Genomic DNA, 115,343 nt, shown 5'->3' on the forward strand with positions numbered 1-115,343 from the left:
AAAGGTGAAGAGCTCATGCTGAACCTTCTTCTCTGCAATCATTGAAGCTTCATCCACAATAATGACTCTTCCTTCTTCTATCTCATCTTTTATTGGGAAATAGTAGTGGTAAGACTTTTCTGCGACATCCTCTGAATCAACTTCTTTTAACTGTAGCTTCTCAAAGTTATAAACGCCCCGATGTATGGTCATTCCACGACCGGTTCTATCACGCAGCACCTTGGCAGCTCTGCCAGTTGGAGCCAGCATGGCAAAATCTTTCCCTATAACTTTTAGGTGTGCTACTAATCCTTTCAATATAGTAGTCTTACCGCTTCCAGCATACCCTTTCAACATGAAGACTTGACTGTCGCTAGTCAGAAAGGATTCAATCCTTTCTAAAGCTGTTCTTTGGTCATCACTGAGTAAAAGTTGTTGGAAGTGGTAAAATATGCTCATGTTTTATCGATTACAAAACAAAGGTATAGAGCAAGTGTGCAGTCAATATGCACAAGTAAATAAGCATTGGTTATTTCTAAAATGTAATCTCTGCCTCTTTTCCAGTTAGAAGGAACTCAATTAGTTCGAATAATTTTTTTATGTCTCTGTCTGGAGTAATATTGGAAGCCCCACTACTTCTCTTGTCCTCTTCGGTTTGTCTAAAATATACTTCTGATGTTTCCCCATGAGTAAGGTATAAATGATTTCTAACTTCAGTTAGCTCCTTTAGATTGACTAAGTAGCTGTCCTTTTTTGCACTAGATTTAAGAGTATTCTTATTTAAGATAAGAAATGCTATCTGATTACTTAATTCTTTGTGAAATGTCTGACGATTGGAAGTTGAACCATTCCTATAAAACGGTGAAACTTTACTGTTGTATTCTAATGCACACTCTACTCCAGCGCTAGTTAATTTAAAATACTCTCTACCTCTTGCATTTCTTCTGGTTTTAGGTGTTCCGTCATGATCGCTAAAGCCTTCAAACACAAATTCATGCTTTAAGAAGTATTCTGATTGGTTTTTTATGATCCAATTAAAGCCTGGTATTGGCGTTATACTAACTGTCTCCCCAGGATGCTTTTGGATTGGATTTAAGTCTTGATCAAAAAGTGTTAGTGGCGTTCTGTCATCTTTCTCGTAATAAGCTTCTTGGATTTCGTTTAAGATGCTCCATAAGGTAATGAAGGCTAATTCATAATCAGAGTAGTAAAACGTTGCTTTGTCATACTCCCATTGTTCATAACCCTTCTTTAGAAGACCATAGAACATTTTAAAACGTTCTACTATTCGTGCTTTTATTCTTTTAGGGGAATTTTCAATTGTATTGAAATGATTATCTGATAAGATATGCTGGATAGCAGACCAGTAAGGCTTCAAAATTTTATACTTCTCACTAATGAACTGAATGGTTTCTTTGAAGTCATTGTAGTTTCTAACACTATATTCTTGGTCCCGAAAGTATATTGGTGATTCCTTTACATACATTGCATCTGCTCCAGATTCAAGAATTAGATCTAAGTTCCAAGCTTTATCAGAAGCTGTAAAAATGATTACTGGGATTTGGGGAAATTTTGACTTAATGAATTTTAAGGTTCTAATTGAAGATGTACTATCTACTTTTCCTTTATCAAGATAGAGGTCTAGAAATATCAAGTCATAGTTGCAAAACTTTTCAGGTGTGATGTTTTGCCATGCAAGTACTTCACTTGTAGATATTCTCTTATCTACATTGCAGGATAAGATAAGGCTTATTAATTCCTGCCACCCATTATCTGCATTATCGTCAATCAATAAAACATTATTGAATAAGCCACAAAGTGAAGAGTCAGTTGTTTTATTGGAAATTTCTACCAGAAGCTTGGATATATACTTGAAGTATAGGTGTTTAGGGTAATTAAACTGAATTGAATCCAATAATCCGAAATTTGATGCAAGCCGCATAGCGCCCCATTCGTTTGTAGACTGATGGCGGTTGTCATTAGGAGTCTTTAAATTTATTCCATTAAAAGACCCTCCCTTTAGTTTGCGTAGTTCGTTGTTAATAGCAGGCTGTGACACACCGGTTATTTTATCAGAGACTACTGTAAAAATCTGGTCATGCCTTCTGAAGTAAAAACCTTCGGTGTGAAAGAAATTTATAACTGAAGACTCCTTAATTGACGGGTCTTCTAAATAGAGATCACTTGCATCTGTGAGAATTATAGGCACATTACTGAGGTTGCAATTAGTGTAAGTGCTGCATCTAATGTGTCCAGCTAGATTGATGGCTCTTACCCAACCACTTCCACCTAAATTCTTATCAATAACAATGGATTTAACATCTTTATAATCTGTCAGGTCTAGAGATTCAGAAATTAAGCTGGTATAATATTCTTCTCTATTATTTAAATACAGATAATTGCTAGGTTCCTGCCTCAAAAGATGATCTTCAACATCTATAGGTAAGAAGAAGTCAGACTTAAATTGCAGGGACGAGTTTGACAGGTGTATAAGTATATTCATCAAATAAGATAAGGATTAGCTGTTTTCTACTAAATCTTCAAGGGCCTCAATTATTTCATCCAGAGACATAGCTTCAAACCTTTTCGAGACTGATTCTATATCATCATAGTTATATAGCGTTAATAGATCTCGGAAGGACTTAGAATAAACAGCTTCTGTTGTGGAGGATTCAAGCTTATCCATTATATCATGTAACAGCTCATATCCTCTGTCTTTGAAGGGAGGTATATCTGAATTATATAGATATTTGATTCTAAACTCCCCAAACATGAAGAAGCTATCAATAAATGAGGAAAGGTTGGTGTAGTACTGTCTTCTCAGAACTTCATAATAAAAAATATCAGTCGCTATAGACGGATCTACCTGAGTGCGCAAGGGAGTACTTGAATCAGGCTTACTGCCTGAGAATAGAACAACTTTTGATGTGCTGGATAATTCTTTTATCAGCACTGGCAAAAGTCCATCAGGTAATAGAGGGTCATTGAAACTATCATGTATAAATATATAGCTAAAGTTTTTAAAGCTTGAAAGCAAGACTACTTCATCTTCATTGTCAGCAGCCTTCCATAGATATTTAGTGTCTGAATGATATTCAACTCTTTCTTTTTGTTCTGGATTAAGCAAATCTAAGACAGAATATGTACTGTAGTCCTCACTAGATGCTTTATCGTCGACTATAATGATTCTATCTAACATCATAAAATCTTAAAACATGTTTAAAGCCCCCCACAGGGTTACTTAGAGGTTCAATTTCAACTGACTCAGACCCGAGCCGTCTTGCAATAAGCAAATTAATTCGCTTAGGTGGTTCGGCTGTAAAGTCACACTCTATGAACCAATCACATAGGTTCCTGAAGTCCTGCTTGAAAGCTGTTGATTCCTTGTAGAAATGTAGAAGTAAATCACTATCAATTGTTGCCTTACTATTCTTATCCAGAATACTTACTTCTATAAACTTATGTCCATCTGCATCACCCTTCTCAGCTTTAACTAAAACTTCTTTATCATCAACATGCTTGAGGCTTTCCCCATGAATGTTTGAGTGGTCAGCTATGCATTGGAAAATGTGTCTTAACCCTCTGTATATTAGTGGCTGCCAAGTGAAAAAGCCTGACCTGATGTTGAAAGCTCGCTCATCGGGTAAAAACTCAATACAGTCTTGAGGTATTTTTTGATCAATAGCAATATTTAAAATGTCCTGATGAAGTTTACTGTACTCGCTACCACTGCCATATCTGTACTTTTTCTTGAATTTTTTAGCAAATTCAGTATACTTCTCATCATTATTAAAAGGATGCTTACCTGTTTCTTTATAAAAAGGTATACCTTCAGATTCAAAAAGGTTAATTAATTGTATAACCTCACTCTGTATACCAACATTAATATACTCTATGTTAGAAACCCTCTCTTGTTTATAATGATATATAAAATTAGGATGACTTTTAACTTTTGAAATTATATCATCCACGATCTCATCGGATAGAATAACATCATGTACTAGTTCTTTGAAGCCACTTCCATCTGCAATTTTAAACTTCTTTAAGAAGCTTACTGTATGCATGGGATTGTGAGGTAATAGCTTCTTTGTAGGAGTTGTGCCTTCAATTACCAGTTTATTGTCAATCAGTAAAACATGTGGAAGGACTGTGTCTTTGGGAATATTTATCTCCCTGGTTAGTTTATCAGGAATAGAGGGTGAAGCAGAGTTCTCTACTACAATTTTGATAAAAGAGGAGTCTGATTCAGATGTTTCTGATATAGTACTAAATATAGTTAATTTGGTTTTTGCAGGCTCTTCCTTTCGCAAAAGATCATATCGCTCTGTTAGCTTTTGATAAACAGCACTATCACTACCTTTCACCATTTTGAGGTAGTCAAGCTTGCCCTTGATGACATTGGCCATATTAGGTTTACCTTTCTTTGTATAGCCCTTATCTACTTTGTACTGTTGTACAAAGTAGGAGTAAGCCCTGTCATAGCCATACTGTTCCCAGTAATAAAGCCACATGCGTAGCTGCTTAATGTACCGCTTGGGCACACTCGCATGTTCATTAACCACTATACCGGTTACTTCCTGGCGGTAACCTCTCTTTTGCAGGCGAGTTTTACTTGGCTTAACATGAAAGTTCTGAGCAGCAATAATTCGATGAAGCTCATTCAAGAACTCACCACCTTCATGGTAAACATTATGCTGAGAGCTAAAGGTAATGTCATCAGCATAGCGGCTGTACTTCAGGTTAAAGCGCTTGGCTACAGCACTGAGATAAAAGTCTAGCTGTTGACAGATGATGTTAGTAAGAGTGGGAGACGTTGGGGCACCTTGAGGTAATACGTTCCTAACGTCTTTCTGCCATGATCCATCTGGCTGAAGACGCTCTACCTCCAGCTGATGACAGCAGAGGGAGGCTATCATATTAGCTAGCTCAAGCCTGCCGCTTTTCTCGTTTAGGTTGAACGGAGGAAACTTTAGCCTGCCCCAAACACGGGCCTGGTCAATGCTCGGGAAGAAATCTTTTAAGTCAAGGTTGTAAACATAGATGCTGTTGGTATGCAACTTTGCATTATCTACGATAGACTTACCTGGAACAAAACCAGTTGCAGCTTTATGCTGGTGTTGAGCATAAACGATTTGTAGTAGCAAGTTAAGGCATTTCTGAATAGCCTTCAATCCTTTAGAAGGGGCATGAATGGTCCTGTTAGCTCCAGACTTCTTTTTGATTGTAAAAGCTGTGTAGCGGTTCTTGCTGACTTGTGGGTTGCTATGGTAATTGAGGTGCTTTAAAGTAAAAGGAACGGCCTTATCACCATATATGATAACTTTAGCATAATTCAGAAGACCCACAAAGTCTTCTTTGCTCTTCATGCTGCTGAAGCTGGAAAGGATGTACTGGCTCTGTTCTTCTTTGATACTCATCTTGATAGCTAAAATGCTCCTGAATGCCTGCTCGTGTTTTCTTTGTTTATGAGAAACTCGAAAAAAAGAATGAGGGGGAAAAAAACAGCATAACTGGTATACAAGAGTGGATAACAAAATGTATAACAGACTGGGCCTCAACTTTAACAACAAAACTGGTCTACAATGACCAAATTGTTGCTTTCATCCCATATTGCTATGGGACACCAGCCGATTTTCACACAGGATTGCTCCTGCATGACAGCTGGCAAAAATCAAAATCTTAGAGCAGGCATTCAAAGAACATGTTGCAAAGTAAATATAAAACTGTGCAGTACAACTGCACAAATGTAATGTCTTATTTTTATTTTGCAGATGGTTTGTAAAACATTACATCACAAAGAGAACAGGTCCCTGTGCAGCAGAGCTGCACTATTCTAAATAAAAGCCATGGCAAGAAATAAACATGCTGTAATTCGATATAAAGTACTGGATAGATGCTTTCGTAATCCAGGTAGGCGGTATTTTATCCAGGATCTTATTGATGAGTGCAATAAAGTTTTACTTGAGATTGATCCAGATTCTAAAGGCATAAGCCGTAGGCAGATATTTGAGGACATAGCTTTTATGGAGAGCAGTGAAGGTTATAGTATAGAGTTACATAAGCATAGAGAGAGCAAGAGGGTATACTACAGGTATGTTGACATTTCTTTCTCAATAGATAACTCACCCTTAAATGAAGTTGAAATAAATCAGCTCCGCAATGCTATGACCATTTTGGCTCAGTTTAAAGGTATGCCACAGTTTGAATATGTGCATGAGATACTGGCCAAGCTAAATCAGGGTATTGCGTTAAAACAGGAAGAGGATGTGATAATCGACTTCGACAATAATCTGTATTTAAAAGGTATTGAGCTATTAGGGGAGCTGCATAATGCTATCTTATATAAAAAGGTGCTGTGTGTGAGTTACCAACCTTTTGAGAATGATGCTCCTTACGATGTTATGATCCATCCTTATTACCTGAAGCAGTATAACAACAGGTGGTTTTTATTTGGTTACAACCCTGATGAGGGATTTTATAACTGGAATCTCGCACTTGATAGGATTGTGAGCATCACTGAGACTGATGGGAAGTATCACCCTAACACAGAAATTGATTGGTTTGAGTACTTTGATGAAATGATCGGCGTAACGAAACCTGTCGGAGCTACCACTGAGCCTGTGGTATTGCATTTAAACGGAAGAGCTGGGAAATATGTGATAAATAAACCTATTCATGGGTCTCAGCATGACAAGTGGCTCGCGCCTGATCTTCTGGAGGTAAAGCTGGATCTAGTTATCAATTTTGAATTTAAGCGACTTATCCTGTCTTATGGAAAGGATGTGGAAGTGATAAGCCCAGAGTGGCTAAAAGAGGAAACCATGGGCAATCTGAAAGCTGCCTTAGACCAGTACCAGCCAGTCGCGAAAACCGAAGGAGCTTAGTTTCTACAAATCCATCCCTGCTCCATTCACCCGCAGCCAGTTCTTCCGCTCCCGGTAATCCGGCAGTACTTTGTCTACCTCGTTCCAGAAAGCTTCAGAGTGATTGGCGTGGATCAGGTGGGCTAGTTCGTGCACGATGATGTAGTCGAGCACTTTGAGTGGGGCCATCATACACTTCCAGTGAAAGTTGAGGTCGCCTTTGGTGTTGCAGCTGGCCCAGCGGTTTTGCAGATCCATAATCTTGATTTCGCTGGTGGTGAGGCCCATCAGTTTTTCGTAGTAGCGCACGCGTTCTGGAATGCGCTTGGCGCCTTTCTCCTTGTAGTACTGCTTGAAGATTTGCTCAGCTTTAGGGGCATGCTTCTTCTGTAGCAGAAAATAACCATCTTTCAGTTTTAGCGGGGCTTCCTGCTTTTCTACTAACTCCAGCCTGTAATTACGACCTAAGTATAAGTAGCTTTCACCGTTTACAGGTTCGCGGGTTTTCTTTACCTGGTTCAGCTCTTCCAGCTCTGCCTGGTGCTTAAAGATAGAAGCGGCTTTACTGTCTACCAGTTCGTCGATTGCGGCATCCGACATCTCTTTGGGAGCCATCACCATTACCTCGCCGTCACGCTCTACATAGATACTGACTGTTTTGCGCTGGCTTCGCTTAAGATTATACTGGATCAGGTGCTTGCTGCTCTTCATGAATCAACTCGTTGTGTCTGCGCCTTGCCAGGTCCAGCAGGTCATTTATAATCTTACTCTCATGCTCAATCAAAGCTTCTACATCCGAAGAAATCAGGATGTCAGACAAGTCACCTTTAAGCAGGTCTATCTCGCTGCCCTTTTCCCAGAAGCTGGTAAACTTAATTGTGGCTCTCATCAGCTTTACCGCCAGCTTTAAAGTAGCTTTCGCTTTTTCTTCCTCTTCAGCTGATGGAGTCTTGCTCTTAAAGGCGGTCTGCATCATCAGGTCGTAGAAAGGGGCTTCGGTGGCAGAGAGCCCGGCTATACCTGCCTGCCGACCAGCTGCGGCTTCGTTGCGCAGGTCTTCCAGGGCTTTTACCATGGCATCCCAATCGTCGTGGTGTTGCTTCAGGAGTTTCTCCAGGCGCTCGCTCAGTTTGGTGTAAAAGGCTGGGTCATCATCTATGTTTACCTTGATGTGCTTACGGATGGCGTGCTCCATTTCCGAGGCTACGGCTTTGGGATTGCTGTTCTTCCTGGCTTCCTTGATGAAGTCTTTGGAGAGTAACTCTACTGGCGGGATCTTCGGGTTAATGCCCAGGCTGACAAGGTGCTCGTTGATAAGCTGGCGGATTTTCTCACCGGCACCTTCTATGTTGATGGTGTCGTCTTTGTAGCGGTTGCGGATCAGGATCTGCAGGTGGCCCAGTTGCTTGGCCGGTATGCGGTAGGGCGAAGCGGCAGGGCGTGGCAACACGATGTCCATACTCTCCATGAATTGCTTCAGGTATACATCGAAGCTGGAGCGGAACTTAATGTCTGCGGCCAGTTCTATGCATTGCTCCTGTAGCTTGAGCAGGGTAGGAATGTCCTTTATCTGCTGGGTCAGGTATTTTTCGAAATTGGTTACTCCTTTGCCTTCGAAGAGCTGCACCAGCCTGCGGTAACGCGACTCCAGCACCGGTATCTCCGTCTCCACACCCTTCAGGTTCTCCATAATTTCCTGCACCTCGTTGGAGCCGTAAATGCTGAGGGCGCCCTGCAGGTTTTGGGTATTAGTGGCGTAGTCAATTACATAGCCACGGGTTTTGCCTTTGTAGGTACGGTTTACGCGAGCAATGGCCTGCAGCAGGTTGTGCTCCTTTAGCTTCTTGTCCAGGTACATCACCTGCTCGATAGGGGCATCGAAGCCTGTCAGCAGCATCTCGCATACTACCAGGAAGGCTATACCTGTTTCCGGTTTATCGTAGTCGAAGGCTTTCTTGAAGTTATCTACGGCGTTGGCGGCAGAAGCTTCTTTGCGGGCCTGCGTGATGATGGCTTCTTCGTTCGTGCCTTGCCCGGAAACTACGACGTATACCTGCAGGAATTCCAGCTTGTTGATCAGTTCTTCATCCGGATTGGCTTCTACTTTAAGCGCAGCCACTTTCTCCTGCAGCGCTTTTAGAAGCGCATCTTTGTAACGTACGGCTGCCAGCACCGAGCTGGTTACCACCTGTGCCTTAAAGCCGTTGGGCAGGATGTTTTCGGTGTAGTGATGTACAATATCACGGGCAACGGCTGCAACGTGCTCTTCAGCTTCACGAAGGTCGCTGCCTAAAGCATACCTGCGCTTGATCAGTTCTTTTTCTTTCTGCTCTTTGCTGCCGAAAGCTTCTTCAAATTTCTGATCTAATTCGCCCTTTTGATTGATAGCATTGTCGGGCTCGCGGCCCTCGTATAGGATGGGAATGGTGGCCCCGTCGTTTACGGCATCGCGCAGGCGGTACTGGTCTATGTAGCCGCCGAAGCGGTCGTGTGTTTTTTTCTTGTGGCGCTCTGTGATAAGCGGGGTACCGGTAAAGGCGATCTTGGTAGCATTCGGGAATGCCTCGAACAGGTTGTTGCCCAGGTCGCTGCTTTGCGTGCGGTGCGCCTCGTCTATCAGGATCAGGATCTTCTTGGATGGGTTTACCTCCCCGAATACGTTGAACTGCTTTAGCGGCTCTGCTGCCTGGCTCAGTATCTCGCCGGCTATATCTGTCAGCTTGTACTCCTTTGTCTGGAACTTGTGCATCATCACCATCACGGCGTTGCTAGTAGGGGTGGAGAGCTTCGGCTTTACGTCTTTTATACTTTCAATAAAGTCTATCTTCTCGCCGGTGAGCGTGGCGGTGACGCTGAGCTGATCTTCCAAGTCGGTGCGGTCGTTAACCAGCAGCACTTTGTAGTCGGCCAGCTTTGGTTCGGTGCGCAGTTTTTTAATGAGCATGACCATGGTTAAGCTCTTGCCGGAGCCCTGCGTGTGCCATACCACACCGGATCGCTCCATCGGCGTCTGACCTGTTTTAAGGCGCTCCACTATTTTACCCACGGCGCGGTACTGCTGATAGCGGCACACAATCTTGGCTTCTTTGCCTCCGCCTACGGACATAAACAAGGTAAAGCTGCGGACTATATCCAGCAGGGTAGTAGGCGGTAAAATGCCCTGCACCAGCCGTTCCTGACTGCGCTCCACATCCAGCGGCTTAATGTAGTTCTGGAAAGCTTCGGGGTAGATATACTTCCACTCAGAGAAGAACTGCTCATCGAGGCTGGTGATGGTGCCGTAGCAGGCTTTGTCGCCGTAGGTGGCTACGCAGATCTGGTTGTACCAGAACAGGCTTTCTTCGCCTTCCTTCAGGCCGGTGGCATGGGTAGAAGGGCGCTGGTTACTGTAGCGCTGCAGTTGCTTCATGGCCTCGTGCAGCGGGTTGGTAGTATAGGCGTTGGTATTCTTGCACTCCACTACTACCAGCGGCAGACCGTTCACGAATAGGACCACATCAGGGATGATACAGGCCTTAGCCAGCCCCGGTGTATCCACCTTAAACTGATTGATGGCAATGAAGCTGTTGCGCTCGAGATGGTCGAAATCTATGAGCTTGACAGGACGCGGATCGGCGGGGTCGTCGTGGTAATCGACGCGGAGACTGTTGTTGAGCAGCGCGTGCGTGAAGCTTTTGTTGGCTTCCAGCAGGTGCATGCGCCCGAAGTCGCTGATTTCGTTATAGAGTTCGTCTACCTGCTTCTCGCTTATCCAGGGCTGCCCCTTCTCATCCAGGTTTATACTTAGTAGAGCTTGCTTCAGCACGCCGGGCAGCAGCACTTCTTTAAAGTTGGTGCGCAGCGAAAGTGTAGCATCTGTAGGTATACCGGCAGGCTGCTCATATACTTGCCAGCCGAGGTGCTCCAGTTGCTTCAGGAAGGGTTGCTCTACTAAAGTATGTTCTGTCATAGCGGTTAAGAGTTAGGTTTTCTCTGTATAGCTGTCTTTGAGTTTTTGGTCGCTTTTGCCTTTAAGGGAATATTCGGCTTACTAGTAGTTATTAATGAATCTAACTTAATTACTGTAGTTCGGGTGTTTTGACTAATACTATCAAGCCTATTTAGTTTGTCTGAGACTTCAGTAATTTTGTTCTCCACAGACTTTACCTGCTCCGGGTTAAGGTCAAGTGGTTGACCCGAATTAGCGTAAGTTAAGTAAATAGAATATCCAGAAAGTAGCACACTTAATGCACCGACAACTATACTTACTGTAATTGCTTTGTTTGCTGTTTTGATACTGTCTTTGCCAACTTTGATACTTTGCTTGCCTATCTTAATGCTATCTCTTCCAACAATTAGACTATCATTTGCTAGCTTTATAGCTTCATCATGCTGGATTTCATCTTTAGTTTTGAAATCATTGTTTACTAAAGTAACTATACTCTGACTGATATAAACCTCCTTATAGAAGTACTCAATCAGTAGTTCAGTTAATTTCTTGTCTGATATAGGAAAAGGGTGTGGCCTTGGTGATGAATCAAGAGTAGGGAAAATTGAGACCTTCTCATCTGAGCCAGCAAAATCATATAGGAAAATAAAACCATTTTTTTCTAAGTAGTTAAGCAAAAAAATGATTTTAATTAATATTTCTGTTGAAGGCGCTACTCCCTTTATCATTTCATCCTTAGGAATCCATGCTCCAATATTAGAATCAAATTTTCCAAATTTGCTGTTGCTAAATAGAATCCAACTCTCTTTAGTATCCCTTCTGATTTTTAAAGCTCTGTCTTTATAGAAATCATCAAGTATGGCTGAAAAATTAATAGTAATACCACTTTCCTTGTATCTTTTTATCTTTCTTAGTATCTGTTTTTCTACTTCGTCGAATTCCCTCATTTTTCTTTATTCTTGCAATCTTTAAGTCATATTAAACCACTACCTGATCAACCAAAATGAGGTAGTTTCTGAGCGTCGATAACTGGTTTTTTCTTGTTTTAAGGAAAAACATAGCATTTAGAAATTATATTTCCTTACTAGCAAATAGCTTCCTCATCTACCTGCACACGTACTTTACCTGAAAGCAAATCTGACATTAAACCTTTCTTTAATTGCTGAAGTTTTTTCAGGTTCGTTGTTTCTTTATCTATGATTTCTGTATTGGCATTAAGAGTTTTGCTAATAGCTTTCTGCTCATCAGTATCAGGTAAAGGGAGTAACATTTTACCATACTCATTCCCGTTTATTCCTGGCTGTCCACTTCTCATACTCATAACCTGTACCCAATTCAAGTAAGCAGGTGTTTCTGTATAATACTTTAGAAATGAAGAGAGTAGAAGCGCAGGGTCAGGTGAGAATTTTATCAGGAATCCAGCGAAAACTAATGGGCCGTCTGCTGGATTGTAAAGGTAAGTCTTGCCTACTGTTGCTCCTGTTCTCGCAAAAACTATGTCACCAATAGATAATAAGTATTTGCTTGATTCAGGAGAATTAACTGAACGCTTATCCTCCTTCGCAAATTTCCCTTCATCTGTAATGTCCGTAATCCTTAAGTAGGTTGGTAAAGAGTGTGAGAATGGAACAGAAGCCGCATTTATACCATACTCTCCACTTCTAAAGCATTGATTGGCCAAAATGTCAACATCCCACTCCTTTGGAATCATACCCAGCGGAGAAGGTTTGTATAGTTCAGGAGCGTCTTGGTAGCGGGGGCGGAGTTTGCCTGTGGCTACGTCTATACCTCGGGTGAAAAGGTCTTGCATAAGCCCTTGCTTGATGGCTTTATACTTGGCAATGATGGCCTCTGTCTTCTCAATCTGCCCATCTACCTTCCGCAAAATTTTGGCTATTTTCTGCTGTACCCTAAGCTTAGGAATATCTACCTTTATTGTTGTTAGAAATTCAGGTTTGAATCTTACGTGGCTATTTGTAGAACCAATAGCATTAGACTCAAGCTGTTTGTAAAGATTGTCCTGTTGTAAATAGTAAAAGAAGTAAGTTGAATCAGCAGTTTCTTTAGGTCTTAAGACAACAAATTCTGTTGAGGAGACTCTTCTTTTTTCATCTTCGTGATTAGCTAACCAAACTCTTTTTATTCGTGGATTTAGCTTTGAAATCAATAGTGAACCAGCTTCTATTAAGAACTTATTACTTTCAATTTCTCTACCTAAGGCTATACTTGGCTTTCCATTTAAATCGAAATCTGGTAAGCTATAATAACAGAAAGCCTCATTAGGAAAGAAGTTTGGCTGTATTCCTTTCTTATCTATTTCTAAATAATCTTTAATACTCTTATTCATATCCCAACTCCACTAAAAAATCCTGTAAAATAGCCTGCTCTTCTTCTCTGCTGCTCAAAAGCTTCTTCATGTTCACCTGATACTTCTCAAACAGGTTTTCCAGCTGTGCCAGCACCTCCATTTGGTTCTGCTTCAGGTGCGTTTGCAGGCCAGCCCATAAAGTGTTTTGCCAACGCTGCAGTATTAGTTCTTCGGCATCGGCTGGTGTTATTTTCTGGCGGGCCATTTCTACCAGCTCGTCTTTCTTCTTCTCTATCGTGCTGATGTCGGCTTTCAGCGTCTTCAGCTCTTTGATTAGGGCCTCATGCTTTGCCACCAGCACTTTAATACTTTTATCGGTTTTGGCTTTTGCCTTCAGGTCTTTCAGCATACCCTTTGGCAGAGCGCCCCTTTCGCTGTTTTCCCAGTCGTAGTCTTCGCCTTCGGCTTCTTCCAGGGCGGCTTCTATCTCGGCTATGCGGGCCTTATACTGCTCTATCTTCACCAGCTGCTCCGGAAATTGCGAAGCCAGTATGTCGGCATCCGGTATAAGCTCTGGTCCCCAGCCGCTGACCGCCACCGATTTCAGGTCGCTGTTCAGGTCGCTCCAGAAGCCTGCAAAAGCACCGCGCAGCTGCGAGTCGCTTAGCATCGGCAAAGGCTGGAAGAACTCCACCAGCGATGTATACCCTTGCTGCTTTACCTTGTACAGCGGCTTACCGTTTGGCAGTTGCTGCAGCTCCTGCTGATACTGGCCCCACCACAGGCTAAACAGGTTGCTGTACTGTTGCAGCACCTCGGCCACACCCGTATGCGCCTCCACTAGTGGCTTTATACTTTCCTTCTCGCTGATGTGTGGGTGTAACTGCAGGTAATTTGGTTTCAGGTCGCAGAACAGGTCTTCTTTCAGGCCTTTATAGTGCACCATGCCGTTCTGTTTCAGCGTCTCCACTTCGCTGGCAGGTATGCCGCCGTTCAGGTGCGCGTGCACGTCGTGCGGCTCTGGGGCAGGGGAGTTGTCCACGTAGCGGCGGATGTTCAGGTTAAAGTCTTCCTGCGCCAGCTCCAGGTGTGAAACCAGTCGAGCGTACTTCTCCACCTGCTGGCGGTGGTGGTACACGTAGTTGATCTTCTCAATATCTTCGGGGCGTAGCTTGTTCTGGGCCTTGCCTTCTTTATACTCTTTGTCGGCATTGATGAACAGCACCTCTTTTCGGTCGGCGGCATCTTTCTTGTTTACCACCAGCACACAGGCAGGTATACCGGTGCCGTAGAACAGCCCCGGCGGCAGCCCGATCACGGCCTCCAGCAACCCGCTCTGCACCAGCCAGGTACGGCAGGCTTTCTCCTCACCGCCTCGGAACAGCACCCCGTGCGGCATCACCACCGCCATACGGCCCGAGGTTTTAAGCGTGCTTACCATGTGCTGCACAAACATAAAGTCGCCCTTCTTGCCGCTCTCCGGCATCCAGTACTTAAAGCGGTCTTTGTGCAGCATCTCCTTCGAACTGTAGTTCTGGCTGAACGGCGGGTTAGCGATGACTCGGTCGTAGCGGCGCAGCTCCCCGTTCTCCTGCAGGTGCTGCGGGTTCTTCAGCGTGTCTTCGTTGCGGATGTCGGCAGAGTAGAAGCCGTGCAGCAGCATGTTCATGCGGCAAAGCGCCCAGGTAGTGCCGTTCATCTCTTGCCCGTACAGCGCCAGGTCGCGGGTGTTGCCGCCCATTTCCTCCACATAGTTCTTACTCTGGATCAGCATACCGCCCGAGCCCACCGTAGGGTCGTAAATGCTCATGCCCTGTGCCGGCTCCAGTATGGTTACCAGCAGGCGCACCACCTCGGCAGGCGTATAGAACTCTCCGCCCTTCTTGCCCGCGCTGTCGGCAAAGTACTTGATCAGGTATTCATAGGCCGCACCCAGCAGGTCCGGAAACTCAAAGTCAGAGTCCTTCAACGGGATGTTCTCGAAGTGCTGGATAAACTCCACCAGCTTCGCATCGTCCATCGCCTTCTGACCGATCTTCTTGTTGTAGTTAATGCCTTTCAGCACATCCTGCAGGGTGTTGGGGTTGGCATCCTCAATGGCAGCCAGCGCCTTGTTCAGCGCCGTGCCCACGTCCTTCTTCAGGTGGCGGATGTTCTTCCATAGCGACTGCTCCGGTATGTAGAAGTTATACTTGTTAGGGTTGTCCAGCTGCTTTTGTATCAGCTCCTCGCTCCAGCCTTTCGCCTCGTACTCTTTCTTCAGGTTCGCTCTGTCCTCCTCAAACTTATCAGACAGACGCTTCAGGAATAGCATCCCGAAGATATGCTCCTTGAACTCAGAAGCATCCATGTTGCCACGCAGAATGTCGCATGCCTTGAGTAATAGGGATTCTAATTTGGGTAATGTAAGTTTATGTTTAGTCATTTTACTTTCACGCTTTATAGCGTGAAAGTAATGTAAATAAAGAAAAGTAAATAATTGATATTTTAGTGATTTATTGTATTATGTAGTGGTTAAGACTGACTGCGTCTTTGCGAAGCATTTAGTTAATCTTGCTGATGTTTAAGTCTGAACAATAGGTCATCAACCCGCTCCAGCCGTGATTGTAACTTATCAATTGGCTGATCTTCGCTGATCAGACTTCGAGTAGGGTGAGCGACGCGATTCCTTAGTTCATTGATAGAATAGAGCGATTTCCAGTCTTTACTACCATAGCCTAGCTTTTCGGAGAGCCCATATTTGGTTATGATTTCAAAGAAGTTTCTTAGATAAAGATGTTCTGTGATGTTATCTTCTAAATCCTGTTCCTTAAGCTCTTTGTAAACATCTAGTATATCTTGGAATTGCTCGTTTTCAACAGCTTTTTGCTTAATATATTCTAAAATTTGCCCTTCGGGAATTTCTTTCAAAATATATTCACCCAACGCTCTTTCTAACTCACATATCAAGCTGAAAATGTAAATCTGTGCACTACGGGAGTTTAGATTGCTGAGTGATACTAATCCTGATACTTTACCATTAAGAGTTAAGAAGAAGAAGGTTCTTTTGGTGAAGCTAAACTTAAAAATCAGTTCTTTTATACTTATATCAAGAGGAATGGTATCTGCATACTCAATTTTCTTCCGTGTCACAGTACTGTAATCATTATATGAAACTGTTCGGAAGTATTCATATGTATTTTCATCAGATGCAACTATTGGGAGAACATTAAATTTGTTTTCCTGCATCCGTTGTTGGTACTCGTTTTTATCAATGTCTACTTCTTCTACTGCTATCCACTTATATTTGCTAACACCTACTGTTGCAGCAGTAAAGTTTGGACTTATTGCGTCATGATAGTAAAGTTCTTCAATCATTGTTGATGACCTATTGATAGGTGTTATTAAGTTAATCTACTATAAAACAGAAAGGCACCGGTTTTGGTGAGTTTCTCAAGTAGGTTATATTGGGTTATCTCTTAAAAAGGATTTAACATCACAAGCTTCAATGTATTCCTTTATCTCGCCCCAAAGCTTTTCAACATAGCTATGCCTAAATTCAGGCTGTATTAGTTTCAAGGTACTTTGATTATTAAACTGCTTAAAGTTAATGGGTTCAGAAAACATCTTTTTACCGAGCCATCGCTGCTCTTGCTGCGTATCGTTTGACCCACTCATACTTCGAGCAAGTGTAGCATATTTAGTAGTACCACTACTATTTCGATCTTCCCCGTTGCCTAGGACAGTAATGCCGTAGTACAAGTCGCTGATACCTCTCTGTATGAAAAGGCAAATTAGATCATTATCGTAGTCTGCCAGTTTAACCATAATGCCATACCAGGGATTGCCTTTCTTTTTCTTCTTCACAACGTCTTTAACCTTTTCCCAAGTTACCTTACGAGGTTCAAGTATAGAACCAGGCATATCTTGCTCTATCCTTTGGCACAGTTCATCCCAGAAATTCCATTCTGTTTTGATCTTAACTTTGTTCCAGCTTTCAACAATCTTAGCTGCGTTTAGAATATGATCTTCTTGCTTCAGAAGCTCTATCACTTCATCAGTTTCTTTGTCGTTCATGGTAGTGCCGGTAAGTTTGCGGATAATGTTTTCGTATTGCTGTAGCGTTTCGTGTAGGTAAGGCAAATGTGTAACTTCCTGTTTACATTTCTCAATCCAATTTAGAATATCTTCTTTATAGGAAATTGTCTTGATAGCTTCCTCACTTAATGCTCCGCGTGTATAGGCATTAGGTGTTCTACCATCTACGGTCAGATAAACAAGCAGGGGAGTAGCACCTTCAGTTATCATAGTATTGTGATACCTTTCTAACTGCCTTTCCTGGTCTGGCGCCCAGATTTTATTTTCAACTACAATAGCATTGCTGCCCGACTTAATAAGTATGTCTATTTTCCGGTACTCCCTCTTGATCTTCGGAGCTGGATAGTTAATTGTCTCACCCTCGCACAAGTGGATAAATTTATCCAGAAACAGGCGACCCTGCCCATGGGAACCATCAGGTTTAAGTAGCTCAGCTATAAATCTTGAATGCAGATGTACTTCGTCTGTGTGGTTTCTGAGTAAGCTGAAAAGATTGATTCCTTTTTCTGCTGGCGTGGTGTATCTAAGGCTGATATCTTCAACCTTCTGTAAAAGTGTTTTCAAAGCTACACTTGTTAACTTGTTAAATTTAAATTGCTGGCTCGCCTACAGGTAGTTCAAAGCTTTCAAGTTCACAGACCTTTATGTAGTCTTTAATCTCCGCCCACAGCTTACTAGTATATTTGTCTCTGTACTCTGGGTTTACAAGCTTAAGCGTATTCTGTTCACCGAAGAATTCAAAATTAACAGGCTCTTTAAACCAGTTTCCTGCAATCCACTCTGGCTCTCGGTTCCAGTTACTTACTTCTTCTAATCTTGCAGCAAATTCATTGTAAACAGGGCTGTTGGATGCTATTCTGCTGTTGTGTTCATCAAGGATGGTTAAGCCGTAGTACATGTTGTCATCACCTCTTTCAATATATAAGCATATATTATGGGTATTTAATTTCTTGACCGAGAACATTAGGCCGTATTGAAGATTTCTTTTTCTACTTCTATGGATAGCTACATCTAAGTGATCGCCAGAAAATTTATGAATTGGTAAAACTGTGTATTCTCCTTCAATTATCTTTTCTAGTTCATTCCAGAAATTCCACTCGGTGTACCATCTTATATGTACCCAGTTGTCTACAATTTTCTTAGCGTGTAGAGCATTCTCATTTTTGCCTAATAGCGCTATTAGTTCTTGTATTTCATCACCGCTCATAGAACTTCCAGTTAGTTCTTCAATTAAGTTTTTGTATTGGATGATTGTTTCCCTTAGAGATGGGTTAAGAGCTGCTTCTTTTATGCAGTGTCCTAGCCAATTTCTTATATCTGTACCATATGATAGCGTCAGCAGCAGATTGTTTAGATTGTCATTGATTTATCTCCCAAACTATTTCCGCTGGGCTCTTTGCCATCTAATGAAAGGTAGATGATACGAATATTTTCGGCTCCCTCTTTTACAACGGTATTGTAATACCTGTGTAACTGCCTATCCTGGTCGCCAGCCCATATTTTATTTTCCAGGATGATAGTAAGCTCCTTGCTGCGGATCAGGATGTCAATTTTCCTGTACTCTTTGTATACTTCAGGCTGGTTGAATTTTGTCGGTTCTACACCACATAGCGTGAGAAAGTGATCCAGAAATTTTCTCCCCAGTTTATGAGAGCCTTCAGGATCCAGTAGCTCAGCAATAAAATTAGAGTGCAGGTTTACCTCGTCATGCTTATTAAGTAGCAGACTAAAAATGTTAAAGTCGTTTTGCTCTCGCAGCTTTTCATATTTATAGTCTATAATGCTGATTTTATCTAATAGTGTCTGCAATGGTTTCTTGTTCTAAAGGTGTCTTAATGTTTTGCTGCTCGTAAGTGACTAGTTTAGTTTGAGGATAGAAAACCTTTATTAGTAGCTCCCCCATTACATCATCCCACAACAGCCCTGGTTTTTTCAATACAATGAAATCTTTACCTGCCTGTCTCAAAGCAGCGAAGCCTAAGCTGCTACTATAAACCAATGAACCTAGTCGAATAGTAGAAGTTTCCCTTATCAATTGCTGCCTGTTTTCCTCAAACCTTTGGCGCCAAAGGTTATAACTCGAGAGAATCTCATGTTTAAAGTAATTCAGGTTCTGATGAAACTGAGTTCCTTTATGTGCTGCTCTCTCATAAAATGAATGCAAACTACTTATGACAGTTTTAGCTTCATCACTCTGCAAGCCCATAGGACATACAAAGTTCAAAAGGTCCAGTAGTAGTATATCTCGGTAAACCTCTTCGTCTTCCTTCCAGCTTACATTTAGGATCAGAAAAGTAGCAGTTTCAAAGATGTCCATCCGGTATGACGATACTTTGTCATCATAAACTTCATACCCGTAGTGCTGATACCCTGTATTTGCACATATTAAGAAGCTACCCAATACTTCGATCAAATCTGCTTTTAATCCGGAACCATGTGTTGTGTAAGAATAACCTTCTAGAATGTAGGGTATTTTGTGTGGAATTGGAGAGTACTCTTCCTGCTGTATTAAGAGAATCTTGTCTAAAGCCTGCAGGTCTGATTTTAAATTTGAAAACAAAGCAAAGTCAACTTCATAGTAAACTATATTAAAATTAGTAGGGTCGGCTTTCTTCAATCTTATCAGCTTATACTTTTTCTCTATGTCTGCAATCTGATCACCGAACTTTTTATTTGACAGCACACCAAATTCTGTTTTGTATATGGTAAAGGCCTTACCATGAAATATATAGAGAAGATCTAACATGATAGACATGTTAGACAGAACCTTTAACTTAATAAGCCTTTTAGGTGTATCTACTAATGTTTTCTTTTCGAATAAAGAGCTTAACTCCTGACTAAAGAAGCTGTAAAGATTTGTAACATGTTTGTTGATAGCTCTTTGTTCTTTTCCTCCTCTAACCCTGATTTTTGGTGATTCTACAACCTCTTTTCCATGTCCGGACTGTAAATCAAGGTCTTCACTGGCAAGAGCTTCTTCCTCGTTTTCCTGTATTTCATTTTGCTGAGAGGCTAGTCCTTTAGAGACAAGTTTTAAAATGTCAGCAATTTGGATGTTCGGATTACTCATTAGTTCAATTTCTAAAGATTGAACGGATGATAACTGATTAAACTGCTCTTCTGAAAGAACTCCATATTGTTTGGGAACCTGGAAACTAGATCCTTTTTTAGGTAATCTTCCCCCTGATATATCAGTGTCATCAGCTAGTTCATCATCTACCCAATTATAGTCAGCATGCTTCAGAAGCTCTATGTAAAGATCATTGTCAGGATCACTTGATAGACCTTCGATAATTTGACTCAGTTCAGCCTGGTTAGGGTCTGGGTTGCATTTAGCCTGATAAGCTACATTATGAATGAGGGCAAAATTAGATACGCGTTTATTATCATAGAACAGACACAATCTAAATGCATCATCAGGTAGTAGGAGATTAACCGTCGCTTCTCTCGCCCCAGCTTCTATAGTATGCTTTTCGATTACTGTATTATGTACATCAAGCACTTGCAGTTCCAGTACCTCTGAGGTTGACCGCTGAAGATGAATCGTCAGTTTAGAACCATTTCTTTCTGAATATATAATTCTGTATTTCCATTTCGCTGCCGCAATACTGTCCCCTCTGTTAGCTGCTAGTCTGGCATATATGCTAATGTTTAGTGGTGTGGCTTTTAATGTGCTTATACCGAGTTCTGCAAGCAGGTTACTCCCTTTCTTCTGTCTTTTCAGTAGTAAGGCAGCTTCGCCATTTTTAGCTGATGAAGTTGGGCCGCCAAAGGCTTGGATGGTGGCATTAGGGCTGCCCAACAACAAGTACTCCTCGTTATCATAATCGAAGTGGAACATCTTAGCATGCAGCCTGTTAAATCTTTTGTCAAAGTTCTCCAAGCAATCCTTCCAGTCGTAGAACATGATCTCTTCCAACAGTTCAGTACTGGCCTTATTAGGTAGGAGTCCGAATTGACTGTCACTGATACATAGTATATTATCAATAGAGTAATCACTTCTGAACTGATTCAGCAGTTTAGCCTTGTCATCAAAATAAGGAGAAATTACTGTTAGCCGCTTTATCCTTTGCTGTGGCAAATAGTCTTTCAGAATTTTGTAGATAGAGCCGCCAAGTTTATTGGCTAAAAACTTTACTTCCTGCTCGTTATTGATTTTGGTAAAAGATGTGGGAGTCGGATTGTCGAGCTCATTTATCCAGGCAGCATACTGGTTAATCCAGCTTATTTTTTGCTTGTTAAACCCTTTAGCCTGTTGTAAGTATGGCTGAAAGTAATGCCATACATCCGCAAAAATCGGAGCATTTAAACTCTCCAAGGAGTTTAAGTGAAAGGCTGCCCAGACCTCATCATTCGTGCTTAATCCTGAGGAAGTCAAATTCCCTGAACCGATGATGAGGAGTCCGTGCTTTACCCCTGTTAACAGCATGATCTTCGGGTGAAAGACTCCTGTTTCGTAAATAGGTGTGAGGCTATAAGTTTTATGTGTCTTAAACTCATCACCTATTACATTTTCCAATGTCTACTCTAAGTGTTTCCCATCAAGAAAAACGTTGATGTTCTTGATGTTTGAAAGGCGAAGTGTGGGAATGACACGCTCTTCAAAGAAGGTGAAATCAAATGTGTAGCAAGTGATTATACACGAAGAGTACTTGTGCTTGTTCTTGCCAATCAGGTCTAAAACATTCTGTCTATCTATAACCATCAGTTGTTTTCAATTAGAACTAGCTCACCAAATTCTGTTAATTGCCGATTGGCATCTAAAAGGTGTAAGTCCTGAAGGAAAGCTATAAGATTCCCTACTCTGGGCCCTGTAAAACCCGGACCAAAATTTCCGATCTTTCGAATATAATTCTCTTCTATAATAAACTTCTGGGTAGACTGAGATCCATTGCCCATTTTGTGATAAGCTACCTTTTGGTGTCTCTGTATAATCCTTTTAAGGAGGAAATCCTCCACAAAGCTTTTTATAGAAGAGTTTTTATACCAGTCATACTCTCGATAAAAAGACAATACATCATTTCCTCCACCTATATCTCTTTTCTTAGTATAATCCCAAAGCCATACTAGGTTTTCCTTATTCTTGTCATACATCTTCCAGATTAGGAGAAAGCCTGAAATCACTCTTTCAATGCCTTGGGTGGCTTCAATTTCAGAATACAACTTTCTTTCAGGTAAAAATGCAGACGTGTTAATAGATGATATGGTGGCTGAAGTGGCTTCCTGCATATCTTTATTAACTAAAATCTCGATAATAGTATCTGAAGCTTGCTGAATTAACTCATGCACCGGCTTCCAACCTGGACCAGCTAATTCATCAAGAAAATCAAGAAGACCATTAAAGATGGCTGTGCAGGCGAACTGCCAGTACTCATTGAATTGGTAATAATACCATCCGCTTAAAGAGGCATCAGTTGTGTTCTCATGTCGCCCTTTTACCTCGTAGGCGTGCATAGTAAATAAACGGGCTCCTACTGTGTTTTCGAGTTCATTAGCTAAGCGCAGCACATGGAGCAATGTTTCTTTACGCATGCTCTCAGGGTGTTCCTTTACTGTTAATGGTTCATCAACATCCAGGAGTAACAGTAAAAGGAGCCGTGCTTCCTCTGTATCTGGCCTGATCTGTGCCATGTTGAAGTCTGGCGTTAGATCAATTAGCTGATCATGATCAATTGTTCCCTTTTCTAAGCAGTTAAAGAATAGCTGCTTATTGGGGCCTGATATGTTTTTATCGAAAGCAGCTGCAATTTCCTCACCACTCACTTTTTGATTCTCCCGCTTTGCAGTTCTTCTATAAATACCCATTGGCTGCCCTTTGTCATTTATAGGTTCCTCAATCAAACCAATTTGACGTAATGAGCCTATATAATACTGACCGAAGACACCCGAACCATATTGCCAGTAAGTGCCTACCGTAGAGCCATCAGCATTGTAAGTGCCTGCATTCAGATTAAACTCAGCTAAGTTTTCATTTAATCTGTGAGTGGCGTATAGGCTTCCGGATATACCAAGAATTCCGGACTTAGCTGCAATCAGGGCAATGATGTATTCAGCCTTACGAATAAAAGTTTTCTGCTCCTTAGGGTCGGAGCTCTTAATTCGCTTTGCGTACTCAGCCAGAAGCCAACAATAGAAGCTGTAGTTTCTAATCCGACCGGTAACATTGTTAAGACCAGGGAGGAGGTATGAATAAGCTTGAGCAGAAGGGTTTTGTAATCCTAAAGGGTCTAAGCCTGTTACAAAGCTCATCTTATCACCAAAAAACGGAAGCCGGGCCTCATTTTTGTCAATTACTTTAGTTGCCATATTCCTCTATGTCTGTGCTTATTTCGATACTATTACAAGTTTTCTCTACCTTCTTAAGTAGCATCAACAAGCTTGCTCAATTCAACAATTGTTTTAGTACTTTCTGAAAGTATGTAAAAACTATACTCTAAGCTGTTGCCTAAAGGCAGTGATAAGGTCCGACGCCTGCAACCAGTCACCGTATAGAAAGGTCTCTGCCGTTTCGTCTGGCACTAGGTCCACCATGCGTGCCCCGTACCTAGCCTTTAGAATGCGCCCGATCTCTAAGAAGCGCCCGTAGCCTTCCCAGACCATCGGCTCGCGCCATATCTCCTGTTCCTGGTGCTCTATGATGCTGTAGTCTTCGCCTTTGATGGAGACGGACCGGAAGGTGAAGCTGATGGTGCTGCCTTCAATGTCCGGCAGCTCGTCAGGGTTCTTCAGGCTCATGCGTCTGAATTTCTCCCTGAAGTTTATCTCCCGTAGCGCCGCCTGCCTGTCTGCCTCGCTTCCCCTGTTCAGTGTCTCCTGGTAAGTTGGAAAGCTGATAATGGCCAGCATTTTGAAACAATTGGGGCACTCCAGGTCCATGACCGTGCCGCCGGCGTTCTGGCAGGTGTCTTTGCCCTCTCCTTTCCAGCCGCAGGCAGGGCAGGAGAGGGGGGAGCTTTTGTAGTCAGCGAAGTTAATACGTAGGGCCATACCTATACACTCTCAGGTATTGCGTGGTACATGTTAGAGGCACATAGGCTTTGCTCTCCATTCCAGTGGTAGGCGACCAGTCTGCCCGCTTTAGCCACGCTGTAGTCCACGCAGCACACATTTGCCGCGTACACGCTCAGTTCCTTGTCGCCCTGCAGCCAATAGTGGCCGAAGAACACCGGCTTCTCACTTTCAGCGTAAGGCCTGCTGTGTGCGGTCAGGGATGGCGGAATGGGGGCATCGGTAAGGGAGTCGTAGGCCTCCACGCTGTACTGCCGGTAGGTGACGTTTTCGGGGCTGAGCCACCACTTGATCCGCAGATCGGACCTGCGGTGCCCGTCCTTGTCGTGGAAGAACAATCCCTCGGGCATCTGCAGCTCCTTTCCCTTGAGCGTCACCTCCAAAGCTTCATAGAGCCTACTGTTCTGCATGTACTGTTTCTGCAGCAGCTGATCTGTCAGGCGACCCTCCGGGAGTGTGTCGCGTAGGTACTGTATGTGCGCCTCGTCCAAACAGGCGTGTACCACCCGCAGTTTTTCCTCTTCATAAAAGAGGGGGAGTGACTTAAACCATTCGATATAGGCGCGATATTCGTCTTCCTTTCCCTCAAACTGCTCCAACGTGCGTGCATGCTGCTGCGTGTTCTTCTCTGTACGCTCGCGCAGATAGCTCCCGTCGGCTCCCTTTGTGTTGTAGAGGATGGCGTTGAACTCGTGGTTGCCCATCAGCGCGATCGCTGTGTTGTTGTCTGCCATGACTTTCACTATCTCCAGCGTCTCCCTGATACTGGGGCCCCGGTCGATGTAGTCGCCCACAAAGATGGCTTTCCTCTTTGGGTGGCTGTAGTAGCCTTTGCTGTTCTCATAGCCTAGCTGTTGCAACAGTTGCTTAATGGCGTCGGCGTGGCCGTGAATGTCTCCGATGATGTCGTACATGGGGGCTCTTAAATTCGTTTGTTTTCTTAATCACAGTCCAAAAAGTCGGGGATGGCTAAGCTTACTATAGCGATCATTAGTGCTAATATATAGAAATATATTCATATATTAAGGTGTAGGGGTATTCATGTCGTTAAACTTTGTTTTACCAACGCAAGCTATATGGCCTGTTTTATACACATAGTAGCTCCCCTTATTAGTGGCGTAGCTAAAAATTAAGTTTAATTTTGTGGCTCGTATTAAACACGAACAAGATTGTTTATTACATTAGAAAGCTATTGCTAAACTGCTCATTTTTTAGTATATTAATGTATGGAAACAGCAGAAAGAAAACGACCGATCCATCTGGGTGACCACGTGAGAAGAATGCGGACCGCTTTGGGAGTGAAGCAATCCGCTTTAGCCAGTGAACTGGGCATGACCCAGCAGAACATCTCCCGCATTGAGCAGGAGGAGGAGGTGGATGATGCGATGCTGAATAAAATTGCTGGCGCACTTGGAGTAACTGCAGAAGCAATCAAAAACTTTAGGGAGGATGGAGATATGTTTCATATTGAGCATATGCATGATCATGCTTCTGCTGGTAAAGGCAATTTTAACCAATGCACCTTTAACCCCCTAGACAAACTCATTGAGGTTATGGATGAAAACAAGAAACTCTACGAGCGCCTGCTGGCCAGCGAGCGGGAGAAGTTGGAAATCCTAAAACAGCAACAGAAGGCGTAACTGTCCGGGAGAACCTTGAATGAATCAGGTGACTCTTCTACAGGTGGCCTTACTTTTGTTTGTTGCCCTCCGTACCCACCAACAGCTCTACGTACTTTTCAGCCCCTTCGGGATCACTGCGATATGTGGAGTCCGCCCAAAGTGCCACCTCAGGATAGGCCTGCTTAAGCATCTCATACTTGATGCTGTTTTCCTGCAGCCTGCTGTTCTCCTGATGCAGGCTAAAACACAGCCCGACAGAGACAGCGGTTGCAAGTAAAAGCATAAACCCACCAATGATAAAGCTCCTCGACTTGTCCTCGAAATGGTGGTAGTGCCGGACAGGCAGCACCTTGGGCAGCTTGGTGTATGCTGTCCAAAAAGATTTTATCAAGGCGTAGAGCTGCAGCGAGTGCTTGCTAATGTCATGCTCCTTGAAGAGCGCCTTCAGATCTTCAAAGTGGGAGGTATAGTCAATAGATGACTGCAGGGGTATTGGCTTCGACGCCTGTGGAACCTCCCGTTCCTCCAGTTCTTTTAACCTTTTGGCGTGCAGACCCAACACACGCTCGGTGTCTGAGAGCCGCTCTTCCAGTTCTTCTGGTCTCATAGATGCCTCCTTTTTCTTTTCTTGCGTTTTGTCTTTTTGAATTGATAGTCATTTAGGTGATGTGACCCATCTCCCTGGGCTGTTGCAGTGGAGAGAAGGATGTCAACCAAGGCATGCAACGTGTTTCTCTCTCCTGACGGAGGAACAATAGCTGATTTCTGTGGGCGCACAATACTTTCTTGCTTTGGCTGAGGGACATGTGCCGTCTCCAAGCTCTGTTGCTTATTCTGCTCCAGCTGCCTGGTGATGTTGCCGTAGCTCAGGCTCCTGTCCACGGCTGAGCCCTTAAAGCTTAGCTCCCCCACATGGAAGCTCACGCCCTGGACCTGCTCCGTGCCCCGCCTGTACTTGTAGCTGATGCTGATGCCTTTAGCTTTCAGCAGGTGCTCCAGCTCATACCAGCTTTGAGCACTTCGCAGCGCCTCTTTCACGGCGTCGTGCAGCTCGTATTTGACTTTGTCGGCCCCCTTCAGCCGCTCGCGTTTCACCTGCCCCTTGTCCGGCGCCAGGTAATAGCCATGCTGTACGGTCATTTCCCGGCAGACTTTGGCGTTGCGCCTGTGCTGGAATTTGTCTGAAATAGTTTTCCCTTCATAATCCACCCGGTTGTAGATGATGTGCAGGTGCGGGTGCCTGCGGTCCTGGTGCTGCACGATAAGGTACTGCGTGTTTCGTATCTGCATCCGCTCCAGGTACTCCTTTGCCCGTTCCGCCATAATTGTAGGAGTAAGCTTAGCCATGTCCTGCGCGCTCCAGTTCAGGGCGATGTGGCCCACGGCCTTCTCCAGCTCGGGCCTTAGCCTGCGCTGCAAATTGAAGTCAGCCACCATGGCCGAAACGGTTTCAGTGCGAATACCTTCAGCTACCAGCACCTCAGCCCCGGGTTTTTGCACCACGTAGCGCGCACAGCCACTAAAGCTCTTGCCTACTATCACCTTTCCTATCATCTCTGCTTACTTGCTGAAGGATGTGATGGATGTCCTGCAGGAGCTGGCGGCATTTACCCTGCACCGAAAGCAGCCCCTCCCGGTGGGCCAGCCGGGTGATCTGGTTGAAGTTGTTAGCTAGCCCGGAGAGCATGCGCAGCAGGGTTGCCTCCTCGGGGCGCAGACGCGCCACGACCACCGCCTTCTTGGCCGCCGCCCGAAACCAGGCCGAGGCGCTCAGGCCCGCCTCCCGGGCCTTGCCCTCGATGAGGAGCCGCTCGGTCTCGGTCAGGCGCACGACCAGCACCTGCGTCCGCTTCACTCGCTTGGCGGGGCGGCCTCCTTTCTTTCTAGTGTGTTGCGGGACCTGTGCTTTTGTTGTTTCCATGCTGCATTTCTGTTGATGTGCTTGCTACATCCCCTGCTGCGACCACCGGGAGCAGCGGGGCAGGCCAAGGGGCCGGTGAGAGGTTTTTGTATGACAAAAACACAAACTTGCTCCCTACGCTTACAAGCCTCTCCCCATAGTCTTCTCACCGATGACCTAGGCCCAGGCGGAACTGTTTTGCCCGCCCCTTGCGGGCCACCAGGTATGCGTTCACGTCCTTGTGCTTGAGGTAGAAGGAGGAGAGGTCCCTGCTGTTCGGCTCCGAGCGCAGGAGCCGCTCCGTCGCGCGCCTTCCCGGCTGGTCCTGGTCGAGGAAGAGGAGTACTTTCTGGTGCTGGCCGAGCACCTCCAGGCTCTTGCCCAACTGAGACAGGGAGTTGAGAACAAGGAAGTTGGAGGTGTGCCTGAGGTGAGGGCGCAGTTCAAGGAGGGAGAGGAAGTCCATGAAGCCCTCCAGCAGGCAGACGGTACCTTTCCCCTTATCTATGAAGGTGATATCCTTGGGGGAAGAAGAACCCTTGAACCAGCTGTTGCGCAGCTCATAGCCGCCGGAGCGGTTGGCAAAGCCGACGGCCTCATACTGCCTCTCGCCGATGGTAAAGCTTACCTCCCGGCAATAGGGGCTTGCTGTCCCCATCGAGATACCTCGGTGCTGCAGGTAAGCCGACAGAGGACTCCCTGCCTCCATTGGCTTTGCCTCCAGCACCCGGATAGTAGTGAGAGAGTCGGTTTCTCTGACCGGACTTTTGCCGTGACCTAAACTTTTTTTGGCGCGAATGGGATGGAAAGTGCTCGAGGATGAAGAGAAAGAATTTGATGCAAGCAACTGAATGACCTCCCGGATAGAGGCCGTGCGGTGCAGGCGCATGGCCAGGTCGAAGACCTTGCCGCCCTCGCCCGTGCCGTGGTCGTACCAGCGGTTAAGCCGGGTGTTGACTTTAAAGGAGGGCGTACGCTCTGGGGCACGAATCGGGGAGATGTACCACCAGTCCAGGCCATTTTTCCTTGCGGGCTGAAATCCCTGTCTTGCCAGGAAGTCGGTGATGGCTAATTCATCGTTGATTTGCCGGATGTTCATCTTGTCTTCTTGTTTGCAAGCATGAAAACACATCATTCTAATAGCAGCCCCATCCGATCGGAAAGAACTGCTGAAAGAAGCTATGATGTGAGGCCGGAAACATCATACCCTGGAAGGGGTAGATCTTTAGGCCGGGGCCCTGACTCACCCGGTAACAAAGGCGCCAGGCCATGTGGCGCGGGCGGAGAACAGCCTGTCGCGGAGGCTGCCACTTCCACCCGCACGGAAGCATGTGTAGAGCCGAGTGTGGGAAAAGGCGTGTTAGGCTTTTCCTTTTCCGATGAGCAGGTGTTGCCCCGCCTCCTCCTGAATCTCGGAAACAGTTTTCTTTCGGCCTTTGCGCACCCACGCATCCAGCTCTGTTTTGTAGAAGTAGAGGCGCTTGCCCCGTTTGTTGAAAGGAACCTCCCGGTGGCAGACCTTCACGTAGAGGGTGGAAACGGAAAGGTGGAGGAAGGCAGCGGCCTGCGTGACGTTGAAGATGGTCTCTGTGTCCTGCGGGGGCTGGTGCTCGGTGAGCAGCAGTTCCAGGCGGTCCATTTTCTCGTGGAGCAGGCGCATGGCCTGGGGCAGTTGGTCGAACGTGTAATTATCCATGACAGTGTTTGTTTTGGTTTACACTGCAATGGTAAATGGATTGTTTACAGGGTTACAAGAAGGTAATCCCGTATCCTGCTCGTATCCTACTAAGAGTTATAGTTTTTCTGCGTACGGATCACCGGGATAACGGCGTAGGTACCGTCTGGTTGCTTCCGCACGTCCAGGATGGGCGACTGGCAGGGCTTAGCATTGGAGGAGATGATGGCGGCCAGGTAGCCCGCCGGCAGGGTTCTCTGTCGCTTGCGATACACGTAGGCGAAGTGCCTGGAGATCCAATCCTCGAGGTTAGATTTGAGGCAGCCCACGATGAGGTTGGCCTCGTAGAGCTGCTTGAAGGCGTCTGCCAGCTGATTGCCGTTCCCATGGAAAACGAGCGGGGCGGCAGGGGAGGCGTTTTCCCGCAAGAGGGGCAGTAACTGTTCCTGGTCCTGCGGGGAGAAATACCCTTTGAGGATGTGGAAGAACTCCTCCGCCATCCCTTCCACAAAGCGCGGGATGCTGTTAACCCGCTTGTTGGACAGGGGAGACGACGGGGTATTCCCTTGTGCCTGATCAGGAGGAACCAGACTGTTGATGCGCTGCCTCAGGGAGGCGAGCAACGACTCCCTGAGCCTCACCGAGTCACCTAAGTCATCGACAAACGTCTCCTCAATCAAGACGTGGGAGTGTACCGGGCTGAGGTTCTGGACGACAAAGAGCTTATCCAGGCCGACCATGAAAACATACCCCGAAGGGAAATCCTCCCAGCGGAAATCAGAGGAGTAGTTGTGGTAATTTACCCAAAAGGTATTGAAACGATCCTCCACCGTTTGGAGCAGGTCATCGGCCGAACGTAGCTGGGCGGTGTCAAGGGAAACGAGGTCGAGGGTAGCCAGGTCGGAGAGAAGCCTGAGCTCGCTCACGAAGATAGAGGGCGCATCATGGGGCGTCTCATGGCGGATGTCATAGGCTGCCACTTCCCTGATTTGAACAGGGGATCCTTGGCGCACCTTCCTTTGCGTGACACGGAGCTGAAAGGTCTGTAGGCGGGTCAGGAACTTCTTCAGGTGTTTCATGGCGCATCTGGCATCGTAGATTCACTCTCCGCCTGCACTTCCCAGGTCTGGAGGCCTCTGGTCCAGGCAAGCTTGAACCAGCCTCAGGCGGTGCAGTCCTGGAGGAGTCGAAACTTATTTATACGAGGATTAATAAATTAGTATATATTGATAGTGAGAATACGTGGTGGCAAGTTTACGGAAGCGCCAGACGGTTTTGCCGAAGGCTGGTGGATGCCTGCTGTGGTCAGAAATAACGATACGAAACTTGTGGTGTGGCGGCTTAGAAGAAGTGCGTCTTTTTTCTGAAAGAAAGTGTCTCTTTGTCTACTTCTTCTAAAAGGTCATCGGGAAGGTTTACCTGTGGGTCATACCAATCGGTTTTTTGCTCGGCCCAGATCAGCCACTCCCTCCATTGCGGAGTGGGAGAAGGTGTGTCCTCAGCTTGTTGGGCTACGGCGGCGATGTAGGACCGTAGCAGCTGCGCCTCATGCCAGCGCTTTGCCTGCAGCAGCAGTTCCTTAAAGCTGTTCAGCTCCTGCTCCTTGCGCGCCTGCTGTTCCCGCAGGGCCCGCTCCTTTTCCAAGCGGGCCCCCTCAGCCTTCTGACACGCAAGACGCCACTCCTCCTCTTTCTGAGTTTTCCATTCCAGATAGGCGATGACGGCAGAGAGCCTGCTTTCCAATGGAATCTTGCCGTCTTGCCACTCTTTTTGTTTCCAGGAGGGGCCGATCTTCAGCACGAGGGTACCTGTTGGGGAGTAGTCGTAGGAGTAGTTTCCGGGCATGATCTCATCTGATCGCATTAGCTTTTCCCGGATAGCGACCTCAAACTTCTCTTCTCTGACTTGGATGTAGGTTTGTGAGCCGCAGACCACGCAGCGGTGCCCCCTGGCCTGAAGCGCTCTGATGAGCGTATCCATCAGGCGATACGTCCGGTCGGGACACTGCCTGGAAACCTTTATTTCCAGGTTGCCATGCGAGGTGTTGATCAGCCCGGTGAAACGGTATGTGGAGGTTCGCACCTCGATGTCAGCTTTGGCAGCGGCTACGAGCTTGTCCGGGTTCATAAGCCGGTGCGGTACCTGCAAAAGCTTTTGCAGGTCGTGTTCGACTTCTCGCTTCAAAAGCTCCAGGGGGCTAGAAGGAGCTGCTGCCTTCGCACCGGCAAGGGTATTGAAATCTACTTCCTGCGCTACCGTTTCACTATCGGGAAGTGTGGGGATAGGGACTTGCTTCCCGGCCCTGATGCGTTGCCAGTGCCCAGACATTGGCAGCGGGATCTGCAGCTTCTTACATTGCTTCCGCAGTGCATAGTCTGAAACGTTGTACTTCTAAGAAAGGGAGGAGATAGGGGCTGACCATACCTGCTGGTACAGTTCCTGCCTGGTAACTTGATTGCTTTTCATTGATTTGATACATATTGTCTCAACTTGATTACAAAAAATAATTGCTAAGGGTTGACATAGAGGTAATCAGCTTCGGAGGGAATTAATAGGAAAAGGCTGAAGCCAGTTGTCAAGTAGAATTCTGACAGCTGGCTCCAGCATATAAGAATTGATTACAGCCTCGGATCCACCGACTCGCTCTCCAGTGCCAGCACACCGAACACACACTCGTGCACCCGACGTAGTGGCTCCTGCCTTACAAAGCGCTCCAGCGACTCCAGCCCCAGCGCGAACTCCTGCAGGGCCAGCTCGCGCTTGGCCTTTACGTGGCGCTGCTTGAGCCGCTCCAAGTTTCCGCCCAGGTCGTATTCCGGCCCGTAGATGATGCGCAGGTACTCGCTGCCGCGGCACTTCATGGCCGGCTGTATCAGCCTGTCCCGGAAGGTGGGCACAAAGTCCAGCGGCTTGACCACCATGCCCTCGCCGCCGCCGGCTGTCAGCTCCGTCCACCAATTGACAGTGGCGCTGACACTGGCTTCATCCTCCAGGTCCACCAGGCGGTGGCTGGTCATGAGCAGGTAATGTTCATCCTGACTGCAAATGTTGCTTATTTGCTCCATGTGCCAGGTATGCGGCTGGTTTGCGTGCACCTTTCCCTCTGTGGCCAAAATGTGGAAGGGAGCAAACGACATCCCTTCAATCCCTTCCGTTTCGCTGGTATAGTGATGGTAGGAGGTGATGTACTTGTCGATGGCCTCGGACCGATCCTTGACACTTTCCAGCATACCGCTTACCTCCAGCCCGCGTGCTAATGCCTGCTGCAGTACCTCGGCTGCGCGTACCAAGCTATTGGAGGCCGAAGCCCCCACCGCCGCATACTGGTTTACGATCAGGTCCTTTGCCTTGGAGGACCAGGGTAGCAGCTCTCCGTCCAGGCATACCCAATCGGTGCCGAAGCCATCCCAGAAATCCGCTGCTGTCAACGCTTTTTGTAGCACTTCCAGGAAGGCGGCCTCTGTGGCCATGTCGGTAAAGAACCGACGGCCTGTACGGGTATAGATAATACCAGGCGCCGGATACTGCATGCCGAAGCGCTTGACGGCTACTTCCGGGTCTTTGCATACGATAGCTACTGCGCGGGAACCCATATGCTTCTCTTCACAGATCAGCTGCCTTACGCCGTGTTTGCGGTAATAGGCGAATACTTCCAGCGGGTGCTCCAGGTACTCGGGTAGTGCGCTGGTTTCCGGAGGCGACATGGTGGGAGGGAGATAAACCAGCCACTTGGGATCGATAGCAAACCGGCTCATTACCTCCAGGGCCGCGACTGCGTTCTCCTCACGCACGATCACCCGCTTGCCTATACCTGTCTCCACAATGTACTTCTCCCGCACCAAACGAACATCTAGCATATCATCTTCTGGTTGCAGCGCTGCGCTCTCTTCAGTAGGCTCCGGTAATACAGGCCTTACGGGCTCAGCGTATACAGCCTGGCTTTCCACCGAAATGGTTTCCCGCTCCGGATAGCGCAAGGCAGTGAGCTTGCCTCCGAACACGCAGCCGGTGTCGATGTTAAGCGTATTGTTGAGCCAGTCGATGCCCGGTACAGGCGTATGGCCGTAGACCACCATGGCTTTGCCACGGTAGCCCTTGGCCCAGTCATGTCGCACCGGCAGTCCGAACTCGTCCACCTCGCCGGTTGTCTCGCCATAAAGGCAGAAGGCCCGTACCGCGGCGGCGGCTCGACCGTGCATCTCCTCTGGCAGGCCGGCATGTGCCACCACCAGTTTTCCTTCGTCCAGCACATAGTGAGCGATTAGGCTGTCGAGGAAGTCTCTTACTTCTGCTTTGAAGGCTTCGGAGGCAGAGGCTAGCTGCTGCACCGTCTTCTCCAACCCGTGCGCCAGGCTCACGTTCTTGCCCTGCAGGTAGCGCAGGAGCTTATCGTCGTGGTTGCCGCGGATGCAGAGGGCAGTACCGCTGCTGACCATGTCCATCACCAGGCGCAGCACTTCGGGGGATTTGGGCCCGCGATCGGTCAGGTCGCCCAGGAAAATAGCTTTCCGGCCGGCAGGAGCCTGTACATGATAACGACCGTCTGCACCGCTGCTTAAAGTATAGCCGAGCTTTGTCAGGAGCTCCTGCAGCTCATCGAAACAGCCGTGCACGTCGCCGATGATGTCAAACGGGCCGGTTTCTTCCCTTTTATTGTTCCAAAGCGGCTGTCGCACGATTCGTAGCTCCTCCTCAGGGTCCACCACATAAGTGTAGCCAAAGCCCTCTCGTTTGATAGACTTGAGGGTGCGGCGGTACATGTCGTAGTGTTTCTCGATGACCTGACGGCCGAAGTTACGATCCGTGCGCAGCTCGTGCCGCTCCTGCAGCTTACGGATAGGGGTATCCAGCACAATGGCGGCTGCCAGGGCGTAGTTGTCCTTGGCCAGCTGGACGAGTTTGGCGCGGTCATCCTTGTGCAGGTTGAGGGCGTCGATCACCGTCAGCTTGCCCCGCTTCAGGCGCTTGGCAGCTAAAAAGTTCAGCACCTCGAAGGCATCGCCGGTGGCGCTCAAGTCGTTTTCGTCATCTGACACCAAGGCGCGGCAGTAGTCGGAGGAGATAACCTCCGTGACTGAAAAATATTTCCGGGCAAAAGTGCTCTTGCCGGCGCTGCTTGGCCCCACCAGCAGGACCAGGGCTATTTCGGGTAATTTTATTTCTTTCATGCTTGTTTCATCTTTTTAAATACCGCCAGCTGGGAAGGAGCGCCTATAGCGGGCTCTTCCTGACCGACCGGCTCTATCGTCACCTCATAGCCAAAACTGCGGCAAATGTGGTCGCACCAATTACTGAACTCTTCCCGCGTCCACTCAAAGCGATGGTCCTCGTGGCGGAAGGCCTCTGCATCCAGCTTCTCATAGCGCACGTTGTACTCAGTGTTGGGTGTGGAGAGCACCACCGTATCCGGGGCAGCATAACCAAAAACCACACGCTCCATCGCCGGCAGCCTTTCCTCGTCCAGGTGCTCAATTACCTCCACCATCGCCACGGCGTCATAGCCCTTCAACCGCTCGTCGAGATAGGTCACCGACCCCTGAAATAGGGAGAGCCGCTCGCGAAGGGCAGGGGAGGCCTCGTCCAGGTGCAGGTTCTCCTTGGCCAGCTGCAGTTCCGAGAAGGAAACGTCCATGCCCGTAATCTTCAGGAACTGCCCCTCGCGCAGCAGGAGCTGGAGTAACTTGCCTGAGCCGCAGCCCAGGTCCAGCACGCGCTGTGCCCTGCTCTCTTTCAGGCGCTCAAAGGCACGCAGGAGGCGCTGTTGATGCAGGCTCTCCTGTAGCAGCGACCGGTACTCACTTACCGGTAGAGCCTCTTCACCGGCCAGACGCAGGATGGCCTCATTGGCATAGGTGCGGAGGTTGCGCAGGAAGCGGCGGGTGATCCAGTCCCGCTCCGGGTGCTGTTCCAGCCAGCCCTGGCCTTTCTGCATGAGTATCTCGATGTCATGCTGGGAGACGTAGCTGTGCCGGCTGTTGTCGAGCACCGGGATGAGCACGTACGCATGCGTGAGCAGTTCCTGCAGCGTGCAGGTCTTGTGCAGCGTCAGGTTGATGTACTTACTCAGGCCCCAGGTGGGAAAAGCCGTGTCCAGCGGAATGGTTTCGACCTCCAGCTCATAGCCCAGTGGCACAAAGAGCCGCTCCACGGCCTCCAGATCCGCATCCACGCGCAGCGAACTGAGCCGCAGCGTGAAGGGCATGGGCGTCTGGGGCAAGTCCGGCCTGGGGTTGCACCTGCCGTTGAGCGCGGAGCCAAAGGCCTTGGAGATGGCCGAGCTCAGAAAAGAGTTACTGGTATAGGGCCGGTCGTTCACGTACTGGTCCTGCAGTGCGTAATTGCCTTTACGCACCCGCACTAAGTCGACCGGGTTGATGTCGAGCATCAAACAGGCAGTGCAGCGCGCGGCTGTGGCCTCGGGGTAAAATACGTGCGCCTTGCCCGCCGCCAGCTCCACGGACTGCACCTTGTCCGGGTGCTTGTGCAACAGGTAGCCCAAATCTGTGGCCGGGGTATGGGTGGTGGTGATTTCTAAGATCATGTGGAGTTCTCTTCTTTGGAGATATACTTGAAACTCAATATAAAACTTTTCCTGAAATACCCCTGGCTTACGGGCAGGGGCACCTTCAGGTAATAAGAAAGGAGCACAGGGCGACAGGCGGCCAGCGACATGCTGCTCTACCAGCTGAGCTACACCCTTGCGGGTGGTGGGATTTGAACCCACGACCTGCCGAATCGCAATCGAAGTAACGCTGGCCTACGGCACCTGTTCCAGTTAGTATAGAGGCGATGAACAAATGGAGTTGTGTGTTGCGGGACAGGCGAAGTAACTCCATTTTACAGCACTCTATTTCATTAAAAGTGGGCGACAGGCGACAAAGGACCTAACCTTTTACAAGGCGTTGCTCTACCAGCTGAGCTACAAGGCCTATGGCCCTGGCAGGAATCGAACCTGCGGCACACGAAGTAACCCTTGTCTACGGCACCACTTTAATATGTAAAATGAGCGGGCGACAGACGACCGGAGTGCTTTTATGACGTGTTGCCATTTACACCATTTCCGCTCCTGTGAAAGAAGCGAAAAGCAGGAGTCGAACCTGCATCATCCGAACCTGAATCGAAGTAACTCCGACCTACGGCACCGCTCACTTTTGTGAAAGAAACAGGAGGGCGAAAGGCAGCACGTGCTTACGCTGCAGGCAGCGTGCAGGGCTCGAACCTGCTCGTCCCAATGGACTAACCACGAAGTATCACGCACATACGGCACCTCCTGTTCTTGTTTATAGTTCCATTTCCTCGATGACTGCCAAGGCATCTCCGCCCTTCTCGATCGCCTCCAGTACATCGAACACCTTGTCGCTCCAGCCGGCGATCAGGAACACATCGTCCCGCACCAGGTTGAGCGGCGAGCTGCCGTAGCCGGCCAGGTCGAAGAGGTATAGCCTGGCGTTAGGCGCAATGGCCTTGTACTTCTTCCACTCCTCGGTCAGGCTGTGGTTATAGCCGGTATTGTCCCAGAGCTGGCAGTCGGTAAAAAGCATCACCTTGTCGGCCTGCAACCGGCGGTTCGTCAGGTCGCGAATTACCAGGTAGCCGTTGGTGGAGTAGCCTACCTCGCCTTCGCGGCGGTAGAACTCCTGCACGTTGGACAGCACCTGGCGCTGCGGCAGGTTGATCACCTTCCAGCTGTCGCCGAACATACCTGTCACCACGTTTCGGCAGCGGTGCTGCAGGAGCATGCCCAGCATCAGCCCGATGTCGTAGCTGAGAATCTTGCTGCGAGGCGAGACCGGGCGCTGCATGGAGCCCGACGCGTCGCAGGCCACCACCACGCGCACTTCCTCGCTGAAGCCCCGCATGTTTTGCACACTCACCTGCACGGCCTGCTCCAGCGCCTCCAGCACCATGGCGGTATAGCCGGAGGTGAGGGGCAGCAGCTCGCGGTAAGCGGCCAGGAAGCGGAAGGGCAGCTGTTTGGCCTGCTGCACGGCGCGGGCATCGGAGAGGGTAGCGCATACCCGACGCATGTGCGCCGCCGATACCTCTGCCTGCAGGATGTTGCGCAGGTTGCGCAGCAGGGCCATGTAGCCCAGCCGGCCGCTGTCGATCAGCTCCTCCCACCTGGACCGCACCGCGGCGGCTTTGGCCCCGGCGTTCTCAATTGGTTGTTGGCCCAACTCTGAGAGCTCCGTCTCCCAGGTATAAGGTATAGCCAGCGTGTCGGCGGCGATTTTGTCGAAGAGCGCCCGCTGCGTGTCGTCTTTGGATTTGGGGTGCACCAGGAACAGGGCGTCGCGCAGCTTCACCTCGGTGGCCCGGTTATACTTGGTGAACTGGTACTCGTCGAAGCGGTTGAAGGCCACGGCCAGCCCTTTCTGCAGCTGCTTGGAGAGGCGGCCCAGCTTTTTCGTGCCGGTGCGCCCGTTGCTCAGGCTGTAGTAGGCCAGGAGCTCGGTGATCTCATCGGCGCGCTGCACCACGCGGGCCACCGTGCGGCTCACCAGGTCATCCCCGGCGTGCACTTTGGCCAGCTCCACCACCAGCACGAGCGGCACGCTGCGCAGGTGCATGTGGGTGCGGGCGTACACGGCCAGCTTCGCCACAAACACCGGATCGTTCTGCGCGATCAGCTCCCGGATGCGCTCCAGGCGCTGCTTACCGCTCTCGTAGAAGTTGTCGCTGAGCGAGGCCGTAACAACGGCTGCATACAGCTCGGTGGCTGGTCCTATCTTCCAGGCCAGCGCTCCTTCGTGGTTCGTGGTCTGGTGCTTTTTGCTTGTGAGAAAGTTGAACTTCATGGCCTTTTGCTTTAATGATAGACCAAAGTTCAGGGGCTAGTGCGCAGTCTTTTTGCGCAGGAGGGGGAATCGCTGAAATTATTTATAACAAAATTCAAAAATAATTCTGCCATACATTTCCCAATTTTTTAATAATGCAAAGGCTAGTACTTTTAAAAGCAAAAAATAGTGTGGCTTAATATATAATTCAACTATATTGTGTTGCTTTAATTATATTGATTTTACGATTAATTCTTCAGGTGATGAATATTTATGATATAAGTATTGAAAATTTCAGGGGCATTAGAAGCGTTGATAAAATCAAGTGCGGAAGGCTTAACACTATTGTTGGTAAAAATGACTCTGGAAAGTCTTGTTTAATAAAGGCTTTAGATGCGTTTTTTAATAAGAAATTTTTAAAGGAGGATTTCAACCTATACAAGGCTGAAACCGAAAACACATCTATAACAATAAGATTTACTCCTTCTGTCGAACTTCATCCACTACTGTTAGACGAAGAAGGAAAATTTTCTGTCACCAAAAAGTTTTCATTCAATAAATCCGGCAAATTAGATATAGAAGTACTTTATACCTGTCATGATATTAATCATGAAAAGATTGGTAATTGCTTCGGCCTAAAAGAAGACGCTTTAAATAGCTTCCTTGGTACTGAATTAAAAGTTGAATTTAAAAAGTCAGGAAGAACGATAACAAACTTTTCTAAAATACAACAAATTTTCGAGTTGACTGAAAGTTTCGGCAGGATTGAAAAAACTCATACTGCTGATTTATTATTTAAAAATATAGAAGCAATTTATCCAGAATTCAAATTTCCAACCTTCTCAATTTTTGACGCGGAATTCAATTTAGATATCAATCATACTGATTTTCAAAAACAGTTTAAAACTTTAGTAAATAATTCTTTAGAAAGAAATAAGGAATTAACCAGTAAAATAGAACACGAGGTAGCTACAGACTTATCTAATGAGTTTAGACAGATTAGGGGATTTATGCAAAAAAATGTACCTGATTTAGAGAGTATAAATCCAACTGTGAATTGTAGTTGGAATAGTTTAGTGAAATTTGATTTAAGTTTAAAATTTCAAAACGAGGAAAAAAGTATACCTCTATCGCATAAAAGAACGGGTTTTAAACGATTGTTGATGGTAGCATATTTCGAATATCTGGCTTCAAAGACTGCTGATGATAACCAAATATTTGCCGTTGAAGAACCCGAAACATATTTGCATCCATCCCTGCAAGGCGATTTACTAAAGTCAATATTAACTATTTCTAACTCATCTCAATTCTTTATTACAACACATTCACCAATTTTTGCAGGAGCAACAAGTAGTAGCAATATTATTATAGTGAAGAAAGATAATTTTACTACAAATTTTTTTAAATATCATGATGAGGATTCAACTATTAAAAGTGTGATAAATGAATTAGGAGTACGTCCAGATTATAATCTACTTAAAAGTGCAAAATTTTTAATTTTTGTAGAAGGGTATTCCGATATACATTTTTTACAATCATATGCTAAAACGGTTTTAGGTAAAGATTTAGAAGTAGATAATATAATTTGTGTGATTGGAGGAGGTTCTGCCTTATCAAACTATACTGATTTAGATCTCTTTAAAAAACTAAGCAATGGTCAATCTGACAAATATGCTGTATTTATAGATGGTGATAATGGTGATGTTTCTAAATCAAAGGCCAATCAAAAAATTAAACATCACTGTGAAAACGATGGAGCTATTTTCTTTCAACTTTCAAGAAGGGATATAGAGAATTATTGTCATCCTGAAAGAATAAAAGCAGTTTATATTGATGAAATATATAGTAAAGAAGGTGATTTGTCTAGAAATCCTATAATACAACAGTACTCTTCATCATCCATTGAGTTCTCAAGTGATGAAGTAGAAGTTGATAAATATTTAGATAGTTTAGGATTCAAATCTTTCAAAGATGGCAATAATGTAAAAGTATTCAAATCTATGACAAAAGAACAATGGGAAAATATGGACGATAGGGGTGAATTATCAAATTTTCTAGCAGCTGTTTATGAAAGATTAGACCAACAATTATTGACCGCTCTAACAGATTTCCAATCCAACTAATGACTTGGGTAAATCTTTAATTTAAATATTTTCTTAAGTATGATTGATGAAAAGAGTATAGTTAAAAATACCTATGATTTGATTTACAAGAAAGATGTTGATTATTCACTTAATATTTTTCTTTGTGGGGCTGATACTAATAAGACAAAGTCAATCAGGAATCTACTTAACATCGAGTTTCAGAAAGATGCAAAGTTTAATACAGTTTTTCCTGAATTTGTTTTTGCTAGCTTGTTTAAGAAGAAAAAAAATAATCTTTTTGAATTAGAAGATGATTTAGCAAAAAACGTTGATGTGATCGTATTGCCATTGGAGGGACCTGGAACACTCTGTGAATTAGGTGCTTTTACAATGAATGAGGAATTACTGCCTAAAATAATTGCAATCAATGATCGGAAATATGATAAGAAGAAAAGCTTTATAAATCTTGGGCCAGTTGATTTAATAAGAAAACAGAATTCTAAAAACTATATACTTTTTGAAAAAGGCAAAGAGGAGCTCATACTAGATGAAGTAATAGATAGGGTCAGAAATCAACGATATGAAAAAAAATCTACTTATAATTTAGATAATTTCTTCAATCTTTCAAGGTTCATATTATATCTGATTGCTCTCTTTCAGCCAATTACAATAGGAAAGCTAAAGAGCTTGCTTAGTCTAGTCGAAACAGATAAAGTTAAATCCAAACATATCGAGACAGCGTTGCAAATTTTAATTCAGAAAAATAGGATCATTTCAGAATACAAAATAGATCACGAGTTAGATTTTTATTTTTTAAGTAGAGCTGGTCATATTTATTTTTATGAGGAGTTGATTGAAAAGCTAAATATTAAGAAGAATTTTTCTTTAATTCGTGGTGAAGTAATAAATTCTATATATAAGAAAAAGAAAAAGAATATGAGTAGGGACAAATCACTTTTAGTATAAGGCTACCTTCTAATGTCCGTCGTTTCGATAGGCTGGTTTAAGCTATCATTTATTAGAAACAATTAACATTCATATCACTCGGATTTCCTCCTAATATGAATGTCACTTGTTTCAAAGTAAAAGTAACCCCTACTCTATTCTTCTTTCTGATATGGTAACTTTTGATGATTTTGCTTTTGAAATAGGTTACAACAAACAAATATTAGATAATTATATAACTTTTGCTGATACCTTTTATAACACCTTTTATATTGCTAAGAAAGCTAAGAAAAAGAAACGGATTATTGACTCCCCATCTAAAGAGCTAAAAGCAGTTCAAAGGTGGTTGTTAAAAAATTATTTTAATGAAATACCAGTCAGTAATAGTGCAAACGGATTTATTATTGGACGTGGAATCAAGCGAAATGCTAAGTTTCATTTAAAGAAAGAATATCTACTTACAGTAGATATAAAGGATTTCTTTACTTCTATATCGCAAAAACAAGTCTTTTTGACATTAAATAAAACTTTTCCCGATAAGGATTTGGCTTTAAAACTTGCTAAAGTTTGCACCTTTAACCGAAGATTACCGCAAGGTGCACCTACTTCGCCTGCTCTCTCTAATCTAGTATTTCATGAAGTTGATGATAAAATCATAAATTTCTGTAAAACAAAATCAATTACTTACTCAAGATATGCAGATGACCTAGTTTTTTCATCTGATTCCAAACCTGGTTTAGTGGAAATTTTGCCATTTCTTCATTCTACTTTACCCAATCATGGATTTAAGATTAATAATTCCAAAACCAAATTTTTCTCTGGTAAGGGAAGAATGGCAGTAACTGGTATTAATATCAATGAAGGTAAGTTAACTGTAAGCAAAGAAATCAAAAGGCTTCTTCGAAGTCAGCTTTATAATATTATTATAAAAGAAGATAAAGCAACTAATGTTAATCAAGCATTAGGTTACTTATCTTTTATTAAAGATATAGAGCCAGATTATCACAAAAAAATTTTAGAATATATTGATGCTCTTAAAGTAAAAAGAGATAATTACTGATTATCTTAATTAGGTCGTTATTTTAAAACATTGGCTCAGTCATATATCAAGGTGCGTAGCCTTTTTGCGCAGTTAAACTTTTTTATAGAAGCTTTTTAGCACGCCCACTAGTAACTTATTCAACCTCTCCGTATCCGGCTCTTCCGGCAGATCCGACGCCTCATACAACTCATCCATTCTGGCGATCCGTTCCTCGGCTATCGCCAGTAGCTCGGCATACTCAAAAGCGCCGGCCTTGATCTGGAGCAGGAACTCGCGGTTGGGGCGGCGCACGACGATCTGCTTTTGCGTGGCGATCTCCTCGGCCATATCGAGCAGGCGGAAGGTGTGCATCAGGTTCTTGGCGTCGTAGTTCTTGCCATGCGAGAGCGTGTTTTCGTAGCGGGCCTGGTTACGCTTCTCTACCCATTCCCAATACCCCTTGTATTCTTTGCAGTAGGTGGAGTAGGCATTCTTGTTAAAGCTCATCACGGCCAGCGGCTGCAGCCCTTTGGGTATAGAGCTTAGCGACACATCGTTTGCCTGCTCACGTTGCACTATGCCTTTGAGCCGGGTATTAGGCTCGTGGAAAAGTGCGTACAAGAACGGCATGTGCGGGATGCGGGCCAGACCGCAATCCTCCTGCCGTAGGCCCTGCTGCTCGAGGAACTCCTGCACCTGTACCGAGCCCTGTCCCTGCGCCACATAGCAGAAGTCCAGCACCGAACGCCGTTCCGGCTCCACCGGGTTCACGATCTTCTTCTTCAGCCCCCGTGCCTTCTTTACCTGCGTGAGGGCATAGCCAGCGAAGGTGGTCTTGCACAGCTTCGAGAGAAAGTCTTCGGCCCAGAACCTGTCGTAGAGCGGGTGCTTGTAGCGGATGCAGTCTTCGGGCATGGCCAGCAGCTCGAGCGTATTCGGGTTGTTTTTGGAGAGCAACTCCACGAAGCGCCGCAGCTCATAGTACACGATGTCGCTCGTCTCGTTACTCAGTTGCTCCACATAGTTAAGGCCAAAATAGTCCTCCTCCGGCAGTACGAACACGCCTCGGATGTCAGTATCGGAAGTAGGGGTGCTCAGGCCGTAAGCCCTGCTGCCGCTGATGCACTCAAACAGCAGTAGGTTCTTTTGCTTCAGATCGTCTATAGTTAGTGCCATGTGGATGCTATCGTTTTTCTGAATAATTCGTTCAGCGGCTCCGTCTCACCCTGGTGTTTTTCTAAGTCGTTTGCCCGGTTGTCGCAGTAGTGGAGAATGCCTTTCAGGTATAGCTCCAACTCGGTTTCCTTTGGGTGCCGGTAGGACTCATCTACCTGCGCCTTCAGCACGAGCAGCTCTTCTGTTTTGTCGCGCATGCGCTGGTCTTTTACCAGGGGCAGCAGCTCCCTGAACTGCAGCGGCGGTACACCTTGCTGCTCCACGATCCAAAGGCTGCAGAGGGCAGTGCGCAGCAGGTAAAAATAGCTTTTCAGCTTCACCTGGTCTTCTGCCTCGCAGGCTGTGTAGTAGTTGTGGGCCATGCTCAGGTAGTGGTGCAGCCCGGCGCGGCAGGAGAAATAAGCCGGCGCCAGCGCCAGCAGCCGTTCCCTGAAGTCCGTCTGCTGCCGGTATAGGATCGGCGAAGCGAGACGCTCGAACATGGCCGCGTTGGTTTTGCGAAGAAGGCGCAGGCTCTTGCGGATGTCCCAGCCTACCAGGTCCAGGTCGCTGCTCAGGTACTCGATGGTATCACGCGGCTCGTCTATCGAAAGGTACCAGTGGCAGGTATGGCGGTAGATGAAGCGCACGTCGTAGTCGCTGTCGGGAGAGGGGAAACCCCAGGCCCGGCTGCCCGTCTCGGAGGCAAAGAGGATCTGTACCCCGTACTGTTTCTCTATCTCGCTTAGCTTTTGCTGTATCAGTTCCTGCATGACCTTTGTTGGTTAATGCATCAAAGGTAGAGGGGCACTGCGCAGTGTTTTTGCGCAGGAGAAATTATTTTCTGTTATTTCGTCAGGAGGAGGATAAAAAGGCCCAGTCCTGGATGTGACGTATATCTGGACGGCTTAACTGCTTTTTACACAGGCAAGTGCAACCCTTTGCTGCCGTCTTGGGTCATAAGTATAAATTGCCTCTAAAGGCCTTGCTTGCTTTCACCTTAAAACCTTTGTCAGATGAAACTGCCTAAAACACTACTGAGCGCGATCGTAGTCGGTATCGCTGTCCAGACAAGCGCTTGCCAGAAAGATGACTTGCCTAAGCCTACCGCTGAGAATGGAGGAAAGGACGGCAAGGAAGTTATCAAGAACCCTGCTAACTGCCCGGCCTGTGGTATGGGGTAAAAGCCTATGCGGTTCATTTTTACAGTAGAAGCATGCCTGGCATTCTAGCCACTGTCGCTTGTAACCTGGATGCAGATATTCTGTCTGCTACCTACCCATTGCTGGAGGGGGGCAGTGTAGAGGCTATGGAGTGGTCTTTTGATACGCTTTTCCAGGTGGAACAACTCCCTGATTGGTTCCGGGAGATGTTGCAGGCCTACAGCCAGGAAGGCAGGCTGATCGGGCACGGAGTGTTTTACTCCCTGATCTCGGGCAGGTGGACCGAGAAGCAGGCGCAATGGCTAAAGAACCTGCGGCAGCTGTCTGCAGCGTTTCATTTCGACCACATCACCGAACACTTCGGCTTCTTTACCGGCCAGAACTTTCATTACGGCGCTCCGCTGAGTATACCCTATACCAGCACCACGCTCCGCATCGGGCGTGACAGGCTGCTGCGCATTCAGGATGCCTGCCAAAGACCAGTAGGGCTCGAGAACCTGGCCTTTTCTTACTCGCTGGACGAGGTAAAGCAGCACGGCGAGTTCCTGGAAAAGCTCATTGAGCCTGCCAATGGCTTCATCATCCTGGACCTGCACAACCTCTACTGCCAGCTTCACAATTTTTCTGTTTCTTACGAGGAACTGATCCTGCTATACCCGCTCGAGCGCGTGCGGGAGATCCATATTTCGGGCGGTAGCTGGGAAGAAGCCCAGGAGGCACCAGGCCACAAAGTCAGGCGCGACACCCACGACGATGCGGTGCCGGCAGAAGTTTTTCAGTTGCTCAAGCAGACCATGCCGCTGTGCCCCAACCTCAAGTACGTGGTGCTGGAACAGCTGGGAAACGGGCTCAAAACGGAAAGCAGCCGTGCCGGCTTCCAGAGAGACTTCCGGCAGATGGAGCTGCTGGTACAGCAAGTGAATGCGGCCCGCACCGGCCTCCTGCCTGACAACCTTTTCCTGCCACTGAGCGCTTTCCCAGACAGCTTTGTCGAAGAAGATGAGGCACTGCACCAGCAACAGGTGCTACTCTCGCAGATTCTTGAAAATGCCCCTTCTTACCAGGAGGCGCAGCGTCTGCTCCAAACCTCCTCTCTCGCTCACTCCGACTGGCGTATCGAAAACTGGCAGCCCTATATGCTGGAAACAGCTATCCGTATCGCACAGAAGTGGAAGAAGTAGCAGGCAAGAAAGCTTGCTGTACCTGGTTGCCCAGTGAGTCGGCTTCTGTAACTTTCATATCTTGTCCCATTTCTTGGTAGCCGATGTACTGTTAGCGCAGGGCACCTGCCTTCAGGTTCAGGAATTTAGTGGGTGTTCTGGCAAACAGGTACGCCTTTGGAAACTATGGGTTTGTTTGCCCATCCCCCTTCCTCGTTAAAAGCGATGCCCTTACCGCGACCACACCATCACAAAGAGCCTGCACGACTTTTGCATAAACCGGGGTTAGGCATCACGCAGAAAGCTGTTTAGTGACGGTGCCTGTGGCGTGCGCCTTTATTGTTGAAGTGGAATTCGCTCATTGATGTTTTAAAGCTCAGTGTTGGGTAGGTTAGCAGTGTTTGGATACACTATAGCCTTCTGTATCAAAACTTGGTTTACATGTAATCATTTTACTGTAAGTCCAGCGTGTTCTACTTGGTTTACAGTGCTGGTTAGCAATTATACTTTGCTTTGTGGGAAGACTTTAATTGTTTTACTGTAATTTTAATGGGTGTTAATTATTTTACCGTAACTTTAATTAAATTACAGTAAGGGGATAGATGAAATTACAAACAGCCGGTAGCCTGTGGCTTCAGGAGCATTTTAAACTGACGCGCTTTGTGTTAACGCATCGCTCATACATCGGGCAGAATGCCAGGTTGGAGCTGACCCCTAGCGGTGAGGTAAACCAGGTGTATGGTCCGAAATATGCCCCGGCCACTGACACAGTGATGGCGCACCTGGAATTCTCCTTGAAGTACGACGACCTCGACCTTGCCTTCCTAAAAGCAGTTTTCAATCACGTTTCCTACGAAGAAATTGCAGCGTATGTGGCAGGCTCCCCAACGGGCAAGTATGCGCGAAAAATAGGTTTCCTGTACGAGTTCCTGACCGGCAGGCAAGTAGCGCTTGCTGAAGCGATAGGGGGGAATTATGTTGACTTGCTGGAAGAGGAGAAATACTTTACAGGTAAGATAGTGAAAGTCCGGAAGTGGCGCATCAATAACAACTTATTAGGTCCGGCTGCTTTTTGCCCCATCGTACGGAAAACAAGTGCGCTTGCGGAAGTGCTTCAGCATGACCTGAGGCAGCAAGTGGCTCAGTTAAAAGAAAGTTACGACCTGGTGACTTTCAGCAGAGCGATACAATACCTTTATAGTAAGGAAACCCGCTCCTCGTATGAGATAGAAAAAGAGAAGCCCTCTCCTGAAAGAATGGGGCGCTTTATAGCCCTGCTAAGCCGGGCCGGGGGGGATCCGAGCGAGCAATTGCTGGGCGAGGAGAACCTGACACAACTGCAAAATGCCATTGTCGATCCCCGGTTTGCTGCTTCGGGTTACCGTGACTTTCAGAATTACATCGGGCAGACACTTCCAAACTACGTGGAGTTGATACACTTCATCTGTCCGCCGCCGTCGATTGTGCCTTCCCTGATGGAGGGATTGAAAGAAACAGCGACCAAGTCGGAAGGAGCATCCGCTCTGGTAAGAGCAGCTATTATTTCCTTTGGTTTTGTCTTTATACATCCGTTCGAGGACGGCAACGGCAGGCTGCACCGTTTTCTGATTCATGACATGCTCGTCAGGGACGGGGTGGTACCGGAAGGGTTGATTATTCCGGTATCGGCTCATATGCTGAGCCATATGCGGGACTACGACAAAACACTTGAAAATTACTCCAAACCTTTGATGCAGCTGGTGCAGTACACCAAGGCAGCCAATGGAGAACTGGAGGTGACTAACAAAGAAGAGGTAGAAGGTTATTTCAGATACCCCGACCTGACAGACCAGACTGTTTTTCTTGCCCAAACGATACAGGCAACCATTACGAACGACATGCCGCAGGAACTAGCCTTTATCCAGCGGTATGATGAGACGAAAAGGGAGCTGCAGCAAATTGTGGACATGCCCGACAAGGAGCTGAATCTGATGATCCTGTTTCTACACCAGAACAAGGGTGTTTTTCCAAAGCGCCGACGGAAAGATTTTGCCAAGCTCACCAACTATGAAATAGAAAGAATGGAGCAGGTTTACCGGGAGGTGTTTGAGCTGGCCGCTGACAACTGATTGCCGGGTTCATTCAGCTAAAATGTTGGACCAATAAAGCACTTTCAAGCATTAGCTGAGAGATGCACTTTGGTCAGGAAAGTCCTGTGTCTGTGGCTACAGGAGCTGTGTTGAATGAATTAGTGGTTTTAAAGTACAATTTTTTCAATACAGTAGGTAACAGCCTGATCATTTTTCGCTTACTTTACTTAACCTATCCCTGCTGCCCGGCCCTAGCTGGTGTGTAACTTATTGGAACAGCATATCCCGCTGAGCAACCTGGAGCAAGTATGGGTCTCTTATAATTGTATTCATTTATCCCAGTCTATGCCCGTAAACCGCAACGCCCTGATTCGTTACCGCACGCTCGACAACTGCCTGCGCAACAAGTACAGAAAATGGACGCTGGAGGATTTAATTGATGCCTGCTCGGAAGCCCTGTATGAGTACGAGGGCATTGACAAGGGCGTGAGCAGGCGCACAGTGCAGATGGACCTGCAGATGATGCGCTCGGATAAGCTGGGCTACAATGCACCCATTATTGTAATTGACAAGAAGTACTATGCCTACGAGGACCCGGAGTACTCTATTACCAACATTCCGCTCACGGAGCAGGATCTGGGCAAGCTGACCGAGGTAGCGGGCATCCTGCGGCAGTTCAAGGGCTTTACGCACTTTCACGAACTCAATGGCATGGTGCAGCGCCTGGAGGATCGCATCCACACGGCAAAGACGAAGCAGGCGCCTATTATAGATCTGGAGAAAAACGAGCACCTGAAGGGGCTGGAGCACATCGATGCCCTTTACCAGTCTATCATCAAAAAGCGGCCGGTCCTTCTGACGTACCAGTCTTTCAAGGCAAGGGAGTCCCAGGCATTTACGTTTCACCCGTACTTCCTGAAAGAGTACCGCAACCGCTGGTTTGTGCTGGGTATCAGGAAGCGAAGTCAGCCCGTACTGCTCCTGGCCCTGGACCGTATCCTGGAAGTGGGGGAGTCGCATGAACCCTATCTGGAGAATGAGGGGCTGAACCTGTCGGAGTACTTTCAGCACGTGGTGGGCGTGTCAGTCAATCCGAATAATGGGCCTGCGGAGGTGGAGCTGTTTGTGAACCGGGAGAACGCGCCCTATGTACTCACCAAACCACTGCACCACTCCCAGCAGCTGGTGGAACAGGTGGGCAACGGCATTATCATCCGCCTGCAGGTGCAGCTTAACTTCGAGCTGGAGCGAGAGATTCTTGGCTTCGGGGACTGCGTGAAGGTGCTTAAGCCGCATAAACTCAAGCGCCGCATTTACGAGCGCATGCGCCACGGCGCAGAGCAGTACGACAAGGAGCTCAACCTAACGGAGCTGGAGCACAGTATGACGAAGGTGAAGCGCCGGGGCTATGCTGTACTGGAGAACCTATACACCAGTAAGGAAGTCACCCGGATGCTGTCTATGATCCATAAGGCCACGAGCGATGTAGAAAGATTCAGAAGGAGTGAAGACCTGTTCGCCATCCGTTGCCTGCTGCAGGAGATCCCGAACCTGAAGCCGCTGCTCTTCAACAGCAATCTCTGCGCCCTGATCCGGGAAGGGCTGGGGCCGGACTACTTCCTGACCAAAGCGATTTATTTTGACAAGCCGCCCAAATCGAACTGGTACGTGACCTGGCATCAGGATGTGCCCATCAATGTGAAGGAAAAGGTCGAGACGGAGGGTTTTAGCGGCTGGACTGACAAGGCCGGGCTGGTGAGTGTGCGTCCGCCGCTGGAGTGCCTGCAGAGCGCCTTCACTGTTCGCATTCACCTCGACGATTCAGACGAGCAGAACGGGGCGTTGAAGGTGATCCCTCGCACGCATCTGAGCATTTTATCCGACAAAGAAATTGCCGAGATACGCGACACCACCGACAGCGCCTGCTGCAAGGTGAAGCAGGGCGGCGTGCACCTGCTAAAACCACTGACGTTGCACGCTTCTTCCAAAACAGAAAACAACAAACATCGCCGTGTCATCCACCTGGAGTTCAACAACCGGGAGCTACCCGAAGGGCTGGAGTGGCTGGAGCGGGAGGAAGTGCTCTTATAACCCTTATATTATAAACTCATATCGGATAGCTATTTTATTCACTATATGCAAGAAACTTCTACTCGTTTTAAGCAATGCACTCGCCTTGTATTGCTAACCCTGGTGTATTTATTAACTCAAAAGCCTGTCTTTTCACAGGTGCCGGACCTGGAAGTATGGGATAAAAGTTTCGGTGGCTGGGGAATGGATAAGCTGACAGCCATGGCTCCGACTGTTGATGGCGGTTATGTGTTGGGAGGGTATACTACTTCCGGAACCGGCGGTGACCTGACAGTTGGTAACAAGGGATACAGAAGCTACTGGATCATTAAGGTCTCTTCCACAGGCAGTAAAACATGGGACAAAACCTATGGAGCAGGCGGTGAAGAGTACCTCACATCTTTAATCGCAACTGCCGACGGAGGCTATCTGGCGGGTGGGCATTCATGGTCCGGGGCCACCGGCGATAAAACGGAAGGTACCAGAGGGAACGCTGATTTCTGGATCGTCAAGCTCGACGCCAATGGGAATAAAGTATGGGATAAAACCTATGGCGGAAGCCTTAAGGATGAATTATCTACCATGATTCAAACGCCGGATGGCGGGTATCTAGTGGGGGGCTACTCCGACTCCAGGGCATCGGGAGATAAGACGGAAGGCTCTAAAGGGTATTCTGACTACTGGGTGATAAAACTCAATGCCGATGGCAGCAAAGCCTGGGATAGAACCTATGGCGGTAGCGATAGTGAATACTTAACGACACTGTTAAACACACCCGATGGCGGTTACCTGCTGGGCGGACACTCCAGATCAGGCGCCGATGGCGATAAGTCAGAGCCTAACAAATCTCCTTACGGAGTCGATGCAGACTATTGGGTGGTAAAGCTCGACGCTCTTGGGAACAAGGAATGGGATAAGACAATAGGAGGAGAGCATACGGATTATCTAAGCACACTCACCCTGTTGCCAGACGGTGGCTTCCTGCTTGGAGGCAGCTCCAACTCAGAGGCGACCGGTGATCGAACCGAGAAGAACAAGGGCCAGTATGCGTTTGGAAACCGGCTGGACTATTGGATAGTGAAACTCAGTGCCAAGGGTGAGAAAATGTGGGACAAAGCCATTGGCGGCAGCTATGAGGATCAGCTGTTATCCGTTATCACAACTTCAGATGGAGGTTATCTGCTTGGTGGTTGGTCTTCATCCGGTGCTTCCAGTGATAAGACCGACACTTCCAGAGGAGGCATTGACTACTGGGTAGTAAAACTCGACTCAGAGCGGAACAAGGTATGGGATAAATCCTTTGGCGGTGATAAGGCTGATTATATGCTTTGTATGTTGGCGACATCAGATGGTGGTTACCTGCTGGGTGGACATTCCACTTCCGGAGCAGTAGGTAATAAAACCGGGAGCTCTAGGGGTGCGGAAGATTACTGGATCGTCAAGCTCAAAGAAACAGGAACCGTCAGGACCAGTGTTGTGCCGGTCACGAAAGTCTGGGACAAACGGTTTGGGGGTTTCTATCTGGATAGATTGTCTTCTATGGTTGAGACAACAGACGGGGGATATTTATTGGCCGGATACTCCAACTCCGGGAAAACCGGTGACCACAGCAAAGAGTATGATTGGAATATCTGGTTTGGCTATCACTATTTCTGGCTTGTGAAGGTGAACGCTGATGGGACCAAGGTATGGGACAAGGCATTCGGAGGCTATGGACATGATGCCCTGATGTCGGTTGTAAAAACGGACGATGGTGGTTACCTGGTAGGTGGCTATTCTAACTCCGGGACATCGAGTGATAAATCGTCTTCCTCCAGCGGGAACTGGGACTATTGGATCATTAAGCTGGATGCCGGGGGGAACAAGATCTGGGACAGGTCTTTTGGTGGCATCGGTTCGAATTATTTCTCTACCATGATTCTGACTCCTGACGGGGGCTTTTTGCTGGGGGGAACGACCTCATCACATGAAGGAGGAGATAAGACAGAGACGTCCAGAGGACTACAGGACTACTGGGTTGTCAAGATTGACCGGAGTGGAAACAAAGAGTGGGATAAGACGATCGGTGGCGCGCGCGAAGACCATCTTACTTCTCTTGTTGCCTCACCGGACGGGGGGTACCTGCTTGGGGGGTATTCATCTTCAGGAGTTGGGGGCGATAAAACGAGCGCCACAAGTGGGAAATGGGATTACTGGGTAGTGAAACTGAACGCCGATGGTAGCAAAGACTGGGACAGAACCATCGGTGGGAATGGAGAAGACCGCTTACAGTCGATGCTCCTGCTACCCGATGGCAACTACTTGTTAGGGGGATATTCAGACTTGGATGTAGGCGGTAGCAAGACAGCACCCGGGAAGGGCTCCTTGGACTACTGGATTGTAAAGCTGCATGCCAGCGGCTATACCATGTGGGATAAAACCTATGGGGGCCATTTTGCTGATTATTTGACCAACATGGTATTGACTGCAGATGGCGGGGTTCTGCTTGGAGGAAACTCCGAGTCGGAAGGAGATGCAGACAAGACTGAAGCCAGAAGAGGGGTATCCTGGGGTGATTATTGGGTTGTAAAGCTCAAATCAGACGGTAGAAAGGAATGGGATAAAACTTTTGGGGGGAGTGGCCTGGAGAATGCAACGGCATTGCTGGAAACCTCCGATCGTGCCTTTTTGGTAGGGGGCTACTCCGAAGCAGGAGCAGGAGCCAATGGCGACAGGAGCCAGAGCGCTTGGGGGGAAGCTGATTATTGGGTGGTGAAATTTAAATCGGACCTTGCTGTGCAACTGGCAAGTGAGCCTGCCAAGGCTTCTTCTGTTAAGGTCAGCGAAATAAGCACCACCTCTCTGAAGCTTACCTTTGCCGGTGGCAGCGGCACCAAGCGCCTTGTACTGGCCCGTCAGGGTGCAGCGGTAAATGCTATGCCGGATGATGGTTTTCCTTATTTGTCTAATCCAGCCTTCAGGCAAGGGCAAGAGATTGGAGTTGGCAACTTTGTGGTCTATAGCGGTACAGGTAATGAGGTGACGGTCACATCCCTCAGGAGCTCTACCGACTATCACTTTGCCGTTTTCGAGTACAACGATAATGATACAAAAACCGCTGAAAACTATCTGACAACTGCAATTGGAAAAGCCTGGGCAACAACGCTGAAAGCGGCGGACTTCCTGGCCCTGGAAGAGAACTTTTCTTACACGGCTGCCACACTCCTGACCGACAATGGCTGGACCGCGCATAGTGGCGGTACAACCAATGCCATACCTGTTGCTGCTACAGGGCTTAACTATACCGGGTATGGATCGAGTGGCATTGGTAATAGTGCTGAGATCAAGGCAAACGGACAAAGTATTCATCGGACCTTTACTCCTATCAGTCCCGGAACACCCGTATATGTTGCATTTCTGGTAAACGTGGCCTCATCCAACGCGACCGGAGATTACTTCCTGCATCTGGGGCCGTCAAATATGGGGCTTTCGCATTTCAGAAGTCGTGTGTATGTACGCGCTTCTTCGGCCGACAAGGTGCAGTTTAGTATGAGTGATGGTGCCCCTCCACAAGGGTACACCCAAGAGTATGACCTGAAAAAGACTTACCTGCTGGTAGTAAAGTATACCTTTAGTGAGGCAGGTACCAAGGCATCGCTCTTTGTTAATCCCGATTTGCAGAAAGAGCCTGCAGTCGCCCAGGTTGTCGTGGACGAGCCAGGAGAACTATCACCTGTTGATATCAACACCATTGTCTTGCGCCAGGGCCCAGCGTCGCCTGTACTTACACTTGACGGTCTTCGCGTAGCTACGTCCTACAAATTGGCTATAGGGGAGCCCGCAGTCAAGGCTGATCAGCAGATAAGTTTTGCAGCACTTGAGGACAGGATTTATGGCGCTGCACCGATCATGCTGACAGCCAGCACTGCCTCCAATTTGCCTGTCAGCTTTTCTCTTCTCTCAGGTCCTGCCACATTGAATGGTAATACGTTAACGCTGACCGGTGCCGGCCAGGTGCACGTAAGTGCATCACAGAAAGGGAATGAATCTTTTAATGCTGCCACTGACGTGGATCAGACATTCTGTGTGAACCCGACTACACCTGTGGTGGAAGTAAATGGTATGGAACTGCGCATCACAAACCCAACAGAGGGAACATCATCTTACGTGTGGTACCTGAATGGTACTGTTGTAGATGGCGCCACTACTGATGCACATACTGCTACAACTCCAGGCAGCTACACTGTAGTAGCCAAAGCGGGGAAGTGTATGTCCCAGGTTTCAGAGGCAAAACTGATCAATCCCACAGGTATAGATGATGAAGTGTTTCTAGAGAAAAATGCTGTGTATCCCATACCCGCTACTACAACACTTTATATACAAGTGCCGGAAGCAGGTTGGGGCACGGCTACTTTTGGTATCTATGACTTGAGTGGGCGCTCGGTGCTACAGCAGCAGGAGCATATACGGGGCGGATCGGAGGTGGTCATGGACGTGGGTGGACTGCTGCGCGGTCTGTACTTCCTGCTCATAAGCACGCCGAAAGGATCTACCTCCCGTAAAATTATTCTGCATTAAGTCATGGCTTGCATCATGTCTTCAATGGTTCTGCTTTTCTGGTGTGAGCGTTAACTACCTACAGTTTGTTCAGTAAATTGCTTTATGTGTTGTTAGAAATAGCAAGTGGTAAAGTGTAGTCTAGTAATATCTCTTGTGTCGTGATCTTGTAGTGAAACCAGCTTTCAGACGCCCCTAGCAGTGTTGGTTTGACCGAGTTAATAGCTAAACTAATTGTCTTACATAGGTCAAGAATAAATGTATTTATAAAACTTTCAATAACTATTGAAAGTATAAGGAATTATACTATCTTTGGCTCATGCAACTGGAAGAAGGAAAAGAGAAATTCATACAGGCTTGGGGAACGCTGGGCTCTAGCTGGGGCATCAACCGTACGATGGCGCAGGTGCACGCCTTGCTTTTGATTTCGCCAGAAGCGCTGAGTACGGAGGATGTGATGCAGGAGCTGAATGTGTCCAGGGGGAACGCCAACATGAACCTGCGCGCTCTTATTGATTGGGGCCTGATCAGCAAAGAGCTGCGCCCCGGTGAGCGTAAGGAATACTTTGTGGCCGAAAAGGATATGTGGAAGGTAGCCAAACAGGTGATCCGGGAACGTCGTAAGCGCGAACTGGAGCCGATGCTGCGCATACTAGAAGAACTTAAGCAGGTAGAAGGAAACAAAGCAGAAAAGGAAACGCAGGCCTTCACAGAAGCGATCGGTAATTTACATGACCTAGCGACGAAGGCGGATAAAACGCTAAACACGATGCTGCGCGCCGATGAACACTGGTTCCTCAGTTCCTTCATGAAGCTCATGCGTTAATTTTTTTGTTCTTAATGTTTCAATCCTTATTGAAAGTTCTATAAGTTCATGATCCATAATAATGAAAGACAAGTTGATTATCTACGACAGCAACTGTAAGGTTTGCGTGGGACTGCGCGACCTGATGCTGGTACTTCGCCTTGTAGAGGCGCAGGAATGTGTAGCTTACCGTAGGCTGGACCCACAACTGAAACAGCAGGTGAGCGCAGAGCGCTTCCGCAACGAGATGGCGCTGATCGACAAAAGGGGAGGTACCACCATGTATGGGGCAGAAGGCGTTTCCTATGTGTTTGCTGATAAGATCAAGCTGCTGCGGCCTTTGTTTCGCTTCAGGCCTTTCTTTCTCCTTTTTTGCTTTCTCTACAAAACGCTGGCCTTCAACCGCTACGTAGTAGCTACTCCAAGACAGCAGGGCATTACGTGCGATTGCTATCCCCAGTCAGCTACCAGGTATAGAATAGCCTACATCGGCATGGCTGTTTTCCTTTCTATTCTTCTGACTGTCTTATTCGGAGCCTCGGTGCATGAGGCACTTGGTGTAACACCAGCAGCCGGAGCTGTTCAGTTGCTGCTCATGGCGGGCACGGGCTGGGTTGTTCAGATTCTGGTAGCTGCTTTCTCGTTAGACAAGCAGCAGGTACTCGAATATGTTGGCCATTTAGCAACCATCATGGTGGCGGGACTCCTGGTGCTGGTGCCCAGTATGGCATTTTACTGCATCACCGGGATACTTTTCTATCCATTTCCTGTGCTGAGCGTGCTGTGCAGCAGCGGGCTGATGCTCTACCTGCACTACCACCGGATAAGCTACCTGGGTTTATCCCAGCGCTGGACGGTGCAGTGGTTCCTGTTGCTGCAGGTAACCGCGCTGCTGTGGTTGTTCTACTTTCACTTATAATGCTATCGTTATGGACATGCTAAAGAAATTGCCCCTCCGGTATGTAGGGGAATTGCACGAGGTTCGCTTGATCAACTTCTCTGTTGAGAAAAAAGAGGTGCTGCCTTTTCTGCCCGAAGGCCTGCAGGTGCGAGACTATCATGGCCGGGCTCTGATCTCGATGGTGAACGTGAAACTGCGGAACATGCGTCCCAGCTTCCTGCCCAAAGCCCTGCACTTCGACTACCAGCACATTGGTTTCAGGCTACTGGTGAATGATACCCGCTACAACGAGGGGGAGGCAAAGGGCATTTATTTTCTGAGATCCTTTACCGATAGGGAGCTGATTTTGCAGGGCGGCAGCTGGCTGACCAACTATAGGCTGGAAAGAGCAAAGCTTTCGGAGGCAGGTGATGCTTTTGAGCTCCGGCAGGGAGAGAAGTACCTGCGGTACCGGCTGGGAGATGAGAAGCCGGCAGCGGAGCAAGAGGAGTTGTATCAAAAAGTGGGTGCGCTCGACAGGGCCTACTCTTACATAGGCAATGAACTGATGCGGGTGCAGATCATGCGGGAACGCTGGCCGATCGAGTGGGTGCACTGCGAAGGGTTTGAGACAAACTTCTTTCTGACAGCCCGCTTGGAAGGAGCCTTCCAGGTTCGGGACGTGATCCATTACCAGTGGTTGCCACCTGAACCCGTAGCATCATGCGCATTGTCTTGTTAGGGGCCAGCGGGCAACTGGGCTCTCACATCCTACCTCGTCTCCGGCAGGATTACCCGCAGGCAGAAGTCGTTGGATGTGTGCGAGGGGAAGGCTTTCCGGAAGTGTCTGACGCCCTCCATTTGTTGCAGTTCAATCCCTTTCAGGATGACTGGGCAACACTAGGCCAGGTGGATGTACTCATCAACTGTATTGGTATCATCCGGGAGTCAGCGGCGCTTGATTTTGAAGAGGCGCATGTGGGACTAACCCGCCGCATGCTGCAGCACCGGGAACTGATCGGCAGTCCAAGACTCATTCAGCTCTCTGCATTGGGAGCGGACGAAAACAGCCCTTCGCGGTTTCTGCGTACGAAAGGGCTGGCAGATAAGGAACTGCTCAGGCATCCTGATACTGTGGTCCTGCGGCCTTCCATTGTTTGCACGCCCGGTACCATGCTGAGCAGAAAGCTGCAACAGCTTCAAAAGCTTTGCCGGCTGACTGGTGGTATTTTGCCCTTCCCTGCGCGCATGCTGGAGACAAAGCTGCAGCCGGTGGCAGTAGAGGACCTGACCGAGCTCGTCTCACGTCTTTGTGTGATAGCCGATAAGCCGGACGTGGTGGAAGTGGGCGGCAAGGAGGTGTATACCTTGAATCAACTGCTCTTGCTGATACCAACTTGCCGGAAAATTATCTCTTTCCCACAGGCTGGATTTAACACTCTTTTCCCGGTGTTGAGTTGGCTCTTCCCGTCCTTGCTGGACAGGGAGCAACTGGTCTTGCTGCAACAGGATAATGTAGCCCATACAGATCGAAGCGAAATGTTGCTGGGTAAGAAAATGGCATCTACAATAGCTTTCTGGGTAGCAGAGCTGGCTTGATTTCTGGTAACTGTCTTCCCAATGCACCTAATGACACGGACGTTATCGTCGATCCATTCCAACTTTGGCCTAACGATGTGCTTTTGTATGGAGCTATTAAGAACATAGTGGAACACTGGGGCAATATGGACTAGGAAGTTTTTTACCGGTAGTCATTGTTGCAGGTGAGGATAGGTTGCTGTCCTATGACCAAAAAAGGGGCTACAGGAGCCCCTCGTCTGCTAGTGAGTAGTAACTCTCGCTGGTCAGGATGATGTGATCTAAAACGGCGATGTCCAGAAGTTCCCCGCCTCGTTTCAGCTTTTGAGTCAGCTGCAGATCCGCTGAACTAGGCTTTAGGTTACCTGAGGGGTGGTTGTGCGAGAGGATGATGCCGGAGGCGCAGGCTTTGAGAGCGGCGGCGAAGATAAGCTTGGGATCGGCTACCGTTCCGGCCACGCCCCCGGTGGAGACTTCGTAGATGCCCAGCACCCGGTTGGCCCGGTTTAACAGCAGTACCTTGAACTGCTCGACGAACTCGAGTTTGCTCTTGTCCCAGCTCTCCCGGAGCACCTTGTAGGAGTCGGCAGAGCAGGTGACCTGCGGTCTTTCGCAGGGTTTTATCTTGTTGCGGTAGGAGAGCTTGATTTCGGCTACTCTGGTAAAGGCGGAGGTTTTAACGGTCTTTTCCATAATCGTGATCTTTTTAGCGTGAGGAAATTGATTATGGTGCCTCATCTGCCTTCGGACCGGACTAAGGGCATAGGTGGAGCCAAAGAAAATGCGGAGGGTCCGCTGCAGGCGGATACCCATTTTGTTTGGACTACCTTGTCCCGTGTCCGGGCCGCAAGGCTACCTTTGCGCCTGAATGAATGACGTTGGATTTTTGCTTTGATTGTCTTGCATCATGCTGCTTCCTGTGGTCAGCCTATTCTTTAGCTATCACTATTACTATTACTATTACTATTACTATTACTGCTATGCTGTTGAGATGTGGGAAACCCGGAGGTGTTTTCCACATCTCAACAGCGCTCTAGTGTCGCGGGATTACTGAAATCCTATGGTGGTTATGTGTATGATTTTTTACCTGATATGCTGCCAAGAGCATCTTGGTAGTTTATTGAGCAGGTTAGACTCCGCGAAAGCAAATAGAATTCATCAGAATAATATTTCATGATCGTATGCTGAACCAGGGTACCGCAGTAGCCAAATTATGTCTAATTCAACTACTGCACATGCCTATCCAATCAGCAGTATTGACCCAGTATCAGGATCAGTCACTTAGGCCTAGTCTGGAAAATCTTTCGTGAATTACAGCCTTATAGGCTTCCTTACTTTCATCGCTTAAGAAACTGATGTCTATAAACGAGAGCCATTTGACTTTCGCTTTGATCATCTTGCTCATCAGGTTTTGTTGTTGCTTTTCGTTAAGCTTCAACGTATTGAATGCCGTTGTGAAGTCTTCCTTTTTGATTTTCTTCCTCTTGCCATTCAGCATGAGTGCCAGGTCTTCATCATCTGCTGGGTTTACAACAGCTGTAGCCACCATGTCATAAGCCGGTGCCAGGACTGGGCCGAAACCAGGCTGGTGAAGCAGGGAAAAATTCTTCAGGTGCATGTCAGCGTTGCCGGTGAGAAAAGAAAACAACACCTGCTCAAAGAAGTTGATCACGTCCAGGCCCGGGTTTACCGAGTACTTCATGATAGCCTTGGCTATTTGTTCGTAAGAGCCATGGTATTTATCCTCTGTCAGTCGTTCCGTGAGTTGGCACATATCCTCCATGTGTAGCTTCCCTTTCGGAGTACGGTCTATGCGCTTGGTAATGTAGGATAGATTTCCTGACTGCAGGCGTATAAGGCTGTGCGGCACTACATTTATCCCAGTGATGGTTGCCAGGTGCATAGTCAGGTCCTCCACCTCCGGTAGCTGAGCATAGTGCTGGCTTGGCGGTTTAAGAATGTACCCTCCCCACAGGCCGACGATGGTGAAACGCTTGGGGTCTGTTTCTTTCGCACCCGGTGCCAGGTCAAGTGATAGTTTGGGCTGCACCCCGGTAACTGCGGCATGGTTTCGGATCACCTGCTCGGCTAGCTGTTCCATTTCTGCCTCCGTATATGGCAGGGCAGGAGGGGTAGCCAGTCCGAATAGCTTTTTGCTGCAGCGCGCATGAAAGTCTACCTCATGCTCCGCCAGATGCTGGTAGCAGTACAGGCACCTATTCATATGCTTTCCTCCTCATCAGCCGGGTAGACACTTACAGCCCCGATGCAATCTCGGCAGCAGGCGAGCAGTAGCCCCATGCGATCCCGTGGGTTCAGTTTCCAATTCCGCTCCGCTATGTCTAGCAACCATCCTTCCGGGATTAGTCCGTCAAAGAAAGGGAACAGTATCCTGCTGGTAAAGGGAGCTTCCTGCAATGGCAGTGTGAGGCTGACCGGTTCTGATGCAGGTGACTGCAGGTAGGAGGGGGCATACACAAAATGATAGCCGTTTTCGTCCTGTGTGAGCCAGCCTGCTGTTTTGTTATGCATGTTTATCTTCGCCTTCCGCATCAGGTATCTGTATTCATATTATAGGTCATTGGTACAGGTCCAACTTGGTGCCCGAAGAGTTGCAACACTTGATTCAACTTATCTAGGCGCAGGGTCTCTTTTCCCTGCTCCAGATCCCTTATAAACCTTAGGCCAACTCCCGCCTTTACTGCTAACTCCGGTTGTGTCAGGTTTGCTTGCTTGCGCCTTTCCTTTACAAATTCATTTAACTGCATGATGTATACCTTATCGGGTATAAACATACAAAAAATACTTATAATATACCTTATCGGGTATAAAAGTAGCATGTGAATTATTATTTATACCCGATAAGGTATAGGTGCTTGTTGATTTGTGGAAGCTTGACAGGCTTTTGTTTAAGAGGAATTAAACAACGTATGCTCTTTGATTATAACTAGTAGCTCATATTTTTACAAAAGAAGACCTCCTTCCGCTCACCAAATTGTAGAAGTGTTAGGCTCTGCATTTACCTTTGAAGTTGAATGGCATACGATCAGCACCCGTCACTCATGTCCACTATTTCTTAATGTTCATTATGTGTGAACGTTTAGAAATAGTGAACACCTTTAATAAGGTAAAGAATAGGCTATTTGAGTGGTGCAAGTTTCAATAGGTCAGGCTTTTAAAGCAAACTCTTCGAAGGCTGTCAGTTTTGAAATTACCTGCCGTTTGGCATCCGTCTCGAAGCTGTCCAGGTAGTTCTGAGTGGTCTTTTCGTTGGCATGACCCAGGGACTCTGAAATAAATGAGGTGGACACACCGGCTCGTTTCAGTACGGTGGAGAAGGAGTGCCTGGCTGTGTAGGTCGTCACTTTCTTTTCAATGCCAACACCCTCGGCGATGCGTGCCATATAGAAGTTGATATTCTTGATAGCCTGCTTGATATTAGCCTGCTCCTGTTCCGCTGTAAGCCCTTGCCTAAGGATAGGAAACACATAGCTATCTGATTTCCTGGGTTTATTACCCCACTTCTTGATTATATCCTGGGCTTGCGGGGAAAGAATGGCTACAATCGCCTTGGATTGGTGGCGGTTCGCGTGCTCTGTCTTGGCTCTGGTGAAGGTGACGGTATCCTTGTCTATTTGCCGGTATTGCAGCCTGGCCATATCCTTGACGTTGATACCGTTGCAGAGATAGGAAAAGATCCAAAGGTCCCGGCAGCGAGCTTCGCTTTCACTGGTAGGAGTGTAGGTGAATATCTTCGCAATATCGGCCATGGGGAGGGCTTTCTTCACATTCACGCCGGAGGGTATCTGGTACTTTCGCTTTCCAAACGGATACAGCTCCGCACTGACGTCACCGGCTGCAATAGCGTCATTGAAAAGAGTACGGAGTGTCCGAAGGTACATGCCGACAGTGGAGATGGACCGGCCACCCTTGCACATCCATTTCTCATAATCTTTCAGGAACTGGACGGTTATTGCGGTGAAAGGCAGGGGCTGGTATTGTGCCCTGGATTTCATTAAGGCGGCAATTTTCTTCTTTGTGGTCCCTTTTATTTTCGTGAAGGGAGCCCCGTGCACGTAGCACCAGAGCGAATTACGGGCACTTTCAAAAAAACCAGCATTGCCCAGCCTACCTTCTTCCTTCAGGCGTGCAATCGCTGCTTCATAGGAAGAAAAAGCCTCATGCCTGGACGAGTTTTTGAGCAATCTCCTATCCAGTTCATTGAAACTGAAATACGGGAGCTTTTGGATGATCTGGTTCATCTTGTGTTCCACCGTCTGAAGTTTGATCTTATCCTCCTTGAAGAACTTGCCTGGCTTGGGAGACATCAGCTTTTCAAAATTCTCTGGGGTATAGCTGAAATCGGTGGGGTAGTACTTTTGCTTGCGCTGGAAAGTTACTCTGAGCTTGACTGGATAGGTGCCATCTTTTAGTGCACGTCGGGTATCCAGAATAATGGAAGTGACGGTACTTTGCATGAGCTTTTGACTACTGAATTGGGGAATTTATTTGCATACAATTTGCATACAAATTTCGTAAAAATAAATAATATACTAAGATTGTTTTTAGTTGTGTATTTTGTAAATAACTGACTATCAATAAATAATAAAAAATGTAAAAGTATATAAAATATAACTTTTCGGACTCATAATCAGTAGGTGGCTGGTTCGATTCCAGCTGGGCCCACTTCAGAATCAAGCACTTACGAGGTAAAACTTGTAAGTGCTTTTTTTATTGGAGGCGATTCTAGAGGAAGAAGTGACGCGGCGAACTGCCGGTGGTGGAATTGTGCCTCTTTGCGGTTCGTATACCCTGGCTTTTACAGGTTCATCAGTAGCAAAAAGGAATATAGGCCAGGTTTGAGCCGCAGGCGAAGAAGTTGTAAGGCCCTTTGCTTCTGGGTCTTGACGGTATTTATGGAGATGCCCAGCTCCTCGGCAATCTCCCCATTCTTCATTTCCTCCAGGTAGCCCATCCTGGAGATGCGCTGGCAACTTTCAGGAAGAGTGTTCAGAGCGGCATGCAGTTCCGCGAGCACTTCCGAGAAGATGATGGTTTCATCCAGGCTTTCCTCTGTTACCGACATATGGTTGACATGCATGGCATAGCTGGCTTTCACCTTCTGGTGGCGCACGGCATTCAGGCTCGCGTTTTTTACCGTGCTGTACAGGTAGCTTTTAATGGCCAGCTCATGTTGATCGAGGTCATCTTTCTGGTTCCAGCACTTGATAAAAGCATCCTGCGCGATGTCTTCGGCGGCCTCTTTGCTCCCTACAATTTGAGCGGAGAAATAAACCAATCGGGTGTAATAACGGTCAAAAAGCTGCTTTAAAAACAGACCCTCTTCCAACATAGACGGATCTCTGTTAATGCTCATCTCAACTAGATTTAAAGAGTACTACCTTATACTTCCGGAGCGAAACCCCACTGATTACATTTCCGGTCTTCATCAATTCTATACTTTAAGCAGTGGTGTTTGCTAAGTATCACACCCCTTTTGATTCTGTGGAGCCATAAACATAATTAAAAAATCGGGTTTGTTTATACTTATATAGCTATAAAAGCAAGTACTCGCTCAATTAGTACACAGCAGATGTATAGTCTGTTATGATTACCGAGTCGTCCTGTCGGTGAGGCTGGCCGCCTTCCACACGGGTAGCTCCATAGGTTAAGGCTGTCCGGTATTCCGGATTTCCACCACTCCAGCTAATTAATAAGATAAGAGCGGTCCTCTCTAAGCATCGTCCGCCCCTCCGGCTAACTTCAACAAAGCTAGGGCAAACGCAGGTTCTGGAGCGAATCCACCGGGTTAAGATAATGTTACATTTCTGAGCGCTGCAGAACGAAGTATGAGATTCGCTCGTGGCGGCTGCCAGGAGTACCGTCGTAGCGGACGCTGTCTCTAAGCCCAACTGCCACTGCACCTGGCTCACTGCAAAAAAAAGTTTGAGGGGCTTTCACCCACTTTGCCTTTAGAGGTGTCTTTGCTGCATACGACCACTATGGAGCGCAATCAAGAACAATTCGATAAAGCCAACCTCATTCTGAGGCATTTGAGAGACGAGCTTTCCCCCCTGGAGGAGAAAGAGCTGGAGCTGTGGCTAAGCAGCGGGGAAGGGAACAGGCGCCTGTTCGAGAAAATTAAGGGTGAGCAGGAACAAGCGATGGCCTTCCTTTCCTCTCTGGACACGGAGAACGCCTGGCAGCGAATTGCTTCACAGACGGTAGCGCAAGCGCCCGCCAACAGCCGTTGGCGCAACACCTCCCTATGGAAGTATGCGGCGGCCATCTCCCTTATACTTGCTACATCAGTGGTTATTTACCAGACACAGCTTAAGAAGCACAGCCAGACAGTAGCCACAGCCAAAATAGAGCCGGCGCAAAAGGCAGAGCAAATTCTTCCGGGCGGAGATAAAGCCATGCTCACCTCCAGTGATGGGACTGTCTTTGTGCTGGAGGAACTGGAAAACGGCACGGTGCGCGACGAAAAGGGGGTAAGGGTATCGAAAAAGGATGGCCTGGTATCTTTTGAGATAGCCGAAACGGGAAGCGAGCAGGTCTTTTTCAACACTATCTCAACGCCTGTCGGGGGGCAGTACCAGGTCGTGCTGCCCGATGGCAGCAAAGTATGGCTGAACGCGGCTTCCTCCCTGCATTTCCCTTCGGCCTTTACAGGGCGCGAGCGGGTCGTGGAACTGACAGGGGAGGGCTACTTCGAAATCTCCAGGGATATACAGAAACCTTTCATCGTCAAGGTAAACGCTGCGACAGTGGAGGTGCTGGGTACCCACTTTAACATCATGTCCTATGCCAATGAGGGGCGCATTGCCACCACTTTGCTGGAGGGCTCCGTGAAGGTGGGGAATGGCAGCGCCACAAAGGTGCTGGTTCCCGGCCAGCAAGCCACTATAGGGAAAGAAATCCTGCTGAAGGAAGTGGACGTGGACGAGGCGGTTGCCTGGAAGAACGGGCTGTTTTATTTCAATAATGCGGATATAGCCACGGTGATGCGGCAACTGGAGCGATGGTACGGCATAGAGGCATCCTACAGCGGGGAGAAGCCAAAGAAACATTTCTCGGGTATCATCTCCCGCGATACGGAGATAGACAAGGTGCTGGAAATGCTGGCCCTCACGCGTGCCATCCAGTTCAGAACGGAGGGGCGGAAGATCATTATCTCCGGTAATTAACGGGAAGGTTGGCAGCACCCTATAACAATGGCTATAAACGTGCTGCGCCTTCACGACAAGTATAAACACAAGTACTGTTACCTATAATTTGACCTTACCTATTACCCAAAACCTTTTGTATGATGAAACAAAATCTACTATTCAAGAGCAGTAGGGGGCTCCGTGAATTGCTGCCCAATCCATTTCTGGTTCTGAGGCTCATGACCTTGGCACTGCTCGTGACGACCCTGCAGGTGCAAGCCTATGGCTACTCACAGGGTATCTCCATAACGGAGCAGAATGCTTCTCTGAAGAAGGTGTTCAAGGACATCAGTAAGCAGAGTGGCTACCTTTTCCTGTATAACGACGAGCAACTGCAACAGGCAAAGCCCGTTACGCTTAGCCTGCAGGATGCAACGCTGGAGCGGGCACTGGCGGAATGTTTCGAGAACCAGCCCCTGACTTACAGCCTGGTCGAGAAAACGATTGTGGTGAAGCCTGCAGAGGAGAAAAAAACACAACAGGCCGCCATTACTGTGACAGGAAAGGTGACTGACAAGGAGGGTGTTGCACTGCCTGGCGTAACGGTGGTGCTCAAGGGTACCAACAGAGGCACTCCAACCGACGGCGAAGGCAATTTCGCCGTCACCGTGCCGGATGGCAACGGCACTCTTGTCTTTTCCTACATCGGTTATCAGGCACAGGAAGTCGCCATCAACAACCGTGTCAGTATCGATGTAACACTGGGTGAAGATGCCAAAGCGCTGGAGGAAGTGGTGATCGTGGGCTATGGCACGCAGAAGAAAGCCAACCTGACGGGTGCGGTGGATCAGATAAACGCTGAGGACATTGCCCTGCGCCCGGCCAACGACATCACCAGCTCCCTGCAGGGACTGATGCCCGGCCTGAACATACAGGTAAACAGCGGTGACCCGACGGCAACACCAGACATTAACATCCGGGGCTTCAACTCCATTAACGGCGGCGGCCCGCTGGTGCTGATCGACGGCATTGAGGGGGACATTACCCGGGTGAACCCGCAGGACGTGGAAAACGTGACCGTGCTGAAAGATGCTGCTTCTGCCGCCATCTATGGTGCCAGGGGTGCCTTCGGCGTAATCCTGATCACGACCAAGACAGGGAAGGCGGGCGATATGGTGGTGAACTATTCCAACAACTTCGGCTGGACCACCCCCACTACCAGAACCGACTTTATCTCAGACCCCTATAAGTATGGAAAGACTGTAGATACAGCCCTTTTCGGATATAACGGCACCACCTATACCCAATACAACGACCTGGATTGGGAGACGATCCGGATGGTGGCCAACGGTGAGATTGAGCCTTTCCACGAACTGCAGGCAAACGGCACCTATAAGTTCTTCTACAAGACCAACTGGTACGACTATCTGTTCAAAAAGTACCAGTATTCAAGTATGCACAACATTTCGGTGTCCGGCGGAACCGAGAAGTTAAGGGGTTACCTGTCCGGGAGGGTCTTTGACAGGGAAAATATCAACAACATCGCCGAGGGCGGCATGGAGCGCTACAACCTGAAGGCCAATGTCACCTTTAAACCGAACAAATGGCTGGAGCTGTCCAACAACGTGCTCTTCAACCAGGAGAAGGACGAGGAATTCGGCGGCTTTAGAAACGGCTACGGCGGCATCTGGAGCACGACCACCTGGTACCAACTCTACCCGTTTGCGCCTAACATGATTGACGGCGTTCCTACCGACGTGTACGGACAGGGCGGACCGGCTGCCATGGAGTATGGGCAGAACTGGGAACGCCTGAACATCGAAGAGCTCACGAATACCTTCAGGGCTAAGCTCAATCCGCTTAAGGGCTTAGAATTCAACTTCAATTACAGCAACAGGTTCAACAACCAGGCCAGCTCTACCCGCCTCAACGAGTTTGAGTACCTGACAACCACCCGCCTGGATAAGCAGACTGTCGGTGTTAACCGCCTGAGCGAGTGGCGCTGGAAAGACAACTACAATGCACTGAATACCTACGGCACCTACTCGCTGAGCGTGGCCAATGACCATAACTTCAAGCTCATGGCTGGTTTTAACCAGGAAGAATTTGAGCGGGACCGCGTTTTCGCCCAGCAGGGCGGTCTGCTGATCCGGGACCTGGAGAACCTGGCACTCGGCACAGAGATTATGGCTGCTGACGGCTCGGCCGAGCGCTGGGCTGTGAGAGGTTACTTTGGGCGCTTCAACTACGACTTTGACAGCAAATACCTGCTGGAGGTAAATGCCCGCTATGACGGTTCTTCGCGCTTCCCAACCGAAAGCAGGTGGGGCTGGTTCCCATCCGTGTCGGCAGGCTGGCAGGTAAACAGGGAGAGTTTCTGGGAGCCGCTGGAGGATGTGGTGAGCTTCTTCAAGCTGAGAGCCTCGTATGGCTCGCTGGGCAACCAGAACATCTCCACCAGCACCTTCCAGCAGACCATGTCCATCGGCAGCTCTGACTGGCTGGACAATGGCCAGCGCATCATCTATGCCAGTGCGCCTAACCCGCTGCCTAAAGTGGTTAGCTGGGAGACGACCAGCACCATTAACTTCGGTGCCGACCTGGGCTTTATGAGAAACAGGCTGATGGCTTCCGTGGATGTGTATGAGAAGAAGACAGAGGACATGTACCTGCCCGGAACGCCGCTTCCCGGGGTATTCGGTGCCGCCGAGCCAAGAGAGAACCTGGCCTCGCTCCGGAACAGGGGTTTTGACCTGAGCCTGACCTACAACAACAGCTTTGAGGTGGGTGGCTCCCCGCTGGAGGTATCAGCCACGGGCAGTGTATCCAACTTTAAAGGTGTCATCACCAAATTCGACAACCCGAACGGCCTGATGAGCTCTTACTGGGAAGGGCAGGAACTGGGGCAGATATGGGGCTATCACGTGGCCGGTCAGTTCCAGACGGACGAGGAGGCACTGGCTTATCAAAACTCCTTTGTGAACCCATCCAACAGCCTGGCCAACGTTTACAATTACATCCTGAACGTGGTGCAGAACAAAGACTGGAGTGTTTTGAGAGCCGGTGACATCAAGTACGTGGATGTGGACGGAGACGGAAGGATTGACCGGGGTAACTATACCTTGGAAGACCACGGCGACCTGCAGCCAATCGGCAGTGCCATGCCGAAGTTCCCGTTCGGTTTCAACGTGAACGCCCGATGGAAAGGCTTTGACCTCTCGGTGGCCGGCGCTGGCGTGGCCAAGCAGAACTGGTACCCGACCGGTGATATTTACTGGGGTACTTACCAGCGGCCATACCTGTCCTTCCTGAGGGAAGACCTGGTAGACAACGCCTGGACCGCGGAGAAGCCCGGCAAATACCCACAGATTGAGCGCGGCTACGCCTCGCTTGGATCCGGCCGCTCGCTTTACGAGATGAACGACTACTATATGGAGAACATCGGCTACCTGCGCATCAAGAACCTGACCTTCGGCTATACTTTACCGGAGGCGCTGACCTCCAAAGTCAGCGTGAAAAAACTGCGGGTATACTTTAGTGGGGAGAACCTGCTCACCTGGCGCTTCGGAGACCTGAGCAAGTACATCGATCCCGAGCAGGCAGGTTCAGCGATCAACTACTCCCTCCCCGGAAGTGCTGTCGGCAGAGCTGACCTAAGATCTTATCCAATGGGTAAAACTTATTCAATGGGTATCAACGTGACCCTGTAATTCACCCTGATGATATCAACGAAAAAGATGAATAGAATATACATAACCTCCGTTTTTGCGCTAATCGCCGTCCTGTTTTCGGGTTGTGAGAAAGAGTTTCTGGACCGCCCGCCCAAGGATGTGGTGGATGCCGAGTTCTTCTTTAAAACGGCCACCGACCTGGAAGTAGCCACCAACGATTTTTATACCATGCTTCCCACCACCGGCGTGTACAGCGATGATGCCGCCTCGGATAATACCTTGCCGCTGATAGCGTCCGAAAGAGTGAGAGGCGGCCGCATCGTGCCGACGAACCGCGGCAGTGGGGGATGGTCCTGGGGAAGGCTCCGCGACATAAACTTCTTTCTGCAGCATTACCAACAGGTGCCCGACGAAGCAGCTAAGCGCAAGTATGGCGGCATTGCCCGCTTCTTCAGAGCCTACTTCTACTTCGAAAAGGTGCAACGCTTTGGCGACGTACCCTGGTATAGCAAAGTGCTGGAGGCCGGCGACCCGGATTTGTACAAAGGGCGCGATTCAAGGAAAATGGTGATCGACTCGGTGATGGCTGACATCGATTTTGCCATCGACAACATCCCGGCAGAGGTGAAACTCAACCGCATCACCAAGTATACGGCGCTGCTGCTGAAGGCCCGGATTGCCTTATATGAAGGCACTTTCAGGAAGTACCATGGGTTGGGCGATTATGAAGAGCTGCTGCAGGAAGCTGCCGCTGCCTCCCAGGAACTGATCAACTCAGGCGCCTACCGCTTGTTCACAGCCGGCGGGGCGAACAGTGCTTACCGCGAGCTGTTTGCCAGAAACAACCAGGACCCTACGGAAACCATACTTGCCCGGGACTTTGACTCAGAACTGGGCCAGCACAACCTGGGGTACCTGATGACAGCGCCAACCCAGGGAGCCTGGGGCATCACCAAGGACGTGATCAACAGCTACCTGATGAAGGACGGCAGCAGGTTCACGGACATCCCGGGTTACGAGACAAAGGGATTCTACGAGGAGATGCAGAACCGCGATCCCCGTCTGACGCAGACCACCGCAGGACCTGACTTTAAAGTGTACGGTGAGACGACACGCGAGCCTGTAAACCTAAATGGCACCACCACAGGCTATAGGGTGATCAAGGCCCTGCCGTCCAGGGACCAGTGGAGCGCCGCTTACTTCGACATCATTATCTTCCGCTACGCCGAAGCCTTGCTGATACTGGCAGAGGCCAAAGCCGAGCTGGGTACCCTCACGCAGCCGGACCTGGATATCAGCATCAACAAGCTGCGGGACAGGGTGGGCATGCCGCACCTTGACCTGGCGCAGGCCAATGCCAACCCGGATCCTTACCTGGCCAGCATGTATCCCAACGTGGACCAAGGAGCCAACAAGGGTGTAATCCTGGAGATCAGACGCGAGCGCAGAATAGAGCTCTTCAACGAGGGCCACCGCTGGGATGATCTCATGCGCTGGAAAGAAGGTAAGAAGCTGGAGCAGCCGATGCTGGGTATCTACTTCTCAGGACTTGGCTCTCACGACTTCAACAACGACGGTATCGTGGACGTGTTCCTGCACAATGGCAACGCATCGGGTGCACCAAAGGAGGCCTCCACCATCATCAACGTGCAGCAACGGCCACTGACAAACGGCACCTCGGGCAACCTGAACCCCTTCCAGCTGGGCGGATACTTTGACGAAAACCGGGACTACTACTACCCGCTCCCGATCGAGGACCTGAGGCTGAACGAGAACCTGGTGCAAAACCCTAACTGGGAATAAATCATCTTAAAGTATGACAAGTATAAAAATGATAACCTTACTACTTAGCTGCCTTTTAAGCCTTTCGGCGTGCGATTCGGGATCGGATTCACCCAAGCCGGAAGAACCTAAGACGGAAACACCTGTGGCGCCCCTGAAAATCGGTTATGGCCTGGGTATCGGCAACTTCACCCCAGAAAAGCTCCAGTACGCCAAGTCGGTGGGGATAACCTATGTGGAAGCCTCCGGGATGTCCACCTTTCTGGATGGCAACAGGAATTTCAAGCTTTCGGACGAGGCCATCGTCAAGAAGCTGACCGATGCCAAGAAAGCCGCCGACGCAGCCGGTATCAAAGTATGGTCGGTGCACATGCCGTTTGGCCAGAACATCGACCTCTCCTTCATTAATGAGGCGGACCGGCAGGACGTGGTGGCAAAGCACATCAAGCTGATCAACTTCCTGAAGATCCTCGAGCCGGAGGTGATCCTCTTCCACCCAAGCTACTACCTGGGGCTAAACGAGCGGGACATGCGCAAAAGCCAGCTGATCAAGTCAGCCATAGAGCTGGATGAGGCGGTGCGCGGCATCAGCGCCACCATGGTGATCGAGAACATGCTCGGCCCCGAGCTGATGGCCAGCAACGGCAAGGAGCGGCCACTGATGCGCACGGTGGAGGAGACACAGGAGATCTTTGCGCGCTTGCCCAAAACCATTTACTCCGCCATCGACATGAACCACATCAAGAACCCGGAAAAGCTGATCATAGCCATGGGAGACCGCCTGAAAACGGTACACATCGCCGATGGCACAGGGGCGGCGGAGAACCACTTTTTCCCTTGCTCCGGCGAGGGCAAGAACGACTGGAACGCTATTCTGGCTGCTTTGGATAAGGTGGGCTACACCGGTCCGTTCATGTATGAGAGTGCCTTTAAAGACGAAAAGGATCTGGCCACGTGCTACCAGACGCTTTACAACAACTATAGCAATAGCAAGTAGGCAGGCAAGTATAAATGCCTGTTATGGCGGATGCCTTTGATAACTAAAACAGAATCAAGTCATGAACAAAATACTATACTCCAACTATATCACGCGGTTCCTGCTGGGGGCCCTGCTACTTCTGAACCTGGCCGGCTGCAAGGAGGATGATGCGGTGTACGAGCCAAAGCTGTTCCTGGAGAACGAGACCTTCTCTGTGGCTAACACCAGCAGCAAGCACACCATCGTGTTCTTAACCAACCAGCCCTGGCAGGTTGCCTCGGATGCAGACTGGGTTGTTCTGGATCAAACAAGCGGGGAAAAAGGCAAGATCAGCCTTACCTTCAACGTGCTGGAAAACGACGACGACGAAAGGACCGCCCGGATCACAGTGACCGCCAACGGTGTGACGCAGCAAGAGATCCAGGTGGTGCAGGAGGCCGGAAACAGGGACGACATCTACGTGAAGGCAGGGGCATCCGGGGAGGGATACACTTGGGAGGAGGCCACCAGCCTGGAGAATGCCCTGGCCATCGCGGTTAGCGGGAATACCATTCACATCGCTGAGGGAGTTTACACGCCTACCGTAACCGTTACGGGTGGAGATGCCAGCGATGCCGGCGACGTGACCTTTGAAATAGGCAAGTATGTGCGGCTGAAAGGCGGCTACCCGGCAGATGCCACCGAAGGCAGCGAGGCGAACCACCAGCAGTACACAACCACCCTTTCCGGTGGGGGAGTGGCCTACCATGTGGTAACCGTATCCGCGCCGAAGGCAGAAGGGCAGAAAGTTGTACTGGAAGGCCTGAAGATTACCGATGGCAGAGCCGGTGCGGCGACTACTTCTGCTGCCATCAACGGCACCAACTTCCGCAGGGACTATGGCGGCGGCGTGACCATCGGCAACGCCGTGGTGGATATACTTGACACAGAGATTGTGGATAACCAGTCTGATAAGAACGTAGCGGGCCTTTACGCCTTCGGCGGTTCTGTCGTGACCATCAAAAACAGTAAGGTAAACAACAACATCTCCTCCGGTAACGCCGGCGGGGTGTGGATCAGCGAGTCCGTAGCCCATATTTACGACTCTGAATTTAGAGGCAACGAAGGCGGAACAGCGGCAGGCGTACACGGTTACCCGGAGGCCACGATCAACATGTATAACTCGGTGATTGCGGACAACAAGGGCCGTTCCTATGGGGCTGCCTTTTACATCAGGGCCAACTCAAAGGGGCTGTTAGTGAACTGCCTCATCATCAATAACAGCAGTACCTCTAAAAATGGCGGTGGCGGCGTTATGATGTATGATAACAACGAGGCGAGCATCGTGAATACCACCATCACCGGAAATACGATCGCTGGCCCGGGCGGAGGGGTTTACCGAAGAGCCGGCGTCAACAAGGTGAGCATCTACAACTCCATCATCTCGGGCAACGTGCAGGCGGAAGATGGTCCTGATGTGGATGCGTACGAGGCCGACGCGCCGGCTCCGGTTGTGCAGCGGTCCGTACTGGGGAGCGCTGCTTACGACGCGAGCGGACAAGCAATCGAGGGGGCCAGCTTTAATGCAGCCACCATGCTGAACGCCGAGTACGTGCCTGTTGGGGAAAACAACCCCGCGCTGGAGCACGGTATGACCACGGACGACCTGGTAAGAATTGGCACTAGCCTTACCCCCGCCGTGGAGAGCAGCCTGATTACCGCGGACCTGTTGCAGAACAGCCGTTCAGGCCTTTCCACCATGGGAGCCCTGGTGGCACAGTAATCTTTTAAAATGCCTACGGAGAGCTGCCCTGCGGCTCTCCGTAGGCATTTATACTTGCACCCCTAACGCAAGGGGGGATGCAAGTATACATTGAAAGTATACATAACCGGAGTCGCGGCGCGTCTGCGGAGCACACCTTTTTTGTTTCACCAACAGCACTACATGAGACGCACTATTTACCAAAGCTTACACAGAACCAAGTGCTTGCTTGCCCTAATGGTAAGTATGATTGCCTTCCAGGCTGCTGCGCAGCAGGAGGTGTCGGACAGAAAGAACGGGATGCTTATTTTAGGCTCCGCTGATATGGAAACGCTGGTAGAAAGGGTTGACATTGGCTACAGGCTCTACAAGTCTGCCGTTCCTTTCGACTATATCATCGTTTCGGGCGGTTGCGCTGCGCACCAGTCCGCCATCTGCGAGGCAACGGAAATGACCAACCTGCTGGTGGAAAAAGGCGTTCCGGCGGAGATCATCTTTAAAGAGGAGAAATCCAAAAACACCGTGCAGAACTACGCTTACAGCAGGGTGCTCCGAAAGGCAGACGGCTCCCGCGTCATCGGCCCGGGCGATAAACTGTACGTGGTCTCCAACCACTGGCACGCCATTCCGGTGGCCGCGCGCTTTACCGAAAACGACAGCGTGACGGCGGTATACCATATCGAAGGGGGCATTCTCCCTAAAAATACCGATAAGGTGAATTACACCAATATCTTCGACCCGAGTGTGAGCAGCGAGGCTTTCACTGCAAAAGCGCTTTGGCCGTTGGTCGGCGCCAGCTTCTCCGTGCCAGGCAAGAAGAAGGAGCCGGGCAGCACGTATCACTTTATCGGTGAAGTCGTGTCAGTGCAAGGCTCAGCTGAGCCGGGCGAGGGGGAGACAGAGGGGCTTGCACAGGCGCTTCCGGCCATACCTGCCGGTTGGGCGGGCGCGGTGGATGCCGCTTACCATAACAGCCGCGACAACAAAGTATACATTTTCAGGGGAGGGGAGTATGCCCGGTTCTCGCCGGAGGCCAGGACGCTGGATGCGGGCTATCCGAAGCCGCTGACGGACCTGGTGCAGCACCTTCCGGTCCAGTGGCAGGGCGGCTTTCTGGATGCTGCCTTCTTCCATCCAAAAACAAAGGAGATATACTTTTTCAAAGGGGACGAGTACCTGGTGTTGTCGGCTAAAAATAACAGGATCGCCGCCGGCTTTCCTAAAAAGATCAACACGTTCGTGGCTGACTGGCCCTTCGCCTGGGGAAGCGGCGATCTGGACGCTGCCGACTATAACAGCAAAGAGAACAAAGTATACTTGTACAGAGGCAAGGAGTACATCAGCATCTCCCTGGATGGAGAACCGAAAGCGGAGGCCGGCTATCCGAAGAAGATCGAGCTGGCCTGGCCGGAAAGTATACTTGGGAAGAAGTAAGCCATACTTTCCCGAAGCATTACTGACACATGAGCGAGTTAACTGTAAGTATAATGAAAAAGCTTTTAGCCCTATTCCTGATCCCGGCCATGGTTTTGGTCGGCTGCTCCAACGACGAGGTAACCCCTTCCGCCCCCCCGGTTGTAGAAGCGCCGAAGACAGCTGCCGAACAACTCACCAGCGCGGATTGGGAAACGAAGAAAGTCTCGGAATCCATTGTATGGAAGTATAAGCACTTCAAAGAACTATTCAGCTCGAACCAGAGCATCACCATCCTGGACATCGACCTGAACGATGCGGGACTGGAAGTGGAGGTGCCGCATGTGCTCTCGGGCTTTATCAAAACTAGCGAGGCAGCTGCCAGTGTAGGTGCTACAGTGGCTATCAACGGTTCTTTTTTTGACACGTCGAAAGGTGGCTCCACGGTCTTCTTTAAGAAGGATGGGGAGATCATCAACACCACCCGCAGCGGCTTTACCCCCTATCGCGAGAATGCCGGTTTTGCCATCGGAACGGACGGGAGCATCTCTGTTGTAAAGAAGCCCGCAGCCGGCTGGAGTTCTCTAACGGAAGCCCATACGCTGCTGGCGTCCGGGCCTTTGTTGGTTCTGGATGATAAGACCGTAAAGCAGGAGCAGCAGGTCTTCAACACCAACCGTCACCCCCGAACGGCTGTGGGCATCACAGCCGACAACCACCTGATTGCGGTGGTGGTAGATGGCAGGTTTACGGAGGCACATGGCATGACAACCGAAGAGCTGGCGACGGTGATGCACGCACTTGGCTGCGTGGAGGCCATGAACCTGGATGGGGGAGGTTCCTCCACGGCCTGGATCAGAAACCGGGGCGTAGTGAACTATCCCTGCGACAACAAGAAGTTTGACCATGGGGGCGAGCGCGGCGTAGCGACCGCCATAGCCTTTGTACAGAAATAGGCGGCAAGCGATCCTAAAGGGAAACAAGCAAAGCGCGGGTCATACTTTATACTTTGCTCTATAAGTATAAAACCCAAGTTGCGATTTACTGATGCAGTGCAGGTGTAAATCCTCCTCTAACCCCTCCGAGGAGGGGAATCACCTGCTCTTTTGCAAAATTACCCTACTGGGAGGGGGAGGTTAATCACAACTTGAGTTATAAAGTATAGCACCTAAGTATAAATCGCATCTAAGTATAAAGTATAGCATCGCACTACCCGGCACGTCATCCAACCAAAGTATAAAACTCCTGCAATATGAAATCTTACCTTTTGAAATGGGCACTGGTTATACTTTTTGCCGCTACCGTTACCTTCTCCCATGCGCAGACCCCTGTTTATACTTCTGCCACAGAGCTTACGCTGGTTGGGAAAATACAGGCTACCCAACAGGTGTACCACAGAATAGACACCACCGACTACCCTGACATGCCACCGGCGGTAAAGCGGCTCCTGACGAATTCAGCCGGCCTTGCCATCGCTTTCAAGACCAACAGTACCACTGTTTCGGCCAAGTGGTGCACCAGCCCCCGCACAGCTTCCGCCAACATGACGGCCATTGTCTATGAGGGGCTTGACCTATACATTAAAAAGGATGGCCGCTGGCAGTTTGCCGGCGTAGGAATGCCCAACGGAGACTGCTCGGAGTATACCCTGGTGCGCAACATGGGGGAGGGCGAGAAGGAGTGCCTGCTCTACCTGCCTTTGTACGATGAGACAACCAGCCTCGAAATCGGGGTGGCGGAAGGGGCTACGCTACAGCCCTTGCCAGACCCTTTCCGGAAGCGCATCCTGATGTATGGCTCCAGCATCCTGCAGGGAGCCTCTGCCAGCAGGCCGGGCATAGCCTATCCCGCTCGCCTGAGCCGCGACACCGGCCTGAACTTTCTGAACCTGGGCCTGAGCGGGAGCGCCAAGATGGAAAAGCCCGTGGCCGATATGATCGCGTCCATCTCAGCGGATGCTTTCGTGCTGGACTGCGTGCCGAACTCCTCCCCGCAGGAGATCAAGGAGCGAACCGCCTACCTGGTTAACACCATCCGGCAGCATCATCCAAAAGCGCCCATTCTGGTTATCCCGAGTACGGTGCGGGAGCACGGGGCTTTCGACCAGGTGGTAGGGGCAAGGGTAAAAGCGCAAAACGAGCAGATAGAGGAGGAAGTAAACAAACTACTGCGCAGCGGCGTGAAGGATTTATACTTGCTTTCCTACAGGCAGCAGCTCGGCACTGACCATGAGGGCACGGTGGACGGCACCCATCCCAACGACCTGGGTTTCGACCGGATGCTGCAGCAGCTAAGGCCACAGTTCAAAGCCATACTTAGGAAGTATAACATAAAGGTCGATTAGCGCTGCCGCCTCCGTGTAAAGAAAAAGCCATCTGATCAGTAGGTGGCTTTTGTGTCTGCGCTTGTCGGGTGAGCGGCTATGTAAGCTCCGCCTCGGCAGGCTGCTCAAAACGGAGTAATGCATGAATCAGCAAGTCGGAGTAGTCGTAGATATCGTCAATCGAGGCGATCTCTATTTTATTCTCCTTCCCCTTCTCATCCAGCAAAGCCAGGTACTTTTTCGAAGCGTTCAGGTATAGACGGCAGATGGTCTTCCTGTTGTTGTTATCAAGAAGAATGTTCAGGTAGCGCAACGTATCTCTGTGGAAAATTCTTTTACCATCTATCTTAGTGCGGAGGATGGACTTCACAATGAAGAAAGCTTCCTGTTCCTGCTCCGTAAACTCGGTTTTGCTCTCTCCTTTGGCCTCTTCAGCTGGCTGCGGCAGTGGATCCCGCTCCACTTTGGAAGCTTCTGCCTCATTGGATAAGGCAGACTTCAGTCTGTCGCTTATCTGGTCGCTTACATATTGGTTTAGGGACTTCTTTACCATCGGAGAAAACTGCTCCATCACCTTTGCCGTCAGAACACCGGCGTAAATCTGTTTGGCGAAGTAGCGTACAAATTGCTCAGATGGACTGGAAAATTCCCCACCCACGATTTTCTTTATTTCCCTGGTGTATTTCAATTCAGTGGCAGCGCTAACGATCTGATCGACATCAAAGGAGTTCTTCTGGTATTTTTTAAGCTCAAACACAGATGCATCGCTTATCTCAGTGATGTTGAACTCCCAGAAAGGCTTATCATCCATTTTGTTTGGCTCCTCCAGGTCAGTATAGAAGCGATAGATAATGCCGTTGGTAAGTATGCCGAAGCGGGTGCTGCAGACATGAAAGTATCGGTGCAGTTGGGAATTGTGTACGTTCAGTTCCTCCTTCCAATGCTTGCACTCAACAATGATGATTGGCTGACCATCCTTCTGAATACAATAGTCTACTTTTTCTCCCTTCTTGATGCCTAAGTCCGCTACAAATTCCGGTATCACCTCCAGCGGGTTAAAAACATCATAGCCAAGGGCAGCTATAAAAGGCATAACAAAGGCGTTTTTTGTCGCCTCCTCGGTCTGGATAGTGTCCTTCAGGCGACTCACTTTCTCGCCCAGAGCTCTGATTACATCTATAAAGTCCATAGTATAGTTTATTTATAGCTTGGAAGTGTTTTTATAAATATATATAATTTATTTATAATATTTAAAAGTTTAGGTGTAAATTATTTTTCAAACCGCCTTGAGGATCAGTTAGATGGGTTTTTGCCAATATACTGCCGCGCTTTTTCGTCTTCACCAGCACCTCACGGCTCCCTTAGCCAATCCGCCACGTTATCGTCACGGTCTCCGACACATCTATGTCATCGGGTTCAAAATCGGGGGTGGCGTCGTAGGTGGTTTTCACATCAGCTTCATAGAGGTTGTAGTCGTGGCGTCGGGAACGGATAGTGAGCTCGCGGTAGGAGTAGTCGATGTCGAGGATCTCCAGCAGCTCCACGCCGGTGGCCCCGGCAATCAGGGTGGCGTTTTCCCTGGCTTTGGCAATGGCCTGCAGAATGAGCTGTTGCTGCTGCTTTGAGGCGTCTTTCACTCCGAAGGCAATGCTGAAGTCCAGGTTATCCAGGCCCTTTGCGATCTGGCCGAGCAACTGGTTGATAATGCTCTTGTCCAGGGGAAGTTCCAGTTCCAGGTCATGGGAGGCCCTGAAGCCGTTGAACTCATAGGTATCGGTTTTCTTGTTGCGGACGGTTTCTTTCCGGATGCCGAAGTCCTTTGTCTTCAGGCTTTTCCGCTCTACACCCACGGCCTCAATAATGGTGCGGAGCTCCTCCACCTTCCGGTTTAGCGCATGCACTGTTTTCTCGTACTCCCACTCGTGCGCCGAGGCATCAAAGGAAAGTATAACCATGTCGGGGGCAACAGAAAGTTTGCCTTTGCCCGTAATCTGTAACTTGCGTTCCATCGCTTCACCGGTTTTAACATTAAGTTACAGAAATATATTGAATTAGCACTATGTAGCGTGATAGCCCCGCAGGGTATGGAAGTATAAATTCAGTATAACCAGCGCCTTAACAGGGGTTCAGGAGCGCTGTTTATACTTTCCATACGTTACCATCACGACCAATTAACATATTCTTTTCACCGAAAACTTCGCAGGTTTATTCCGTATTGCTATATTTAATTCTTGAAACGATTTGAACACCAATACAGAAACTATAGAGAAGACATGGCGTCAGAAACAGAAATGAAGGAAAAGCTTTTCGGGGAATTGGAGCAGGAGCTGCAGGCACAGGGATTTAGCATAGACAAGCAGGACCGCACCCGCCCGTGGGGTGGCTTTTTTGTGATAGACGAGGCGCAGGCACAGCGGTTTGCAGACACTTACTTTAACGGTATGTCGGTAGATGACCTGAAGATATCCGGCAAGCTGAGCCCGAAGATTTTGGTGGTGGCACCGGAGAAAAGGCTGTCATGGCAGTACCACCACCGCAGAGCCGAGATCTGGCGTGCCGTAAAAGGCACGGTGGCCGTGGTTACCAGCAACACCGATGAGGAGGGCGAGCAGAAAGTACTGCAGCCCGGCGACCAGATTAAGCTGCAGCAAGGGGAGCGCCACCGCTTGGTGGGCCTGCGCGACTGGGGCGTGCTGGCCGAGATCTGGCAGCACACCGACGCCGCACGGCCATCCGACGAGGACGACATTGTGCGGGTGCAGGACGACTTCGGCCGTTAAGAGTTATACTTTTTCAGCAAAAGGAAAGGCCGCTACTGGTAAGGTAGCGGCCTTTTTTGTTTCTAAAGGTATACTTATATCTCAAAGTTCAGCACGTCCTCCTCATCCCTTGCCCACTTCCTGGAAAGTATACTGCCCAGCACCAGTGCCCCGATGGCCAGTGCACCCGTCAGCACTTCCTGGCGGTGCAGGCTCAGCCATACTTGCGGACTGCTGTAAGTGGCCTGGTCGTCGAAGGTGCCGTGGGCGCCGTGGTCGCCGGGCAGCGGCGCATACAGGTTGTTCTGGCGGTTCGGATCCTCGGGCTCGTCTGTCTGCTGTCCTTTAAAGCCGTCGTGGGCAAGTACCAGGTCGGCATACCAGGGCGCAATTTTGTTGCCGATGATCGCTTTCAGGGTAGGGTAGCCCACGCGGTACTCGCGGCGCTCGTTTTCGGCAGCATACACGATCACCTCGGCTGCCACCTCCGGCTGGAAGATAGTGCCCATCGGGCGGGGTTTGTTCGGCAGACGCGATTTTACGAACATAAACTGGGTGGTGTTCATGGCGGGCAGCTGCACCATGGTGATCTTCACGTTGCTCTTGTCGTGTATCAGTTCGGTGCGCAGCGAGTCGTAGAAGCCCTGGATGGCGTGCTTGGCGCCGCAGTACGCCGACTGCAGCGGAATACCCCGGTACGCCAGCGCCGATCCCACCAGCACGATGGAGCCGCGGTCGCGGGGCAGCATGCGCTTGAGGGCGGAGAGGGTGCCGTACACCTGGCCCAGGTAAGTTACATCGGTTACGCGCTTGTAGTCATCCGGCTCCATTTTCTTTACGGGGCTGAAAACGCTGTTCATGGCGTTGTTCACCCATACATCAATCTCGCCCAGTTCCTGCTCAATCCTGGCGGCGGCAGCCTCCACGGCCTGGGCGTCCGCCACATCCACTTGCACATACACGGCCCTGCGGCCCATTTGCTCCACCTCGCGTTTGGCGCCTTCCAGCCCCTCCACGCCACGGGCCAGCAAGCCTACATCATAGCCCTGTTTAGCGAACTCGCGGGCGCAGGCACGGCCCAGGCCTGCCGAGGCTCCGGTTATGACAGCCACACCCTTGCGGGCGCCGCTGTGTTTGTTTTCATCAGTTGTCATCTTGTATCGCTTAAATTTACACGTTGCTTTTGCTGATGTTACGCCTGCTTATCCATCATAGTTATGGAAGGGGTGGTGCCGGTGCCTCTAAAACAGAAAAGCACCCTGTTGTGGGTGCTTTCCTGTTTTAGCCTCCGTGTGGGGAGCCTGTTTTATGCTTTTTTATACTTTGCAAAGTATAAACTACTGCAGCAGCGCTTCCTCTATGCGCTTTACTTCCTGTCGCTGGCGCTCCACGATCTCCCGCATCTGCCTTACTTTTTCCTCCGCCTGCGTCACCTTCTCTATTTTCACCCGGGCCTCTTCAGCCGAAATTTCGCGCGCCTCTTCCTGCTTTTTTATCTTTTCCTTTGCCTGCGCTATTTTGTCTTCGTTGCCTCTGATCTGGTCTTCCTGGGATTTAATCTTTTGCTCGGCCTCCTGCTTTTTCAGCTCAGCAGCGGCTTTCGCCTCGGCAGCACGCTGCTGACCAAACTCCTTGCCGCTCAGCTCGCCTTTGTTTTTACCATAGGCATTGCCGTCGTTCCGGGTTTCTTCGGCACTGGCTTCGTTCTCTTCCTCTTTCACTTCCCGGCCTCTTTGCCGGGCTTCCTCCGTGTGCTCGTCTGTTTTTTCGGCTTTTTGCTGGCGGCCTTTCTCCTGGGCATCCTCGCCTTTCTGTGCTGCTTTTTCCTCTTTTTTCTGCTGCCCTTTACCTTGTCCCTGGCCTTGTGCCAGCGCTACGGAGCATACGGCAAAGGCTGCCAGGGCTAGTGTGATGATCTTTTTCATAGGATGCGCTTAAATATCGTTTAACAATGAATCCACCTCATGCTGAATGGAGTCTATTTCAGCCTCTGAGGTCTGTACCATTTCCTCCAGTTGCGGCGTGGCCTGTTCTATGGCGGCGGCCTGCTCGGCTGTTACCTCGGTTGTCTCTGTTGTTTGTTCTGTGCTTTCGGAGCAGGCCAGCGTTAACGCCAGCAAGGGGAGTAAAAAAATGCTTTTCTTCATGTGGTGTGTGTTTGATGTTTTGTACTTAAGGGTTATGTGCCTCTCTGTTAATGGCTGCCAGGGCCTCTGTAAAAGTATAATCCCTTACCGGACTTGTATAAAACTAAGGAACGCTGCTATTAGGGATACTGCACTGCTAAATATAGGTAAATAAAAGTATAGCAAACATAAAAGCACCCAGGTGCAGGTGCTTTTTACTTAGGAGTGCGGTTTATACTTACTTCTCTTTTTCCTCCATTACCTGGCCGTTGCGGTAGAGGCGGGTCTTAACAACTTTGCCTTCGGGATTGTGGTACTTCCAGGTGCCGGTCTCGCGGTTATTGCGGAACTGGCCCAGCACCTCCGTTTTGCCGTCCTCAAAGTATGATTTGTATGGCCCGAAGCGCAGGCCGCCCTTGTGGTTGGTCTCCGACTTTACCTTGCCGGAAGGATAGTACGTATAGCTCGCACCTACGATTTTACCATTCTCATACACCTGCTTCTCCTGCACCTGCCCGTTGTCGTGGTACGTCAGGCGCTCGCCGGTAAGCAGGTTGTCCTTGTAGTTCTCGCTGAGGCTCATTTTCTTGCCTGGGGCATCAAAGTATACTTTCCAGTTGCCGTGCTTTTTCTTGTCCTTCAGCTGCTCCTCGGCCTGCAGGTTGCCGCTCGGGTAATAGCGCAGGGTTTTCACAGCAGAGCCGTTGCCGCTGCTGGTGATCTCCTCCTTCAGCTTTCCATCCTCATAGAAGTACTGCGCCGTGCCGTTTATCTCCCCGTTCTTATAGTTGATCACGCTGCGCGGTTTGCCGCTCTCGAAGTATGATTTGGCCGGGCCGTGCATTTTGCCGGCCACAAACTGGCCCTCGGTGCTGAGCTTGCCGCTGCGGTAGTAGCTTTTGTAGGTGCCCTGCTTCTCGCCGGCTACGTTTTGTACCTCGGTTTCTACCTGGCCGTTGTCGTAGAAGGTTTTGTAGGAGCCCTGCAGCATACCGTTGCTGTAGCTGGCCTCGGTTTCAGGGTTTCCGTTGGGATAATAGGTTTTGGCCGGGCCGTTCTGCTTGCTGTTGCGGTACGTCATCTCCGACTTGAGCTTGCCCGAAGGGTAGTACTCGCGCATCACTCCCTCCGGAGAGCCGTTCACAAATTCCGTTTCTTTCTGCAGCGTGCCGTCCGGGAAATAGGTTTTGAAGAGTTTGCTCTGCCTGTCGTTCTCAAAGAAGCCTTCCTGCAGCAGTTTGCCGTCCGGCCGGTAGGCTTTAAATGGGCCCTGTTTTACATCCTGCTGATACGTGACCTGCAGTTTGGGCTGCCCGCTCGGGTAGAACTCGGTGTACACGCTGTCCTTCTTGCCCGCCACAAACTTGATCAGCGCCTCGCGCTCGCCGGTAGGGTAGTAGCGGTTGTAATAGCCCACGATGGCGGAGTCGGGAGTGATAAAATATTCTTCCTTAATTTGGGTGAAGCTCTCGTCGTGGTAGGTAACGACTTTCTGCTGGCCCTGCCCGAAAGCCAAGGAGCTGAGAAGTAGGGAAGCAGATAAGAGTGAAAGCAATTTCGCCATAAGTAGTAAGACTGTCTGGTAATAAGGTATCAGGTTATACTTTCTTTTTGATGATCTCTTTTGATACCAGCCTTAAGAACGGGTCAGTATCCTTTAGAAATTTTTGAGCCAGTTCAACTGCTTTTTGATGATTGACTTTACCCAGACTTAGCAAAGCCCTCCTTTTTATATACTTATCGTCGTTGCGGATAATCAGATTAACAAGGAGCTGCTCCCCGTTCTCCACCTCAGCATTTCCAAGCAGTTCGGCAATCTGCCATATGGCCTGTGGCTGGTTTGAATTAATTACCTTTTTAACGAACCGCAGTTTGCTCTCCAGTTTCTCCTCAATGATCTCCCGGACTTTTTCAGATTCATTGTCTATGGCAAGGGCATAAACGAGCTGCTGGGCCAGGTCGTGGTTGAATTCCGTATTAAGCTGCGCAACCGCTTCATGTGCTGCCTTATATAGCGTTTCCCATTCCGTATACGCGGCTTCCCACTCTCCCAGTCCCCTGTTTTCAGGGTAAGTCTCTGGCGTCATACCTGCCCATTCCCAGAATTTAGCTAGCTCGGTCTCTAATGACATGGGTTCTTTAGAATTGGTAAACATCAAAATGACAGGAAACGATTTACGACACGGGGCAAAGTATAAAAAAGAAGCCTTACGCGCTTAACGTAAGGCCTCCTGCAAATTATGTGCCCAAGGGCAATTTATACTTTCTCAATCACGATGGCAGAGGCGCCGCCGCCGCCGTTGCAGATACCGGTCACGCCGATCTTGCCGCCCTTCTTATCCAGCACGTTGCAAAGCGTTGTGACGATACGCGCACCGGAGGCTCCCAGCGGGTGGCCCAGCGACACGGCGCCGCCAAACACGTTCACGTTGCCGCCTTCCAATCCGAGCTTCTGGTTATTGGCGATGGACACCACCGAGAAAGCTTCGTTGATCTCGTAGAAATCCACCTCTTCGGGAGATACGCCGGCGTTTTTCAGCGCCTTCGGGATGGCCAGGGATGGGGTAGTGGTGAACCAGATCGGATCCTGCTCGGCATCGGCAAAGCCAAGAATCCTGGCGATTGGCTTCACGCCCAACTCCTCGGCCTTCTCCTTGCTCATGAGCACCAGCGCCGCGGCACCGTCGTTCAGGGTGGAGGCGTTGGCGGCCGTTACCGTCCCGGCCTTATCAAACACAGGTTTCAGGCCCGGGATCTTCTCAAAGCTCACTTTCCTGAACTCCTCGTCCTCCGTTACCACGATCGGATCCTTGCCGCGCTGCGGAACTTCCACCGGCACGATCTCGTCTTTCAGCAGCCCGGCCTCTGCGGCCTCGGCCACTTTCTTATAGGAGCTGATGGCGTACTCGTCCTGCATCTCGCGCGTGATCTTCATCTCGCGGGCCGTATTCTCGGCAGCGTTGCCCATATGGAAGTCGTTGTACACGTCCCACAAACCGTCTTTCATCAGACCGTCGATCATCTGGCCGTGGCCCAACTTGGCACCGAAACGGGCTTTGTCGAGGTAGTAAGGCACGTTGCTCATACTTTCCATGCCGCCCGCCACGATCACATCCTTATGGCCCAGCATGATGGCCTGCGCCGCGAACATTATGGCCTTTGAACCGGAGGCGCATACTTTGTTGATGGTCGTGCACTCTACCTCATGGCCCAGTCCGGCAAAAATAGCCGCCTGGCGGGCAGGGGCCTGGCCCACGTTGGCCGACAGCACGTTGCCCATGATCACTTCCTGCACTTCTTTTTTATCCACGCCGGCTTTCTCCAGGGCTCCCTTGATAGCCGCCGCGCCAAGTTGGGTAGCAGACACGCTGGCCAGAGCTCCACCGAAAGAGCCGATGGGAGTACGAACCGCCGAAATGATATATACTTCTTTAGTTTGCATAGTTTTGATTTACTTTATTGGGTTTCGTTGTGAAGTTACAGTGATTTGCGCTCAAAACCAAACGGGCGTTAGCTATCCGGAAAGACCCCGCAGCGTGCCCAGCTCCTGCGAGTGTCTGGCTGTTATAGTTGCTTGTTGCGTAGCTGGCAAGGTGCCGGCCGGAATGAAAAATACCGCATAACGTTACGTAAAAGTATAAACGCCGGCTTTAGGCAAGTATAACCGCAAAACAAAGCAAGAGATCACGCGCTACCAGAACACGATTTTCAACCTCTCTAAATTTTTAACTCTCTAACTCCCCAACTCCTAAACTCCCCAACTCCCAAACTCTCTAACCCCTTTAAACCTCCGGCAGCTTTAGGTGTCTAAGCCCAACAGCGGCTGTACTTTTGGCAGTTTATGCTTATCTTTATTCGCAACGCATACCTACTTACCAACCTTTTCACCCAACATGAAGAAATTTTTATGCCTGGCTGTAGTCTTTGGCGCGACGCTGCTGCAGGCCGAGGCGCAACAGCAAACAGCTAAAAAAACGCTTACCCACGAGGTGTACGACAGCTGGAATGGATTGAGCGGGGACAGGATCTCCAACAACGGCCAATTCGTGCTCTACAGCATCGACCCGCAGGAGGGCGACGGCGACCTCTACATCCGCAGCATGGCAAACAAGGCCACAGCTAAGTATAACCGCGGTTCCAAAGCCAGCTTCAGCAACGACAGCCGCTTTGCCATTTTCCAGATAAAGCCGGAGCACCAGAAAGTACGCGCCCTGAAGCTGAAGAAGAAAAAAGGCGATGACCTGCCCAAGGACTCCCTGGCCATAGTGAAGCTGGCGGACATGAGCGTGGTGAAGGTGCCGCGTGTGCAGTCGTACAAGCTGCCGAAGGAGGGGAGCGGCTGGCTGGCCTACCACCTGGAAAAACCGCTGCCGGAGAAGAAGGAGGCTAAGAAAGACACTACCGCAGCAGGCGCGGAAAAAGCCGGGGAAAAGAAATCAACCCTAAAGAAAAACAAGGACGCCAAGGGCACCGACCTGGTGCTGCGCAACCTCAGCACGGGGCAGGAGCACCGCTTCCCGCGTGTGGTGGATTATATTTTCTCGGAGCAGGGCAACATGCTCTACTTCGTGAAGGATGAGCTGGACTCGCTGCACCAGGCCGGGGTATTCGCCTTCAGCACTTCCGAGCTGAAGGAAATGCCGATCGATACGGGCCTGGTCACCTACAAAGGCATCAGCGCCGACAAGGCCGGAAACCAACTGGCCTACGTAGCCACCGCCGACACGCTGAAAGCCGATATCCGCTACTTCAGCCTGAACTACTGGAACACCAAATCCCGCGAAAGCCAGGTACTGGCCGACACGGTGGCCAAAGGCATGCCGCAGGACTGGATGGTGAGCGAGCACGGCAGCCTGATGTTCTCCGAGGATGGTAAGCGCCTGTTCTTCGGCACGTTCCCGCGCCCGGTGCGCTACGAGAAAGACACCACACAGCTGGAGGAAGACAAGGTGAGCCTGGATATCTGGACCTATAAAGACCCGCTCATCCAGCCCATGCAGCTCAAGCAGAACGACCGCACGCTGAAGCGCTCTTTCCTGGCCATGTACGATCTGAAAGGCGAGAAAATGCAGCAGCTGGCCACCCTGGAGATGCCGGATGTGTACCTGGATGCCTACAAAACAGGCGATGTGGCGCTGGGCGTGAGCGACGAGAAGTATAAAATCACGATCGGGTACGACACCCCCACCCGCAAGGATGCTTACCTGATCGACCTGAAGAAAGGAACGACCAAACAGGTGCTCACGGAGTCGAGGGGCAACCCGCGCCTCTCGCCGATGGGCAAGTATGTATACTGGTACGAGCCGGTGGACAGCAGCTGGCACGCCATGAGCACCAGGGGAGGCGCCAACATCAACCTGACCAAAAAAGTAGATGTGGCCTTCTATGATGAAGATTTCGATATGCCGATGCTGCCGGACGACTATGGTTTTGGCGGCTGGGTAGAGAACGACAGCCACCTGCTGGTGTACGACAGGCACGATATCTGGAAGCTGGACCCATCGGGCAAAAAGGCCCCTGTGAACCTGACGGATACCTATGGACGCCAGAACAACCTGCGCCTGCGCTACGAGAAGCTGGACCCGGAGGAGAAGTTTATACCTGCCAACGCCGAGCTGTACCTGAGCGGTTTTAACACCCTAACCAAGGCTGACGGCTACTACAAGGAGTACGTAAACAAAGACGCGAAGCCGGAGCAACTTATCAGTTCCGATCATGGTTATTCTTCGCTGAGCAAAGCGAAGGACGACAAGCTGGTTACCTTCCGCCGCGGCGATTTCAGGAACTACAACGACCTGTATACTTCGGACCTGAACTTTGCCAACGTGGAGAGACTGACGGATGCCAACCCGCAGGCCGCGGAGTATAAGTGGGGCACGGTGGAGCTGGTGAACTGGAAGTCCACGGACGGTATTCCGCTGCAGGGCCTGCTCTACAAGCCCGAAAATTTCGACCCGAATAAGAAGTACCCGATGATGGTATACTTTTATGAGCGCTCCTCAGACGGCATACACAACCACCGCGTGCCGGCGCCAAGTGCGTCCACCATCAATATTCCGCTGTTTGTGAGCAACGATTACCTGGTGTTCGTGCCGGACATCGTTTACCAGGATGGCTACCCGGGCGAGAGCGCCATGGACTGCATTATACCAGGTGTACAAATGCTGGTGCAGCAGGGCTTTGTGGATGACAAAAACATGGCGCTGCAGGGCCAGAGCTGGGGCGGTTACCAGATCGCTTACATGGTTACCCGCACGAATTTGTTTAAGGCTGCCATGGCCGGCGCGCCGGTTTCCAACATGACGAGTGCCTATGGCGGCATCCGCTGGGGCACTGGCCTGAGCCGCCAGTTCCAGTACGAGCGCACGCAGAGCCGCATCGGCGGTACGCTGTGGGAGAAACCGATGCAGTTCATCGAGAATTCGCCGCTCTTCTTTGCCGACCGCGTGCAGACGCCGCTGCTGATCATGCACAATGACAACGACGGTGCCGTGCCGTGGTACCAGGGCATTGAGTACTTTATGGCACTGCGCCGCCTGAACAAGCCTGTCTGGATGCTGGTGTACAACGGCGAGGAGCACAACCTGATGCAGCGCAAGAACCGCAAGGACCTGTCGGTGCGCCTGTCGCAGTTCTTTGACCACTACCTGAAAGGAGCTCCGGCCCCGAAATGGATGGAGCAGGGCGTGCCATCGGTTATCAAAGGCAAAGACTACGGCCTGGAGCTGGTACGGGAGCCTGAGGTAGCCGGAGAGGCAAAGGAGTAATATTTATACTTTAGGTAAATGAGAAACGGGAGCAGGTTATACTTGCTCCCGTTTTTTTATGTTAGTCTGAAGTATGATTTTATACTTTGGAGGATCATTCTTTACACAGCCCTCGCCCGCCTCTGGTGCGTGCGCTTTCCCAAAGCCTTAGGCCAGGCCGCTTCGGTTTATACTTTATACTTGAATTTATACTTTCTTTCCCAAGTTTCGATTTACTCATGCAGTGCAGGTGTAAACCCACCCCTAACCCCTCTGAGGAGGGGAATCACCTACTCTTTTGCAATATTCCCCTCCTGGGAGAGGCAGGGGTGGGTTAATCGCAATTTGAGTTTTATACTTGCAGCGTAACGTGGCGAGACGCCACTTGATAACTCACGCGCGCCGGAGGCGGGCGAGGGCACTAAGCCAAAGTATGATTTCATACTTTCTAACCTTTTAACTTTCTAACTACAAAGACGCAAGGTATTACGTCTTTACCACTCCCAAACTCTCTAACTCTCCAACTCTCTAACTTAAACGTATCCCTGCAGGCTCTCCAGCGGTTGGGTAGTGCGCACAAACTGGCCGGTGCCGAAGGCAACTTCTTTGCCGCGTTCGTTGTAAAGCGTGGCTTCCGCAATAAACAGGTTCTTGCTTTGGGAGCGCAGGGTACCCACCGCTTTCAACTCTCCGCCGGCTACGGGGCGCACCAGGTTCAGTTGGAAAGAGGCGGTGACGATAAATACATCACGCACCACGGAGGCCACGGCAAAATAGGCAGCATCATCGAGCAGCTTAAAGTATACCGCGCCATGCAGGGCATTGGCCCCATGGAAGTATTTGTCCTGAACCGGTAAGGTGATCTCGGCGCGGCTGTGGCTAACCTGTATGCTGCTGCCACTGAACAGCTCCTGTACTTTTGCCTGCTGGTAAAGCCGCTCCAGCCGCTGGTAATGTTCCTGGTGTTGCATGTGGCAAGTATAAGTATAAATCTGAGGAGAGGGAAGTATAAACTGCTGCATCTGCCGCAAAAATCTATACTTTCGCAGGCATCAACCTGACATCATAAACCGATGAAGTATAAGTATGGCGTGGGGATAAACCACCTGGAGTTTTGGGTGAAGGACCTGGAGGAGTCGCTTGCCTTTTACAGAGAACTGTTTCCGCTGATCGGGTGGTATGAACTGAATAAAACCTCCTTTAGCTGCGGCCTGCATGAAGTATACTTTAAGCAGATGCCGGTGCAGCTGCACGATAGCCTGGGGGTGCGCCACATTTATTTCCATGCGCCCAGCCGCGAGGTGGTGGATAGGGTGGGAGCGTGGCTGCAAAGTATAAACGCCGACATCATCCGGGGGCCGCAACCCATGCTGCAGTATACGCCCGAGTACTACACGGTAGATTTCCGCGATCCAAACGGTTTTGTGCTGGAGGTGGCCTTCACCCCGGACATTAAATTATAAGAAAACCAGCCATGCGATGCCAAGGCATCAGGTACACCAGAAGCGTTTATTGACACTGTGCCGAGGCAGCTACATCCTTGTCGTAGTGCACGAAAAAGTTAAACCAGATCGCCCGCGACATCCGGAAAATGAACGGGTAGAAAAGCAGCAGCGTAACAATCAGGGAGCCCAGGAACCATGGCATGGTCACCTCCTCCAGCAGCACGTTCAGGGCAACCAGGATCGCGATCAGCATGCCCGTGGTGATGCCGTAGCTCACGTACATGGCACCGTAGTAAAAGCCCGGCTCGGGCTCGTAGCGTTGGTGGCAGCAGGGGCACTCTTCAGGCATTTCGCTGAACCTGGTGTAGCTCCAGCCCTTATGGATGAACAAATCTCCCTTGTGGCATCTGGGGCACTTGTAATTCAGGATACTGTAGAGTTTTGAGCCTTGGCTTAGCATGGAAATCCCTCCTTCCGTTTGTTAAGACAAAGGTACTCATTTCCACTACGAAATGCATGGCAAAAATGCGGTGCTGCGTGTTGCAGGTACGTTGGTTTAGACGGCGATCTGTGGTTTGGATATGAGCCGCTGCTTTACGGCAGCCACGCTTATGCCGGCCGTCTCCATCTTCTGCACCGCCTGTGCCTCTATCAGTTCCTTCAGCTGGTGCAGGCAAGCGTCGAACTCGGTGTGCTGGCCCATCAGGAAAACAGACTCCTGCTCCACCTCCAGCCAGGTGCTGATATCGGCGTTGTTGTGCTGTAGGCGCACCTCTAGTTTGTCCAGGGCATTGGCCACGCGGGCCTCATAGGTAAGCTTATCCTCAAACTCATGCCAGAGCTCATACACGTGCTGGCCCAGGCCGTTGCCCAAGGTATGGCGCAGGTTCTCGATGGCCTGCAGCTCTCGCCGACGCTTCTGTTCCTTTAGCTCAGGGGTGTTCACCTCAAATGCCGGCACATCGCCAGCCTCCGCTTCCACCAGGTCGTGGATGATGACCATCTTCAGGGTGCGGGCCACCTCTATCTCGTGGTCCAGGTAAGGCTCCAGCAGCACCACCATCAGCGACATGCGCCAGGTATGCTCGGCCACGCTCTCCTGCCGGCCGTTGGAGAGCCAGCTGTGGCGCAGTTCATACTTCAGTTTCTCGGCAAGGTTCAGCACCTCCAGCACCTGTCTCAGTTGCTCTTTCATAGTTGTATAGGTAGTAAGGGATTGTTTGGATGGATCAGGTGGGCGAAGGTTTAATTCCTACCTGTGTATTCCTGAAAATTAAACAACCCCGAGCGGGCAAAGTTCAGCAGGAAAGGCAGCTGAATGCTTTGGCGCGGGGAGCGCCAGGCTGGCTTTCGGTTTTGCTTATACTTCCACGGAAGACGATCGCAGCTCCTTTACGCGCTGTTCAAAATACTGGTCAGGCCTTCCGTTCCCTATCACGGCGGCGGCCCGGAACAGCTCCATCAGCTGCGGCTCATGGCTGGCCTTTACGGACTTGCGCACATTCAGGTACGCAAAACGTAACCATACCACCGCCTTTACGCGGCCTATGTCAGGGTCCAGCATCATCCCCTCCATAAACAAGTCGGATTCGGTAAACCAGCGCAGGTTGGTCCGGACGATGACTTCTTCGTTCATTTTTACTTCCTGCAGATAGGCTACCTGGCTGGACGCTACCACCCACACATTGCCGGTTTGCTGCATGTGGGCGTAAATATCCAGCTGATAATTGTCCCGAAGCTGATCCTCCCGGGCGTTCATGAAATAATCGATGTAGCGGCCGTTGTTCAGGTGCCCGAAGGGGTCGCAGTCCTCAAAACGGATGCGGGCCTTGCTCTCCAGTTGCTTGGCGATACTTGTTGCTTCTTGCATAGGTGTAGGTATTAAGTGGTGTAACTATAAAAGACCGATCGGTTTGTATTTGGGCAAAAAAATTATACTTCCAGTTCCTGTTGTATGAGTTGCTGCAGGTGGCCGAGCACGGTGTGCAGGTACTTTACCTCCCCGTAGGCTTTCGACACCATCACGCCACCCTCAATCATACTTACAAAAAGTATGGCGAAACGCTCCGCATCCGCATCCGTCCTGAATTCCCCCTGGGCCATGCCCAGCCGCACGATGTTGGCAACCGACTTGTGCAGTTTGTTCAGCACCCTCACCACACCGGCCCTAAGAAGCGGGTTGGTGTCGTCAGCCTCTACCGAAGTGTTCAGTACGGGGCAGCCTCCCTGGATGGGTGGGGCGTACAAGTATGTTTTGTAGAAGGCAAGGAGCGCCTCCAGCTTTTTTGTGGCAGAAGTATGAGGCGTGATGCTGTCGCTGAGTAGTTGCAGCAGGAGAGCAGCCGCGTGCTCAAAAGCCTGCAGGGCAATCTCCTCTTTACTCTCGAAGTGGCCGTAGATTCCGCCCTTGGTGAGCCCGGTAGCCGCCATGATATCCTGCATCGAGGTGCCGGCGTATCCTTTCTGGTTAAAAAGGTGGGCCGATTTCTCTACAATCAGTTGCCGTGTCCGGTCTGCCTTGCTCATGGGTGGTGCTTATACTTTATACTTTGGCAAACGTAAAATACACCGATTGGTTTGTAATAAGCAAGAGGGGATAAAAGAAATCAGCAGAAGTACCTCCACCTCCATACTTACCAATCCGGCTTGCCGGGTTCTGGCTCGCGGGTCGGCTTTTTGGGGAGCTGCTGTATGTACTGCAGTTCGGCATTGCGCATGGCATCAAGCAAGATCCTGGCTTTCTCGGGGCTCATGTTGGCCTGGCGCAGCCTGGCGCGTCGCATCTGCGCCTGCTGGTCCTCCTCCGACACCTCCTCCGAACTGCCCCTGTGCTGCTGGCCGCTCTTATCGAAAAGGTTGTTGAACTGCAATCCCTCTGTGTCGCCATTTGCCTCACCAGCGGCCTTCTCCCGCTCCTGGTCTCCCTGCTGCTCTTCGCTGCGCCCCGCTTGCTGTTGCTGGCCATCCTGGCCTGGCGATGGCTTGTCGGTTTCCTGCTGTTCGCCTTGCTCGTCGGGTTTCTTCTTGGGCTGCGGCTCCAGGTCCTCCTCTGCGGGCGGCGGTTGTTGCTCCTGCTCAGCGGTGGACTGTTGCTCCGGTGCTTCCTGTTCCTCGGCGGCCTCGGGGTGCAGTGTCAGAAATTTTTTCAGGAGCTCAAAATTATACCGGGCCGCGTCGTTGCCGGGCTCCGCCACCAAGGCCAGTTTGTAGAGCGAGAGGGCCCGTTTATACTTCTTCTGCTTCGTGTGGATATTGCCCAGTTGCAGGTGCGCCAGCGCGCGCAGGTGCGGCGTGGGGTGGTCGGCCAGGTACTGGTAGGCAGCGGTTGCCTGTTGCAGCAGGCCCGCCTGGTAATAGGAGTGGGCCAGGTTCAGGCGCAGCTGGTCATCATCCACCTCCAGGTCATCCAGCAGGAAATTGTAGGAAGCGATGGCCTCGATATAGTCTTTGCGATGATAGGCCGTGGCCGCCTCTTCGGCATGCTGGTTAATGCGCGTGATGATGGATATGCCGCCGCTAAAAAGGCTGGCGAGAAGTATGGCTGCCATGGCTATCGCCTTCATATCCGGATAAGTTTAATGGTGATCAGGATATCGAGCAGGATCAGGAACAGCGCCAGCGCCAGGGGGTAAATATACTTATTGGCCGTCACGTCTATGGTCTTGCTCTCGCGCAGCTCCCCCTCAATTTTATTGATGGTGCTGATGAGCTTGCTCACCTCGCTCACCCGCCCGTTCACCTCAAAGTATGTTCCGCCGGTCAGTTCCGCCAATTGCACCAGGGGTTCGGGATTTAAGCGGGAGATCACCTCGTTGCCCTCGCTGTCTGTTTTGTAGGCCTGTTCCACGGGTATGCGGCCGCCATCGGTGGTTCCGATCCCCAGCGTATAAACCCGGATGTTCTCCTCCCGAAGCTGCTCCGCCAGTTCCTTTACGTCGCCGCCAAAATCCTCACCGTCGCTTATCAGCACCAGCACCCGTGCCTTTTGCTCCTCCTCGGTGGTATTAGACTTTTGTCGTAGCTTGTCCAGCGCCAGTTGCAGCACCGGGGCATAATCGGTGCCGGAGTGGGGGAGCAGGCCGGTGCGGAGCGTTTGGGTATGCAGCAGCAGGGCGTTCTGGTCGAAGGTGAGGGGGCTTTGTATATAGGCCTCGTTGGAGAAGACTATCAAGCCGATGCGATCGGAGTTGAAGCGGCTGATGAGACGCTGCGTGACGTGTTTTGCCTGCTCCAGCCGTGAGGGCTGCACATCCGCAACGTTCATGGACTGGGAGAGGTCCACAGCGACATAGAGGTCTTTGCCAATGGTCCGGATCTCTTTTTTCATAGCCCCAAAAGAGGGGCCAAGTATGGCGATGATGAGCAGAAAGAGGTAGAGGTGGCGCAGCAGGAACTTAAACCAAACCTGGTGAGGCCGCTGTTTAAAAAACAGCGCCACCCTGCGCACACGCAGCAGATAGCCCACGTACAGCACAAAAAAAGTTGCGCCGAACAGGATCTCCAGTAAGGTAAGGGTTTGGTACCAGGTCATGTTACATAAGCAAGCGGCGCTGCTCCACGCATGCCGGCCGCAAATATACTAAACCTCAGCCATACTCTGGCAGGCGGCAGCGCAGCGCAAACCAACGTATAAACAAGTTTAAAAGGGCTCACTTTCCCAACGCTGTGGGCTTTGCCGCAAGTATAAACCGGGTGCTGGTAATTTTTTTTGATACTCTGCCTGCAAGAAGCTTTGCTGTATCAAGGAGTTAGCTTTTAGCCGGGCAGTGGGTGTTAAATGTTTGACAGGAATTTTAGGGCAGGGTATTGCGTTGTACAGATCGATGTAGTATGTTTGCAGTCTCTTAAGCAGTAAGGGATTTCCACGGAGAGGTGGGTGAGTGGCTTAAACCAGCAGTTTGCTAAACTGCCGTACTGGTAACGGTACCGGGGGTTCGAATCCCCCCTTCTCCGCTGTAAGATGACGATGAAAAAAAGTTAAAAAAAGCTTTTGCAATCTGAAATCTTCACTTACCTTTGCATCGCAATCAGATAAAACAGTTTAAACAACGGCTAGTCTGAAAGCGAAAAATAGTTCGGGGTGTAGCGTAGCCCGGTATCGCGCCACATTTGGGATGTGGAGGTCGTAGGTTCGAATCCTGCCACCCCGACTAAAAAATTTCGGAAGAGATTCCGAAATTTTTTGTTTAAAGGGTAGAGCAACGCTCTCCCGACGAACGCTGGTCTCGTAGCTCAGCTGGATAGAGCAACTGCCTTCTAAGCAGTAGGTCTTAGGTTCGAATCCTAACGGGATCACTTAAAAAAAGCCCTTATAAGTATAAACTTATAAGGGCTTTTTTGTTTACAGGCAACACCTCTCGATTCGCCTCTTACGCAAGGACAACACTGCCCACATTCACCACGAAATCGAAAAGGTAATCACCATAGATTTAAATCCGGCTTAGGCCTGGGAAAGTATAGCTTTCAACTCTTCAAACCTGTTCTGCATCGGCACGATGTGCTCCTGCTTTTCCGAAAACTCCTGTAGCCTGGCCGGGATGGAAATGGCTTCACCCAGCGTAGCTTCCATCACTTCCCTGAATTTGGCCGGATGCGCTGTTTCCAGAAAGACGGCAATGGCAGGTTCCGGGGCTTCGGCCAGGAATTTCCTGGCTCCGCTATAGGCCACCGCTCCGTGCGGGTCCAGCAGGTAGCCGTGCTGACGGTACACCTCCCGTATGGTTTTCCGGGTTTCCTCATCTGTAAAAGTATAGCCAGCGATGCGGCGGCGGAACTGCTCAAGCTCCCCTCCAAATAAGGCTTCCATGCGCGCGAAGTTGCTGGGGCTGCCCACGTCCATGGCGTTGCTGATGGTCTGCACCGATGACCTGGGAGAGTACAGGCCGGTTTGCAGGTACTGCGGCACGACATTGTTGGCGTTGGTGGCGGCCACAAAGCGGTGTACCGGCAGGCCCATGGCGGCAGCCAGTAGCCCACCGGTCAGGTTGCCGAAGTTGCCGCTGGGCACGCTGAACACGATGGGTTTGCCCTGCTGCTGCAGCTGTCCATACGCATAAAAGTAATAGAACGACTGCGGGATGAGCCGGGCAATGTTGATGCTGTTGGCCGAGGTAATCCGGCCTTGCCGGTTCAGCTCTTTATCTGCCAGGGCCTGTTTGGCTAATTGCTGGCAGTCGTCGAAGGTGCCTTCTACCTCAATGGCCGTGATGTTATCGCCCCACGTGGTCAGTTGTTTCTGCTGCAACGGGCTTACCTTCCCTTTTGGAAAAAGAATGTATACCTGTATACCCGGCACGTTGTGAAAACCAGCGGCCACCGCGCTACCCGTGTCGCCAGAGGTAGCCACGATCACCTTCATCTCTCCGCTTTTGTCTTGGGTGAAGTAGGCCATCAGGCGCGACATAAAGCGGGCTCCCACATCCTTGAACGCCATCGTGGGGCCGTGGAACAGCTCCAGGCTGTAAACATCCTTTTCCACTTCCACCAGCGGGATCTCAAAGTTCAGGGTTTCCTCCACCAAGGGTTTAAGTACATGCGCAGGAACATCTTCCAGCAGAAAAGCGGATGCTACCGTGAAGGCTATTTCCGGCAGGGACAGCTGGTGTAGTTGCTCAAAAAAAGAAGCCGGGAGCACAGGTATAGACGCGGGCATGTATAAACCCCCATCCTCGGCCAGCCCCTTTAACACGGCCTGTTTCAGAGGTACGGAAGTGGTTTGTTGGCTAGTGCTGCTGAAATGCATTATTCTTTGGTTGAAACGGGTTGAACGTATTTTACTACTGGCCCCTGCAGGTTGATCTCCGATACAAAGACAGTACTGCCAATGCCCGCCTCGGTGAGTTTTGCCTCCAGGGCAACTGTCACGTTATGGGCAACGGCCTTGTTGCTGCACAACGCAAACACGGAAGGACCCGAGCCGGATATGCCGAAGCCGAGCGCCTGCTGCTCCAGCGCTAGCTGGCGCAGTTCAGCAAAGCAGGGAATGAGCATGGCGCGCATCGGCTCGATCACCACATCCTGCATGCTCCGGCTGATCAGGCTAAGATCGTTGGTGCAGAAGCCTGCCACCAGTCCTGCCACGTTACCCCATTGCGTCACGGCATCCCGGAGCGGTACGTGCGTCTTCAGGATCTGCCTTGCCTCTCGTGTCGGGATCTCCACATGCGGGTACACCAGCGCGCAGGCCAGCCCGTGTGGCACCGGCAGCCGGACCACATCCAGTGGGTTGTAGCTGCGTACCAGCACCAGGCCACCCAGCAGGGCAGGGGCCACATTATCGGCGTGGGCGTTGCCACAGGCCAGTCTTTCCCCTTCCATGGCGAAAGGCAGGAGCTGTTCTCTTGTCAGGGGCTGGCCCATCAGCTCATTGATCGCTACCAGGCCGGCCACAGCACTGGCAGAACTGGAGCCCAGGCCGCTGCCAAAGGGCATATTTTTGTACAGCTCTATACTTACTCCCTGCGCAATACCTAGATGCCGGAGGTAATCGATCACCACAGCGCTCACCGTGTTCTTTTCGGGTTCGCGGGGCAGCCGGCCCTCGTCTCCCTCCAGCACATCCAGCGTCACCTGGCTGCTGTCGTTCAGGTGCATGATCACTTCATCACCTGGCGCATTTACGGCAAGGCCCAGTACATCATAGCCGCAGCTCAGGTTGGCTACGGTGGCCGGTGCAAATACTTTTATTGATCTCATAATTGAATATCATTTTAGTTAATGGGCTGCCACCCGGACCAGATCTGCCAGCACGCCAGCCGCAGTTACCTCGGCTCCCGCTCCGGGTCCTTTGATCACCATCGGGTTGAGGCGATAGCGGTCGGTGGTAAAGGAGATGATGTTGTCGCTGCCGGAAAGGCTGTAGAAGGGATGCTGAGGACCAGCCATGACCAGCTCTACCTTTACCTTCCCTTCCTCCAGCGAACCAATGTAGCGCAGCGCCTTTCCTGTGGCAGTAGCCTCTTCTTTCAACCGGGAAAAGTATGGCTCCGATTTCTCCAGCTCCTGGTAAAAAGCCTCTACCGTGGGGGCCGCAATGCAACTCTCCGGAAGGATGGGCTCTATCTGCACATCCTGCAGCTCTACCGGCAACCCTGTTTCGCGGGCCAGGATCAGCATTTTCCGGGCGAAGTCCAGCCCGCTGAGGTCATCGCGCGGGTCTGGCTCGGTAAAGCCTTTCTGCTGTGCCTCCCGCACTACTTCTGCAAACGTTCTGTCGCCTTTGTACTCGTTGAAAATGTAAGAGATGGTGCCGGAAAGTATGGCTTCGATCTTCAGCACCTGGTCTCCGCTGATGAGCAGGTCGTGCAGCGTCTTGATGATCGGCAGCCCCGCACCAACGTTCGTCTCAAAGAGGTAGTCCACGCCATACTTGCGTACTGCCTGCTTGTCTTTGTAGTAGTCAGAAAAGGTGCCGCAGTTGCGGATCTTGTTGCAGGTCACCACTGAAAAGCTTTGCTTAAACAGTTGCCTGTAAGTACCAGCCACATCGGCGCTGCCTGTATTGTCGATAAAGACGGAGTTGGGCAGGTTGAGCGATACCGCCTGTTCCAGGAAACGCTCCAGGCTGGCCTGCTCCCCATGTTCCACGAGCTCATCCTGCCAGTCTTTCAGGCTGATGCCGTCGCGGTTCCAGAGCATACTTCTGCTGTTGCATACCCCTACCAAGTTAACCTTCAGGTGCCGGCTGGCCTGCAAGTGCTCCTGGTGCTGCTCCAACTGCCTAAGCAATGTAGCGCCGATGTTGCCGGTGCCGCAGCAGTACACGTTCAGCGTTTTCAGAGGTGACAGAAACAGCGCATCATGCACGGAGTTAAGTGCCTTGGAGATATCTTCACTGCTCACCACCACCGAAATATTAAGTTCGGAGGAGCCCTGTGCAATAGCGCTTACGTTCACGCCGCTGCGCCCGAGGGCACTGAAGAGCTTGCCCGATAAGCCGATAGCCTGTTTCATGTTCTCGCCAACCACTGCCATCACGCTGTACCCTTCCTCAACGGAAGGTGGGGAAAGCTTACCCGCCAGCAATTCATACCTGAACTCCGCTTCGAGGGCCTTTCTGGCAACAGGGGCATCCTTTGGCGATACAGCCAGCGTGATACTGTGCTCCGAGCTGGCCTGTGTGATCAGGATGACGTTAACACCTACCTGCGCCAGGGCGCTGAACAGCCGGCCGCTAAAGCCCTTGTACCCCACCATCCCGCCACCCTGTACAGTCAGTAGGCTTACAGCAGGTATGGAGGTGATGCCCTTCACCAACGAGCCATTCACGGAGGACTGCGCACCGATGGCGGTTCCTGCAAAGGATGGGTTGAAGGTGTTTTTCACCACGATCGGGATCTTACGGGCAATGGCCGGAAGCATGGTAGGCGGGTGCACCACCTTGGCGCCAAAGTAAGACAGCTCGATGGCCTCGTTGTAAGACAGCTGTTTGAGCGGGAAAGCCTTTTTTACCAGCCGTGGATCTGCTGTCATAAAGCCGTCCACATCGGTCCAGATCTGTACTTCGTCGGCGCCCACGGCGGCACCTACCAGGGCGGCAGTATAATCGGAGCCGCCGCGGCCCAGAGTAGTGGTGTTGCCCTGGTGGTCGGAGGCGATAAATCCTGTGATAACCGGTATTGCCCCGCTAAGTTGGCTGAAGTACGCCCGCACCAACTCATATGTGCGCGCCTCATCAACGGTGACTCTGCCGTAATTGCTGTCTGTTTTGATAAGTTGCCTGGCATCGGCAAAAACCGCATTGACGCCGTGTTGCCTCAGCACATGCGCCACCGTATAGTTAGAGCACAGTTCGCCGTAGGCAACCAGCCGGTCGCTGGTTCGTGGAGAGGCTTCTCCCAATGCTTTTATCCCAGCCAGGATTTCCTCCAGTTCATTAAAGTATAGCCGGAGACCCAGCAAGGCAATGTTCTGATGCTTTACCTCCAGCAATTCCTTTACAAGCTCAAAGTGGCGGTCCTCAATCGTTTTCAGCCCGGTTCCAAACTCTTTTCCTGCCGCTGCCTCCGTCACAAGCTGCAGCAGCGTGTTGGTTACGCCACTCAGGGCGGAGCAAACCAGGGCAACTGGCTCGCCTCTTTGTTGTTGCTCTTTTACTAGTTGCACCAGTGTGCTGATCGACTGCGCCGAGCCAACCGAGGTGCCTCCGAATTTCAGGATTTTCATGTTGTACAGGGGTTAAAACAAAAAAGCCTTCCCCGTTTCTGAGGAAGGCTTTTTTGCAGTTTATGATATGGTTATTTTAACTCATACTGCTGTCATATTCTTTTCCCCATGTGCAATAGCCTGTTGTGCCGGTAATCGTAATGATCCCGGTGGTCGTATTGGTAATGGTAGAAAACAGGTGGTTGCTCATAGGTTGCATGATGGCAAAGTAAGGCCTTTTTAATTATATTCCAATAAAGATGTTTTTTTATTCCGATTAAGGCCCGAAGTATAAGGCGATGCTATGGCTTAAGCAGGGAAGCAGCAGGTATGGGCGAGCTGAGATGGCAGCAGCTAATGTACCTGGCTGATGCTGTTCAGGCATATAGGCTGCTGCCTTGCTATACTTTTGGCCTGTATCCGGCTGAATGATACCACGAAAGGCCGGCTTTTATACTTTAAGTATGCTTTTTAAGCGCCCTCCCTGCTTTTGTGCAGAGACGGTCGGTTCCCTGACTATAAGGGAAAGTAGTGAGCTATTGGGAGTGCCGTGTCAGACAGCATTGACTGTCTGACATTTCATACTTAGTTGCCTGGCTTTATAAAACTCCACGTGCAACAAAGCGCAGCGAGGGGTAAGGAGAACCAGACGAAGCATCAGACAAAGTACCCCCGCAAAGTATCCCTAGCATCTTTGCAGGGATTCCGGTACTTAAGTAAAGTGGGTGGTGGAGGAGAGACCAGGCTCCGTGCCATGCTACCCGGCCATAAGCCGCGCAAAGTGGTTATCCAGGTGGTTGCGCATGCCGTTGCGGAGCATCTCAGCAGAGCCATGCTCAATGATATCCACCAGCCCTTTGTGCGAGACAAACTTACGGACCGGAACATCCATGTTCAGAAGGCCGCTGCGGTTTACGTAATCGAAAACCGGCAACAGCATGCTCTGGAATTTCTTCAGGGTGGTGTTGCCGGATATTTCGTAGAGCTTGCCGTGGAAGGCGATCTCATGCTGCACCTGAAAAAGCGTGGAGTCGGAGAGATCCGGCTCATTGGCCACAATTTCCTTCAGCTCCTCAATATCCTCCTTTGTAACACGCTCCATAATAAAGTCCGCCATTCCGATCTCCAGTACCAGACGCAGCTCGAAAACGTCGCGCAGGGTTGCGTTATCGAGCACTTGGGGAATCAGGCGCTTCTCCAGCATAGCCAGCAGGTCGGGGCTGGTTATAATAGCCCCACGGTGCTTTTTAGATTCGATCAGGCCCATCAGGCGCAGGCGCAGCAGGGCTTCGCGTATCACGGTGCGGCTCACGCCTAAGGTAGACGACAGCTCCATCTCTGTGGGTATGGCGTCGCCCACCTTCAGGTTTTGCTGCACTAATAACTCCAGCAGGTTTGTCTCCACCTTGTCCACAAGCGAGCTTGTATCGATAGTCTTTATTTTATGAAAGGCATTTCCCATTCTGTTATGTATTACTTATCAAGCTTCCTCAAAGCTAAATTACAAATTTAGGGAATACTATATTACCTTTTCTTTACAAAAAAATTAAGGAATTGTTTTGGATAATCAAATAACACGAATAACTTTATTATGTATTACATAATCCATCTAAACCAATGTTATATGAACTTCAAACGTTTACTCATGTTTCTCTTTCTGGGGTTGGGCTTGCTGCTAAGTCCTCACCTCCGCGCGCAGAACGCCACCGTAAGTGGGCGTGTTGTCTCTTCTGAGAACAGCCAGCCGCTCATTGGTGTAAGTCTGAACGTGAAAGGCACCGACCGCGGTACCCAAACCGATACGGACGGCTCCTTTACTATTAGAGCGTCAGCGGGGGATGTGCTGGTGGCAAGGTACCTGGGCTTCGAGACACAGGAAATTACTGTAGAAGATGCCGCGAAGGCACTGGAGTTTGCACTGAAGCCAGCCACAGCAAAGCTAGATGAGGTGGTAGTGGTAGGCTACGGTACGCAAAGCCGCGAAACGCTTACCGGGGCCGTGTCTACCGTGGATGACAAGGTGCTGAAGTCAGCGCCACGCACTAACGTGGCCACAGCGCTGCAAGGCACGGTAACTGGCCTGCGGGTACAGCAAACGTCCGGTCAGCCTGGCTCCACGCCCAATATTACGTTCCGGGGAGGTACCAACTTTAACGGTTCAGGCTCTCCGCTTGTAATCGTAGATGGGGTGATCTTTCCTTCGCTATACGGCATTAACTCCGAGGATATTGAGACGATAAACGTGCTGAAGGATGCGGCTTCTACCGCTATTTATGGCGCAAGAGCCGCTAACGGCGTTATCCTGATTACCACAAAGAAAGGCAAGAAAGGGCGCTCCCAGGTTACCTATAGCCTGAAGCATGCCCAGAACTACATCCGCCGAAATCCCGTGGATTTCATGACTGCGGAAGATTATATCCTCTGGAACCGAAGAGGCCTGGGCAGCAGGTATGAGGCCGCGATGAAAGACAATAACACGGCTGAGGCAAACAATGCCCGTAACCAATTGGCTGGCTCCTGGGGCTGGGCTGTGAGTCCTGCCTGGGCATCGCCGAGCGGCAAATACTCCACGCAACTGGTATCCGGAAATAACCGCCAACTGCTAAACGACCCACGCTGGAACCTGCTGGTAGATAGGAATCCGTTTGATCCTTCGCAGACAGACAGTATACTGTATCTGGCAACATCGCAGCGTGAGTTGGAGGACATGATTCTGCAGGAAAGCACGCTGCAGGAGCACTACCTTAACTTCTCCGGCGGTGGCGACAAAGGTACTTTCTCGCTTGGCCTGGGTACGGTAAAAGACGTTGGCATGGTGATCGGGTCATCCCTAAAGAGGTATAACCTGAACTTTAACGGCGGGCTGGATGTGAACGAAGACTTTAAGGTAAGCCTGAACTTATCGGCATACAACGACAAAAATACGCCATCCTATCTCACAGCAGATGCCGGTGGCGGTTTGACAGGAGGTTTAATACAGCGTTTTGGGGGCATTGCCCCGACCGCTCGCTTTACCCACGACGAAACAGGGGAGATACTGCCGGGTGTGGATGGCGGTACATTGGGCAACCCAGCGTACTTGCGCGATAAGTTCATCAATAAAAACGAGGAGCAGCGCTTCTCGGGCAGCCTGAACCTGGAGTACCAGATTCTCCCGGAACTTAAGTTTCTGGCTACAGCATCCGGTTTTATGCGCTACACCAGCCGTGAGAGCTTTACAAGGGCTTACCAGAATGGTACCGGGGGTGCTTTCATCGACACTAGAAATGCTTCCTTCTCGCTGCCGCAGGCTAACCAGCACTCCTATAATGCCTTCCTGCAGTATGATAACACGTTCGGGAAGCATACTTTAAGCGTGTTGGGTGGTGGTGAGTTCTTCGATGCCCGCTTTTTCCAGTATAGCGCAGCAGGCCGTGGCGCCTCCACCGACTTTATTCCATACTTGTCAGCCTCTACCGAGGCGGTGGGCATCCCGTACTCCGGCTTTTACTCCTGGAACCGCCTGGTATCCGGCATCGGCCGCGTAACCTACGACTACGACGCGCGCTACCTGTTGAACGTGAACCTGCGCTACGATGGCACCTCACGCCTGGCCGATAACCGTTACGGCTTCTTCCCGGGTATATCTGCCGGCTGGAACCTGCATAACGAGGCCTTCTTCAACAACTCTTTCCTCAGCGATTACATCAGCACCATTAAGCCGCGCGTAAGCTGGGGCCAGAACGGAAGTATAGATCCGCTGGATGACTTTGCTACGGCGGCTACCTACGGCGGCACCGGCATCTACGGCGGAAACGCTGGGTTTGCGCCTAACTTCCTGCTGAACACGGCCCTGAAGTGGGAGCGTGCCTCCTCGCTGAACGTCGGATTGGACCTGGGACTGTTCGATAACCGCATCACCTTCATTGGCGATTACTTTATCCGCGATATCTATGACAAGATCACCTCGCTAAGTATACCTGGCTGGACTGGGTACAGCAGCTTTACCACCAACCTGGGCCAGTTGCAAAACCGGGGCGTGGAGTTGGAGGTGAGAGCCAGCGTGATACGCCCGACGCAGCCGGATGGCTTTAGCTGGGATGTTAGCGCCAACTTGTTCCATGTAAAGAACTACGCTAAGCAATTACCGGATAACGGCCTGGAGAAGAACAGACAGGGAACCTACCAGGTGTTTGATCCGGCATCAGACAGGGTGATACACGTAGGCGGCCTGCAGGAAGGCGAGCGCGTTGGCCTGGATGAACTCTGGGCCCCGATATACGATGGCCTGTACCTGACAGAGGCTGATTTGGAGGCTGATGCGAACCTGTACAACTCCTATCTGCCTTACCGCAACAAGACAGTAAAGCTGTTGGGTGATGCCCGCTGGAGAGATTTGGATCAGAACGACACCATCGACTTCCGCGACAGAGTGTTTGTGGGTAGAACAACCCCGACTGTGCAGGGTGGCTTTGGCACGAGCATCGGCTGGAAAGGATTTAACCTGTACGGTCAGTTCGACTTTGCCCTGGGGCACATGATCCTGAACCAGTCCAAGCTCAGAGGCCTGTCGCAGGTGCAGGGCTCGCAGAACGGGCCAGTGGACGTGACCAACACCTGGCACCCGGAAAACCCGAACGGCACGCTGCCGCGCTATTACTGGGCTAACTTTGGCCGCAACTACTTCCAGGATGCCGGTGGCGGAACCACTTCTTTCGCTAATTTCTACGAGAAGGGTGACTACCTGGCCATGCGTGAGATTACGCTGAGCTACCAGGTGCCGCAGGCTTTTTTAGATAATATCCTGAAAGGCAAGATACAGGGGCTGCGCCTGAATGTGACGGGCACCAACCTGGTATACTTTACAGGCTATAGCGGTACTTTCCCGGAAGTAGGTGGCAATGACGTGGGCCGGTACGCCCTGCCGCGCACCATCACCACAGGCCTGAACCTGACACTTTAATCGAACTTTAGCAACGAAACTGATATGAGAAACTATCTATCAACCATAAAGTATGCGCTGGGCATCTCGCTGGTGCTGAGTGCCACGGGCTGCAGCGACCAACTGGATGAGGTACAGCCCCAAACATCGCTTAACCGGGACCTGATCCTGTCGGATCCCAACGCCGCCATGACCCTGTACTATGGCGTGTACGGATCGTTCAGAAACTACCACTATACTTTGTTCACGCTGGGTGAGATGCGCTCTGAGATATGGGCTGACGGCCTTTTCACGGAGTCGGAGGATGGTGGCCTACGGAACTATTATACCCATAACATAGATGCCAATAACGTGCCGGCTAGCAACTGGGCAGGTTTCTACAGCCTGCTGGACAAGGTCAACACGGCCATCAAGCTGTTCCCGCAGACACCCGTGCCTGATGACGAGAAGAACAGGGTGCTAGCCGAGATGCACGGCTTGCGCGCCTTTGTATACTACACCATGCTGAAAACCTGGGGAGGCGTGCCGCTTACCACAGAGCCGGTAACGCAGGTAGGCGGACTGGAGGAACTGTACCGCGAAAGAGCTACACCTGAGGCCGTGATGGCGCAGGTAAAGGCGGATATAGAGCAGTCGTTGAGTTTGTTTGGCAGCGACAATGCCCTTACCGCCCCCTTTACGGGCACCTCGAAGCACATCTACTGGAATCGTGCGGCAACACTCACCCTGAAAGGCGATGCCTACATCTGGTCGGGCACCCATATGGGCGGCGGAAGCGCTGACTTTGCCACGGCGCAGCAGGCGCTGGAGGAGGTAAGTGCCATGGGCGGACTTGGCCTGGTGGAGAACTATGCTGACCTGTTCAACCCGGCACGTGAGGCCGGCAACCAGGAGATCATCTTTGCCATCAGCTACGAGAAGGACGAGGCGACGGTAGGTGCGTACGGCAGCTTCCGTGTCAATACGACTCAGGCTAGCACTCTTTTACTGGATCCTTATACCAACCCAAGGTCGGTGTCACAGGCGTATCCTTACCTATCCGGGGCAAGCCGTGTGGGGCTGTCTGAGAGCATGATTCAAAAGCTGCAGAGCTCCGGGGATGAGCGTATTGATGCAACTTTTGAGGTGATGTACCGCAATGCTCCGCCAACCTACCCAATCGCTGGGGTGCTGCTCACAAAGTTCGCCGGCCGCGAGGACGCGGGTGCGCAGCTTTACGACGTGGACTTCCCGGTTTACCGCTACGCCGATGTGCTGCTGCTGCTGGCCGAGGCCAAGACCAAGCAGGGTGTGGACCCATCCGCAGAGATAAACCAGATACGGGAGCGGGCCTATGGCAGCGACTACACGCCATTTGTGGGCGGCAGCCAGCAGGAGAACATGCAGGCGATCCTGGAGGAGGACCTGCGGGAGTTCATTGGCGAAGGCAAGCACTGGTGGTCATTGCGCAGGGCCGGCAACGAATGGGTGTTTGCTTACGTGGATCCGGTGTACCTGGCGCCGGGGCAGGAGTATAAGTTGCTGCTGCCGATTTCGGTGGGCATGCTGAACTCCGACCCAAAACTGACACAGACACCAGGATATTAATTTGAGAATATTTCATCTTTTGTGTAGATAGGGCCCGGCTTAAGCACGTGTGTTTGGCCGGAGCCCAATCCGCACAACGGAAGGCAGTAGATTCTGAAAGAAGCATTTGTTATACTTATGCGCAGCGTGTGCCGCCAAGTATAAACCCATACTCCTATAGTACCAAAGAAGATTATTACACATACTTAAATGAAACAAGAACACATACACGGGCTCATCGCGGCTCCTTTTACCCCGATGCACCCTAATGGCGGCCTGCACCTGGAGCTGATCCCATCCTACTATAACCTGCTGAAAGCAAACGGGAACACAGGCGCTTTCATCTGCGGATCCACCGGGGAGGGCGTATCGCTCACGCTGGACGAGAAGAAAAAAGTTGCCGAGGCCTGGGCCGACGCCACCAAGGGCGACGATGATTTTAAGGTGATCACCCTGGTAGGCGGTACCTGCCTGCAGGATGCCATTGACCTTTCGAGGCACGCGCAAAGTATTGGTCTGTACGCCGTGTCGTTCACGGCGCCCTCCTACTTTAAGCCTGCCAGCGTGCAAATGCTGGCCGAGTGCTGCAAAGCCGTGGCAGACGCCGTGCCGCAGATGCCTTTCTATTACTACCACATCCCGGTGCTCACAGGAGTGGGCTTCCAGATGATCGATTTATTGGCGGAAGTGGAGGGGAAAATCCCTAACTTTATGGGTATCAAGTACACGCACGAGGACTTCATGGACTACCTCTCGTGCCTGCGCTTCAGCAACGGTAAGTATGACATGCTCTGGGGCCGTGACGAGAACCTGTTATCAGCCTTAGTACTTGGCGCCAAAGGCGGCGTGGGCAGCACGTACAACTATGCCGCGCCGCTCTATACCAACCTGATCGACGCTTATAACAAGGGAGACATGGAGGAGGCAAGAAAGCTGCAGCAGCAGTCCATTGACATGATCCGCCTGCTGGGCAAGTATGGCGGCATCGCCACCGGCAAAGCCTACATGAAACTGATCGGCCTCGACTGCGGCGAGTTCCGCCTGCCGGTACGCAACATGCCTGCCGCGCAGTTCCAGTCTTTTAAGGAGGATGTGGCCGCACTGGGATTTAACGAGTATTGCTCCCGCGCACCTGAAACGAAATATGCCTAACACAGCCTGATGAAAAATATCCTGCCTATACTTCTTTTCCTCCTTGCCGTTACCGTGGGCAGGGCAGAGCAGCAAAAGCCAAACAACTTAGAGTGGTCTGTTGCCGCCACGCTTCCCACCGCTCCCGGCCAGTCGGTGCAACCGGGCCTGGCCGGTCCGCTGGGAGGCGTGCACAACAACGCGCTGCTGCTGGGTGGTGGAGCCAACTTTCCGGATGGTTTACCCTGGGAGGGAGGCAAGAAGAAGTATGGGCAGGATATTTTCGTCTTGCTTAAAGATGAGCAGGGAAAGTATAGCTGGCACGATAAAACCTTTCAGTTGCCGCAACCGCTGGCCTACAGCGCCAACGTCACCACTGCGCAGGGCGTGGTAAGCATTGGCGGGGAGAATGAGCAGGGCATACAAAATACAGTGCTGCTGCTGCAATGGAACCCCGCCACCAAAGAAGTAAAGGTGGAGCAACTGCCGGAGCTTCCGCTGCCGCTCACAAATGCTGCCGCCGCAGTGATCGATAACCAGGTATACGTGGCGGGCGGCGAAACCAAGGGCAAGGCCAGCAATGGCTTTTACCGCCTGGATTTATCTGCACTTACCAAAGGCTGGGAGAAACTGCCGGAGCTGCCAAAAGCGCTGTCGCATGCGGTGGCGGTGGTGCAGTCCAACGGCGAGTACCCGGCTTTATACCTGATTGGCGGCAGGGCCAGAACCAATTCCGGCGTGAGCGAACTCTACGGCTCCACCTTCCGCTACGACCCGAAGAAGAACAACTGGAAACAACTTAGCAACATTACAGACGGCAAAGGAAACGAGACAGCGCTTTCTGCCGCAACCGGCGTCGTATCCGGCGCCAACTACATCCTTATTTTCGGGGGCGACAAAGGCGATATCTTTACGCAGATAGAGCAGCACAACGCCGCCATTGCCCGCACCACCGACGAGGCCGAGAAACAAAAACTCGAAGCCGGCCGACTGGCTCTGCAGACCCGGCACGAGGGCTTCAGCAAAGACATTTACCTCTACAACACCGTTACCGACACCTGGACGAAATCCGGCACGCTGCCTTACGCGCCCGTTACCACCTTTGCCACCCGCTGGGACAACGATATTCTCATCCCTTCCGGCGAGATCAGGCCGGGGGTGCGCACAGCGGAGATATTAAAAGGCAGCCTTACGCCGCAGCATTACTTTGCCTGGCTCGATTATGTGGTGGTGATTTTATACTTGCTCTTGATGATAGGCATCGGCATGTGGAGCTCGCGCAACCAAACCACCACCGACGACTACTTCCGTGGCGGGCAGCGCATACCCGGCTGGGCCGCCGGCCTGAGTATTTATGGCACGCAGCTGAGCGCCATCACCTTTATGTCGATCCCGGCCAAGACGTACGCCACCAACTGGAGCTACTTTATACTTCAGATGACGATTATCATGGTCATCCCGATCATCACCACTTACTTCATACCTTTCTACCGCAAGTTGCAGATCACCTCGGCTTACGAGTACCTGGAGAAGCGCTTTAACTACGTGGCGCGCGCCATGGCCTCGCTGCTCTACATCATGCTGCAACTGGGCCGCCTGGCCATCGTACTGCTGCTGCCAAGCCTGGCCCTGACGCTGGTAACGGGCATAGACGTGAGCCTGTGCATCCTGCTGATGGGCATAATCACGATTTTCTATACTATGAAAGGCGGTATCGAGGCCGTAGTGTGGACGGACGTGGCGCAGGTGGTCATCCTTCTGGGCGGTGCGCTGGTGTGCCTGGTGATGATCCCTTTCCAGCTGGAGGCCGACGCCAACACGATCTGGCAAACCATTCAGCAAAACGAGAAACTTAACATTATCGACCTCACGCTCAGCTTTAACGAGCCTACCCTTTGGGTGGTGCTGCTAGGCGGTCTGGCCATCAATGTGATCTCCTATGGCACCGACCAGTCGGTGGTACAGAAATACCTGACCACGCGCAACGAGGCGGAGTCGAAAAAGAGCTTGCGACTGGGTGCGTGGATGGCGCTGCCCTCGGCGCTGATCTTCTTCTCGATCGGCACCATGCTCTACCTGTACTTTAAGGAGCATCCGGAGAAAGTGAACTACCAGCTGCAGAGCCAGGATGCGATCTTTCCGTGGTACATCGTCACGGAGCTGCCGGCAGGTATTACAGGCCTGCTGATTGCAGCGGTTTTTGCTGCGGCCATGTCTACCCTGAGCAGCAGTATGAACTCGGTTACCACCGCCATCATCACCGACTTCTACAGGCGTTTTGCCCCAAGCAAGTCAGATAAAAGCTACCTGCGCACCGCTAAGTTCATCACCCTGGCTATCGGGGTGGTGGGCACTTCGCTGGCGCTGGTGATGGCGCAGTGGGGTATTTCCTCGCTCTGGGACCAGTTTAACACCATACTCGGCCTGTTTACCGGCGGGCTGGGCGGCTTGTTCGTGCTGGGCATTTTCACCAAGCGGGCTAACGCCAAGGGGGCCATTGCGGGGCTTCTGCTGAGCGGGCTGGTGCAGTTCTACATCAGCCAGTACACCAGCATCAACCTGCTGCTCTACGCCTTTACCGGTCTGGTGGCCTGCGTGGTGTTCGGGTACCTGTTCAGCCTGCTTTTCGGAGGCCAGGAGCGCGAGCATGAGGGCCTGACGATCTACGAGGAGGGCGCACAGCGCGGCAAGGTAAAAGAGAAGGTGTCGTAAAGTATAACCTGCACTGTCCAAAGTATAAATCCAAGTATAAAAGTATAAATCCAAGTATTAACCTGCGGTGAGAATCGCGGCAAGTATAAAACACAAAGTATAAAGTATAATGAGTAGAGCCAAAAGTGTCCTGTCTTGTCTGTTGCTGGTGCTGATCTGCAGCGTGAGCTGCTCCAGAAGTATAAGCACCACGTCACCTGCCACTACAGCCCCATCGGTAAACGGCGTAAGTATAACAAGCACTGCCCCGGCCGTGCCTGTGCTGCGGGGCACAGCGTATAACCCGCTGCTGCGCGTGACCCTGTATGTGCCGGCGGGCGGCAAAAGTATAAACTTCCAACGTATAAAAGCCCGCCTGAACGGCACGGCCCTGCAGGATGTGGAAAAGCTGGATGTATACCTTACGGGCTCCGAGGCGCTGTTCTCAACATCAAACCTGATCAAATCCATAAAGCCCACCTCAGAGGAGTTTGAGGTGCCGTTAAGCATACAGGCCAAGCCGGGCAAGCACTACATCTGGTTCAGCGCCACACTCAAAGAAACGGCCAACATCGACAACAAAGTGGAGCTGCGGGCTACCCAGCTCACAGACGCAAACGGCAAAGTATACCCGGTAGCCGAGGACGGCTCTACGTACGCCAAACGCTTGGGCATTGCCCTGCGCAAGGCCGGTGAAGATGGCTCACACACGTACCGCATCCCCGGCATCGCCACCACCGACAAAGGCACGCTGGTTGCCGTGTACGACATTCGCTACGAACACGCAGGCGATTTGCCAGCTAATATTGACGTGGGCATGAGCCGCAGCACCGACGGCGGCAAAAACTGGGAGCCGATGCAGATTATCATGGACATGGGGGCACCGCACGAAAACAACGGCATAGGAGACCCGTCCATACTTTTTGACCCGGCCACCGGTAAGATCTGGGTGGCAGCGCTGTGGAGCAAGGGCAATCGCTCCATTGCCGGCTCCGGCCCCGGCCTCTCGCCCGACGAAACGGGTCAGTTCGTGCTGGTGAGCAGCGACGACGACGGCAAAACCTGGTCGGAACCCTATAGCATCACCGGGCAGATCAAAAACCCTGACTGGCGCATCTACTTCAACGGCCCCGGAAACGGTATCGTGATGCAGAACGGTACGCTGGTGTTCCCGTCGCAGTACTGGGATGAGCACAAGATGCCGCATTCCTCCATCATCTACAGCCAGGACAACGGCAAGACTTGGAAGAGCGGCATCGGTGCCAAAGCCAACACCACCGAGAGTCAGGTAGTGGAGACCACGCCGGGCACGCTGATGCTGAACATGCGCGACAACCGCGGCCGCTTCCGCTCCGTGGCCACCACCACTGACCTGGGCCAGACTTGGGTGGAGCATCATACTTCCTACAGCGCCCTGCCTGATCCGGTATGCATGGCCGGTTTCATCAAGGCCGATGTGCGCACGAAGAGTGGGCAGCAGGAAGTCCTTTTCTTCAGCAATGTCGCCACGCCACACAGCCGTTACAACATCACGCTCAAAGCCAGCACCGATCTGGGCGAAACCTGGCAGCCTGAGAATCAACTGTTGATTGACGAGCGCGGTACGTACGGCTACTCGGCCCTCACTAAAATTGACGATAACACCATTGGGCTGCTCTACGAGGGCGTGCGCGAGCTATACTTTGTGCGCGTACCGGTAAGCGAAGTACTAAACTAGAACACAGTGATACACCTGCCCGGCTATACTTGCGGGCAGGTGTATTGTATTTACATCTGCTATGACTCGTTTCCTACTGCTTTTTATCGCCTTTATACTTGCTGTACCCGGGTATTCGCAACAAGCTACTGCCCGGCTGAAGGTAGCCTGTATCGGCAACTCCGTAACCTATGGCTATCTGCTTGAGGACAGGGAGCAAAAAGCTTATCCGGCGCAGCTCCAGCAGCTGCTCGGGCCAACGTATGACGTAGGCAATTTCGGGCTGAGCGGGGCTACGTTGCTGCGAAAAGGCCACCGGCCTTACACCAAAACGCAGCAGTATAAGGATGCCCTTGCCTTCGAGCCTGACATTGCCGTGATCCACCTGGGCCTGAACGACACCGACCCGCGCAACTGGCCGAACTACCGCGATGAGTTTGCCGCCGATTACTACCACCTGATCGACACGCTGCGCGCCGTTAACCCGGAAGTGCGCATTCTTATCTCCCGGCTCACGCCCATCTTCTCGGGGCACCCACGCTTCACGTCCGGCACCCGCGACTGGTTCTGGCAAATTCAGGAGCTTATCCCTGTCATCGCCGAAAACAGAAACGTGGAGCTCATTGACCTGCACACGCCGCTCTACAGCCGCCCTGACCTGTTCCCCGACGAGCTGCACCCTACGGCCGAGGGAGCGGGCATTATTGCTGGCACCGTGTTCGGGCACCTGACGGGCAAGTATGGCGGCCTGCAGCTGGCTCCCGCTTTCTCCGACCACATGGTGCTGCAGCAGCAAATGCCGATTCCGGTGCAGGGCAAAGCAGACGCGGGGCAGGAGGTAACCGTGGAGTTCAACGGAGTAGAAGTAAAGGCCAGTGCCGGCCCGGACGGAAAATGGAAAGCCATACTTCCGTCTCAGAAGGCAGGAGGCCCGTATCAGCTGCAGGTTTCGACACCAGACAAAAGTATAAGTATAAACGACGTGCTGGTGGGGGAGGTATGGCTGAGCTCGGGGCAGTCGAACATGGCTTTTCCGCTGGCGGCGGCACAGGGCGGAAAAGAGGAACTGCGGCAGGCGCAACAGCTTTCAAACGTTCGACTGCTGCACATGAAACCGCTTGCCGAGACGGGCAACTTCGCCTGGGACTCGCTCACGCTGCAAAAGGTAAACCAACTGGCGTACTTCTCGGGCTCCTGGCAGCGGGCCGACTCGGCTTCCGCAAGGGATTTCTCGGCTGTGGCCTACTACTTTGGCAAGCAGTTGCAGGAGGAACTAAACGTACCCATCGGGCTGATACAGGTAGCCGTGGGCGGCTCTACCACCGAGTCGTGGATTGACCGCTACACGCTGGAGCACCACCCGCAACTCGTGGACATGCTGCACAACTGGCGCAAGTCGGATTTTGTGATGGACTGGGCCCAGGAACGGGCAGGCGTAAACATAAAGGGCGCAAAAGCAGCCAAGCAGCGCCATCCCTACGAACCAGCTTATAACTATGAGGCCGGCATCGCCCCGCTCATCGGTTTCCCTATTAAAGGCGTGATCTGGTACCAGGGCGAGAGCAATGCCCACAACATTGAGCTGCACGAAGAGGTGTTTAAAACACTGGTGAGCAGCTGGCGTGAAAAATGGGGCTACAACTTTCCCTTCTACTACACCCAGCTCTCCAGCATCAACCGCCCCAGCTGGCCGCACTTCCGCGACAGCCAGCGCAGGCTGCTCTCGCAGGTAGCAAATACCGGCATGGCCGTCACAAGCGACATAGGCGACCCGCAGGACGTGCACCCGACGCAGAAAAAGCAGGTAGGGGAGCGGCTGGCGGCCTGGGCCCTGTCCAAAACCTACGGCAAGCGGGTGCCCTACAGCGGTCCGCTGTTCAAGGAGGCCCGGTTCTCGGGTAACCAAGCGGTTTGTACGTTTGAGTACGGCAAGGGGCTGCAGGCCAGCGACGGCACAACCCTGCGCGGCTTCGAGGTGGCAGGCAGCGACAGGATTTTCAGGGCGGCAAAGGCCGAGATACGGGGGAACAAAGTATGGGTATCTTCGGATGAAGTGCCGGAGCCGAAGTATGTGCGCTACGCCTGGGAGCCGTACACGACGGCCAACCTCGTGAACAAAGCGGGCCTGCCCGCCTCTACCTTCAACAGCTTTTTCTCCAAAAACAAGTAAAACACCTCCTGATATGGAAGCGAATCATACAAAAGACCTGAACTACTACAGAGACTTCTACAAAAACCAGCTCCTCAGCTATACGGTGCCATTCTGGTTTCCGCGCTCCATTGATGAGGAGCACGGTGGCTACCTGTTCATGCGCGATGCGGACGGGAGCCTGCTGGATGATGACAAGGCCGTGTGGATACAGGGCCGCGCCGCCTGGCTGCTGGCCACCCTTTACAACACCGTGGAGCAAAAACCGGAGTGGCTTGAAGGGGCTAAGAAGGGGATAGACTTTCTGCGCCAGCACTGCTTCGACACCGACGGGCGCATGTTTTTCCACGTGACGCGCGAGGGCCAGCCCATCCGCAAGCGCCGCTACTTCTTCTCCGAGACCTTTGCCGTGATCGCTTTCGCCGCCTACGCCAAAGCCAGCGGTGATAAAGAGATCGCCCAGGAAGCCCGGAGATTATTTGGCAAATGCCTGGAGTATGCCACCACGCCCGGTCTGCTGGAGCCCAAGTTCACCGACACGCGCCCGGCCAAAGGCATCGGTGTGCCGATGATTATGATGAACACCGCCCAGCAACTGCGGGATACTATCGGTGACGAGCGCTGCGACGAGTGGATCTCCAAATGGATTGCCGACATTGAAAAGGACTTTGTAAAAGACGATATCCGCTGCGTGATGGAGCAGGTGGCGCCTGACGGCAGTATCATCGACCACATCGACGGCAGAACCCTGAACCCGGGCCACGCCATCGAAGGAGCCTGGTTTATACTACATGAGGCCCGCTACCGCAACAACGACCCGCACCTGATAGCCCTCGGCTGCCGCATGCTCGACTACATGTGGGAGCGCGGCTGGGACAAAGAGCACGGCGGCATTTTATACTTCCGCGACGTGTACGGCAAGCCGGTGCAGGAGTACTGGCACGACATGAAGTTCTGGTGGCCGCAAAACGAGACCATTATCGCTACCCTGCTGGCCTTCCTGATGACGGGCAACCAAAAGTATGCTGACTGGCACCAGCAGATCCACGACTACGCCTACAGCCACTTCCACGATAAGCAAAACGGCGAGTGGTTCGGCTACCTGCACCGCGACGGCAGCGTGTCCAACGGCAGCAAAGGCAACCTGTTCAAAGGCCCCTTCCACCTGCCGCGCCAGGAATGGTACTGCTGGCAGGCGCTGGAAGCGTTTCTTTAAATTTTGAATGAGTGATTGAGTGAATGTGTGAATTAAACATACCAAGATCTCAACTTTCTAACCTTCTAGCTTTTTAACTTTCTAACTATCA

The 115,343-nt window shown here is 50.6% G+C and carries 86 protein-coding genes and 3 tRNA genes (1 of these 89 cut by a window edge); 35 read left to right on the forward strand and 54 right to left on the reverse strand.

Annotation, left to right across the window (positions count from 1 at the left end; genetic code table 11):
* The 4 genes from A3841_RS09450 to A3841_RS09465 form a co-directional block, all read right to left on the reverse strand.
* Nucleotides 1-438, reverse strand: the 5' portion of a protein-coding gene (locus tag A3841_RS09450; protein ID WP_073852079.1) for an ATP-dependent DNA helicase. 1,686 nt of this gene lie to the left of the window's left edge; the window shows 438 of its 2,124 coding nt (coding positions 1-438); its start codon is at nt 436-438; the stop codon falls past the left edge of the window.
* 76 nt (nt 439-514) lie between these two features.
* Nucleotides 515-2,482, reverse strand: a complete 1,968-nt coding sequence (locus tag A3841_RS09455; protein WP_073852080.1) for a response regulator — start codon at nt 2,480-2,482, stop codon at nt 515-517.
* 15 nt (nt 2,483-2,497) lie between these two features.
* Complete coding sequence (locus A3841_RS09460) at nt 2,498-3,181, reverse strand: hypothetical protein (protein ID WP_073852081.1); 684 nt, start codon at nt 3,179-3,181, stop codon at nt 2,498-2,500.
* Nucleotides 3,168-5,396, reverse strand: coding sequence for a reverse transcriptase domain-containing protein (locus A3841_RS09465; protein ID WP_073852082.1), 2,229 nt, complete (start codon nt 5,394-5,396; stop codon nt 3,168-3,170). The genes A3841_RS09460 and A3841_RS09465 overlap by 14 nt, the downstream gene beginning before the upstream one ends.
* 429 nt (nt 5,397-5,825) lie before the next feature.
* Between A3841_RS09465 and A3841_RS09475 the strand changes: the two genes are divergently transcribed.
* The gene (locus A3841_RS09475; protein ID WP_073852084.1) at nt 5,826-6,863 is read left to right on the forward strand and encodes a helix-turn-helix transcriptional regulator; all 1,038 of its coding nucleotides are present in this window, start codon (nt 5,826-5,828) and stop codon (nt 6,861-6,863) included.
* Nucleotides 6,864-6,866: 3 nt separating this feature from the next.
* Here A3841_RS09475 and A3841_RS09480 read toward each other — a convergent pair whose 3' ends face one another.
* From A3841_RS09480 to A3841_RS09545, 13 genes are all read right to left on the reverse strand, one after another.
* Nucleotides 6,867-7,553, reverse strand: coding sequence for a M48 family metallopeptidase (locus tag A3841_RS09480; RefSeq protein ID WP_073852085.1), 687 nt, complete (start codon nt 7,551-7,553; stop codon nt 6,867-6,869).
* Nucleotides 7,522-10,791 (reverse strand): type I restriction endonuclease subunit R, encoded by a 3,270-nt coding sequence (locus tag A3841_RS09485; protein ID WP_073852086.1) that lies wholly within the window; start codon nt 10,789-10,791, stop codon nt 7,522-7,524. Before A3841_RS09485 ends, A3841_RS09480 begins: the two co-directional genes overlap by 32 nt.
* A 5-nt stretch (nt 10,792-10,796) precedes the next feature.
* Nucleotides 10,797-11,717, reverse strand: coding sequence for a hypothetical protein (locus tag A3841_RS09490; protein ID WP_073852087.1), 921 nt, complete (start codon nt 11,715-11,717; stop codon nt 10,797-10,799).
* A gap of 137 nt (nt 11,718-11,854) precedes the next feature.
* A complete protein-coding gene (locus A3841_RS09495; protein ID WP_073852088.1) occupies nt 11,855-13,117 on the reverse strand; it encodes a restriction endonuclease subunit S in 1,263 nt (420 codons plus the stop codon).
* The gene (locus A3841_RS09500; RefSeq protein ID WP_073852089.1) at nt 13,110-15,503 is read right to left on the reverse strand and encodes a type I restriction-modification system subunit M; all 2,394 of its coding nucleotides are present in this window, start codon (nt 15,501-15,503) and stop codon (nt 13,110-13,112) included. The genes A3841_RS09495 and A3841_RS09500 overlap by 8 nt, the downstream gene beginning before the upstream one ends.
* 122 nt (nt 15,504-15,625) lie before the next feature.
* On the reverse strand, nt 15,626-16,435 hold the full coding sequence (locus A3841_RS09505; RefSeq protein ID WP_073852090.1) for a hypothetical protein: 810 nt from the start codon (nt 16,433-16,435) through the stop codon (nt 15,626-15,628).
* An 84-nt stretch (nt 16,436-16,519) separates the two neighbouring features.
* Nucleotides 16,520-17,719, reverse strand: coding sequence for a PDDEXK-like family protein (locus A3841_RS09510; protein ID WP_073852091.1), 1,200 nt, complete (start codon nt 17,717-17,719; stop codon nt 16,520-16,522).
* 25 nt (nt 17,720-17,744) lie between these two features.
* Nucleotides 17,745-18,362, reverse strand: a complete 618-nt coding sequence (locus A3841_RS09515; RefSeq protein WP_073852092.1) for a hypothetical protein — start codon at nt 18,360-18,362, stop codon at nt 17,745-17,747.
* Nucleotides 18,363-18,505: 143 nt separating this feature from the next.
* A complete protein-coding gene (locus A3841_RS09520; protein WP_073852093.1) occupies nt 18,506-18,964 on the reverse strand; it encodes a PDDEXK-like family protein in 459 nt (152 codons plus the stop codon).
* A complete protein-coding gene (locus A3841_RS09525) occupies nt 18,945-21,674 on the reverse strand; it encodes a phospholipase D-like domain-containing protein (RefSeq protein WP_073852094.1) in 2,730 nt (909 codons plus the stop codon). The genes A3841_RS09520 and A3841_RS09525 overlap by 20 nt, the downstream gene beginning before the upstream one ends.
* Nucleotides 21,675-21,859: 185 nt before the next feature.
* The gene (locus A3841_RS09535) at nt 21,860-23,461 is read right to left on the reverse strand and encodes a hypothetical protein (RefSeq protein WP_073852096.1); all 1,602 of its coding nucleotides are present in this window, start codon (nt 23,459-23,461) and stop codon (nt 21,860-21,862) included.
* 120 nt (nt 23,462-23,581) lie between these two features.
* Nucleotides 23,582-24,142, reverse strand: a complete 561-nt coding sequence (locus A3841_RS09540) for a hypothetical protein (protein ID WP_073852097.1) — start codon at nt 24,140-24,142, stop codon at nt 23,582-23,584.
* A 2-nt stretch (nt 24,143-24,144) separates the two neighbouring features.
* Nucleotides 24,145-25,077 (reverse strand): metallophosphoesterase, encoded by a 933-nt coding sequence (locus tag A3841_RS09545; protein ID WP_073852098.1) that lies wholly within the window; start codon nt 25,075-25,077, stop codon nt 24,145-24,147.
* Between the two features lie 312 nt (nt 25,078-25,389).
* Between A3841_RS09545 and A3841_RS09550 the strand changes: the two genes are divergently transcribed.
* Nucleotides 25,390-25,803, forward strand: a complete 414-nt coding sequence (locus tag A3841_RS09550; protein WP_073852099.1) for a helix-turn-helix domain-containing protein — start codon at nt 25,390-25,392, stop codon at nt 25,801-25,803.
* Between the two features lie 49 nt (nt 25,804-25,852).
* Here A3841_RS09550 and A3841_RS09555 read toward each other — a convergent pair whose 3' ends face one another.
* The 10 genes from A3841_RS09555 to A3841_RS09600 form a co-directional block, all read right to left on the reverse strand.
* Complete coding sequence (locus A3841_RS09555; protein ID WP_073852100.1) at nt 25,853-26,392, reverse strand: hypothetical protein; 540 nt, start codon at nt 26,390-26,392, stop codon at nt 25,853-25,855.
* A complete protein-coding gene (locus A3841_RS09560) occupies nt 26,389-27,339 on the reverse strand; it encodes a relaxase/mobilization nuclease domain-containing protein (protein ID WP_073852101.1) in 951 nt (316 codons plus the stop codon). Before A3841_RS09560 ends, A3841_RS09555 begins: the two co-directional genes overlap by 4 nt.
* Nucleotides 27,305-27,706 carry a plasmid mobilization protein gene (locus A3841_RS09565; RefSeq protein WP_073852102.1) on the reverse strand — a complete coding sequence of 134 codons (402 nt, stop codon included), beginning with the start codon at nt 27,704-27,706 and terminating at the stop codon, nt 27,305-27,307. The genes A3841_RS09560 and A3841_RS09565 overlap by 35 nt, the downstream gene beginning before the upstream one ends.
* Before the next feature lie 145 nt (nt 27,707-27,851).
* On the reverse strand, nt 27,852-28,784 hold the full coding sequence (locus tag A3841_RS09570) for a toprim domain-containing protein (protein ID WP_073852103.1): 933 nt from the start codon (nt 28,782-28,784) through the stop codon (nt 27,852-27,854).
* Between the two features lie 261 nt (nt 28,785-29,045).
* Nucleotides 29,046-29,381, reverse strand: a complete 336-nt coding sequence (locus A3841_RS09575) for a helix-turn-helix domain-containing protein (protein ID WP_073852104.1) — start codon at nt 29,379-29,381, stop codon at nt 29,046-29,048.
* A gap of 89 nt (nt 29,382-29,470) precedes the next feature.
* Entirely contained in the window at nt 29,471-30,439 is a 969-nt protein-coding gene (locus A3841_RS09580; protein WP_073852105.1) for a hypothetical protein, read from the reverse strand.
* 262 nt (nt 30,440-30,701) lie between these two features.
* Nucleotides 30,702-31,544 carry a hypothetical protein gene (locus A3841_RS09585; protein ID WP_139307928.1) on the reverse strand — a complete coding sequence of 281 codons (843 nt, stop codon included), beginning with the start codon at nt 31,542-31,544 and terminating at the stop codon, nt 30,702-30,704.
* 434 nt (nt 31,545-31,978) lie between these two features.
* Nucleotides 31,979-34,528: a polynucleotide kinase-phosphatase gene (locus A3841_RS09590; RefSeq protein WP_073852107.1), complete on the reverse strand. Its 2,550-nt coding sequence runs from the start codon at nt 34,526-34,528 to the stop codon at nt 31,979-31,981.
* Complete coding sequence (locus A3841_RS09595; RefSeq protein WP_073852108.1) at nt 34,525-35,901, reverse strand: 3' terminal RNA ribose 2'-O-methyltransferase Hen1; 1,377 nt, start codon at nt 35,899-35,901, stop codon at nt 34,525-34,527. The genes A3841_RS09590 and A3841_RS09595 overlap by 4 nt, the downstream gene beginning before the upstream one ends.
* Nucleotides 35,902-36,640: 739 nt before the next feature.
* Complete coding sequence (locus tag A3841_RS09600; protein ID WP_073852109.1) at nt 36,641-38,158, reverse strand: TROVE domain-containing protein; 1,518 nt, start codon at nt 38,156-38,158, stop codon at nt 36,641-36,643.
* A gap of 242 nt (nt 38,159-38,400) precedes the next feature.
* Between A3841_RS09600 and A3841_RS09605 the strand changes: the two genes are divergently transcribed.
* The 3 genes from A3841_RS09605 to A3841_RS09615 all read left to right on the forward strand — a co-directional run bounded on the left by A3841_RS09605 (nt 38,401) and on the right by A3841_RS09615 (nt 42,226).
* A complete protein-coding gene (locus tag A3841_RS09605; protein WP_073852110.1) occupies nt 38,401-40,260 on the forward strand; it encodes an ATP-dependent nuclease in 1,860 nt (619 codons plus the stop codon).
* Between the two features lie 39 nt (nt 40,261-40,299).
* Nucleotides 40,300-41,187 (forward strand): retron St85 family effector protein, encoded by an 888-nt coding sequence (locus A3841_RS09610; protein WP_073852111.1) that lies wholly within the window; start codon nt 40,300-40,302, stop codon nt 41,185-41,187.
* A gap of 151 nt (nt 41,188-41,338) precedes the next feature.
* A complete protein-coding gene (locus A3841_RS09615) occupies nt 41,339-42,226 on the forward strand; it encodes a retron St85 family RNA-directed DNA polymerase (protein WP_073852112.1) in 888 nt (295 codons plus the stop codon).
* Nucleotides 42,227-42,298: 72 nt separating this feature from the next.
* Here the strand turns inward: A3841_RS09615 and A3841_RS09620 are convergent, their stop codons facing one another.
* Both A3841_RS09620 and A3841_RS09625 read right to left on the reverse strand, forming a co-directional pair.
* Entirely contained in the window at nt 42,299-43,363 is a 1,065-nt protein-coding gene (locus A3841_RS09620) for a nucleotidyltransferase domain-containing protein (protein WP_073852113.1), read from the reverse strand.
* Nucleotides 43,354-44,115 (reverse strand): nucleotidyltransferase domain-containing protein, encoded by a 762-nt coding sequence (locus A3841_RS09625; RefSeq protein ID WP_073852114.1) that lies wholly within the window; start codon nt 44,113-44,115, stop codon nt 43,354-43,356. The genes A3841_RS09620 and A3841_RS09625 overlap by 10 nt, the downstream gene beginning before the upstream one ends.
* 243 nt (nt 44,116-44,358) lie before the next feature.
* Here A3841_RS09625 and A3841_RS20870 point away from each other — a divergent pair, with 243 nt between their 5' ends.
* From A3841_RS20870 to A3841_RS09665, 9 genes are all read left to right on the forward strand, one after another.
* A complete protein-coding gene (locus A3841_RS20870; RefSeq protein ID WP_449421152.1) occupies nt 44,359-44,526 on the forward strand; it encodes a chryseobasin-related MNIO class RiPP peptide in 168 nt (55 codons plus the stop codon).
* A 32-nt stretch (nt 44,527-44,558) separates the two neighbouring features.
* On the forward strand, nt 44,559-45,686 hold the full coding sequence (locus A3841_RS09630; protein WP_073852115.1) for a multinuclear nonheme iron-dependent oxidase: 1,128 nt from the start codon (nt 44,559-44,561) through the stop codon (nt 45,684-45,686).
* A gap of 581 nt (nt 45,687-46,267) precedes the next feature.
* Nucleotides 46,268-47,773, forward strand: a complete 1,506-nt coding sequence (locus A3841_RS09635) for a Fic family protein (protein ID WP_083610287.1) — start codon at nt 46,268-46,270, stop codon at nt 47,771-47,773.
* A 306-nt stretch (nt 47,774-48,079) separates the two neighbouring features.
* Nucleotides 48,080-49,825, forward strand: a complete 1,746-nt coding sequence (locus A3841_RS09640) for a phytanoyl-CoA dioxygenase family protein (RefSeq protein WP_073852116.1) — start codon at nt 48,080-48,082, stop codon at nt 49,823-49,825.
* A gap of 45 nt (nt 49,826-49,870) precedes the next feature.
* Nucleotides 49,871-54,361, forward strand: a complete 4,491-nt coding sequence (locus A3841_RS09645; RefSeq protein WP_073852117.1) for a T9SS type A sorting domain-containing protein — start codon at nt 49,871-49,873, stop codon at nt 54,359-54,361.
* A 298-nt stretch (nt 54,362-54,659) separates the two neighbouring features.
* A complete protein-coding gene (locus A3841_RS09650) occupies nt 54,660-55,166 on the forward strand; it encodes a GbsR/MarR family transcriptional regulator (RefSeq protein WP_073852118.1) in 507 nt (168 codons plus the stop codon).
* A gap of 61 nt (nt 55,167-55,227) precedes the next feature.
* Complete coding sequence (locus A3841_RS09655; RefSeq protein WP_073852119.1) at nt 55,228-56,064, forward strand: hypothetical protein; 837 nt, start codon at nt 55,228-55,230, stop codon at nt 56,062-56,064.
* Between the two features lie 10 nt (nt 56,065-56,074).
* Complete coding sequence (locus A3841_RS09660; RefSeq protein ID WP_073852120.1) at nt 56,075-56,767, forward strand: DUF2071 domain-containing protein; 693 nt, start codon at nt 56,075-56,077, stop codon at nt 56,765-56,767.
* Nucleotides 56,749-57,624 carry an NAD-dependent epimerase/dehydratase family protein gene (locus A3841_RS09665; protein WP_139307929.1) on the forward strand — a complete coding sequence of 292 codons (876 nt, stop codon included), beginning with the start codon at nt 56,749-56,751 and terminating at the stop codon, nt 57,622-57,624. Before A3841_RS09660 ends, A3841_RS09665 begins: the two co-directional genes overlap by 19 nt.
* Before the next feature lie 201 nt (nt 57,625-57,825).
* Here A3841_RS09665 and A3841_RS09670 read toward each other — a convergent pair whose 3' ends face one another.
* The 6 genes from A3841_RS09670 to A3841_RS09695 all read right to left on the reverse strand — a co-directional run bounded on the left by A3841_RS09670 (nt 57,826) and on the right by A3841_RS09695 (nt 62,980).
* Nucleotides 57,826-58,296, reverse strand: a complete 471-nt coding sequence (locus tag A3841_RS09670) for a JAB domain-containing protein (RefSeq protein WP_073852122.1) — start codon at nt 58,294-58,296, stop codon at nt 57,826-57,828.
* A gap of 580 nt (nt 58,297-58,876) precedes the next feature.
* Complete coding sequence (locus tag A3841_RS09675; protein WP_073852123.1) at nt 58,877-59,827, reverse strand: HipA domain-containing protein; 951 nt, start codon at nt 59,825-59,827, stop codon at nt 58,877-58,879.
* On the reverse strand, nt 59,824-60,135 hold the full coding sequence (locus A3841_RS09680) for a HipA N-terminal domain-containing protein (protein WP_235861344.1): 312 nt from the start codon (nt 60,133-60,135) through the stop codon (nt 59,824-59,826). The genes A3841_RS09675 and A3841_RS09680 overlap by 4 nt, the downstream gene beginning before the upstream one ends.
* Nucleotides 60,136-60,155: 20 nt before the next feature.
* Nucleotides 60,156-60,371: a helix-turn-helix transcriptional regulator gene (locus A3841_RS09685; protein ID WP_073852637.1), complete on the reverse strand. Its 216-nt coding sequence runs from the start codon at nt 60,369-60,371 to the stop codon at nt 60,156-60,158.
* Nucleotides 60,372-60,770: 399 nt separating this feature from the next.
* On the reverse strand, nt 60,771-62,081 hold the full coding sequence (locus A3841_RS09690; RefSeq protein WP_073852125.1) for a tyrosine-type recombinase/integrase: 1,311 nt from the start codon (nt 62,079-62,081) through the stop codon (nt 60,771-60,773).
* A 341-nt stretch (nt 62,082-62,422) separates the two neighbouring features.
* Complete coding sequence (locus A3841_RS09695; RefSeq protein ID WP_083610288.1) at nt 62,423-62,980, reverse strand: RNA polymerase sigma-70 factor; 558 nt, start codon at nt 62,978-62,980, stop codon at nt 62,423-62,425.
* Nucleotides 62,981-63,605: 625 nt separating this feature from the next.
* Here A3841_RS09695 and A3841_RS09700 point away from each other — a divergent pair.
* The 8 genes from A3841_RS09700 to A3841_RS09735 all read left to right on the forward strand — a co-directional run bounded on the left by A3841_RS09700 (nt 63,606) and on the right by A3841_RS09735 (nt 76,684).
* Nucleotides 63,606-64,793 carry a FecR family protein gene (locus tag A3841_RS09700; protein ID WP_073852126.1) on the forward strand — a complete coding sequence of 396 codons (1,188 nt, stop codon included), beginning with the start codon at nt 63,606-63,608 and terminating at the stop codon, nt 64,791-64,793.
* Between the two features lie 119 nt (nt 64,794-64,912).
* Entirely contained in the window at nt 64,913-68,464 is a 3,552-nt protein-coding gene (locus A3841_RS09705; RefSeq protein ID WP_206073073.1) for a TonB-dependent receptor, read from the forward strand.
* Nucleotides 68,465-68,491: 27 nt separating this feature from the next.
* A complete protein-coding gene (locus A3841_RS09710; RefSeq protein ID WP_073852639.1) occupies nt 68,492-70,228 on the forward strand; it encodes a RagB/SusD family nutrient uptake outer membrane protein in 1,737 nt (578 codons plus the stop codon).
* A gap of 124 nt (nt 70,229-70,352) precedes the next feature.
* Complete coding sequence (locus A3841_RS09715) at nt 70,353-71,204, forward strand: sugar phosphate isomerase/epimerase family protein (RefSeq protein ID WP_206073074.1); 852 nt, start codon at nt 70,353-70,355, stop codon at nt 71,202-71,204.
* A 61-nt stretch (nt 71,205-71,265) separates the two neighbouring features.
* Entirely contained in the window at nt 71,266-72,948 is a 1,683-nt protein-coding gene (locus tag A3841_RS09720; RefSeq protein WP_073852129.1) for a BACON domain-containing protein, read from the forward strand.
* A gap of 225 nt (nt 72,949-73,173) precedes the next feature.
* Nucleotides 73,174-74,361 (forward strand): hemopexin repeat-containing protein, encoded by a 1,188-nt coding sequence (locus tag A3841_RS09725; RefSeq protein ID WP_170866168.1) that lies wholly within the window; start codon nt 73,174-73,176, stop codon nt 74,359-74,361.
* A gap of 53 nt (nt 74,362-74,414) precedes the next feature.
* Nucleotides 74,415-75,296 (forward strand): phosphodiester glycosidase family protein, encoded by an 882-nt coding sequence (locus A3841_RS09730; protein ID WP_073852131.1) that lies wholly within the window; start codon nt 74,415-74,417, stop codon nt 75,294-75,296.
* 296 nt (nt 75,297-75,592) lie between these two features.
* On the forward strand, nt 75,593-76,684 hold the full coding sequence (locus tag A3841_RS09735; RefSeq protein WP_073852132.1) for an SGNH/GDSL hydrolase family protein: 1,092 nt from the start codon (nt 75,593-75,595) through the stop codon (nt 76,682-76,684).
* A 76-nt stretch (nt 76,685-76,760) separates the two neighbouring features.
* On the opposite strand, the gene A3841_RS09740 is transcribed toward A3841_RS09735, so the two are convergent.
* Together A3841_RS09740 and A3841_RS09745 are read right to left on the reverse strand one after the other, a co-directional pair.
* Nucleotides 76,761-77,852, reverse strand: coding sequence for a type I restriction endonuclease (locus tag A3841_RS09740; RefSeq protein ID WP_073852133.1), 1,092 nt, complete (start codon nt 77,850-77,852; stop codon nt 76,761-76,763).
* 172 nt (nt 77,853-78,024) lie between these two features.
* A complete protein-coding gene (locus tag A3841_RS09745) occupies nt 78,025-78,672 on the reverse strand; it encodes an SIMPL domain-containing protein (RefSeq protein WP_073852134.1) in 648 nt (215 codons plus the stop codon).
* Nucleotides 78,673-78,936: 264 nt separating this feature from the next.
* On the opposite strand from A3841_RS09745, the gene A3841_RS09750 reads away from it, so the two are divergent.
* Nucleotides 78,937-79,443, forward strand: a complete 507-nt coding sequence (locus tag A3841_RS09750; protein ID WP_073852135.1) for a cupin domain-containing protein — start codon at nt 78,937-78,939, stop codon at nt 79,441-79,443.
* A gap of 74 nt (nt 79,444-79,517) precedes the next feature.
* Here A3841_RS09750 and A3841_RS09755 read toward each other — a convergent pair whose 3' ends face one another.
* From A3841_RS09755 to A3841_RS09780, 6 genes are all read right to left on the reverse strand, one after another.
* Nucleotides 79,518-80,576: an SDR family oxidoreductase gene (locus A3841_RS09755; RefSeq protein WP_073852136.1), complete on the reverse strand. Its 1,059-nt coding sequence runs from the start codon at nt 80,574-80,576 to the stop codon at nt 79,518-79,520.
* Nucleotides 80,577-80,759: 183 nt separating this feature from the next.
* Nucleotides 80,760-81,347: a hypothetical protein gene (locus tag A3841_RS09760; RefSeq protein ID WP_073852137.1), complete on the reverse strand. Its 588-nt coding sequence runs from the start codon at nt 81,345-81,347 to the stop codon at nt 80,760-80,762.
* 9 nt (nt 81,348-81,356) lie between these two features.
* Nucleotides 81,357-81,569 (reverse strand): hypothetical protein, encoded by a 213-nt coding sequence (locus A3841_RS09765; protein ID WP_073852138.1) that lies wholly within the window; start codon nt 81,567-81,569, stop codon nt 81,357-81,359.
* 217 nt (nt 81,570-81,786) lie between these two features.
* Complete coding sequence (locus tag A3841_RS09770; protein ID WP_073852139.1) at nt 81,787-83,112, reverse strand: toxin-antitoxin system YwqK family antitoxin; 1,326 nt, start codon at nt 83,110-83,112, stop codon at nt 81,787-81,789.
* A 34-nt stretch (nt 83,113-83,146) separates the two neighbouring features.
* Entirely contained in the window at nt 83,147-83,680 is a 534-nt protein-coding gene (locus A3841_RS09775) for a HEAT repeat domain-containing protein (RefSeq protein WP_139307930.1), read from the reverse strand.
* Between the two features lie 125 nt (nt 83,681-83,805).
* Nucleotides 83,806-84,990, reverse strand: coding sequence for an acetyl-CoA C-acyltransferase (locus A3841_RS09780; protein WP_073852141.1), 1,185 nt, complete (start codon nt 84,988-84,990; stop codon nt 83,806-83,808).
* A gap of 451 nt (nt 84,991-85,441) precedes the next feature.
* On the opposite strand from A3841_RS09780, the gene A3841_RS09785 reads away from it, so the two are divergent.
* The gene (locus tag A3841_RS09785) at nt 85,442-88,315 is read left to right on the forward strand and encodes an alpha/beta hydrolase family protein (protein WP_073852142.1); all 2,874 of its coding nucleotides are present in this window, start codon (nt 85,442-85,444) and stop codon (nt 88,313-88,315) included.
* Between the two features lie 512 nt (nt 88,316-88,827).
* Here A3841_RS09785 and A3841_RS09795 read toward each other — a convergent pair.
* Entirely contained in the window at nt 88,828-89,316 is a 489-nt protein-coding gene (locus A3841_RS09795; RefSeq protein ID WP_235861390.1) for a PaaI family thioesterase, read from the reverse strand.
* A 51-nt stretch (nt 89,317-89,367) separates the two neighbouring features.
* On the opposite strand from A3841_RS09795, the gene A3841_RS09800 reads away from it, so the two are divergent.
* Complete coding sequence (locus tag A3841_RS09800) at nt 89,368-89,757, forward strand: VOC family protein (RefSeq protein WP_073852145.1); 390 nt, start codon at nt 89,368-89,370, stop codon at nt 89,755-89,757.
* Between the two features lie 46 nt (nt 89,758-89,803).
* Here A3841_RS09800 and A3841_RS09805 read toward each other — a convergent pair whose 3' ends face one another.
* The 6 genes from A3841_RS09805 to A3841_RS09830 all read right to left on the reverse strand — a co-directional run bounded on the left by A3841_RS09805 (nt 89,804) and on the right by A3841_RS09830 (nt 94,270).
* The gene (locus A3841_RS09805; RefSeq protein WP_235861345.1) at nt 89,804-90,130 is read right to left on the reverse strand and encodes a DUF983 domain-containing protein; all 327 of its coding nucleotides are present in this window, start codon (nt 90,128-90,130) and stop codon (nt 89,804-89,806) included.
* A gap of 165 nt (nt 90,131-90,295) precedes the next feature.
* The gene (locus A3841_RS09810; protein ID WP_073852147.1) at nt 90,296-90,934 is read right to left on the reverse strand and encodes an HD domain-containing protein; all 639 of its coding nucleotides are present in this window, start codon (nt 90,932-90,934) and stop codon (nt 90,296-90,298) included.
* 165 nt (nt 90,935-91,099) lie between these two features.
* Complete coding sequence (locus tag A3841_RS09815; protein WP_073852148.1) at nt 91,100-91,609, reverse strand: acyl-CoA thioesterase; 510 nt, start codon at nt 91,607-91,609, stop codon at nt 91,100-91,102.
* Nucleotides 91,610-91,671: 62 nt separating this feature from the next.
* The gene (locus tag A3841_RS09820) at nt 91,672-92,265 is read right to left on the reverse strand and encodes a TetR/AcrR family transcriptional regulator (RefSeq protein ID WP_073852149.1); all 594 of its coding nucleotides are present in this window, start codon (nt 92,263-92,265) and stop codon (nt 91,672-91,674) included.
* Between the two features lie 107 nt (nt 92,266-92,372).
* Nucleotides 92,373-93,302, reverse strand: a complete 930-nt coding sequence (locus A3841_RS09825; protein ID WP_073852150.1) for a tetratricopeptide repeat protein — start codon at nt 93,300-93,302, stop codon at nt 92,373-92,375.
* The gene (locus A3841_RS09830; RefSeq protein ID WP_073852151.1) at nt 93,299-94,270 is read right to left on the reverse strand and encodes a VWA domain-containing protein; all 972 of its coding nucleotides are present in this window, start codon (nt 94,268-94,270) and stop codon (nt 93,299-93,301) included. Before A3841_RS09830 ends, A3841_RS09825 begins: the two co-directional genes overlap by 4 nt.
* Before the next feature lie 335 nt (nt 94,271-94,605).
* Here A3841_RS09830 and A3841_RS09835 point away from each other — a divergent pair.
* From A3841_RS09835 to A3841_RS09845, 3 genes are all read left to right on the forward strand, one after another.
* Nucleotides 94,606-94,692, forward strand: a tRNA-Ser gene (locus tag A3841_RS09835).
* A 123-nt stretch (nt 94,693-94,815) separates the two neighbouring features.
* Nucleotides 94,816-94,889: transfer RNA gene (locus A3841_RS09840), tRNA-Pro, on the forward strand.
* A gap of 71 nt (nt 94,890-94,960) precedes the next feature.
* Nucleotides 94,961-95,034, forward strand: a tRNA-Arg gene (locus tag A3841_RS09845).
* A gap of 145 nt (nt 95,035-95,179) precedes the next feature.
* Here A3841_RS09845 and thrC read toward each other — a convergent pair.
* The 4 genes from thrC to A3841_RS09865 form a co-directional block, all read right to left on the reverse strand.
* Nucleotides 95,180-96,481, reverse strand: a complete 1,302-nt coding sequence (gene thrC, locus A3841_RS09850; protein ID WP_073852152.1) for a threonine synthase — start codon at nt 96,479-96,481, stop codon at nt 95,180-95,182.
* Complete coding sequence (locus tag A3841_RS09855; RefSeq protein WP_073852153.1) at nt 96,481-97,434, reverse strand: homoserine kinase; 954 nt, start codon at nt 97,432-97,434, stop codon at nt 96,481-96,483. Before A3841_RS09855 ends, thrC begins: the two co-directional genes overlap by 1 nt.
* An 18-nt stretch (nt 97,435-97,452) precedes the next feature.
* A complete protein-coding gene (thrA, locus tag A3841_RS09860; RefSeq protein WP_073852154.1) occupies nt 97,453-99,903 on the reverse strand; it encodes a bifunctional aspartate kinase/homoserine dehydrogenase I in 2,451 nt (816 codons plus the stop codon).
* A gap of 736 nt (nt 99,904-100,639) precedes the next feature.
* Nucleotides 100,640-101,344: a FadR/GntR family transcriptional regulator gene (locus A3841_RS09865; RefSeq protein WP_073852155.1), complete on the reverse strand. Its 705-nt coding sequence runs from the start codon at nt 101,342-101,344 to the stop codon at nt 100,640-100,642.
* Nucleotides 101,345-101,506: 162 nt separating this feature from the next.
* Here A3841_RS09865 and A3841_RS09870 point away from each other — a divergent pair, with 162 nt between their 5' ends.
* The 7 genes from A3841_RS09870 to A3841_RS09900 all read left to right on the forward strand — a co-directional run bounded on the left by A3841_RS09870 (nt 101,507) and on the right by A3841_RS09900 (nt 115,252).
* On the forward strand, nt 101,507-104,824 hold the full coding sequence (locus tag A3841_RS09870; RefSeq protein WP_083610291.1) for a SusC/RagA family TonB-linked outer membrane protein: 3,318 nt from the start codon (nt 101,507-101,509) through the stop codon (nt 104,822-104,824).
* A gap of 24 nt (nt 104,825-104,848) precedes the next feature.
* Nucleotides 104,849-106,390: a RagB/SusD family nutrient uptake outer membrane protein gene (locus A3841_RS09875; protein ID WP_073852157.1), complete on the forward strand. Its 1,542-nt coding sequence runs from the start codon at nt 104,849-104,851 to the stop codon at nt 106,388-106,390.
* A 189-nt stretch (nt 106,391-106,579) separates the two neighbouring features.
* Nucleotides 106,580-107,521: a dihydrodipicolinate synthase family protein gene (locus tag A3841_RS09880; RefSeq protein ID WP_073852158.1), complete on the forward strand. Its 942-nt coding sequence runs from the start codon at nt 106,580-106,582 to the stop codon at nt 107,519-107,521.
* 9 nt (nt 107,522-107,530) lie between these two features.
* Nucleotides 107,531-110,212 (forward strand): sodium:solute symporter family transporter, encoded by a 2,682-nt coding sequence (locus tag A3841_RS09885; RefSeq protein WP_073852159.1) that lies wholly within the window; start codon nt 107,531-107,533, stop codon nt 110,210-110,212.
* A 109-nt stretch (nt 110,213-110,321) separates the two neighbouring features.
* Nucleotides 110,322-111,908, forward strand: a complete 1,587-nt coding sequence (locus A3841_RS09890; protein WP_073852160.1) for a sialidase family protein — start codon at nt 110,322-110,324, stop codon at nt 111,906-111,908.
* 61 nt (nt 111,909-111,969) lie between these two features.
* A complete protein-coding gene (locus A3841_RS09895) occupies nt 111,970-114,057 on the forward strand; it encodes a GDSL-type esterase/lipase family protein (RefSeq protein WP_073852161.1) in 2,088 nt (695 codons plus the stop codon).
* Between the two features lie 13 nt (nt 114,058-114,070).
* Nucleotides 114,071-115,252: an AGE family epimerase/isomerase gene (locus tag A3841_RS09900; protein ID WP_073852162.1), complete on the forward strand. Its 1,182-nt coding sequence runs from the start codon at nt 114,071-114,073 to the stop codon at nt 115,250-115,252.
* Nucleotides 115,253-115,343 lie beyond the last annotated feature (91 nt).

Source organism: Pontibacter flavimaris, assembly GCF_001907195.1.
Classification (GTDB): Bacteria; Bacteroidota; Bacteroidia; order Cytophagales; family Hymenobacteraceae; genus Pontibacter; species Pontibacter flavimaris.

Excerpts from the sequence above, each read along its gene's own strand:
- A3841_RS09865 (WP_073852155.1), bottom strand. The coding sequence starts at position 101,344 with ATGGGAAATGCCTTTCATAAAATAAAGACTATCGATACAAGCTCGCTT.
- A3841_RS09775 (WP_139307930.1), bottom strand. The coding sequence starts at position 83,680 with ATGTCATTAGAGACCGAGCTAGCTAAATTCTGGGAATGGGCAGGTATG.
- A3841_RS09895 (WP_073852161.1), top strand. The coding sequence starts at position 111,970 with ATGACTCGTTTCCTACTGCTTTTTATCGCCTTTATACTTGCTGTACCC.
- A3841_RS09555 (WP_073852100.1), bottom strand. The coding sequence starts at position 26,392 with ATGAGACCAGAAGAACTGGAAGAGCGGCTCTCAGACACCGAGCGTGTG.
- A3841_RS09875 (WP_073852157.1), top strand. The coding sequence starts at position 104,849 with ATGAGAAACTATCTATCAACCATAAAGTATGCGCTGGGCATCTCGCTG.
- A3841_RS09615 (WP_073852112.1), top strand. The coding sequence starts at position 41,339 with ATGGTAACTTTTGATGATTTTGCTTTTGAAATAGGTTACAACAAACAA.
- A3841_RS09540 (WP_073852097.1), bottom strand. The coding sequence starts at position 24,142 with ATGGCCCTACGTATTAACTTCGCTGACTACAAAAGCTCCCCCCTCTCC.
- A3841_RS09610 (WP_073852111.1), top strand. The coding sequence starts at position 40,300 with ATGATTGATGAAAAGAGTATAGTTAAAAATACCTATGATTTGATTTAC.
- A3841_RS09505 (WP_073852090.1), bottom strand. The coding sequence starts at position 16,435 with ATGATTGAAGAACTTTACTATCATGACGCAATAAGTCCAAACTTTACT.
- A3841_RS09750 (WP_073852135.1), top strand. The coding sequence starts at position 78,937 with ATGGCGTCAGAAACAGAAATGAAGGAAAAGCTTTTCGGGGAATTGGAG.
- A3841_RS09600 (WP_073852109.1), bottom strand. The coding sequence starts at position 38,158 with ATGAAGTTCAACTTTCTCACAAGCAAAAAGCACCAGACCACGAACCAC.
- A3841_RS09545 (WP_073852098.1), bottom strand. The coding sequence starts at position 25,077 with ATGTACGACATCATCGGAGACATTCACGGCCACGCCGACGCCATTAAG.
- A3841_RS09825 (WP_073852150.1), bottom strand. The coding sequence starts at position 93,302 with ATGAAGGCGATAGCCATGGCAGCCATACTTCTCGCCAGCCTTTTTAGC.
- A3841_RS09700 (WP_073852126.1), top strand. The coding sequence starts at position 63,606 with ATGGAGCGCAATCAAGAACAATTCGATAAAGCCAACCTCATTCTGAGG.
- A3841_RS09820 (WP_073852149.1), bottom strand. The coding sequence starts at position 92,265 with ATGAGCAAGGCAGACCGGACACGGCAACTGATTGTAGAGAAATCGGCC.
- A3841_RS09570 (WP_073852103.1), bottom strand. The coding sequence starts at position 28,784 with ATGAACATCCGGCAAATCAACGATGAATTAGCCATCACCGACTTCCTG.
- A3841_RS09710 (WP_073852639.1), top strand. The coding sequence starts at position 68,492 with ATGAATAGAATATACATAACCTCCGTTTTTGCGCTAATCGCCGTCCTG.
- A3841_RS09685 (WP_073852637.1), bottom strand. The coding sequence starts at position 60,371 with ATGCAGTTAAATGAATTTGTAAAGGAAAGGCGCAAGCAAGCAAACCTG.
- A3841_RS09885 (WP_073852159.1), top strand. The coding sequence starts at position 107,531 with ATGAAAAATATCCTGCCTATACTTCTTTTCCTCCTTGCCGTTACCGTG.
- A3841_RS09460 (WP_073852081.1), bottom strand. The coding sequence starts at position 3,181 with ATGATGTTAGATAGAATCATTATAGTCGACGATAAAGCATCTAGTGAG.
- A3841_RS09795 (WP_235861390.1), bottom strand. The coding sequence starts at position 89,316 with ATGCAGCAGTTTATACTTCCCTCTCCTCAGATTTATACTTATACTTGC.
- A3841_RS20870 (WP_449421152.1), top strand. The coding sequence starts at position 44,359 with ATGAAACTGCCTAAAACACTACTGAGCGCGATCGTAGTCGGTATCGCT.
- A3841_RS09675 (WP_073852123.1), bottom strand. The coding sequence starts at position 59,827 with ATGAATAGGTGCCTGTACTGCTACCAGCATCTGGCGGAGCATGAGGTA.
- A3841_RS09535 (WP_073852096.1), bottom strand. The coding sequence starts at position 23,461 with ATGGCAACTAAAGTAATTGACAAAAATGAGGCCCGGCTTCCGTTTTTT.
- A3841_RS09810 (WP_073852147.1), bottom strand. The coding sequence starts at position 90,934 with ATGAAAGAGCAACTGAGACAGGTGCTGGAGGTGCTGAACCTTGCCGAG.
- A3841_RS09720 (WP_073852129.1), top strand. The coding sequence starts at position 71,266 with ATGAACAAAATACTATACTCCAACTATATCACGCGGTTCCTGCTGGGG.
- A3841_RS09780 (WP_073852141.1), bottom strand. The coding sequence starts at position 84,990 with ATGCAAACTAAAGAAGTATATATCATTTCGGCGGTTCGTACTCCCATC.
- A3841_RS09855 (WP_073852153.1), bottom strand. The coding sequence starts at position 97,434 with ATGAGATCAATAAAAGTATTTGCACCGGCCACCGTAGCCAACCTGAGC.
- A3841_RS09575 (WP_073852104.1), bottom strand. The coding sequence starts at position 29,381 with ATGGATAATTACACGTTCGACCAACTGCCCCAGGCCATGCGCCTGCTC.
- A3841_RS09590 (WP_073852107.1), bottom strand. The coding sequence starts at position 34,528 with ATGAAAGAAATAAAATTACCCGAAATAGCCCTGGTCCTGCTGGTGGGG.
- A3841_RS09605 (WP_073852110.1), top strand. The coding sequence starts at position 38,401 with ATGAATATTTATGATATAAGTATTGAAAATTTCAGGGGCATTAGAAGC.
- A3841_RS09480 (WP_073852085.1), bottom strand. The coding sequence starts at position 7,553 with ATGAAGAGCAGCAAGCACCTGATCCAGTATAATCTTAAGCGAAGCCAG.
- A3841_RS09725 (WP_170866168.1), top strand. The coding sequence starts at position 73,174 with ATGATTGCCTTCCAGGCTGCTGCGCAGCAGGAGGTGTCGGACAGAAAG.
- A3841_RS09650 (WP_073852118.1), top strand. The coding sequence starts at position 54,660 with ATGCAACTGGAAGAAGGAAAAGAGAAATTCATACAGGCTTGGGGAACG.
- A3841_RS09595 (WP_073852108.1), bottom strand. The coding sequence starts at position 35,901 with ATGATCTTAGAAATCACCACCACCCATACCCCGGCCACAGATTTGGGC.
- A3841_RS09560 (WP_073852101.1), bottom strand. The coding sequence starts at position 27,339 with ATGATAGGAAAGGTGATAGTAGGCAAGAGCTTTAGTGGCTGTGCGCGC.
- A3841_RS09640 (WP_073852116.1), top strand. The coding sequence starts at position 48,080 with ATGCCCGTAAACCGCAACGCCCTGATTCGTTACCGCACGCTCGACAAC.
- A3841_RS09645 (WP_073852117.1), top strand. The coding sequence starts at position 49,871 with ATGCAAGAAACTTCTACTCGTTTTAAGCAATGCACTCGCCTTGTATTG.
- A3841_RS09455 (WP_073852080.1), bottom strand. The coding sequence starts at position 2,482 with ATGAATATACTTATACACCTGTCAAACTCGTCCCTGCAATTTAAGTCT.
- A3841_RS09695 (WP_083610288.1), bottom strand. The coding sequence starts at position 62,980 with ATGAGCATTAACAGAGATCCGTCTATGTTGGAAGAGGGTCTGTTTTTA.
- A3841_RS09690 (WP_073852125.1), bottom strand. The coding sequence starts at position 62,081 with ATGCAAAGTACCGTCACTTCCATTATTCTGGATACCCGACGTGCACTA.
- A3841_RS09550 (WP_073852099.1), top strand. The coding sequence starts at position 25,390 with ATGGAAACAGCAGAAAGAAAACGACCGATCCATCTGGGTGACCACGTG.
- thrA (WP_073852154.1), bottom strand. The coding sequence starts at position 99,903 with ATGAAAATCCTGAAATTCGGAGGCACCTCGGTTGGCTCGGCGCAGTCG.
- A3841_RS09580 (WP_073852105.1), bottom strand. The coding sequence starts at position 30,439 with ATGAAACACCTGAAGAAGTTCCTGACCCGCCTACAGACCTTTCAGCTC.
- A3841_RS09515 (WP_073852092.1), bottom strand. The coding sequence starts at position 18,362 with ATGAGCGGTGATGAAATACAAGAACTAATAGCGCTATTAGGCAAAAAT.
- thrC (WP_073852152.1), bottom strand. The coding sequence starts at position 96,481 with ATGCATTTCAGCAGCACTAGCCAACAAACCACTTCCGTACCTCTGAAA.
- A3841_RS09680 (WP_235861344.1), bottom strand. The coding sequence starts at position 60,135 with ATGCATAACAAAACAGCAGGCTGGCTCACACAGGACGAAAACGGCTAT.
- A3841_RS09770 (WP_073852139.1), bottom strand. The coding sequence starts at position 83,112 with ATGGCGAAATTGCTTTCACTCTTATCTGCTTCCCTACTTCTCAGCTCC.
- A3841_RS09625 (WP_073852114.1), bottom strand. The coding sequence starts at position 44,115 with ATGCAGGAACTGATACAGCAAAAGCTAAGCGAGATAGAGAAACAGTAC.
- A3841_RS09490 (WP_073852087.1), bottom strand. The coding sequence starts at position 11,717 with ATGAGGGAATTCGACGAAGTAGAAAAACAGATACTAAGAAAGATAAAA.
- A3841_RS09880 (WP_073852158.1), top strand. The coding sequence starts at position 106,580 with ATGAAACAAGAACACATACACGGGCTCATCGCGGCTCCTTTTACCCCG.
- A3841_RS09465 (WP_073852082.1), bottom strand. The coding sequence starts at position 5,396 with ATGAGTATCAAAGAAGAACAGAGCCAGTACATCCTTTCCAGCTTCAGC.
- A3841_RS09870 (WP_083610291.1), top strand. The coding sequence starts at position 101,507 with ATGAACTTCAAACGTTTACTCATGTTTCTCTTTCTGGGGTTGGGCTTG.
- A3841_RS09655 (WP_073852119.1), top strand. The coding sequence starts at position 55,228 with ATGAAAGACAAGTTGATTATCTACGACAGCAACTGTAAGGTTTGCGTG.
- A3841_RS09815 (WP_073852148.1), bottom strand. The coding sequence starts at position 91,609 with ATGCAAGAAGCAACAAGTATCGCCAAGCAACTGGAGAGCAAGGCCCGC.
- A3841_RS09755 (WP_073852136.1), bottom strand. The coding sequence starts at position 80,576 with ATGACAACTGATGAAAACAAACACAGCGGCGCCCGCAAGGGTGTGGCT.
- A3841_RS09620 (WP_073852113.1), bottom strand. The coding sequence starts at position 43,363 with ATGGCACTAACTATAGACGATCTGAAGCAAAAGAACCTACTGCTGTTT.
- A3841_RS09705 (WP_206073073.1), top strand. The coding sequence starts at position 64,913 with ATGATGAAACAAAATCTACTATTCAAGAGCAGTAGGGGGCTCCGTGAA.
- A3841_RS09800 (WP_073852145.1), top strand. The coding sequence starts at position 89,368 with ATGAAGTATAAGTATGGCGTGGGGATAAACCACCTGGAGTTTTGGGTG.
- A3841_RS09670 (WP_073852122.1), bottom strand. The coding sequence starts at position 58,296 with ATGGAAAAGACCGTTAAAACCTCCGCCTTTACCAGAGTAGCCGAAATC.
- A3841_RS09475 (WP_073852084.1), top strand. The coding sequence starts at position 5,826 with ATGGCAAGAAATAAACATGCTGTAATTCGATATAAAGTACTGGATAGA.
- A3841_RS09495 (WP_073852088.1), bottom strand. The coding sequence starts at position 13,117 with ATGAATAAGAGTATTAAAGATTATTTAGAAATAGATAAGAAAGGAATA.
- A3841_RS09635 (WP_083610287.1), top strand. The coding sequence starts at position 46,268 with ATGAAATTACAAACAGCCGGTAGCCTGTGGCTTCAGGAGCATTTTAAA.
- A3841_RS09665 (WP_139307929.1), top strand. The coding sequence starts at position 56,749 with ATGCGCATTGTCTTGTTAGGGGCCAGCGGGCAACTGGGCTCTCACATC.
- A3841_RS09485 (WP_073852086.1), bottom strand. The coding sequence starts at position 10,791 with ATGACAGAACATACTTTAGTAGAGCAACCCTTCCTGAAGCAACTGGAG.
- A3841_RS09745 (WP_073852134.1), bottom strand. The coding sequence starts at position 78,672 with ATGGAACGCAAGTTACAGATTACGGGCAAAGGCAAACTTTCTGTTGCC.
- A3841_RS09735 (WP_073852132.1), top strand. The coding sequence starts at position 75,593 with ATGAAATCTTACCTTTTGAAATGGGCACTGGTTATACTTTTTGCCGCT.
- A3841_RS09900 (WP_073852162.1), top strand. The coding sequence starts at position 114,071 with ATGGAAGCGAATCATACAAAAGACCTGAACTACTACAGAGACTTCTAC.
- A3841_RS09830 (WP_073852151.1), bottom strand. The coding sequence starts at position 94,270 with ATGACCTGGTACCAAACCCTTACCTTACTGGAGATCCTGTTCGGCGCA.
- A3841_RS09660 (WP_073852120.1), top strand. The coding sequence starts at position 56,075 with ATGGACATGCTAAAGAAATTGCCCCTCCGGTATGTAGGGGAATTGCAC.
- A3841_RS09630 (WP_073852115.1), top strand. The coding sequence starts at position 44,559 with ATGCCTGGCATTCTAGCCACTGTCGCTTGTAACCTGGATGCAGATATT.
- A3841_RS09500 (WP_073852089.1), bottom strand. The coding sequence starts at position 15,503 with ATGACTAAACATAAACTTACATTACCCAAATTAGAATCCCTATTACTC.
- A3841_RS09565 (WP_073852102.1), bottom strand. The coding sequence starts at position 27,706 with ATGGAAACAACAAAAGCACAGGTCCCGCAACACACTAGAAAGAAAGGA.
- A3841_RS09760 (WP_073852137.1), bottom strand. The coding sequence starts at position 81,347 with ATGAAAAAGATCATCACACTAGCCCTGGCAGCCTTTGCCGTATGCTCC.
- A3841_RS09740 (WP_073852133.1), bottom strand. The coding sequence starts at position 77,852 with ATGGACTTTATAGATGTAATCAGAGCTCTGGGCGAGAAAGTGAGTCGC.
- A3841_RS09765 (WP_073852138.1), bottom strand. The coding sequence starts at position 81,569 with ATGAAGAAAAGCATTTTTTTACTCCCCTTGCTGGCGTTAACGCTGGCC.
- A3841_RS09730 (WP_073852131.1), top strand. The coding sequence starts at position 74,415 with ATGAAAAAGCTTTTAGCCCTATTCCTGATCCCGGCCATGGTTTTGGTC.
- A3841_RS09890 (WP_073852160.1), top strand. The coding sequence starts at position 110,322 with ATGAGTAGAGCCAAAAGTGTCCTGTCTTGTCTGTTGCTGGTGCTGATC.
- A3841_RS09785 (WP_073852142.1), top strand. The coding sequence starts at position 85,442 with ATGAAGAAATTTTTATGCCTGGCTGTAGTCTTTGGCGCGACGCTGCTG.